Consider the following 115343-nt stretch of genomic DNA (forward strand, 5'->3'; position numbering starts at 1 on the left):
CCAAGGAGTTTTGTCAACAACAGAGAAAGAGTCAGAAATCTCTAGTTTTGGCTGGTACTGTTTCTGGGTAGGGGTCAAAATGAAATTATCTCATCCAAGCTGTGGTATTAAGTTTGGGGTAAAGGTCACCAGGCGTCCTTACGCAGGGTAAGTTCATCGACATTCTCAAATTCTGCATTAAGAAATTCAGAGAGATATTCTTCATCTATTTCTGCCATATTCAATTTAATAATTAGTTTGCTTAAAGAAACAAGTGGTTTAAACAAAATCAATCATTGTTATCTGATTGATCCATCATAATCTTTTTCATCACACCATTTTTTCATGCTTTCAATTGCATTCTCATATTGTTGCTTAGTGGAGTGACCATGCAGTTTGTGTCTTTGTTGAAAAAGTGAAATGGTTAACTCGACTGCATCAGCCAAAGACATGGTTTTGCATGTCGGGCCAGGACCAGGGGTAAGAATTGGTGGGGAAGAGACCTGCCATGACCCATTGATTTCTTCAATAAAACATACCCATTTGTATGTTTTCAAATTTCCATATCTGAGTTCATGCTTCTCTTCATCGGTCATTACATGTAAATGTAGAGGGGTGCCTTGAATCACTCTGGTACGAATACCTAAGTGCTTGAGTGTAGTTATTGCTTCTACAGTGTCCATTGGAATATTTTACCAGATCGATTGATGCTTCTCTTGAGATTATACATAATGCGCTTTTTGTAAAAAGTTTTTGTTCGGTGATACAATAAAACCAACACTTTCATGAATGGTTTTGGAGTATGCCCAACAGGCGAAATGTAAAAAGTAAGCAGGAAAACACCTCTGATGCTCATGAGAGGCCCAAAGATTTTCTAAATGAGCCAGAAATGGATTTGCTGTTAAAGGGAGCAAAGCAGGGTAGGCATGGTATTCGGGACCACCTCATTCTTCTCATGATGTACAGACATGGTTTAAGGGTTAGTGAAGCCATCAACGTCAAGTTGTCAGACCTGAATTTAAAACAGTCCAGGATATGGATCAATCGGTTGAAGAACGGGTTGTCAGTAGAACAACCGATCGATGGTGTTGAGTTAAGAGCCATCAAAAGATATCTGAGCACCAGGAACGATTCATTGCCCTGGTTGTTTACCAGTGAGAGAAGTCAGCCATTAACCCGGCAGTCAGTTAATTACATCATAAAATCTGCAGGTAAAAGAGCAGGGGTGGGATCAGTTAATCCACATATGCTCAGACATTCATGTGGCTATTACCTGGCAAACAAAGGTTATGACCTTCGATTAATTCAGGATTATTTGGGACATAGAGATCCGAAACATACAGTTCACTACACACGAATTGCAGGAAAGAGGTTTGAAGGGATTTGGGGATAGTATGTCCAAAAACATTCAAGAGTTATTTGCTAAAAAAGTAATTGAGTCACACCTGAAAACTCATGTGTGGATTAATGATGATGGATCTAAAGATAGCATGTTTGATCTAGGGGTTGGAAACAAGAACAACCCACAATATGCAATTGAATGTATTGGAGTGATGAGCCAGAAAGAAGTCGAAACGTGGAATCTTGGACCAGCAAGAGGTCCGAATAAATGGAATTTAATTGGTGATTGGGATTTACAAATATCATCCAATACAAGAGTGAAAACCATTCGTGAAAATTTAGAACCGTTTTTGGTAAAGCTTGAAAGTCAAAATCTTCCATCTGATTTTGCTCTTCATGTAGATGAGAACTTGGAGCGATTTGATTCTGTATTATTTAAAAATTTGGAAAACTTAGGTATTGTCTCGATTTTGCAATTTCGAAGTAAAGGAGAGGGTACTGTATTCATGTCAATGCCTGGAAGTGTTGGAGCTGAGAATATGAATGGTGACGGAATATCAGAATGGGCAAGCAATTATCTTTCAAGTAATAAATGTATTGACGTTCTTCATAAACTATCTTTGTCATCTGCTTCCAAAAGAGAAGTGTTCATGCATTTAATTCCAGGTGAAAAAACGCCCTTTGAACTTGTGTCATATTTTTTTAATCATAATCAAGTTCCAATGCAAAAACCAAACTTACCAAAACCAGTTACAGGTTTTTGGTTAGTTTGCTTCGAGTTTTGTTTATATTGGAATGGTAAAAGTTGGATTAATTTTGAGATTAAAAAATGACTTAAATTATCAAATCAAATTGTTATAAAAACATTCACATTATGGCCACTTATAATTCGGGAAATATCTGTGGTTATTAAATTGACAACTTTAATTGTAAATTTCGAAGTTTAGTTGCAGAAAGTTTCCAAGTTTAGTTGCACGTCCACAAACTGGGCGTCCAACTAAACTACTAAAACCCAGAATGTTATAAGTTGTTGAATTTATTGATTTTGAGGAATTATTTTTACAACTAAAGTCCTAAAATTATTCTAATCCCAGTCTGAAAGACAACATTTTTTCACATTACAACTAATGTGCTGAATTATTTGTCCATTCTTAGATGAAAATGCCATAATTTTTTGCTTTTAAAACAACTACTATTGAAATAAATTTTCATTTAATGAATTCTTGATGATCTATTCCCATACTGTTAATCAAACCAAGACGATACAGCTTTGCTAATGGTTGACTCATTTCTTCTTTATTATTGTTTTTTAAAGACTCAATAAGTTCTTGATTAAAATTATAAGTAACGATTTCGCTTGCCATTTTTTTTTGCAAGATGAGTAAATCATATACTGATTTATCAATTTCAATTTTTTCATCCATTATGTCTTGCCATCCTGGTAATTCAAACCAGCTTGTAATGTAAGAGTCTGCCTTTCCGGTATATATGATTTGAATTTCAATGTTTGAATAATACCTGCTGCCACCTTCTGGACATTTATCTGACTCTTTATCATTTTCATTTAAACATCTAATGTTAAATGAAAGAGGGATTGTATTACCGGTATAAACATCATTTGCCAGATCATTGAACCAAGCCTTAATTACTTTTGTATTCCCAGTATCAATGTAAAAAGCATACTCACGTAAAGTTCTAGACTCACGGGTAAGCATCTGATGAATTAAATAACGTAAAAAATTAGTCCTTAATTGATAGTTATTTTCCAAGAGAGTAACAATATTTTTGTGAGTTTCTTCATCGTCTCTGAAAGAATCGTGCATTAAAAAAGGCATTAGAGCTCTACCATCTGCTATAGAAAGTTGTGCTAAGGCAAGTTGAACAAGTTGATGAGCCTGGCTCAATAGTTCCCAACCTTTAATTGCTTGAGTTTCCTCAATTTCTTTTAATCCAGACATGCCAATGTACTTATCTTGTTTAAACATTCCATATAAATGATGTATTCTGTTTATTGGTTCAGCAACGGTTTTTAATACAGTAATTGATAGAGGTGTCTTTATTGAATTGCGCAACTGGTTCTGTCCAGGCATGCTTCCGTAATATAGTTCAACTACACTTTTAAGATCCTCATACTTGTACGTTTTGAATCTATCTAAGTTATTATTTTTAAGCAACTTGATAGGTGCTTCAAAGAGATACAGGTCACTTAAGTCAGCTTTATCAATTTCTATGTTTGTAATTTCATTTGTATTAATCCAATTGTTGAATGACTTCGTGTAATAATCATATTGCTTAAGGTAGACATTGTTAACAAACTCATCTGCATAATACAGGTAAGATTTATTTGATTGGTTGAGTTTTCTCTCCTCTTGCTGGCCTTCTTTAAATACTTTCAAAATGAGGTATTGATCAATTCCTCGATTGTCTCTTATTCCACTGAGTAAATTTGATAATGTTTCATCACATTTTTGAAATTCGTCGAGATATTTTTCAAACAGATAATCAAGCCTTTCAGACACACTTGAATTTACAAGTCTTTTGTATGTGTTTCCTGAATAGGTATATTTATTAAATGTATTTAGATTTCTAATGTAGAGAGAATCAGGTGCTGTGTATGCATTAGCTAAGATGCTGAATCCATTGCAAGCACCCAGTTGTCTGTCATCATTTGAATAGATAGCTCTTAAAATATCATCTGTTTTTCTTTGTATAGCATGGTAAGTTAGATCAAATCCTTCAGACATGCCAACTTCAATCCTGCGCAGAGATGACATAATCTTAAATTGGTTTTTGATTATGGTCTGTTGGTTAACTAAAATTCTGTCAAGTTTTTTATCTAATAATCCAAGCGCATTCATTATCGCCTTAAATCTCAACTGTGCAGGGTCAGGTCTCTTTTTCTTGAAAACACCTACAACTGATAATGCAGCTCCTAAGTAATCTTGATTTGCAACTCTTGTGGCTGCTGTGCTAAAACCGCCATATATTTCAACAGCTTTCATAGCATCTTTTGATAAGTTGCCTCCCAAAGCCTGGAATAATTGTGTGGCCTTGCTTACCTCTTCGGCGACTCTGGAATTTGATCTAATAAACTTTTTAGCTTTTTTAAGAAGTTTCTTAGCTGCTTTTTTAGTTTGCTGAGTATTTCCATATCTATTTTTTTCTAGGTTGTCGATGAAGGAATCAATATTAGATTCAGTAACACCTTTCCTTTGTAAATCTCTTGCTAACCTTGCCTTTCCTTTATGATCTGACAAAGAAGAATCATCAATGAAATTATTGATTTCATTCCAATAGTTGGTTGCATCATTTTTAGCTGTATGAGTTGCTTTTTCTATATCAGTGGCATAGTTATTTTCTATCTGGGTCTTAAAGTCACTAAGATCTCTCTCTCTGAAATAATTGTGAAATATATAATTTGCATTTACAGCGCTAACAATAGATGAACCCATTGACACTGCACACCCATAATTTTTTTCAAATAAACAAATTCCAGTAGTTGTCAATGTATCACTAAAATAGCTAGCTCCTGTTGATGCGCGTGCTCCTGCATCGTAAGCATTTTCAAAAATATCAAATTCATTTTGTATTACATGATCAAATTTTAATCTGGCTTCATTCGCGCTGTAATCAAGAAACCTGCTATATTTTGATAAAGCTTCAGAGGTATTTAATACAGTGTTTGGCAGGTCGGAGTTGTAGAAATCATCAAATGTTTCAAAATCTTTATACATTTCATCAGCTTCACTAAGGGCAACTAATTTTTCAGAAACCATCATTCCTTCATGATCATGGCTCTTAAGATCAATGCAATGAGAAAGAAAGATTAAGGCAAAAATAAGTTTCATTTTTTTTCTGCAGGTGTTTCCTTGTCTAACTGTTCCTTTATTTGCCTAACTGTTTGCATCAAACTCTTTAGTTCTTCATTTATCACAGATTCACTTTGTTTTTTTTCATCAACTTTTGGTAAAAGTAATTCAAATGAAGCAAGCTGTGCTGAAATTACATCAAGTTGTAAAGACAAACTAGTAGTGAGGTTTTTTCTTAATAAGTCATTTTCTTTACTAATTTCATCGGCAGCATGTTTTAAGCGTTCTTCAAATAATTTTTTAAGATTGTTTGTGAGCTCCTCGAATGATTTATCTCTTGCATAGCATTTTGCAACACCAGATTCTACTAATAATAAAAATTCTCCAGCATCAATATGTGACCTACCTCTGCCATGACTTGAAGGCCTTTGTGCTGATTGAGTTCCTGTGGCCCATAATAGATAGTCTTGTTTCCCTGAATCGTGATTTGATCTATTGTCATAAACATAGCCAAGGCAACGCGATTCTGAATTAACAAAAACAAGTAAAAGAATAATAATAAGTGGTGATTTCACTTTAATCATGTTTTGCTCCCATTAAATTTTCTTTAATTTGTAAAACAGTATTTGAGAGATTTTCAACCTTCTCTTTTATTACTGACTTTTGTTTTGGTGTTTGATTGATATTTTCTAAATTTATTAATAAAGACATTAATTCAGCATCAATTACATCAAGTTGAAGTGACAAGCTTGTAGAAAGGTTTTTTCGTAATATTTTGTTTTGAGTATGAATTTCTTCTATTGCTAAACTTAGATTGCTTTTGTTAACCTCATACAGGGTTAGGTCTTTAGCAACGCAAGCAGTAACATGATCTGAAAAATCGATATCTGCTATATCTGTTCCTTCTTTTATCGCACTTTTTATTCGTTTTACTTTCTCAGCATGCTCAGCTGATATCCTGTAAATAACTTTGCCTGCTGATATTTTGTGACCTGGAGTATTTTCATCTATTGAAAAAACAGTAGTCATGGCATATTCAGAACCGATCGACCAATAATAGTCTCGGTTTGCAGAGACAGTAATGCCGTCTCCATTATTATTTTCTACTACCCCTCGGAAAACATACATTTGACACTCAGCAAAAACATTATTAAAAAAAATAAAATTAAAATAGAGGTAATAAATTTCATATATAAATTCTCAAAAATCTTGCAAGCACTAATAAAAACAATGTATACATACATAATAATATAAAAGTTGTGTCATAGCAGTGCTTTTGATAGATTTGTTATGTCATCTGTATTTTTCCCCGATATTTATAAAATCACCATATTTTGAAGATCGATTCAAAATTGGAAGAATTGCATAAAAATATATAGAAGACTGGAAACGCCTTACCACCTTTGATTTTTTATCTCTTATGAAATGGGTAATCTTACTTGTGATAGGGTCTAGAATATCAAAGCCTTACTACTGACAAGCAAGACTTTATGTATAATTACGCACTATTATGATTCCTTTCGAATTTACAATTAAAGGACCGCCTATATCACATCAAGCGAAAAGCAAATCAAAGAATCGCTGGAAAACGGCTGTTGCAGCTGCCGCTAAAGCAAAAATTAAACAAGGTGACGTTCCTACAATTGATGAAGTTGCAATAAGGATCACATACTATTATGAGGGTGACACGCCAGATGTAGATAACATTATTAAGCCGATTCAGGACGCCCTCATTGGCTTAGTTTATGTTGATGACTCACAAGTAATACAAGCTGTTTCATCAAAAGCAAGAATTGATGGCTCATTTACAATTAGAGGGGCTTCTGCTGAATTATTATTAGCATTTTCCAATAAAGATACATTTGTGCATATTCTAATTACATCTCCCCCAGACATGAGTGTACTCCCATGACTGAAACTAATACTCAACGTGAACTTAAGAAAATCAAAGATTTAGCTCGAGACTATAAGAGTAAAGGCTTTGAGGTTTCAATATCTCCAAAAGGCAAGGCCATTCCTGGCTTCATGAAAAAATTCAATTTCGTACCTGACTTGATAGCAAAATCACAAGAAGAAACCTTCGTGATAGAAGTTTCATCTAAAGAATCTGTCAATCGTCTTAAAGAGTTATCAGATTTAGTTAAAGCTATTGAGAAAAAGAACGGCTGGCGTTTTGTTCTTGTTATGACAAACCCAAGAGAGTCCTCAGCAACATCTATACAATCGCCAATGCCAGAATTGATTGAACTACAAACGTCATATAAAAAGCTTTTAAAGCTTAAGAATGTCTCAGAAAATTATGGAAGAGATTTTGATCAAGCAATCTTACTTCACGCTTGGTCAATAATTGAAGGGGCTTTGCGAATGTATAATTATTCAGTCAAGTCTAATACGCAATTTCGTAACCCAAAATCAATTGTTAGGGACACAGTTATGTATGGTTTTATTTCTCTAAAAGAAGGAGAATTTCTAAGTGAAATGATTGAAATTAGAAATCGCATAACACATGGTGAAGTTGAGACCAAGATCAGTAAAGCATCACTTAAGAAGCTAATTATGCTTTGCGAAAGCCTGGTTACGGAGGTGAAAACTAGAATTGATTAACTTTGAACTATAAGAGAGTCAAGCATATTGGGCCTTTCACTTAAATTTTAGTATAGTTTTATGGTAAGACCTGAGAAATTTATAATGTTCATTATGGAACATATTTCAATATCGTGGCTCCAGAATTTGTGTATCGATCAATCGAAAATCCCCCAATAATAATCTTTATAAGTTAACTCCCAAAATCTGGATTCTTGAGCACCGAGAACAAAACTATTATTTAAAAAATGCATTGGTATTTTAATTTCCAGGTTTGATTTGAAAATTTCAGCATCAAATGTGAAGTGGTTACTTCTTAATCTAAAAGTCAACCTGCGTATGATTCTGAATAATTCCCCCCAATCAATGATTCCATCATTTATTTTATGTTTTTGAATATAGGATTGAGTTATCAATATGGAATTGTATGAGAGGTTCCAAACTTCGGCATGGCATATAAGATTTATTAGCTCGATATTAGGTAATACACTCCATATTTGCTTGAAAAAGGACCATCTTCCAAATCTGGAAGACCCGCCCAGAATATGGCTGTTATCAGTCAAATGCCAGCTGTGCAATCTGTTTAAAATTTGAAAACTTGAATGGCTTAATTTTGAGCTGACAATACTGGTTATAAAGTGTTTGTTTAGGAGTAGGGCAGTTATGAAATATGGAGATATCGATTGAGAAATGCCCTCATTGTAAATATGCTGTTTAATGTTTTGCTCATCATCCAAATCTAATGACAAAAAACTCGAAATCAGATTTAAATGTTTAATTCCAATAGCATCTAACTTCTGTGAATCAAAAACATCAGAACAACGACCACTTTGACTAATATCGATCTTTAACTTGTGGACATCAATGATTGGTATATTGTATTTGGTTAGCAATGAGGAATCGTTTAGTTTAAGTTTGCCTTTGGTTTTTAACAACGAGAAAATTAGTACAGACTGATTGGTAAGATTATGCTCCCAAAGTAAATGGAAAAGCAGGTTTCTTTCATGTTTTAGAGTTTGATTTCTGGCAAGATGGTGAAATGTAGCCTCTCGTTTTAAACTCCATTTTTCAAGGGTTTTCGTGAAAACACCAAATATGCTGGAATCAAAATCTTTTATATCTATTTTATTTAATTTCATATTGAGCCCGCAAACTGGGCATTTATGATTTAGTTTTAATGCTGAGTATTGATTCCAAAGAGAATCACATTCTGGGCAAAATGAAGTAAGTTCAACATTATGTACCGGGCATGTGTTTAGCCAATCCAATTTAAATGCATCTGAGTGAAATCCAAGTGCCATACACTTAGGGCAGGACTTCCCAGGTCTCTCTATTATTTCTTTGAAAAGTTTTGCTCCATTGGTCCGAAATGGAAGTTTATGCTGCCGAATATACTTATTTTCAATTCTGGCTATTTTGCTAAGCAGAGGATATATGCTGTTCTTTGACTTGGAAGATGAGCTGAAGTCTAACTTAAGGCCATAGTTAGCTATTAGGAATCGCCTCATTATTGAATATTTGCTCTCTCCCGGCTTTTTTAAAAGGAGTCCTGCATTCATGATTCTCATTTCAATGGACAAGATTTTTGACTAATCCGGAAGCCCTAATGCTTTCTCTAATCATTTCACTAATTAATCCATCATCACCCACTCCGTGATTAGGAAGAAAGTCTGTAAGTAATATTCGAATCATCGAAATAAAGTATTGCATTGGCCAAGACTTAATATTCATTTGAGATTTGAAATCTGACAGGTATATAGGCCATATATTGTCTGCCAAAGATTTTAATCTCCAATTATCAGGCACAGTATTGCCCACAAAGTATTTTGTGTATGTTGGTCCGTCCTTTGGGTACTGCCTGGTGTCAAATTCATTTAAACAAAAAACAAGTTCTTCGTAAGTCCTGATTCCATAAAACATAAACTCTTGGGTAAAAAACCTTCCCCTGATTAATTCATTTTGGTCATCCTGAATGGATTTTCTTATCCTAAGTGAATCTGAGTCATTCCCTGCGAACAAAACAAACAAGTTGGCACCACATCTAACCAGACCATCATAAAGCTCTGCGAAAGCCTCTAGTTGGTTTACATTGAGTCTCTGGAACTCATCTACGATCAGAACCACCTGCTTTGTGCTATTGATCAGAGTCAAATCACCCAGGTGATGCATAACAATGTTTGACATATCATCAGATGTAGCTCTGGCCTTTAATTCAAAACCAAATGAGTGGCAAATATTTTTAAAAATTCCAGCTATCGTGTTTTGATCCCTGGGGGCTATTGAAATAGACTTGGCGCCTATTTTTTCACCTTGTCTATTCATTAAGATATCAATTAAATAATCCAATGCTCTGGTTTTGCCAAGACGATAATCTCCATACACTGCAGCTCCAGCAGATCCATTCCACAAACACTTATTAATTTGGGTCGATAGAGTTTGTATCATCGGGGTCATAATAAAAAACTGACTGTTGTTGAAAATTGGGTGCTCGTCAAATTCGGCGTTCATTTTGGACTCCTCTCACTAAGAACTTGTGGATTCCATGTAATTGACTTGCTACTTTGTCTTAACGGTTTGTTATTTCTCGAATAGAGCTCATCATTTTTAGGAGGAATGACAGGCAAATGGTCCGTCATGTTTCTGATCATCGATGTCAGATCCAAGGCTTTTTGGGGTAACTCTTTTTGAGTCCTTAAATATTCAAAAAGGCCATGAAGCGGATCCTTTCCGGAGATGAGTTTTTGGTCAACCAGTTTCATGATGTATCTCCTTAAATCCACATTGTGTCGGCAAAGTTGCCAGCTGTTAGGTGCTCGCAAGATTCCAAGCTTTTTACCATCCGTTGTCACGGCCTCGATTTGACGAATGTCTCTGAAATCATATTTGATGATGATTTCTTGTTTTACCTGGTGATGGCCAAGAACGCCCGGGGCTGAATACCTCTGTTTTTCAAAATGAACATATGGCCAGCGTTTTTCTTTGCTTGACCAGCAGACTTTGACTCTTTTTTCTCTGAGATATGGGTTCTTGATTTCATGTGCCAGGTGATGGTTTATTCTGATCAGGCGGTTACTCATGTGACTTTGAAGTAAAGTCAAAGGAGAATGCCCACTGAGCCTATTTTGCGGTTTGCTATTGTGGTGGGTGATGATTACGCTCAAAACGTCCTCTAGGGCTTCTAAAGTAAGAATAGGGGGCTTTTTTGAGTTGAGTAATGTCTCTTTCTTATCATCATTGGGATGAGAGCCTGTGGTGCATGAAAACCGATGGATGTGCTCATTAATCCTTTTGAATGCATATTCAACCACATTACGTTTTTTGGGGTGAGCTGGAAGGCCATACTCTATGGTTGAGCCCATTTCATTGCACATGTATTCCCTCACTGTCATAGAGTGATGGCATAAGGCATTATCCAAGCTGATCATTCCAATGCCTGCATTTTCATAATACTCACCCAGAGCAGTTGGTAAGCAAGCTCCAGGTTCATACGATAAGCCAGGTGTAGTCAATTTCCTGGGTGTCCAGCGTTTATTGATATTGATCAGTAAATCCAACAAATCATGCTGAGTTGGATTTTCAGTGAGGCAAAGTTTATAAGCCAATATGCAATCTGTGGCCACATCTATGGCAATGAACAAACTCATCCTTGATAGCCTTAAGGGTGAGGTTTCGCCATGTTCACTGATGACAATGGAAACCTGTATATCCTGAGTTTGTGAATCTATCTGGACCTGATCATATGCCCGATTGCTGAAGTTGCTCTTGACTGGCCGGCATGTGTTCATCTCGGGCAGGCTGTATTTGGCAACAAGCTTGTGAAAGAGCTGGCGTATTGATTCATAACCCAATCGAACTTGATCGAAAGGGTACTGATCAGATGACCAGTTTTGATCTCTTAGATACTGCAGAAATTTTCTATGGAATATTTTTGGGGTCAAGTTTTCACCATGCTTTCTTTTCTTAACAAAAAGCTTAACGGTGTCCGATAAATAGTTATTAAGCCCTGGAACGGTGTTGAGCAAATGACCGATGGAACATCTGGCACCGACAGTTGACTTAATGCGACTCAAGGAAGACCTTCTTTTGTCCTTGTTCAAACGATTAAATGGAATCAATGCTGAAGTGAGGGCAGGGGGTGTATGGGCTTCCCCGGCAAGTGTTCTATGCATCAGGTTTGAGATCTTTGAAGTTGACACATTCAGCTGTTTTGATACATCGGTAATTTTTTCACCTTTGCAAACCATACTTACAATTTTCAAGTTCTTAATGAACCCTTGTCTTTTACTCGCAGGAAGTGAATTGGCTTCAATCGAGACCCAGTTGCTTGTATCAACCAATGCTGGGTCTTGTTCAAGTCTTTGCTTCCAACTTAGTAGAGAACTCATAATGACACCTCTGTATTTAGATCAATCTCCTTATCGTTGTTAATAGAAACCTGGCCTTTGTGTATCAACCTGAATAGGGCCAGTTCTTGTAAAGATGAATTCATTCGATTACCGATTTGAATGAGATCACCAAGATTTTGTTCTGGCTTATCAGAAAGTAATTTGATCAACTGACATTCCTGGTTATCGGTAGCTTCATGAGCGTTATTAACCAGAACTCTGATGATGAATAGCCAGTTCAGGGCTTTTTGCTCTTGAGCGAATATTTCTTCGTTTGTGATGACTTTGAATTTAGCATCAAGCTCAGAATTAAAGAATTCTGAAAGTGGTGCAAAATGAGCATCATTAAATTTACCAGCTGGCTTCAACTCAATGACTTCTCGCTTATTGCTGAAAGTCACATAGCAATCAGGAATGTATCTTCTGCCATTGATTATGGTCTTGCATGGTTGTGGGATGAATGAATTAACCAATTGGTTGGATTCAAGCAGAGCAGCGTGCAATAGTTCGGCATAAGAATGAAATATTCCAATGTCAGGAAATTTTATGAATTTTTGTAAATAACATTGCGCACTTACTAAAATTTTTTTTGCAGAATTAATTTGCTGTTTAGGAATAATCATATTGCCCGACCTTATGGATTTACAGTAGATATCTACAATAAAATCAATAACATATATAGTGCAGTTTAACTGAAAAATGTTTATAGTTAGAAGTCAATAAATGTATTGGTAACTATAAAAAAAAGTATAGTGCTTAATCAAAAATGAAAGAAGTCACCTACAATTCTGAAGGTTTTGGAATAAAAACAGTATGTGAAATGTTAAACATTGGGAGACAGACATTACATTACTGGAGAGATGTTCTTTATCCGGATGGTAGGAGCAATAAGTTTAGTTCATATGAATTGCTCTTCCTAAGAATTATTAAAGAGTTTGTACATTTCAAGGGGCAGAAAATTGGTGATTTTAGCGGAGTGGATTGGGATGAGTTTGCCATTGAACTTTCGAAATTCCCACCATTTGAACTTGCAAGATATATTTTTTTATGGGAACCAGCAGAAAAAAAAGTATTTATATATCAAAGTGGTGATTCATCAATAAAAGAAACTCGCTCAAGCAGAAAAACAGAGCTAGAGGAGATAGTAAATGAGCACATTAACAAACTGTTCAATTTTGGAGTCTAAAATTTACTGCCTACAATTTCTCATGAGAAATAAACCATGAAACTCACTTCTATCAATATTACAACAACTGAAGAAATTGTGGATTTGCTTCAAAAAGCAGCTGTTTTTTCAAATCGATCATTATCTGAATTGATCATAGAATCAGCTATCAATGAATCAATAAATGTTATCAATGATATAGAGTCGATTGAGATAAGTGATGAGATGGCCAATACCATTTTAGCTAACATGAAGGAGTCTTTCAAAGTGAACAAATTACTGAAGGGAATCGGGAGTAAATATGAAGCAGAAGTAACAAGTAAGAAAGATTGAACCTGATGCCAGGGAAATACATTCAACGGTTATTTCTGCAATAAACTATATTGCTCCTATTTGTCAGCTGTATTAGGTTTTGAGTAGTTTATCCAAGCTTTCACGAAAACATCTTCTTCATCAAATAAATTGCCTTGATGAGAAATTTTCATATCTTTAAACTCATTAGACAACTTTAACAATAACTCAAAGAGGCCTTTGATTGCATCAATATTCCATTGTAGCCCCATCCTATAATCTATTGACAAACTGTCAGTGAAAACAAATAAACCAAGCTCTGGGATTGTTTTTCCAGTTGGGCTTTTAATTCCATTAAAACAAACATGGAAGCACTCGGCTTCACCGGATATCACACCTCTGGCAGGGTTATCTAAAAATGTGAACGAGATTTCAGCTTCTTTGGTCTTGGACCAAAAGTATGGATTTGATGAAGAAATGCATTTTGAGGAATTTCTAATTATTTCATAGCCAGCTATCACTTCCTCACCTGACAGATTATTCAGTTCAATGTCAGGCAATGAACCATCGTTCTCTTTAAAAATATTTTCTATTTTTCGCCAATGCTCAATCATATATGCAGCTTAGATGGTAACTCATTTCACTGGTCATCACTGCTTGGCTCATCTCTAAACATGTACGTCCCTAAAACCATAAAACCAATTGAAATTAGTATCGAAACCCAGTTTAGAGGCTTAGCTGGTGCTGTGCTCATGAAGTTTCCAAACAAAGATACCAGCATAATAATAATGCCTATGAAAATAAATAGACCACCATACATGGTTTTCATTGATTTCTCTTTCATTGCCACCTCCTGTTTCTTCATATTTTTCAAGTTGGTTATTTAGATTAAAACAGTAAAAAAATGCACTCTGATATCATATTTAAGCATATATTCTACTGCTCATGTCCATCTTGTTTTAATTCAGAATTACCTGAACGAACATAATTGGCAAGCAGTACAATTTGGATTTTAAATGCCATTTTCTAAAACGCGCTTTTAGTACTTGTACCGTTATGAGCAGAAAATACAATGCTGAATGTTTATAATGATTGTTTTTAGATTAAAGAAAACTGACTTATGTGGTGGGTCGTTGTATTGATTGGTGTGATTGTTGTTTATTCTATGACATCCGAAAAGGGAAGTCAGTCGTCGCGTAAATTCAATAAAAAGGATTTTGATGGCCATAAAAAAAGAAAGCTGCCGTTGAAGACGAACAAAAAGGAACGCTTTAGTAACATCAAGGAATTCTGTAAATTTATCAGACATCGTTATTTTGGATACTGAAACCACCGGTATTGATAAACATGACCAGATTATTGAAATCGCCATTCTTGATGAAGAGGGAAACATTTTATTAGATTCCCTGGTAAAGCCAACGGTAAAAGTCACCCCGAATGCCAGAGCAGTTCATGGCATTTCTAATAGGGATCTGAAAAATGCACCTGGTTGGGCTGAGGTATATGAAAAATATTTATCTATTACCGAGGGTAAAACTATCTTGGCCTATAACAGCAAGTTCGATAAACGATTAATGCAACAATCGTGCAAAGCAAACAAGCTGGTTAATAAAAGAAGGAACTGGGATTGTATTATGTTGGCTTATTCTGAATTTATGGGCAATACCAAGAATGGATGGTATAAGTGGCATAAACTAGAAGACGCTGCTTTTAATTCGACTGTAAGCATTAGTAATTCAAATTCAAAACAACACAAAGCTCTATATGACAGTGGCTTAGCTCTTGGCGTTTACATGCATATGAAAGCTGAGGTTAATAAATATTTTGAAAGCGATGTTTAAAGTTATTCCCACGCCAATAATATTTGAAATTGAAAATGTTGAGTAAAGTATTGTGATTAGCAACGAATTAATTCAAGAAACCATGGCATATTTTCATCTGCATAAATCAAACCGGTTTGTTGTTTCTCCAAGTCTGCCCATCTTGTTCTTTGGTGACATTGATGCCTATTCACGCTCAAGTCTAAAAATAGTTACTGTTGGGAAAAACCCTTCTGACAATGAATTCAAAATCAACAAGGATGACCCTTATTCCTTTTGCCGTTTTCCTGATTGGAGCAATTCAATAGAAAGCCTTACCAATTGTTTAAAATCATATTTTAAGAATAAGCCATTGAAGCAATGGTTTAGCTGTTATGAGCCAATTCTGAATGGCGCTGAATCATCATATTATGATGGTGCATTTAAAAATCGTGCTATTCATACAGACCTGTGCAGTCCGTTAGCCACTGATCCAACCTGGAGCAAATTAACAGACATCGAGCGCGATACTCTTTTTTCTAGTGGCTCTAACATCTGGATCAAGCTGATCGAGGATTTACAGCCTGATTTGATTTTGGTATCTATTCCAAGGCAGTTGTTTGAAAAGTTCTTTTCAGGTGAAGCTAATTTACTGGAGTCTTTCAAGTTCAAAGAGGATGGAACAGCAAGGAAAAAACCGTATGATGTTATCTCCAAAAAATATAAATTTAACTCAGGGAAAACAGCAACAGCGGTCTGGGGAATGCCTAGCAACAAACCTTTTGATCAAATATCAAACAGAATTCGAAGAATTGTTGGGGAAAGACTTAAGGATGAGTTGCTTAACGTCAATATCTAGCCATGTTGAAGCTCCACTGTAACAAAATGCAACACCATGAACAATAAAAACGCTCCAACTTATCCAGATACTTCATCAGATGAATTCTTCATTTACACAACAATTAAGTCACCTGGATTTGATGGGTTAAACGTCAGGAATGGGCCATATGGAGCCCTTTCAAGTAAGGCCCCCTCAGACGGAACAGTTGTGTTCTGTGCAGACAAAGGGTTAGATTGCAGCATATTCCTTGCCGAATCAAAATGGGTGAGTGATCACTCCTGTGAAATTATTCAATTTGCTCTCGAAGCGATGGTAGATCAATACTGGGAAAACAGAGAAAATGTTTTAGAATGTTTGATTGATGAAAATTCAGATGAGGTTGTTCCAGAAATCACAATTCCTAGCGACCTTAAATCATTATGCGGTATTGTATCAATTCATATAAAGGAGCCTGGTGAATTGGGCAAACATCGATTCGGTATAGAGTTTGGCTGTAACTGGGAAGATGAACATGGGGCAGGAGTGAGATTTGAAAACCTCAAGGTAATCAATGATGGTCAGGCCTCTGCTTCCTTTGACTATTAATCCAAAGAGATAACAGACATTCCCAGTGTGTTAATATGAACACATCAAAACTAAACAACCATGCATATGAAAGTAACAAAAGCCATAACTACTTCAGCATTGTTATCCATGCTGTTATCTTATCCAGAAGTATCTAAATCAAAAGATACCACTTGGACTGATGTTGAAAAGCTTCCAGCTGAGGTAGAAAGCGAACTAACAAAAGATTTTAAAGACCCATTTTCCGTTAAATATAGAAATCTCAAAGTTTCAAACAGGGGGTTATATTGTGGCGAAATAAACGGGAAAAATAGTTATGGCGCATACTCAGGATTCAAAAAGTTTTATGCATCTGAAGAAGTCGCTGATGTTGCAACTGATGAAACAGCATTAGCAATAATTGATATTTTTTGTGGAGATGGTGGCAAAAATTAATTTAAGCCAATGCATTTAAGGGTTTGGACAGGGATGGCGAGTAAGAAGGCAAGCAAAGATTAGGTTGTGAAAACAAACTTTGATCAATCATATACAGTTACATTAACGGTTGACTATGACAGCACATTTTTCAAATGAAATTCACCTTAAAAATAGTTTTAAAAGCAAATTGCTCTTGGCAATGGCATTCATCTTCTCTAACTCTGGCTTTGCCAATGAAATACCAGAATTGATTTTGACTGATAAATCCACTTCTGATTTGAATAGAAGTTATCTCAAGGAGCAGCTGACAAAATTCCCAATACAACTAGACAAAAATACATGTCGATACGGTATCGATAGTAATTATGGAAAACTGTTCTACCAAGCCTTACAAGCATCAAGCAAAGAACTTCCAGATGATGTAAATAATAACTTCACCAGGAAGTACGGAATATTTTACGATTTGCCAACATATTGTCTTAGGTCGTTCAAGCGAGTACACCCGCTCAACTTGATAAGTGAGCACTACTGTAAAGCACTGAATGGCTTTGGTGTAAGCTCTCCATTAAATGAAATCAACAGTGGATTATCAAATCACTGCGTCAATCATTCTAAAAAGAAGGGATATGAAAAAGCAGAAAAAGATGCCAAGAAATGGATAGGTATTTATCTAGAAGGTCTACAGGTTTGGTCTGAATTGGTCCATGAAAAAGCCAATTTAAAACTCAATCAAATTAATTTAGTCGCTGAAAAACAACGTAAAGAGGAAGAGGTTTTAAGGAAGAAACAACAAGAAGAGCAAGATAGGTTGGCTAAAATACAGCAACAAAAGAAAAAAGAAACTGAAAGACTCAAACAAATAGAAATTGAAAAGGCCAAAGCTGCTAAAGAGGAAGAAGCGAGGCAGTTCGAAATTTATAAAAACAATGTGTTGTCAGGGAAAGAAAAACTAAAATCATGTAGCCCTAAAGTTTACAACTCAATAGAAGGAAACAGACTTTTACTGTTTCCACCCATAGAGGCTAACGAGAAATCTTACCAGTTTAGGGGCATGTCAATTGAGTCAGAATCTACTGAAAACCCATTATTATTCAGTTTTGATTTCGGGGTGGTCGGTAATAAGTACTATGGAAAGAAACTATTGATTGCATACACTGACAGCAATACACAGCTTAATTTTAAGAATGCTTATCAAGGCGGAATCTGCATCATTGGAACATTGACTAGAGTTAAAAATATCGGTGGAGAGCTGACCTTAGAAATAGATGCCAAATATATTGGCAAATAAAATAAAGTTGTAAAAAACTTAATGAGGCGGCTTTTTCTTATCCCAAATGGTCGGTGTTAATGGTGGTTATTGGATGCGCTTTAGGGTAACATAAAACACGTTATGTTACCCAAATAGGGCGCAGCCAGATCAACCAGAATGGAATTAATTTCATACAGCCAAGCCAATCTGCCGGTTATCATTGCCGAGGCCACAGCAGCCACTCAGGAGGCTTTTGTAACATTCTTTGCCTCATCCATTGAGAACCCCAACACCAGGGCAGCATATTTGAGCAACTGCCGATTTTTCTTTCAGTGGGCCAATGCGCATAGTTTGGCATTGGCTGACATCGAACCAGTTCATGTGGCAGCATACCGTGAGTTGCTAAATCCTAGGCGTGACCTGAAGCCAGCTCAGCTGGCCAAGAGGAAAAAAACCATTGATCAACAAGTGGCTTTCCTTAAAGCATCCGGAGTCGATAAGAAAACCATCGGGGTGTTCAAAAGACGGTTTGACAAAGGATTATCAGCTCCAACGATCAAGCAACATCTGTCAGCCTTGAAAATGTTGTTTGATTTCATGGTTGAGCGCCAATGCATGGCGTTCAATCCTGCTGCTGGTGTTAAACCACCACGGCATGTTTACCGGACCGGCAAAACGCCAAAGCTCACCCAAGAACAAACCAGACAGTTTTTTGACAGCATCGATGGTACCCGGTTGATCGATTACAGGGATAGGGCATTGGTGGCAGTAATGATGTTTTCCTTTGCCCGTATTTCCGCAGCCGTTGGTATGCGGATCTGCGATTTTCATGTCAATGGCCATGAAGCCGAATTCAGGCTGATTGACAAAGGTGGCATTGAAAAGTCTATACCAGCTCATCACCTGGCAGCCCGATATGTTTCAGAGTACATTCATCAGGCAGGCTTTGATCCTGAATCCACAGATCCACTGTTCCGATCATTCATCAATGGCAAATCAGAATTATCTGATCATCCATTGAATCGTAAAGATGCCTGGAAGATGATCAAAAGACGCGCACGAAAAGCAGGCTTGACCGCTTTGCTGTCAAATCACTCTTTTCGCGGCACCGGTGTCACTAATTTTTTGGAAAATGGCGGTGACATACATGTTGCCCAGGAGTTGGCCGGTCATGCTGATGTCAGGACCACCAAACTTTATGATGGCAGGAAACACGAAGCCAGTAAATCAGATATTGAGAGGATTAGATTTTGAACATGGACACATACAAACCACCAAAACATAAAGCATCAGCTTTTAATTGCCCTATTTGTAACGCATATGCACAAATGAAATGGTTCGACCTGTCAGGTATTGAAGCGAAAAACAGAGGGGGTAGAGCATTTGCAACGATCAACAACATTGTTGCATGTCGGTGTAGCCACTGCCTTAGTCATTCGCTTTGGAAAGCAAATGGTGATCAAGTACGAAAATACATAATGATTTATCCACCTGTTGGTGGAGGTGTACCTCCTCATCAGTCAATGCCTGAAAATGTCAAATTAGACTTTGAAGAAGCCAGAAAGGTTTTTAATCTTTCACCCAGAGGATCTGCGGCACTATTGCGGTTGGCTTTGCAAAAAATGATGATTCATCTGGGTGAAGACGGAACAAATATTCACGCCAACCTAAAATCTCTTGTTCAAAAAGACATTCTGCCTAGTCGAATTCTCAAAGCAATCGACATGACGAGAATAGTTGGCAATGAATCTGTTCATCCTGGAAGAATGCTCGATGAAGATCGTGATGCAGTTGCTGAGCATTTGTTCTTGTTTCTGAACCTGGTCGTTGAAAAAGGAATTGCTGAGCAAGAGCTGATTGACGAAATGTATGCAAAGACTCCTGAAGGAAAGAGAGTCAATATTGGAGAGACCGATGAATAATTTTGAATATTTCAGATCACAGCTTCCCAATGTCCGGTAATGCTTTAAACAGGACAAATGCTTGGGCGATGGTAAAACGCAGAGCCAGACGAGCCGGTCTATCCAACTTAATCTCGAATCACACATTTCGAGGTACTGGAATGACTAATTTTCTAGAAAATGGTGGAGACTTAGAAATTGCTCAAGAAATAGCTGGACATGCAGATGTGAGAACCACAAAGTTATATGACGGAAGTAAGCATGAAGCGATTAAATCAGAAATAGAGAGAATAAGATTTTGATAAAGGAAATAGATTTAGGTGATGTTGCTTACTTCAGAATGGAATTTATAGATCCATTGCTAAAGAAAAAAGTATTAACAGCTAGTAAAGACTGTAACCAGGCTTTTTTTGATAACTTATCGGACCTTACTGATGACAAAGGTAGGATTGTTGTTAAAAACATATTTTTTAAAGATAACAAAATTAAAAATATCCGAAATGTTGTATTCGAAGACTGCGTCTTTGAGAATACAAAGTTGTTATTTAATGGGAGTGTAAATGCAAACTTGAAATTTACTGGTTGTGTAGGTCATAAATCCAGTTTTATAAATTTGCCTGAGGACACGGAAATGGATTTTAAAGGCACAAATATAAACATGGATAGGTGTAAATTTGCAAAGACTATACTCAAAATTTCATTAATTGAAAGCAAAGTAACCGGTTTAACACTAGGTGATAATAAAAAATTTAGTAACTTTAGCTTTTCCAAATTTAAAAAATGCACCTTTAATAATTGTTGGTTTATTAACATTGGTATTTCAGACTCTAATTTTATTGAGTGTAACTTTGAGTTTGTAAAATTCGAAAATGTAGATTTTAGAGACACGAAGTTGAATGGTTCTTCATTTTCTGAATGCTTTTTATTTCATCCTAAGTTTCATTCAATATATCTTGGTGAAAGTGGAGAGAATGATGATCAACTTGGAAAGTACTCGATTGAACTGAGAGGATTAGACTCATTCACAAATTGGAGTAATCTCAGGGGTATTTCATCTTTCCCACTGTTCTCAATATCTTGGATTACTTTAGCTTTTACTCTTGGATTGATTGCTGCAATAATGTCTTCAACTCAAATTACACAAAATTGGCCAGAACCTTTCAAGATTAGCTTTCACCCATCATTTCGTTTGTTATTATTAGCAATTGGTAGTTTTTTATTAGCATTCAGTTCATCTATTTTTGCCTTTTTCTGCCCTCCTGAGATTCAATCTTACTCATTGACTCAATGGGTATATAGTCAAAATAAAAGACAGTTACCATATTTAGTAATTTCTACAAAATACAGGCTTGCTCAATATATTTGTTTATTAACTTTAATATTAGGTGGAACAATAGCGCTTTGGTTGATGCTTGAGCAAGTATTATTGGTCATAGATTTGCTGTTCAGTTGATAATTTCGCACTTCAAGCAAGTTCTAAGCTTAGTGTCATATCTTGTGACTCTAATTGAGTCTCATTTAGAAAAGAGACAACTGGAAATCTATAGAATTACAACATTATGCAACAAAATTTATTATGGTTAATAATCATGATTATCACTTCCGACCTTGGGTCGGGATTGTATGATATCTACCAATAATGTCTGAACTACTAAAACAAAAAAAGAGTTAAACACTTCTAATTCCGGTTAATGAAAGGATACTGTTTCTAAATTTTTTAAACTCATCAGAATTAAAATTGTTTAAATGGTTAATTCTAAAAAATTGATTAGTCGTAGGAGATTCCTTTTTTAATAAATTTAAATCAATTTGATCAACATTTATTACTGTCCAGCACTCAACATAACCATCCGATTTTGCTTTACGGTGACTTTTTTCTGCTTCTCCAATTCTATTATGGATATTTGATATGTCCTTTCCACCTTTTACTTCAATAGCTAGTAAAGCGTGCCCATCAAAACCTTCATCCATGATTTCGTGAATGACGATATCAGGATCAGCAGCGAACTTAATTTGCACTCTCCTTTCTGATGAATTTAACAGTGTAATTGAGCTAGATGTTGAATCATGTATAGCATGTTGAACTATATCTTTAATAATTTTAAAAACTACTGTGATAGCATCAATTCCTCTTTTATTATTTGCTCCACCTCTAAGTTGTGGGCCAAGGGTAAGTAAAGTGAGATCATCAATAAATTCTTTACTAATTCTATCTATACCAACACCATCAATAAGCTCAGAAACCCTTATAGCAAATTCTTTGCATAAACTATTTAAATCTTCTCTATTCTTATTTGATAAGAACTGGTTTGTTTCCATCCTTTTGAAGCGAGACAGGCCTAACTCAGATTTGTAAAACTCTTTTTGACTAAACCCAAGAAGTAGACGATAGTAACCTAATAAATTGGGATTTTCTATCAACAAACATGGAACAGGAAACATTAACTCAGCCCTTAAACTTTTCATAGCAAGACGCTTTAAGTCTTTAGCGGGCACAATTTGATCAAGTTCGAAATTTAACGTCTTAATATCTAGAGATTTGATTGTTTTGCTAAGTGCTTCTTGTAGATATACCTCTCTGATTTGCCCTAATTTATATGAGAAGCTAATTTGAAGCTCAGGGTTAGGTAAATTGATACTACTCATTTTATTTATTTTGAATTTTCTTTTCTGTAGCAGAGAGTAAACGGTTCAAAGCAATGCTGACGTATTCAGGGTTTAATTCGATTCCTACAAACTTTCGATTGAGTTGTATTCCAGCAAGACCAACTGTTCCCGATCCAAAAAATGGATCTAGGATATAATCACCAGGGTTTGAAGAAGCGAGTATACATGGTTCAATTAGTTTTGTTGGAAATGTAGCAAAATGAGCACCCGGAAATCCTTGTGTGTTAACATTCCACACAGTTCTTTTATTCCTAAGTTTTCCATTAGCACCTTTTTCCTTTACAGAATCTTGGTTATATAAGTATTTTTCTGATTTTGTGAACATAAAGAGATATTCATGAGACCTAGTAGGGCGGTCTTTAACGCTTTCTGGCATTGCATTTGGTTTGTTCCATACTATATCGCTTCTAAGATACCAGCCATCATCTTGTAATGCAAAAGCAAGCCTCCAGGGAATGCCCTGAAGATCTTTCGGCTTTAGTCCTTCAGGTGTATCTGGTCTAACACTCATGGCTCGAGCAGGATTTTTCTTATCAGATGCTCTATATCTTCGATTGCCGCTGGTATATCCATCACCAATGTTTATCCAAAGAGTACCATCATCTTTTAGTACTCGCTTCAATTCTCCAAACACGGTAACAAGTTCCTGAATAAATGAAGGAAGTGTTTTTTCAAGACCAATCTGACCCTCAATTCCATAGTCTCTGAGCCCCCAATAAGGCGGAGATGTTATGACACAACTAATAGACTTTTTAGGAAGAGCTTTAATTGATTGAATTGCATCACCTTCAAGAATAAGTGAGTCATCCAAATTAATTTTAATTTTAGGATTAGGGTTAATCTTAATAGATTTCATATTTCAGCATTATTTAGGTCAAATATTAACCTGAATCATATCAACTTTATTATCAGAACTTGAGAATAGTAACTATGAATAATAATTTGATCATTGATCAAATTTAAACGTAATCTTACTCAATTAAATCATATTGTTTTAGAATAATCTTCATACTCTAAGGTTTAATGATCATTTTTATATAATTGAACTTATAATATATCCCGTTTCAATGATTGATTCATACAATTCAAACCTTTCCTCCTTAGCTCTCACTTTTGGCAGTTAAACACTGTGACTTATAATATAATAATCCTTGGGCAACCTCATTTTCATAATCATTATTGTAGTATGCTCCAACAGGAGCATTTTAAAAAGTAAGCAAAATATCTCTGAATTTCATAATAGGCCCAAAGGTTTTTTAAATGACCCTGAAATAGATGTACTACTAAAGGGAGCAAAGCAGGGGAGACATGGCATTCGGGAGCACATCACTCTTTACACGATGTACAGACATGATTTTTATGAGTCAATGGAGTCATCAAAAAAATCACCTGGCAAGAACACAGTTCAATACACGCGAATTGCTAGAAAGAGGTTTGAAGGGATTTAGGGGATAGTATGTCCAAAAACATTCAAGAGTTTTTTGCTAAAAAAGTTATTGAGTCACAACTAAAAACTCATGTGTGGATTAATGATGATGGATCTAAAGATAGCATGTTTGTGACCTTTCCCCAAACTTAATACCACAGCTTGGATGAGATAATTTCATTTTATGCTGCTTGCTCAGCAAATGCCACTGGTGTCATATAGTCCAGTGAACTGTGCGGTCTGACAGTGTTGTAATGGCAGATTTACTATATTTAGCCCAATCATGTCATAGACTATGCTTAAATCATTGAATATTATTACTTTTCTAGATCCACTTTTCTAGATTTACCACTTTCAGCTCTGACTTTATTTTCCGTTTGTACGTAAACAGTATCAGTTGTAGCCATGCTGGCATGCCCCAAATCTTCAGACAGATCCTTTAGTGCACGACCTCGCTCGATCTCCATGCTCGCTCCTGTGTGTCTCAACCAGTGTGTTGTGGCCTCTTTTAGCTTTCTAGCCTCGCTGGGGCTCACAGCGTTGCTCATTATTTTATATGCATGGTCAAATGTGTCCTGAACAAGTCTCCTTAGGTGTCTTGATGTCATCCCACCAACACCACGAATTTTTTCAATCAGAGCTGATTTATCATTGCTATCAGGTAAGGGGGATAAGTTTCTTGACACTCTATACCTTTTTAAATATTTGGTAAAATCTGGTGGCACTGTTACATCTCTTATTTTACGACCCTTCCCATATACACGAAGCCACCAGTTTTTAGTTGAATCCTGCCAAAAATGTCCCATCTCAGGTGACCATTCTTTACGCTCTGACAACTCTGAAATTCTAAGAAACAGTACTTTCAATGATGCAATGATAAATAAGTTACGCTCATACAACGGGTTTTCATTGGCCATGTTCAGCGCTGTTTCTAAAACAAACTGCCATTGGTCTTCGGTTAAACGTTTAGGTTCCTTGATTTGAGACTCTGTAATGAAGTGTTTACAATCTTTCTTGGCAATTTGTGCTGGATTCCCTAATACTAATTCTTCACCCATTAAATAGTTAAAAAAGGAAATAATTCCCGTAAATGTCGAAGCCAATGTCTGCTGTGATGGTTTGTACTTTTTTTTAGATATTTCTTTATCTTTCTGGCTCTTGGGAGCTTGTAGCTTAAAAGGCCTCCAGGACTTGTTTGATTTGAAGAATCCATCATTCCAAGTAAACTTATCGTGGTTGTGGGCAGCTATCCATGAAGCTGGTGGTTTCCAACAAAAATCTGCATACTCAAGAACATCAGATTTTTTGAATTTATCGATTGGTTTTTCTTTAATCAATATTGTCCACAACAAAAATCTTTCTGTTTCATTTCTGAATCTCGTATATGTGTGTTCAGATTTATTACGACCAATATACTCAAGAAACATTTGGCCCCAGCTGTAATGTTTTCGTTGCCAGTCATTCATTTGTTCTAATTGGGCTTCAAGCTGAGGGTAATCAGATAAGGAAATTTCCTTTAATTCGCTGTACACAGGATACAAAGGGAATGGTTTTTTGATGGCCATATAGTAAATTTACAATCCAAAATGGCATTATATATGGGTTGTTTCACTATGTCCAATACTAAAGCGTATCGGATATAGCGGGAAAAGTATCGAACTTATGCTCATCAATACTTAACCAATTTAATTGACTGCAATTGTACATTTTCTCGAAACAATAGCATTTTTCATTAATATTCACATATTATTTATACTTTGATAGCTTGCGGACTTGTGTTTTTTACAATACACCCTACTAGATAACCTGGTGACATTACAAAAAAGCAAGGAAATAAAAAATGACCCCAAATGCAAGGTTTCTAGAATTCATTAAAGATATAACCCCCAGTGCAACAACTAATTCAAGATCTGTTTCAGCACACACATCAGTACGAGATGCAATTACCAGTGACGATGATTTTAAGAATGAAGTTAAACGAACATTTTTAGGTGGGTCCTACAAAAGAAAGACTGCAATCAGGCCAGTTAAAAAAGGTGATGACACTGAGCGACCTGATATTGACATTTATGTTGTCGTAAATGGTTCAACTTCTCCTGCAAGTTCTGACTATAAAACACCAGACGATTTAATTGAGGAGTTATATTCTGCATTGAACCGAAACCGTAAAACACTGGGGATAACGAAAATTACTCGCAATCGTTGCTCAATTGCAATCTCAACAAATAAAGCAGATATGGATGTTTCACCAATACTGGAACGTAATGATGAAGGATATTATCGAATAGGTAACAGAAACACCGGTGAATGGTACCTGACAGACCCAGAGGAACATACAAATTGGTCAGCAAAAGTTAATGCAGATGCAAACATGAGATTCAATCCAATGGTTAAAATGGTGAAATGGAACCGTAGAGAGTTTCCAACAAAGAACAAACATCCCAAAAGTATTGCTTTGGAAGCTCTTATAGCTAAGCACATTGATAGAAATGAGTCACATTATGGTCAAATTCTTCATGATACATTTAATGAAATTGTGGACCATTATTCAACTTATAGAGACCTAGACTTGTGCCCTACTCTTGATGATCCTGCCATTGAAAATGGAGATCTACTAAATGGCGTTACTGGCGAAGTGTTTTCTGCATTCTATGACAAAATTGAATATTTTCGTGATGAAGCGTCGAAAGCTTTGGCAGCAGAAGATCAAGATATAGCCACCAAGCATTGGAGGCGTATACTGGGTGATCGCTTTCCTTCGACAAAGGCTTCAAAATCAGATAGCTCAATTGGTATGCAAGAAGCTGCAACCATGTCTCCACTTACTTTTCCTTCAGCGCCTTCAACACCACCAAACAAGCCGGCTGATTTTGCGTGAGATTATGGTGGTCAGAAAACCAGGAACGTTTGAGTTTAGAAAGAACTGAAATCAATGCATTGATGAAAAAGAGCGATTGGCTACGCAATGTTGAGTGGTTATTCGATGATCAATTTCTTTTGCAGGTGGTATTCGAGATACATTTAGCACATCGAAAATTCCCTCTTCGATTAACGTACCACAATACTTTTCCAAATACATGCCCTACAGTTAAGCCAATGGATCCTGAGCGCTTATCTAGCCACCAATATGGGCAAGAAGATTTATGTCTAGAATATCGCCCAGATAATTGGTTACCTGCTTTTACTGGTGCACAAGTGATTGAAAGCGCTTTTAATTTATTGAGTATTGAGGAACCTGCAGAAGACGGGACAGTTGTTGTTGCTAATTCAGCTCATAATGTATCAAGTAATATTTCGTCACGTAATGCCAGCAGGCGACTTTATTTGTCTCAAAATCAATTGCAGACTCTAAGGGAAGCCCCTACCCTGGCAAATGCAAAAATCTGGCTTCAGTGGTGTGGTGAAGGGTTTGTCATAGCATTTTTAAAAGATGGTAAAGGTGAAGATTGGTCATTGAATGAGCAATCACTGCCTGCTACGTTAGGGATTGAATCAACTTCACTCGATTGCATAATAATAAAAACTGAAGCTGACATTGACTATTTAAAAAAAATTGCTACTAAAACGGAATTTTATTCAATAATCAATACCGAAAAGCAGGATGCAGTGTATTTGATATGTCCAAATAAAGGGCTACCTATACTTTATGACCTTACTCAAGATAATAAGGTAAATACTTTTCATACAATCCTTGCTCCTACGGAAACATCTTCTCGCAATGGTGAGATTCCAGTATTTTTGAATTCATCACGAGTTGGTATAGTTGGATTGGGTTCATTAGGTTCAAAAGTTGCCGTCTCACTGGCGCGATCTGGAGTGAAAAATTTCGAGCTCATTGACGATGACATCATTCACAGTGGAAATCTTGAGAGACATGATTGTGACTGGCGTGATGTTGGTTTACATAAAGTAAATGCAGTTTCACGTCGAATCAAACTTGTTTCAACAGAAGCCAAGGTATCTGTGCGGAGGGTCGCAATCGGTTCACAAGTATCTTCAACAGAAATGGCAGCAGTAAATGGAGCGTTAAATAGTTGTAATGTTATCATTGATGCAACAGCAAACCCCACTGTTCTCAATCATCTTGCAGCAATTAGTCTAAGCTCTGGCAGCACACTTATTTGGGGAGGAATCTTTGCAGGTGGCATTGGTGGTTTTATGGCAAGATCAAGGGAAAACTATGAGCCTACGCCGTTTCATATAAGACAAGCTCTTAACCAATACTACGAGGAAATAGACACTCCCCCTCCCCTTCATTCTGGCTCAGGATACGATGGTCATGACCAAGATGAAGTCTATATAGCTACTGATTCAGAAGTTTCAATGATGGCGGGGCACATTTGCAGTCTAACTCTTGACACTATGTTGAATATGGATCCCTCCGAGTACGATTATCCAATATACTTAATCGGTTTTAAGCGAGAATGGATTTTTAAATCAGCGTTTCATGTTAAGCCTATCGAAGTCAATGCACCAATTCGAAGCCGAGAAAACGCGGTTATAAAAGATAAACATCAAGATAGTTTTATAGAAGAAATAATTAAAAAGAAAGTTGATGAAATTACTGATCGACAAAGAAATTCTTGAAAGCTGGAGAATGGCTTTAATTGAAGCAAAGCAAAATGAAGTTGGCGGTATACTTTTTGGTGAGCATATTGATAATGAAGAATTCCGTTTAGTTGAATTTACCATACAAAAAAAGCAAGGCAATAAAGCATCTTTCCGTCGGAAAGCAAATGAGGCAAGAAAATCACTTAAAAACCTCAGTAAAGCATATGGCAATGAGCATGCTCAATTCAATTATCTTGGTGAATGGCACTCGCACCCAAACTCCCTCGCAATTCCAAGTGAAATGGATATAGAAACAATGCACTCTATCCTAAATGATAAATCGACTGTAGCAAACTTTCTGGTGCTTATGATTTTAAAAGTTAACCATGACAGTTTCATTGAAATGTCAGCCATTACTTTTTTGGCTTCTGGGCATGAAATAGAATGTCAAATTGAGATAACATAGTTAATTAGAGGAAATAATGAAATGACTGCTTGGAACTTAAAAAAAATTCTTGGTGATTTGCATGAAGAAATTCAAAGCAATCTAAGCCGGGCAAGATCAAGTATAGGTCACCCTGGAGAAAAAGGTGATGTAAGCGAGGATATTTGGTTGGAACTTTTTCAAGAATACCTTCCAGCAAGGTATCATGCTTTGAAAGCCCATGTTGTTGACAGTGAAGGTACTTTCAGCAACCAAATTGATGTTGTGATATTTGATAGGCAATATTCACCATTTATTCATAAATTTCAGAACTCAACTGTAATTCCGGCAGAAAGTGTTTATGCTGTTTTTGAAGCCAAACAAACAATGAATGCTGGATTAGTAGATTATGCTCATAAAAAGATTGCAAGTGTTCGTCGATTAAATAGAACAAGCCTACCAATTCCTCATGCTGGTGGTGAATACCCCGCTAAGCCACCATTTCACATTATAGGTGGACTGCTGTGTTTGGAATCTGATTGGAAACCTCCTTTCGGGGACTCATTTCATAATTCAATCAACAATGGTGGTGATGGTTCACTTGATTTGGGCTGCGTGGCTGCTCATGGTTTTTATCACCGTGACACTAAATCAGATCAGTATGTTGTTGACATGGAGCGCAAGTCAGCCACTGGCTTTTTGTTTAAACTCATTTCACAACTCCAACTTGCTGGGACGGTACCAATGATAGATGTTGAAGCTTATGCAAAATGGTTAACAGATTAAAACTAGAGGTATGTATTAAACAACTGATTTCATGAGATCTGAGAATTGAATAAAAAAATTCATAGAGATTACGCCAAAGATTTAACCTCTTATCCGCATAACATTCCTATTAATTAGATGACGAATTAGTCGCTCATACAGCCACTTTTTAATTCCGGAGAGGTTTGTTCCAACCTCAGAATAAAAATCATCTGGCGAGTCATATACACCATAATCATCATGTATACCTTCCTTTTGAATGTATGTATCTTTCCCTTGCCAGTCAACCTCAGGGTTTGACAAACGAGTTGTTGCCACACCGTATCCACAGAACGAGCCTTTTTCACTTGAGAATTTTGCTTGAATAGCACTTAGGTAAGATTGATCTAGAATGAACCCTTCAAGATTAATCCATTGCCCTTCATAAAAAACTTCTACCCAACTGTGAATGATGTATTTAGGGGCCAGCCAAAATATATAACCTGGTATCGCACCTTTTTGAAGTTTCTGATCTATGGTAAAGCCGTGAAACCGGCAAGGAATACCAAGACCACGAAGTAAAGCCATCAAAAGATTACCTTTGGTGTTGCACTGACCATACCCGTCAATAAGGACTTTACTTGCGGGAATATCATCACTTATGTTGTAGCCAAATTTCACTTCATCACGTACGTATGTATAAGCTGCCCCAATTTTCTCGTACTCATTCAATTTCATCCACGCTCTTGATTTGATTAAGTTTTGAATACTTAGGTTTTCATAGTCCAAAATTTCAGTGCTGGATGTGTAGATTTTGTTTATGGCTTCAGTCCCACCGTCTATTTTATTCATTTTTTTGGTTTGCATAATAACTCTTAATTACGTGTTATTTTCAATTTTAATACCTATAGTAACTATAGAGTCAATGCTTAATTAAAGTATAAGTATTTTTGTCACTAAATATAAGCAAGCCGCCAAAAGGAAGCTTGCTGTTAATGAAAACACTACCACTTCATTTTTTGCAATCTGACAGCGTTTAAGATAGCTAACAACGCCACACCAACATCAGCAAAAACCGCTTGCCACAAGGTAGCCATACCAGCTGCACCCAAGATTAAAACAAGCACCTTTACACCAAATGCCAGAATGATATTCTGCCAGATGACTCCTTGAGTAGATTTACTGATATTAAAGCCCGTAACAAATTTTGAGGGTTGGTCTGTTTGAATAATCATATCAGCCGTTTCAATAGCCACATCGCTGCCATTGGCACCCATAGCAATACCTAAGTGACTGGTTGCCAACACCGGTGCATCGTTGATCCCATCACCCATGAATGCAATGACCTTAGTTGGGTCTTCCTTGAGCTTTTCTACATGGTTCAACTTATCCTCAGGAAGTAAGCCACCCTTGGCTTGACTGATTGATAATTCACCTGCAACCTTTTGAGTGATGGAGTCTTTATCACCTGAAAGCATGACTATTTCATTGATACCTAAATTCCTGATTGCCAAAATAGTTTGATTGGCATCTTCTTTTAATTCATCCGATATGGTTACAAAGCCTGCATATTCACCATCAATTGCAACCAGAACAATGCTATCAACAATGGAATCAATTTCATCTGGTGTTTTGATGTTAAATTGATCCAGTAATTTTTTATTACCGGCTAACACAGTCTTGTTCTTCACTATTCCTCTAAGACCTTTGCCAGCTATTTCATCAACATCATTGGCATCTGAAACATCACCGGCATTTTCATAATGCATGATGGCTTTGGCAATTGGGTGGGTTGATGTTTTCTCCAGTGACAAAACATAACTCATGAATTCATCCTCAGCCATATCATTTGAGATATTGATTTCTTTGACTTTAAATGTTCCCTTGGTCACTGTTCCTGTTTTGTCCATGACTAAAGTGTTTACTTGTGTCAAAGTATCCATGAAAGTGGCTCCTTTAAATAGAATGCCATTTTTTGATGCTGCTCCAAGCCCACCAAAGTACCCAAGTGGTATAGATATCACCAATGCACATGGACAGGAAATCACTAAGAATACCAATGCCCTGTAAAGCCAGTCCTGAAACTGATAGGTTTCAACAAAGAAGTAAGGAAGAATGCAAATTGCAATGGCCAAATAGACCACAATTGGCGTATAGATTTTAGCGAGTCGTCTGATAAGTAATTCAGTCTTGGCTTTTTTAGCAGTTGCGTTTTGTACCAGATTAAGTATTTTGGCAACAGATGAATCGTTGTATAGCTTTTCAACTTCAACCTCAATTACTGACTCAAGATTAATTGAACCTGCCAGAACATTTTCAGCTTTTATTAAACTTTGTGGCTTACTCTCACCTGTTATCGCCGCTGCATTCAAGCTGGCCTTATCAGAAATTAACTTGCCATCAAGCGGTACTTTCTCACCGACCTTAATTTGAATGGTATCGCCAACCTTGACAGATTCTGGATCTACTGTTTCGTAATTACCATCAATAAGCACATGTGCAGTTTTGGGCCTCACATCGAGCAAAGCTGTGATGTTCTTCTTAGCTCGATTAACAGCAGCGTTTTGAAATAGTTCACCAATGGCATAAAACAACATAACCGCAACACCTTCAGGGTATTGTTCAATAAACATGGCCCCAATGGTTGCAACACTCATGAGGAAGAACTCTGTGAAAACCTCTCCTTTCTTGAGTGCCTCGATGGTCTCTTTAATTACCGGAAGGGCTACAGGCAAATAAGCTGCAATGTACCAAGTAACTAATACCCAGCCTTCAAAAAACGTATACTTTAGTAAATGCTCGATGGCTAAGCCAGTGAGCAATAACACCAGTGATATGATTGCCGGCAGGTAACCGCTGTTTTCATGACTGTGATCATGACCGTCGTTTTCTGTATGTTCATGTGAGCTCATGCTTTTTTCTCCTTTTCTTTTTTATCCTTAGAGACCCATTCAAACAAAATGGGCAGGATAAACAACGTTAATAATGTTGATGAAATGATGCCGCCTATAACAACTGTAGCAAGTGGACGTTGTACTTCAGCACCAGTGCCGGTATTCAAGGCCATTGGTACAAATCCCAAGCTTGCAACCAGTGCAGTCATTAAAACTGGACGCAATCGTGTCATCGCCCCTTTGATCACCGAATGGTATAGGTCACCTGTCTTTTCCCACAAGTCTTTGATGAATGAGAGCATCACTAAACCATTAAGAACAGCCACGCCTGATAAGGCAATAAACCCTACTCCTGCTGAAATTGAAAATGGCATGCCCCTTAACCACAGTGATATCACCCCACCGGTAAGCGCCAATGGAACACCAGTGAATATAATCAATGCATCTTTAAAGGAGCTGAACGCCATGATCAATAAACCGAAGATAATGATCAAAGTGATTGGCACGACAATAGAGAGCCTTTGACTGGCCGATTCCAACTGTTCGAAAGTGCCGCCATAATCAAGCCAGTAACCAGCTGGTAGCTTGACATCTGATGCAATTTTGATTTTCGCCTCATCCACAAATGAACCTAAGTCCCGATCTCTGACGTTGGCAGTAACCACCACACGGCGTTTACCATTTTCACGACTGACCTGATTGGGTGCTGGTGCCAGAATCAACTCGGCAACTTCACTCAAAGGCACGTAACTACCATCATTTAAGGGCACTGGAAGCTCAGATAAACGACTCAAATCACGCCGCAATGACTCATCTAATCGAACCATGATTTCAAATCGCCTGTCACCTTCATATATGGTTCCAGCCCCTTGACCACCAATGGCAGTTTGAACAACATGTTGAACATCAGCCACATTAATGCCATAGCGTGATAAAGACACTCGATCTGGTATCACCGAAAGCATGGGTAGGCCAGTCACTTGTTCTACCCTCGCATCAGCCACACCATTGATCTGCTCGATGACTTCAAGTATTTCATTGCTTGATTCGAGCAGCTGATCCAAATCATCACCAAACACCTTAATGCCCAAATCGGCTCTGACACCTGAAATAAGTTCATTGAAGCGCATCTGGATGGGTTGAGTGAATTCATAATTATTACCAGGTAATTCACGCACAGCGGCTTCAATTTGCTCAACCAGTTCACCTTGGGTCAAAGTTGGATCTGGCCACTGGTCTCTGGGATTGAGCATAATGAAATTATCCGCAACATTAGGTGGCATGGGATCGGTTGCCACTTCAGGTGTACCAATTTTGGCAAACACTTTTGCAACTTGTGGAAATTCTATAATCCTTTCCTCCAATACTTTTTGCATCTGGATGGCTTGCTCTAAACCTGTACCTGGTATCCTCATTGCATGCATGGCAATATCACCCTCATTGAGTTCAGGGATAAATTCAGAACCCAGTGTAGTTGCTAACCACCCAGCAAAACTGACCAAAACCAAAGCACCAACCAAAACCAACCAACGTAATTTAATGGCAGCTTTTAACAAGGGTTGATAAATAGATTTTGCACCACGAATGATGAAGCTTTCTTTCTCACTGACCTTGCCATTCATAAATATGGCAATCGCTGCTGGGATAAAGGTAAATGAAAGCACCAAGGCAGATAAGAGCGCCATCACCACAGTTGATGCCATGGGGTGAAACATTTTACCTTCCACACCAGTTAAGGTAAACAGCGGAATATAAACGACAGTAATGATGATCACACCAAACAAACTAGGCCTGATAACCTCATTGGTTGCGCTGAAAACAACTTCCAGCCTTTCTTTCAATGGCAGCAGACCTTTTTCTTTCTGTGCCTCAGAGAGCCTTCTAATGGAATTCTCAATGATGATCACCGCACCATCAACAATCAAACCAAAATCTAAAGCGCCCAAGCTCATTAAATTGGCTGAAACACCAGCCTCAACCATGCCACTTATGGTTGCCAACATGGCAAGTGGAATCACAGCAGCTGTGATCAGAGCTGCCCTGAAGTTACCAAGAAGCAAAAACAAAATAACAATGACCAACAAAGCCCCTTCAGTCAGGTTCTTTTGTACTGTCCAAATGGCCTTATCAACCAAGGTAGTTCGATCATAAACCGAATCAATCACAACCCCTTCCGGTAAAGTACTCTTAATCTCATCGATCTTCTGAGCGACAGCTTGCGCTACAGCTCTTGAGTTTTCACCGACCAACATCATGGCTGTACCTAAAACTGTCTCTTCGCCACCTTGTGTGGCAGCACCGGTGCGTAGTTCCTTACCAATACCAACCTCAGCAATGTCCTTGATTTTAATAGGTGCATGATCAATGTTCTTCACCACCACATTCTCAATGTCACCGATGGTTTTTAATTGACCAGGTGATCTGATCAGGATTTGCTGACCATTGGTTTCTACATAACCTGCACCGACATTGGCATTGTTTGACTCAAGTGCATCACTGATGTCCTCAAATGAAATCTCATAGCTCAACATTTTTTCAGGACTGGGGTTCACATGGTATTGCTTGTTGTAACCGCCAATGCTGTTGACTTCAGTGACCCCTGGCACCAATGAGAGTTGTGGCTTGATTATCCAGTCTTGAATTTCACGTAGTTCTGTTGAGTCGATTGGGGTTCCATCCTGTTGTAGAAATCCTGCTTTGGCTTCAACGGTGTACATGAATATTTCGCCAAGACCAGTGGCTACTGGGCCCATCTCAGGCTCCAACCCTACAGGAAGTACGCTTTTAATGGCCCCTAATCGTTCATTGATGAGGTTTCTGGCGAAATACAAATCAGTTCCTTCCTCGAAAACCACAGTGACTTGAGAAAGCCCATAACGTGAAAGTGATCTTGTGTAGGAAAGTTTTGGAATGCCAGCCAAAGCGGTTTCGACTGGGTAAGTAATCCGTTGTTCAGATTCAAGCGGTGAAAACCCGGGTGCTTCGGTATTGATCTGCACTTGTACATTGGTGATATCAGGAACTGCGTCAATTGGTAGTTTCTGATAATTCCAGACACCTGCTCCAATCAACAACAACACACCGACCATGACCAACCAGCGCCTGTTAATAGAGGCTTTAATAATAGATTCAATCATTTTATCCACCTTCAGTGATCGTGTGATGCGCCTGATTTTTCTAAATCAGCCTTAATCAAGTAACTATTTTCAGAGACATACTCATCACCCAAGTGAAGTCCAGATAGAATTTCAGTGAACTGTCCATCAGTTCGCCCAATCTGGACCACATGTACTAAGTAAGATTGCCCACTTTTCACAAACACCACCGAATCATTCTCAATGGTTTGTATGGCTTTGGTAGGAACAACCAAATCAGCTTCAGTAGTATTTATACTCACTTGTCCTGATACCAACAAACCAGTGGTCCAGTCACGAGATTGGTTATTAATCAAAACCCTGGCAATCGAATATGGCCTTTCATCCTGAGAAGAAATGATGTGCTCAATTTTGGATGTAACAGTCTTATCTAGTCCTGAAATAAGTACTTGCTGATCACTGCTTATTTGATTCAGCTGACCTGGGAACACTTGCAGTTCGACCCAGATTTTTTCAAAATTGGCCACAGTAAATAAAACTTGATCAAGTGCCATTTCTCCGGGATTAGCATGCCTGGCAACCACAACACCTGGCATCAGCGCTTTGATTGGGTAATTTTTCAAACTCTCATTGGATTCAACAAAAGCCAAAGTGTCACCCACTTTAACTGTATCACCAATTTGAACATTGACATTGACCACTGTACCTGGAAATCTGGCTCTGATGTGGCTAACTTGGCTTGGATCATTAACTGTTTTCCCATATACTTTGAGTTGTTCATTAATGATGCCAGATGAGGCAATGGTAGTTTCTATCATTGATTTTTCTGCTATATGATCATCGATTGTGACCATTTGTTGCTCTTCATGCTCACCTGATGCATGAGTAATTAGAGCAAGGGATAAAAATACGATAATGATGGGGAATTTAAATAGAATTGACCTCATGAGTCACCTCCTTGGGTTTGTGCGGTATCGTTGTAAATGGGTTCTGCTGTAATTCGCTCCAATTGCACACCGTAATTCAGGATACTTTGAGCAGTATCAATCAATGATTTTTTAGACTGGATTAAATCAGCCCTGGCAGCAGAATATTCGAGATAGCCATACCTACCATCAAGGTATGCCTCTTTAGTTAATTCAAGCGCATGTGTTAATGCTGGAATGATTTCATTCTCAAGGACATTGAATTTTTCGATGGCAGCTTGTCTTAATGAATAAAATTCATTGACCTGTCCATACAATTCAAGCAGAGCAATTTGTTGTTCAGCACGGGATGAATCAATTTCGGCCTCAACCTCCATCAAATCACCTTTATTTCTTTTTCTTTTGAAAAGCGGAATACTGAATCCAGCTGTCAGTGCTGCATCATTGCTTTCTTCAATCCTGCGAACACCCAAAGACCAATTGACATCTGCTTTGGATTCAGCCTGAACAACTGCCAACGTAGACTCTGCCAATCGCTGGTTCATCGTTAGTGCTTGGATTAGAATTGATTTCTCAAGGTTTTGATGGAGTTGGCCAATCTCTTTAACCACCCCAAAATCAAATAACTCACCTGATAAATGACTGAACTGAGGTTGCTTTTCTGACCAATACAAACTCAAGTTGACACTTTGTCGTTCAAGTTTACTTTGTTCGCCTTTAAGGGTTAACTGTGCTTGTTTGAGTGAAGCAAATGATCGTTTAACCTCAACATCACTGATGGCTCCAGCTTTTGCTTTGCGTTTGACCGATTCATATATGTCCTCGCTTAATCGCACTGATTCTTCAGCAAGTTTTATGCGCTCCTGTGTGGCCAATGCATCAATAAAGGAATCAGTTAACTCTGATATGAGATCCAATGAATTTATTTTCCTTTGCGCATCAAGGAGGCCATACTTTGTTGATGCAAAGTTTTTCCGGGCATCTTTTTTTCCTCCCAGTTCAATAACTGATGAAACAGAGACGGTTAATTCACTTTGGTCAAAAGCTGTGTAAGGATTGCTTCCTAAAAAGTTCTCGGCCTCTAAACCCATTTCGATTTCCGGGTTCAAGCCAGCAGTATACTGTGCTCCATCAAGTGAGCGCTTTCTCAACTCAAATATCTTGAGTGATGGGTTCTCCTTCAGCATCAAATTGATGGCTGTTGCCAAGTTGATATCTTTGGCAATAAGTTGGTTTGATGATATTAATAACAACATCAACAACCATTTATTGGCTCCACGCCATTTAAACACGCCTGATGGCATGTTCTTATTAAAGTAAGTCATGATAAGTTTCCTAAATCTAAAAATTAAAATGCATTTGAAATACACGCCCATGTAGTGGGTGCAATTCAAACTGTGTTTTTATTAAGATTTAAGCTTGGGGTGGCCGAAGAAGCCTGGATGCGAGATTACTCGTAAAAGAATAATCGGAAATGTAAATGTCTTGGTTTAATTCTAAATATGCCAAGCTAAAAGATGGTGGAAGCATGGATGAGACATGGCCACCGTGACAATGACAACAATGGTGACAATCAAATGAATTTAATTCTTTTTGAGGCTTTAAATTGGTATCACCTTCATGTTCATGTTCAAACTCTAAATGCTCAGCACCTGATTGGTGCGATTGGTGAACATCAGACACAGCAGCAATGGACTGAAAAGATACAGCCATTACAAGCAGAATTATGAATGGTTTAAAACGCATTAAATTTAAGTGTCTTTGTGTCATTTTTGTTTAAGACCTATATTCTATCAGTTTGTTCAAGTTAGTTACAGTCCATGCTTCAGGACTTGATTTGCAAGATTCGCCTGGCACCATTTAATACAAATGCAACGATGACTAAACCAATGACTATATCTGGTAAGGCAGAACCTGTTATCATCACAAGTACTCCCGCTAAAATTACACCTGTATTGGCAATAACATCATTGGCTGAAAATATCCAACTGGCTTTCATGTGGGCACCGGAATCTTTTTTCTTGGCTATTAACATTAAGCATGTCACATTGGCCACTAAAGCAATCAGTCCCATTCCAATCATTAGAGTTGAAACTGGGTCACTGCCATAAATGAATCGCCTCAAAACTTCAAATAACGCACCTAAACCTAACAACACCTGCAACCAACCAGATAGGTGTGCAGCCTTGAGTTTCAACTGATCACTTTTACCAACGGCATAAATTGCAGTGGCATAAACAGCAGCATCAGCAAACATATCTAAAGAATCTGCAATCAACCCAGTTGATTGAGCAATAACACCAACCACAAATTCGATAACAAACATCACTGCATTGATAATCAGCAACCAGAGAAGTACCTTAAATTCTTTACTGTCTTCTAAATTGGCATTACTGATGGCATCCGTTAACGCTTCAGAATCAATTTGTTGGGTCTCAAGTAGACTGGCTCCCAGATTCAAATTTGTTAACTTTTGCTGAATTTCACCGATACCATTTTCATGGTAGACCTTTAACCTTCTTCCAGGAATATCAAAGTCCATGGCTATTAAAGACTGACAATTCTCCAGCGCCATGCGGATCATACTTTCCTCAGATGGACAGTCCATTTTGGTCACTTCAAAAGTACTGACCAACCCATGATCAGGAACCTTTGTGACTTGATCTGTACTTTGCGCTGTATTGTTACAACTGTTACCGCAAGAATCTGACATTTGAATGTGCTTGTTTTTATCAAGCGTGCAGTTTAATATCTATAGCCACTATAGAGTCAAGAGTAAAATATGAAAATCGGGCAAGTATCTAAAAAAACAGACCTCCCTGTTCAAACCATTCGTTACTACGAAACTCAAAACCTCATTAAATCAGCAGGCAGAACAGAAGGTAACTTCAGGGTATATGACTCAAAAGTCATTGATCAACTGGAATTTATCAAGCATTGTCGCCACCTGGATCTATCGCTGAGTGACATCAAGCGAATTAATGAACTCCGTGACAACCCCAATGCTGTATGTGAAGAAGTGAACGAGCTCATCAATGATCAAGTCAAGATGGTTAAAATTAAAATGAAGGAACTTAGACACCTAAAAACACAGTTAGAAGCACTTACTGACTCCTGCTCGAATAATCAAAAAGTTGGTGATTGTGGCATTATTAAATCATTGCAAGAGTGCGATTGTTGATCACTTACTACTGCCACAGCATGAATCACCTAACTGGATGGGTGGACATTTAACAGTTCCAAAAGAACAATATACACAGCAATCACCTTTGTTGGGTTCAAGCACTGTGTTGCAGAATGAACATTCATAAAACCATTGGCATGCATCTGTAGGCATGGTTTCAGCTTTTGATTCATTACAATGCGGACAAGTGATGGTTGAGTTAAGCTTGGGTTCTGACTGCATGGATTCACTCTTTGATTATTTTTGCCGGGTATCCAGCCATTGTAGAGGCTTCCCCTATTTTTATTGTAGTGGTTTTTTCTGGATTGAATGTGACCTGAGCGGTTTTAGTCTCATAATCCACAGTAGCTTCTGTAACTCCATCAACTTTTTCAAACGCTTTTCTGACCGTAATATCACACATCTTACAAGTCATGTTTTCAATCGATAGTTTGACTACTTGGTTGTTGGCCAAAGCATTGGTTGAAAATATCAGTATGCTAATGGAAACCATGCTTAATAATAATTTTAGTTGTTTCATTTTTTAACCTCTTGATGATTTAATCAATAATATATTCAGCATAATATTGGAAAGTAATCATGCTGATAAGAATACAACAAATGATCCAGAAAATAATTCTTTGATTCCGCAAAACCTTCTTGTCAGCACATAGCTTGCCATCATCACATTGCTCTGGGGTGATATAGAGTCTATAAAATGCCCAACACAATAAGATAATCGTTATCCCAGCAAATATAGGACTGTATGGCTCCATTGCAGTTAATGAACTGATCCATGTTCCACTGATACCCAAACTAAGCAACAGCAGTGGACCAATACAACAAGCACTGGCTCCAATTGCGGCCAATGTCGCTGTCAGAATGGTTCTTTTGTTCGAGATCATGGATTCATTCTTTTATAAAAGTGGTGGATTTTAAACTCCGTAGCTAGCCCCAGAGTCAAGGTGATTTTGCTAAAGAGTCAATCAGAGCACAGTTTGGGGTATCCTCTGTTTTTTCACAGGCATCAATTAAACCATCCAGTTCTTTTTTCATGGCGTTTAAGTCTTTCAATTGATGAACGATTTTTTGTCTTTTAGCAATCGCCAACTCTTTGACATCATGACAATTTCCCTCACCGAGATTTAAGAGTTCTTTAATCTCTGCAAGAACAAAACCAAGTTGTTGTGCACGCTTGATGAATTTTATGGTGTTTACCAGTGATGCGTCATAATGCCTGAAACCTGACATAGGTTTTGTTGGTTCTCTAATCATTTCAATTCGTTGATAATATCGAATGGTTTCAACATTAACCCCCGCTAGCTTGGCCAGTTTTCCGATTGTTAGTTGATCATTATTATTCATTTTTGTTTTTTCCAATGACTAAAGTTTTGAAAAGCTTTAATGAAACTATTCATTTTGAACTATGTACCCAGGCACGGTTGCAAGCAGTAATAAAAAATGCGCCATAAATATCCCTAAAAACAGGTTCCAATTGTAGGCAACTCTTAATTTATTCAGGCATGAATTGATAAGCTCATGCGATTTAACTACTCCAAATCTTTAATTAAAGCTTTCATTTCTTTGATTTCTCTTTCTTGAGCTGCAATGATTTCATTGGCTAGCTTTTGCACTCTGGGATCTGAAAAATTGGCTCTTGAGCTGGTCAATATAGCAATTGAATGATGTGGAATCATGGCTTTCATCCAAGACACATCTTCAATGGTGGTTTGTGACCTTACAAGATACAGAGCGCCTGAAAAAAGGACGACACTTACCATAAATATCGAGGTGTTTATTTTCTTGCTTGGATACTTTCCAAGCATAAACGCCAGCATGACAACGGCCATTATGGCTCCCATGAGAATCGACATGTAAAACCTGGTTTCACTCCAGTACACATGGTCTATCGCATAGTTATTCAAGTACATGGCCAGGTACATGATAAATGTTGAGGTTAAAATCATTAATAAAAATTTGCTGTATTTCATAGTTTCTCCAATTAAATTAAAAATTTGTATTTAAGTTTATTTTCTTTAATCTCAGTGCATTAAAGATGACTGATACTGAACTAAAACTCATGGCTGCCGCAGCAATCATTGGTGACAACAATATACCGAAAAACGGATATAAAACACCTGCAGCAACTGGAACTCCGAGCGCATTGTAGAAAAAGGCAAAAAACAAGTTTTGTCTGATGTTCTTCATGGTTCCACGACTGAGTTTAATGGCTTTGACTATACCTGTTAGGTCACCTTTAACCAGAGTCACACCAGCACTTTCTATGGCCACATCAGTTCCTGTGCCCATGGCTATACCCACTTGAGCTTGAGCCAATGCGGGCGCATCGTTGATACCATCTCCTGCCATAGCCACTGTTTTGCCTTGTGCTTGTAGTTCTTTGACTATTTTGGCTTTTTGATCGGGCAATACATCAGCCTCTACTCGATCAATTGAAAGTTCGCTGGCCACAGCTTGAGCTGTGGTCGCATTGTCACCTGTTAGCATAACAACTTCGATACCTAGCTTATGCAACATCGAAATGGCATCAGGCGTTGTTTCTTTGATGGGATCTGCAACTACAATCAGGCCAGTCGGTTGTTGATCTACAGAAAACAACATCACCGTTTGCCCTTCTGCTCGAAGTTCATCTGCTTGTTTGAAGAATGCTGTGATTTCGGTATTGGCTTGTTGCATCATTTTACTGTTTCCAAGTGCCAGCTTCTTGCCATTAACTTCCGCTGAAACGCCTTTTCCAGTGACTGATGTGAAATTTTCAACATCAACAAATTTAATATTTTTATCTTTGGCACCTTCTACTATTGCCTCTGCCAATGGGTGTTCACTTTGAACTTCAACAGATCCAACCAACGTCAGTATTTCATCTTCTGTGAAACCTTCATTGGCCAATATTTTTATGAGTTTGGGTTTACCCATGGTTAAAGTACCGGTTTTATCAACCACCAAAGTATCTACTTTTTCCAATATCTCTAAAGACTCGGCATTTTTTATCAGTACGCCCTCCAGAGCACCTCTGCCCGTTCCAACCATGATTGATATGGGTGTCGCTAGACCCAAGGCACATGGACATGCAATGATCAGCACAGCCACAAAATTTATGGTGGCATGAGCCAGTTTAGGCTCTGGACCAATGGCATACCATGCAGCAAAAGCGGCTATTGCGATGAAGATAACAATCGGCACAAAATATCCAGCAACCGTATCAGCCATCTTTTGAATTGGGGCACGTGACCTTTGAGCCTCTGATACCATTTTGACTATTTGAGAAAGCAATGTGTCAGCCCCAATTTTTTCAGCCCTCATCACCATTGAACTTAAACTATTCACGGTGGCGCCAATCAAGTGATCGCCGGTATTTTTACTGACGGGCATGGGTTCGCCTGTTACCATTGATTCATCTACTGAACTGGTACCAGATATAACTTGTCCATCTACAGGTATCTTTTCACCAGGTCTGATGCGCAAGTGATCACCCACTTTGACCTGTTCAAGTGGAATGTCTACTTCCTCACCTTTTTCATTGATGACCCTGGCGGTATTGGGCGCTAGACCAAGTAAAAGTTTAATCGCAGTATTGGTTTGTGAACGTGCCCTGAGCTCAAGAACTTGACCCAGTAGCACCAGAGCAGTAATAACGGCTGCAGCTTCGAAATAAACCATCACCAAACCATCGTGTTGCATTGTTTGTGGGAATTGGCTTGGTATCAATAACGCCACCACACTGTAGACCCATGCAACTGAAACACCCAGTCCAATCAAAGAAAACATATTGAGACTTTTGTTTTTTACTGAAGCAATGGCCTTGGTGAAAAATGGCCAACCTCCCCACCAAACCACAGGAGTCGCTAAGACAAACTGTATCCATTGTGAAATTCTAGGGGTTAACCATTCAGGCATTAACTGCGGTAAAAAATCACCCACCATAGCCAGAAAAAAGACTGGAATTGCCAGCACTGTGCTGATTTTAAATCGGCGACTCATGTCCACCAATTCATGGTCATCTTCCTCTAGTGTTATGGCAGTCGGTTCTAGTGACATACCACAAATAGGACAATCTCCTGGCTCGTCCTGAATTATTTCCGGGTGCATGGGACAGGTATATTTAGTTTCAGTGACTGGCAAGGACACTTCTTTAGGCTCCAAAGCCATGCCACATTTGGGACAACTTCCAGGCCCAATCTGCTCAACTTCAGGATGCATAGGACACATGTATATTGCCCCTGGTTTTGACTCATCTTTAGCTTGATTTTCTGTGGGTGTTTCACAATGACCACAGCAATCTTTTTTAAGGTATTTTTCAGGTGTGTCTTTAAACTTATTGAGACAATGTTCACTGCAGAAATAATGGTCTTCACTTTCATGGTTAAAATGAAAGTCTGAATGTTCAGTTACTTGCATGCCACATACTGGGTCTTTCATAGATTTACCATCCGATATAATTGTTTTATCTTTATTCATCAAAGTTCTCAATTAAATGACAAATCATTGACCCTGTTGGCGCTTTGTCTGGTTCTTTCTTCCACTTATTCATGGCAGCCTCCATTTTTGTTTTCAAAGCCAATGCTTTTTCAAACAGGATGTTTGATTCTTTTATTCGATGTTCAATGATTTCTCTGACAATGGGACATGGTGTTTTGCCATTGTCTGATTTATTGAGAATCAACCGAATGTCTTTGACCGTGAAACCAAGCTGTCTGGCACTCAAAATAAATGACAACCTGTGTTGTTCTTTGTCACTATAATTTTTGTAACCATTGAACTTATTTACTGCTGGTTTTAAAAAACCTATCCGTGTGTAATGACGGACAGTCTCAGCAGTTGTGTTCAAATATTTTGCCAATTCACTTACTTTCATAGCTCTCTCATCACAAATTTATTAAGCATACTCCTGTGTGTAACACATAGGTCAAGACCTGATGTTGAAATAATTAGTGTGAATGCTTTTCAGGGTTGTAATCTCGTGATGATGAATGCGTATGTACCACTTTCCATTGGTCATCTATTTTTCTGAATAGAAATGTTTGATAACCCGCTTTATCAAATTTTTTCTCACTTTTTCTGACCTCACCTTTGACACGTGTGTTAGCTACAGCCCAAGCGAAATCTTTCTCATAATTAATTTCAATACCTGAGAATTCCAGTGATAAAAAAGTTAAGGCATCTTTCTCAGGCTCTACATGATGATTGATGAGGTCATCAAGCCCTTCATTCTGTCCACCAGATTCAAAGTATCTGGCCCCATCAAAATCCAAGAAGTTTTTTCTGAATGGTTCTCCACTGCCGGTTTCCCAACCTGTTTTGATGTCATTGATGATGGTTTTAATTGCCAGGTCATTATCACTGGCTAAGTCCAGCGAACTGATGAATAAAAGTTGTACTAAAATTATTTTGTTTAACATGATTTTTTCCTCTTTGTTTTATGACCAGTGAATATGAGTTATCAACCATTGACCTTTAACTTTTGAAACGACAATTGTCTCCATAGAAATACGCTCTGTGGTTTTGCCATCTTTGGTGCTGATATTTTTTGACTGGGAAGTTGAAATGGCCACATCGCCACTGATTTTAACTTGATGCTCAATAATCTCAGAATCAATAGATGCCAGGTATTTCATGTCTGACAGCATGTGCCCAGAAACGTATTGAAGAGATGACCTCTCTGCATTTCCAGATTCATATATCAGCACATCTTTACTCAATACTGAATTGACAATTTCAGCGTTTCCAGCCTTTAAAGCATCGCGAAATTGAATGACTACTTCTGCAGCGTCAGAATCAAGGCCTGAAAACATTGGATCTTTAGGTTCTTCATGTTTGTTACTGTGACTAAATACTGATACTGATTGCATGATTAACAAGGTGATAAAAAGCGATTTAAAAATTGTGGTTTTCATATATTTTCCTTGGTTTAAATTAAATTTTCTCGGTTATGTATCAGGGCAATAACCTAAATACAGTCATTGCCGCCTATTATTAAAAACGAATCAGCAAGTATCATTCATTTGCAGTTGAACCGAACTGTTGTTCATAGGATAAGACCTCAGTGAAAGGAGTCAGCGCACCATCCTTATCGAATGCCATGATGGTATAAGGGTTAAACTTATCTTGATATTCCATACCTGGACTTCCTACAGGCATTCCTGGCACCACCAAGCCTAATTGACCTTCTGGTTTTTGATTGAGAAATTGTTCAATGTATTTGGCGGGAATATGACCCTCAAAAACAAACCCATCTTCAGTAACACCGGTATGACAAGACCTGTGGTTTTTAGGTACACCATATTTATCTTTGATCAAAGAAAGTGTCTGTGAGTCATTTGACGTCGTTGAAAAACCACTGGCATTCATGTGATCCATCCATTTACTGCAACAACCACAAGTTGGGCTTTTGAATACTTTTAATTCAGCCATGTGATTGTTATCTTTGGTTTTGTCAGTGTCTGAGGCACTGCATGCTGTTATGAAAAATAAAAGTGATATTGCCATGAGTAGAAAAATATTTTTCTTTGAAATCAACTTTATATCGATGGCTTTTTGCATTGATTATCTCCTAGATAAATTAAAAAATAAAAACAACCCACAGGTCAGTCTTTGACTGCCAGTGGAATATTGATGGTAAATTGGGTCTTATGTTGATCAGATGTGACACTTAATCGGCCACCATTGGCTTCAATCATTGCTTTGGCTATGGCCAGCCCCAATCCAAGCCCAGTACCCTTGCTGTGTTTTTTTCTGGATTTATCCACTCGGTAAAATCGGTCAAACACATAAGGCAGAGATGCCTCTGGAATGGGTTGCCCAGGGTTTATAACTGAAATGTTGGCTGTTTTTTCAACCGACTCATGGCAGTCAATTGTGACTGTTGAACCCTTTGGTGCATGCCTGATGGCGTTAGAAAGTAAGTTTGATAATGATTGACGCAGGTGTAATTGATCGCAATATATCTCCAGAGTCGATCCAGTGGTTTGTAAAGTAATATCCGCTTCATCTGCAAACGCATCAAAAAAATCAAACAAGGCTTGTATCTCATTAGCGGTATTTAAAAGTTGTTTATTCGGTTTAATTAAACCATTACTGGCTTTAGCGATACCAAGCATGTCATTGACCATTTTACTTAATTGCTCAAGCTCTTCTAAATTAGAAAACAACATTTCTTGGTATTTATCACTTTCTCTGGGTCTGGATAAATTGACTTGAGTTTGGGTGATGATGTTGGTCAGAGGCGTTCTGAGTTCGTGCGCTATATCGGTTGAAAAATGAGCCAAACGAGAAAAGCCCTCTTCTAACCTGTCTAACATTTGATTGAAGGATTGAACCAAATCAATCAACTCTTTTGGTACTTTGCCTGTATCAAGTCTGACATTCATTTTATTGGTTTGAATGTCTTCAACATCATGGCTTAATCCACGCAAAGGTCTTAGCCCTTGATAAATAGCTAACCAAGCAGCAAGTAAAGTCAATAAACAAGAGCCAGTCATGATAGTCCATAAGCTGTATTTAAACTCTTCAAGAAAAGTTAAATGAAACCCTATATCTATGGCTGTAGTGACTTTATAAGCCACACCGGATACTTCGACGCCCGTCACCAACCCACGAAATGTTTTACCACCTAATTCCCACAACTGGATGTTATCAATCTCAAATTTATCAGCCATTTGAGCCGATGCTGCTGAGGTTGAGAAGTCATATTGAGAGTTGCTGTAAATATTGGCACCATCAATTGTATGAACTTGATAATAAACACCATGATGACCTGAAACTGCTTTTTCTAATTCGACCGCCAGCTCATCATTACTGATAAAGTTACCTTGAAGTTGGTGTTCAATGGCATGTGTCATCACTTCAAGTTCACCAGCGTCCTGTTGTAAGAAGTGGTGGTTGATCGAACTATTTAACAAACTTGCCATCAAGCTCAAGCAAATCGTGACAGTTAATGCCACGAACATTAATACCCTCCAAGTTATGGACATAGGGCGAAGTCTTAACTTTCTATTCGACATCATCTGCCTCTAATTTGTAGCCCATTCCTCTGACGGTATGTATCAGTTTATTTGGGAAATCATCATCAATTTTCATTCGCAAACGTCTGATGGCCACATCGATGACATTGGTGTCACTGTCAAAATTCATGTCCCACACTTCTGATGCAATCAGTGAGCGTGGTAGAACCTCTCCCACTCTTCGCATCAGTAACTCAAGCAAATTAAATTCTTGATTACTCAACGCAATGCGACGCCCTGCCCTGATGACTTTTCTTTTGCGATTATCCAGTTGTAAATCTGCCACTTCAAGTTGACCCATATCAACACTGGCATCCCCACGTCGCAACAGTGTTCTGACTCGAGCCAATACTTCAGAAAATGCAAAAGGTTTGATTAAATAATCATCAGCTCCTAATTCAAGGCCCTTAACCCGATCCTCAACACTGTCACGCGCTGACAAGAACAAGATAGGTGTTGAATTATTGGCATCACGCAATGCTTTGACAATGCGCCATCCGGAAATATCAGGCAACATAACATCTAGTAATATAAGATCAAATGTTTCAGTCATGGCCAGATGATGTCCATCCAAGCCATTTCTGACCAGTGAGACCATGAAACCAGCTTCAGACAAACCTTGCTTCAAATAGTCACCTGTTTTCACTTCGTCTTCGACAATCAATAAACGCACTTCTAATCCAATTAAACACCAGAATAAACAATTCTATCGCATAACCACCAACAACAAGATGATAAACAGATTACAAAGTTGTCATCTTTGAGTCATCTACTGGTCACCACCAAAACTGTACAATGGATTTTTTATATTATTTTGAGAAGTGATGACTCATTACAACCATTATTTTCCCGCGATGCTTAAGCGTCGCAGGTTCGTTCAAGGGCTGGTCGCAGGTGGTGTTTTAGCAGCTGCTCCTAATTTATTGAATGCTGCTATGGCAGCTGAATTAGGCACATTAACTGGAGCTGCACCTGAATTAAGCGGTGATGTGATTGAACTTGAAATTGCAGAGTCACCAGTTAATTTTACAGGTGTCACTCGCATGGCAACAACCATTAATAAGTCTATACCAGCACCAACACTGCGTTTGCGTGAAGGAGATGAGGTCACCATCAAAGTAACCAATCGTTTGTCTGTTCCAAGTTCAATTCATTGGCATGGCATAATTCTGCCTTACCAAATGGACGGTGTTCCTGGACTCAGTTTCAAAGGCATCATGCCGGGTGAAACATTCACTTATAAATTTACGCTTCATCAAAGCGGTACTTATTGGTACCATTCTCACAGTGGTTTTCAAGAAATGACTGGCATGTATGGGGCATTGATCATTGAACCTCGAGCTACTGAAAGCATAGTGGCTGATCGTGAATATGTCGTTCAGTTGTCTGATTGGACCGATGAAAAGCCTATGGATGTATTCGCTAAACTGAAAGTTCAAGGAGATTATTACAATTACAATCAACCGACCATCCAAAGTTTTGCCAATGATGTTGAGAAAAAGGGTATAGACAAAGCGCTGAGCCGTCGAGAAATGTGGAATCAAATGCGCATGAGTCCAACCGATCTGGCTGATTTATCTGATGCCACTTTGACCTTTTTACTCAATGGCAGTAATCCTGCAACCAATTGGCGTGGTTTATATAAAGCAGGTGAACGGGTTCGATTGCGATTTATCAACGGCTCAAGCAACACGTTTTTTGATGTTCGCATTCCAGAATTGCAAATGTCGGTGGTTCAAGCCGATGGCCAAAATGTGAAACTAGTGTGGGTTGATGAGTTTCGTTTTGGCCCTGGTGAAACTTACGATGTTTTGATCGAGCCCAAAGGCGATGCTTATACCTTGTTTGCTCAAAGCATGGATCGCAGCGGTTACGCAAGAGGCACTTTAGCCATAAATCATGAAGTTGTAGCGCCCGTGCCTGAAACCGACCCAGTGGAGTGGTTGGCTATGAAAGATATGATGGGTAATATGACCCATGGTGCTGGTACAGCGATGGCCATGGGTGGTAAGGACATGAACGGTCAAAAAATGGATCACAGTGGCATGAACCATGGCAGTTCAATGCATGGTGGTATGTCTATGGACCACCAACAACACAACATGGGGCAAAACCCACTCAGTCGAGCCAGCAATGAAGTACGACATGCCAGTACAGAATATGGGCCATCTGTTGACATGCGTGTTGATATGCCCAGAACCAATTTAGATGACCCTGGAGTTGGTTTACGTAACAACGGCAGAAAAGTACTGACCTTGGCAGATTTACACTCTATTGATGGCGTGGTCAATCAGCAGTCACCTGAAGCTGAAATTGAATTGCACTTAACCGGCAATATGGAACGCTACAGCTGGTCAATTGATGGACTTGAATTTGGTAAAAGCACACCGGTACATATGAAGCACCATCAAAGGGTTCGGGTTATTTTACAAAATGACACCATGATGACCCATCCCATGCATTTACATGGTATGTGGAGTGACCTTGAAAATGAACAAGGCCAAGTTCAAGTGCGTCGACACACCATACCGGTACAGCCCGCACAAAGAATCAGCTTTTTAACCACACCGCATGATGTGGGCCGATGGGCATGGCATTGCCACTTGTTGTTTCATATGGATGCAGGTATGTTCCGTGAGGTGATCGTATCATGAATAAATCAATTAAAACCTTAAAAACCAATCCCTTGTTGGTTTCCATGCTGCTGATATTGGGTACACAAACTGCATGGTCTAAGATAAAAGTTCAGCACAGCAATCATCGAACTACTGCAACTACAAAACCAGTCATTGCAGGTCCAGCTAAAAACCAAGCTATGAATCATGGTGACATGAAACACGAAGGCATGGATCATGAAAACATGAAACATGAGGACAAGAATAATGAAAGCATGACACAAAAAGATATGAGCCATGAAGGCATGAATCACAGTGACATGTCTGGCAATGATTCAGACATGTCAGGCATGCAACATGATCAGATGCAAATGCAAGGTGGTGAAGCACCGGCCGATGCACGTGATCCCCATGCATATTCAAATGGCTACACTTTAACAGAAGGTCCTTATGCATTACCCAAAGAACATCGGCTCAAACTGGCCGATGAACACCCTTTTTCAGCATTCTTAGGTGACCGTCTTGAGTTTGATGACAGCGCCAATACCATTACCTATGATTTTCAAGGATGGTATGGCACCACTTATGACCGATTGGTGGTGAAAACAGAAGGCGAAATCACTGAAGGTGAATTTGAGGAAAACCAAACGGATATTTTATGGGGACATGCGATCACAGCCTTTTGGGACACACAACTGGGTGTCCGCCTAGATACTTATGACGAAGGAAAGAACCGCCAATGGCTGGCCTTTGGCCTACAAGGTTTAGCGCCCTATTGGTTTGAGCTTGATATGACTGGCTATGTGGGTGAAGGTGGCAACACAGCATTGACAGTTGAAGCTGAATACGAGCTGTTGCTGACTCAAAAGCTGATTTTTCAACCTCGTGCTGAGCTCAGTCTGTATGGTAAAGATGACTTACAAAATGATCTAGGTAGCGGACTTTCAAGTTCAGCATTGGGTTTCAGAATGAGGTATGAATTCAGTAGACAATTTGCGCCTTATTTGGGTGTCGAATGGGTCAATCAATATGGGAAAACAGCTGATCTTGCCAAGCTACAAGGCAACGAGAGCCGTGATACCAAAGTTGTCGCCGGCATCAGGTTTTGGTTTTAATAACATTATCTTTTAAACACATTAATATTTTTGAGGTTACTAACATGAAAAAAACACGAATTCTAATATTCATTGCCAGTTTGTTTATGGCAATCACGGCCTCAGCTCACGTTGGCTTAAAATCTACGAGCCCAAGTGCAAGTGAAGTCCTTTACAACTCTCCCGAGCAGCTCAACTTAACATTCAGCAATGAAGTGAGGTTAGTTAAACTACAGCTGCAAAACGCTGCTGGTGAAGATGTTGACCATGAGTTCAAAGCATCAGCCAATGCTTCTGCTCAATTCAATCACACTTTGCCAAAGTTAAAAGCCGGTGAATATACGGTTAGTTGGACTGTTCTTGGTCTTGATGGTCACAAAATGTCAGGCACATTTAACTTTACTCTCAGTGAGTGTGAATCAGGCAAAAGCACTCACGAAGACAAAGAATCACATCCAGAGCATGACAACAATTAAAACCACGATTAATTATTAATTTCTAAGGCGGGGATTTAAAAGAATGGAATATTCATATTGGTCAATTGTATTGGTCGTTTTTAAATTCGTCAGTTACTTGTCTGTGGCTGCTTTAGCTGGTGGTTTAACCATTCAGACCCTACTGGCTCTAAAATCAAGCAATTACACAATTGAGCAAGTTAATTACCTAAAAGTCATCAGAAGTTGGCAAATAATTTGGGCTGGTGTTGGATTGGTTTTTACTCTGCTACACTTGCCGGTTGAAGCAGCTGCACTTTCTGATACTGGTTGGCAGGGCTTAATTGATGGCTTGATGATAAACATCGTTTGGCAATCAGCTATAGGCACTCAAACCTGGCTCAGGACCACAGGCTATATTCTGGCTCTTATTGTTATTTTGTTTAACCGACAATCATTTTCAAAGCTCAGTATCAGCTGGGGCTTAATCAGTGTAGTTGCAGTATTGATGATTACATTCAGCTTTGTACTCACTGGCCATTCTGTGAACTCAGGTTGGTTGATACAGTTCATACTTGGTATGCATGTCACAGCGATGGCACTTTGGATTGGATCATTATGGCCGCTTTATAAATCCAGTCACTTCTTGAACCCATCAGATGTTAAAGATCTAATGTTTGAGTTCGGACGTGTAGCAGTTGGAATAGTGCTGGTTTTATTGGTTTGTGGTGTCATCTTGTTGTTCCAATTTATTGATTCCTTTGAACACATATTTACTACCGGTTATGGCCAGCTGATTCTATTTAAATTGACTTTAGTGACTGGTATGTTATTGCTGGCAGCTTGGCATAAATTGATTATAGTGCCAAAGCTACTGGAAAAACAAAATGACTTAAAACTCAAGCGTTCTATAGGAGTTGAAGGTTTGGTTGCTATAATAGTTATGACAGTAACAGCGGTAGTTACAACTTTAGTAGGTCCGGCACAAGGCCTTTAATTATAATAAAGACTTGGTGATTCTCAAATTTCTTTGATGCAATAAATTGATTGTGCAATGTTTTTAAGCAAGTAAAATTTTTGGCTTGAGGTTATTTATACTGTGCCAATGAATGTCATACTAAATGACATTGAAATAGTCTAATTCATTTATTCCGCAATAAACAATATATTGCAATCCTCACATCTGATATTTAAATTTGATTTACCATAAACTTTTGAATCACATCCATGACATACATACTTAACTCTTGTACTGCGAACAGGCTTATGTTGTATGATAAAATTTTCCGGAAGCATTTCAGAAAATGATGTTTCGCCCTCATCCAACTGATATTGAATTAACTTAGTTTCTTCAAAATCTTCTATTTCTGGATTATTAGCTAAAAAAGCAGATACATTTGGTGCTGGTTTGACTGGTTGATTTGACTGATTGGGGTTTGCGATTATTGGGTCGAAAAGCCTTGGTAGAGACATTAAATCTATCCACTTAAGTTGGAATTTTTTCTTTTTTTCCAAAATCTTAAATGCTTTTAAGAATTCACCACCTTCAATAATATAGTCGCTCATATGTTGACCAGTGATTTTGCCCCCTGGCCGACCTGTGGATGATGGCATAAGACCTACGTCCATCATTTTATTGGCCCACTGTTTATTATGATAAAACTTTCTTCCAGGATCCCCATAACAAAATTGCCAACAATGAACCATTTCATGAACCAATGTTTGCATAACTTCGATTAGTCTTGCATTTGCAAGGTAGGAAGGGTTTATGGCAATTTCATGACACTTCTTACCAGTTAAGCTTCCCCAGCGTTCAGGGGCAAAGTAGCCCATTACACCTTTTTTTCTCTGCACAGTGAAAATGACTTTAACTAATTTAGAGTCAAATAACTTCTTATTGAAATGCTCATAAGCAATTTGCAAAGATTCATATAACTCTGAAGTTGGTTCCATCACATTGGTTTATTTAATGAGGTCATCAAATTGTATTGTACACTGATTTGGTATACAAAATGTGCACATATCATAATGTTGTGTACACTACAAAATGGTTAATTGAAAATAATTTTCATAGGTGATTTGATGGTTGAAATTGTAGTGTACACTACAAAAAGTGCCCCTCTGGAGCTAAGTATACTGTAATATGTGGTTTCAAAAACGGCTAAAAATTGAGCAGGAATCAATTTTTTGAAAACTCATTCTTATTTATAATATACCATGTCATCACCAAAAATCCTATCAAAATCACGCGAGCGAGCATTTAAGGAAGTTCCCAAGTTTTCAAAGCCAGCTCGCAATACATTAATTGCTGTCAATTACAAAAATCAACCAATCATTCATAAATTAAAGTCCGATATAAACAAGCTTGGATTCCTCATGCAGTGGGCATATTTTGGCTCAAGGGGAATGTTTTTTGACTCAAACAAACTTCAGTCAAGACCAAAAGATATTAAAAAAGCTCATAAAGAACTGAGATTGTCGAAAACACTGGATTTAAATGATTATGCCTTTGAGACTGCAGTAAAGCATAGAGAGATGATTCTCGATGCATATGGATGGAGTAAGTACACAAAAGATGATGAAACCATCTTAAAAAGTCATGCATTAATTCAAGTTGACCATGTGAAGTCTAAGACAGAAGCATTTAAAGCGCTATACGATTTTTGTTGGGAATCGCGAATAGAAATACCGGGATACAACAAACTTGCATCAATTGTTAATGATTCATTTCTGAAATATGAAACTCAAATTATGGAAAGGTTTGATCAAAACGTTTCTGTTAATCAGAAAAGAGTATTAACTGATCTATTGGAACAAAATGATGTAACAGATTCATTTACTGAACTAAAAAAAATAAATCAAGGAGAAACTAAAACCAAATTAAATAAAAACGCCGATATTCTTAATTTATTTAAAACCTCATTCATAGAAATTAAACCCCTTTTGGATGGATTGGACCTATCCACTAAAGGCATAAAAAACTTTGCTGACTGGATATACACTTCAGATTTGAACCAAATAAAGAGATTAAAAAATAAAACTAAACTTAAACTTCATTTATCTGCATTCATTCAGGATCAGTTTTTCCTACGCCAAGATGCTTCAGTGGATGCCACATTAAAAAAACTTAGATATGAAACTAATCAAGCTAAAAGCTATCAACGAAATAAGATTGAAAGCAATGAGCAAGAGTCTATTGAATCTGGACAAGCCGTGGCACTTACAGCTGTATCAACTAGAGAAGTTTTAAGAAGGTGTGGTGAAATTCTAAATGATCAAACATACATGGAAGCTGAAAGAAATGAAAAAGCCAGGCATCTCATTGAGTCATATTTTATTAGTGAAGATCCAGATTTTGAGGATAATGTATTGTTGTTTCAAAACGACTTGAGCGATATTGAAAATAGGCAGAAATACTATGAGTATTTATTTGCCGCATCAGACAGGGTTCAAAAGTCAATTACACCTTTCATAAGAACACTGATGTTTGATGAAGATCATTCATGCCCTCTTCTAATAAGTGCCATCAATAAATTCGCTTTAGATACCAATAATAAAGATTTCGAAAAAGAGTTTTTCACTAAGTATGATCATATTAATTTTGACCTGGATGATGGCATTCCTAAAATCACTAAATATAAAATAATTCTGTTCACACATATTGAGCAGGCTATCAGAAATAAGAACCTGACACTTAAATACTCATATAAGTATAGGCACATAAATTCATACCTCATATCTGATAAGGACTGGGAGACCAAAAAAGAAACCCTACTAAAATCAGCAAGGTTGGATAAGTTTATAAATGGTGAAGAAATTTTACAATCAATGGGCAAGATACTGACTGAATCTTATGAAAAAGTTAACAAACGATTCCTTGATGGAGAAAATGAAGACCTGAAAGTTAATGCCAATGGCAATTGGAAATTGAAAGATCCTGATGCTGCTTTTGATTCTTCTAAGTTCATCCCAGGGCTTTTGACAGATGCTAAATATAAACTTTTATATGAATTGATAACAGAGGTAGATTCATACACTGACTTTTCATCAGCATTTAAGCATTCCTCCAATAAGCATGCAAATAAATCTATCGACAAAAAATTGTTATATGCAACTTTGATGAGCTTAGGAAACAATTACGGCCATCACACCATGGCAAAATCATCTAAAGGCATATCCAGTAAAAACTTAAGTGACACAGATTTGAAATGGTTTTCAGCTGAAAATGTTGAGAAAGCCAATGAGATTGTAGTCAAATTCATTCAAAAACTTTCCATGCCCACTCTGTACAACAATAAAAATGGAATCATACATACCAGCAGTGATGGTAAAAAAATTGTTGTAGCAGTTGAGTCTCTTTTGGCAAATTACTCATATAAATATTTTGACAAAGAACAAGGGATCAATGTTAATTCTTCTGTGGATGAGCAGCAAAGGTTTTATCACTATAATATATTAACCTCATCTGACCGAGAGGCACCATATATGATGGATTCGATCGTGAGCTCAGAGGCCTCGTTGTTTCGTGAAGGTGAAAAAATAAAGGGCCGTGTTCATTCAACCGATACTCATGGTTATACAGAGGCAATTTTCGCTGGTTTACACTTTTTGAATGTTTCATTTGCCCCACGCATTAAAAACATCCATAAACAAGCCATATATGGATTTGAAGCTAAGTCTTTGCAGAAAAATACCACTAACCCAATAGCACCAAAAACAGCAATTAATAAAAAATTAATACTAAAAAATTGGGATAGCATCTTACGGCTTATGGCAACAATAAAATTAAGAGTTAACACAGCTTCGCAAATTTTCAGAATTTTGTCATCGAGTTCACCTGACAATGAACTATACAAGGCTTTGAAGGAGTTTGGCAGATTAATCAAGTCTAATTTCATATTGAATTACATTGACAACAAACCTTTAAGAGTATCAATTCAAAAGCAATTAAACAGAGTTGAATTGGGTCAAAAACTCTCCGGGGCAGTTTTTCATGCAAGAAAAGGTAAACTGTATGTTGGTACTCCAGATGAGATGCAAAAAGTTGTTGGGTGCACTACCCTCATCAAAAACCTGATAATTTGTTGGAATTATCTTTTTTTGTCCGATTACTACAGTAAATTGAATTCAAAAGAAGATAAAGAAATGGTAATTGAATCTATTAGAAAAGGATCTGTAATTGCATGGGATCACATAAATATGATTGGTCAGTTCGACTTTGATCAAGCTGTACCGGGTTCATTTACAACTACAGTTCGAGAAATGATGAAGTTAAAGATTTATGATTAACAGGTTACCTAATTTTCATTTCGCTTTTTTATTTTTATAAAATGGACAAAATAATAATATTTATTATCAATTAGTTAGCCCTGCTCTGCAACTGATATTGGGTAGAAGTAGTAATTCTGCCTGTAATGGTTCCTCCACTGGCTTATTTTCTCGATGGCTTGTTCGATTGATTTGAACCAGTTTTGATCCAAACATTCTGATCTGAACTTACCATTGAGACTTTCAATGAATGCATTTTGAGTTGGTTTGCCTGGTTGAATAAATCCCAGTTTCACACCAGTTTGTTGCTGCCAAAAGAACATGGCTTTTGAAGTGAACTCGGTGCCATTGTCACAGACAACCTGAGCTGGTTTACCCCTGGTTTCAATAAGCTCACTTAAAAAACTACCTACTTGCCTACCACTGATTGAAAAAGCAGTCAGCTGACCAACCATTTCCCTGGTAAAGTCATCAATCACATTAAGAACCCTGAAACGCCGACCATTGGCCAGTTGATCACTGACAAAATCCATTGACCACCGCACATCAGGACGATTGGGCACAAACATAGGCATTCTTGGCCTGATCAGTTTCTTGCGTTTCTTGGTGCGTACCTGCAGCCCCAGTTCAGTGTAAATCCGGTAGGTTCGCTTCTTATTACAAACCAGCCCTTCAGACTTCATCAGCCCATGCAGAAATAAGTAACCATAGCTGGGATGCTTCGTAGCCAGCTCCAGCAATCGCTTTCTAATGGCCTGATCACCCTTGGGCTTTGCCTGGTATCTGAATCCCGTTCTGCTGATGCCTACCAAATCACAGGAAGTCCTTTCACTGAATTGATATGTCTTCTTGAAGTGTGTGACGATTTTCTTCTTACTGGCAGGCTTTACCACTTTTTTGACAGAACGTCTTTCATGGCTTCGTTTTCTAAAAGCTTTTCTGCCAACAGCTTCTTCAGCTTGGCATTCTCACTTTCCAGTTGTTTCAAGCGTTTGGCCTCTGACACCTCAAGCCCAGCATATTTACTGCGCCAGTTGTAAAAAGTCCCTGACGATATGTTCATCTGCCGGCAAATGTCATCGACTTTGACGCCTGACTCATGCTGCTTGATGGCGCCAATGATCTGTTCTTCTGTGTAACGTTTCTTCTTCATTCTGAGATCTCCTCTTTGTTAGTTTAATTGGAAATCTCATCCTTGTCATGGTGCTGAAATTGGGGGAAAGGTCATTTGATCTAGGGGTTGGAAACAAGAACAACCCACAATATGCGATTGAATGTATTGGAGTGATGAGCCAGAAAGAAGTCGAAACATGGAATCTTGGACCAGCAAGAGGTCCGAATAAATGGAATTTAATAGGTGATTGGGATTTACAAATATCATCCAATACAAGAGTGAAAACCATTCGTGAAAATTTAGAACCGATTTTGGTAAAGCTTGAAAGTCAAAATCTTCCATCTGATTTTGCTCTTCATGTAGATGAGAACTTGGAGCGATTTGATTCTGTATTATTTAAAAATTTGGAAAACTTAGGTATTGTCTCGATTTTGCAATTTCGAAGTAAAGGAGATGGTACTGTATTCATGTCAATGCCTGGAAGTGTTGGAGCTGAGAATTTGAATGGTGACGGAATATCAGAATGGGCAAGCAATTATCTTTCAAGTAATAAATGTATTGACGTTCTTCATAAACTAACTTTGTCATCTGCTTCCAAAAGAGAAGTGTTCATGCATTTAATGCCAGGTGAAAAAACGCCCTTTGAACTTGTGTCATATTTTTTTAATCATAATCAAGTTCCAATGCAAAAACCAAACTTACCAAAACCAGTTACAGGTTTTTGGTTAGTTTGCTTCGAGTTTTGTTTATATTGGAATGGTAAAAGTTGGATTAATTTTGAGATTAAAAAATGACTTAAATTATCAAATCAAATTGCTATAAAAATATTCACATTATGGCCACTTATAATTCGGGAAATATCTCTGGTTAATAAATTGACAACTTTAATTGTAAATTTTGAAGTTTAGTTGCAGAAAGTTTCCAAGTTTAGTTGCACGTCCACAAACTGCCCATATAGCTAAAGTTCATAAAATACAATTTAACATAATATATATTATGCGCATTAATGTGGATCAGAATGTAGATAAGAAAATCAGGTCATCAGCTTCAGCAACACGCAAGTATTGATTGGTAGATACATGATTGAGTAATGTGATTCTTCCAGATGGCCAGGATATCTTTAATTGTTCAATCACATCAAGGTTGGCTAAACCAAAATGTACGTTCAGACTATTCTGTGAATGTGCACTTGAGCCACCAGTGACTTGTCGTTTTAATAACAGTGCGCCAGAACGAACTTCAACCAATGTACCAATGGCATCTGAATTGCTGTCGCGAGCATCGAGCTGTATGATTAACCAGTTACCCAGTGATGCGGTATCATTTCTGAACAGTTGCAAATCACCTGATTGGTTAACTACGGCAAGATCGAGGTCTCCATCATGATCATAATCTGAAACTGCAGAACCCCTCGCGTTATTTGCATTGATACCACCTGCATCAGGCACGTCAGTGAATTGAATTTGGTTGTCATTATCATTTCCCAGGTTAAGGTACAAATAATCATGATCAACACTGGAAATGGTGGCGACAAATAAATCTTCCCAAGTGTCGTGGTTAACATCAAAAAAATTGACTCCCCAGGAATCATTGGCCTGAACACCTGCTGCTATGGCCATGTTATCGCTGAACAGACCATTGCCCTGCCCCATATATAAAACATTGCCGGGAGGGTTTTCATCCAAATCTGTGACGAAAAAATCTGAAATATACAGGTCCCAATGTCCATCATGGTTAATATCAGCAACATCAATACCCATGCCGGCCTGGGCATCATTTCCCACGCCTGGTGATGAATCTGTGCTATTAACAAAAGGTGGTAATGGTGGCATTGACCCCTGATTGAGATAAATCACATCGTTTAAATAGGGTTGAGGGTCAGTTCCTGACACGTTGATGACATAGAGGTCAGGCCACAAGTCATCATTGATCAAAAACGCGCCTGAACCCAGTGCGGCACGGTATTCCGCATTGTCTTGGTCGGTATAAAGTCCACTGGAATCTGTTATGTTAACAAAACCTCCATTGCATAGATTTTGATACAAACGGTCGCGATTAACATCAAATCCACCAGCATTATGGACCAAATGACCCACGTACAGATCCAGACAGCCATCCAGGTTATAATCGAGCCAGGCTGCTGTTTTGGAACGGTAAGCTGGTAGGGGGCCAAAAGGTACCGGTGCCAGGTCTGCAAGTCCAACTTCACTGGCATTTTCTATGAATCCAACCACTCCTGAGGTTGTGAACTGGTTGGTCAAAAGAAGATTGGGAGGTCCATCTGGATCATTGGATCTGAAGACATGAAAATCGGGGTGGTCGGTGTAAATGAAGATGTCTTTATCGCCGTCATTATCATAGTCGGCATAACGAGAACCTGACATCTCTACGTTGGGCAACTGTGGCAGTAAATGGCTTGCATTCAGAAAATTACCCTCACCCTGATTGATGAATAATTTTGGCGGGAAACCCGGTCCGCCCCCTACCACAAATAAATCGTCCCAGCCGTCGTTGTTTAAATCAACCCAATTTATGCCCAAACCATGACCCCCGGAAGATTGATATTGGTGGCCACTGATGCCAGCGGTGTTGCTGACATCAGTGAATGCAATTTCGCCATGGGCAAGATTGCCTGTAGTTATCAGCAGACAAGTCAGTCCATGTTTTAGTAATTGCTTCATTGTTATTGTTTTGACGCTCCGGAATCAAAAAACGTCAGTATGGTGCTGGCCATTTGCTTCAGGTCAAAGGGCGGTTGGATGTTGGGGTTATTGGTGAGAAATATGCCAGGTACTGTTTCATGATCCATAGAATGATCACCGCTCCAAGCGTCTGTATGGTCGGTAAAAACATCACCAACAGCAGACACTGCACCCAAGGCTGATGACGATGAATTTCGGGTGCCGTAGGCAAAGCCAGCAATGAGGTCAGGAGCTTGTGGATTGGCTGATTGGTCGCTGAAATAGTCAGCCGTGATGTAAACTTTGGTGATCGCTTGTCGGCCACTGTCAGGGTCTTTTGTAGCCAGTAGATCAGAACGCAATGATTGAATTAACTGAGGCAGTTCTTCATCTGAAACCACCCCATGCTGTTCACGTCCTTGCTTATTGATATAAATGCCGTTAAATCCAATGGCATATGCACGGGTTTTACTCCAATCTACAGATACAAGTCCTTCTGGACTGCTGGTGTTGCCATTTTTTAAAGTCAGGTAACCATGTTGTAACAACCATCCATTGAGGTCCATTTGTCTGCGCCAAGGAGCAAATCCATGATCTGAAATAACCATCAATGTGGCTTGTTTACCCAGTTGTTGGGACAGTTGGCCAACCAATTGATCGATGTCCATATACAGTTGTTCGATTTTGGCAGCCCATACAGGATCCGTTTCAGGGTCATATGTGGGGTGTTCAGGGTCAGTTGACTTCCAGGTCATGTGACTGACCTGATCAAGGTGTCCAAGGTAATAAAACAAAAAACTTCGACGATTCTCAAGCAATTCTTTCACTCTGTCATTGAGTTGCAACAGGGAGTCTCTGGCAGTGATTTCTGCTTGTTGAAAAAATTCTTCCTGAGTCAGGATTCCAGACTCAAAGGCTTTGGTGTCTTCAGGCATTCCCTGGGTATAGAATCTGCCGCCCTCCTCTGCCAGGTCTTCTACAAAATCATGAGGGTGAGACAGTGCAGTGTCTGGATTCAGTGGGTCAAAGTTAATAGGTGATACATACAATTCAAGATTGGGTGTGGTTTGCCTGAGGTAAAACCGAACCATGCCATGTAAGTCAGCCACCAGAGGCATCATTGTGAACTCTACAGGAACCCAGTCTGACCATTCACCTGGAGACAGCTTAATGAGTTGATCATCCAAATCAATGATTATGCGACCTCCTTCGGAAGTAACAGTGATTCTGATGGGTAGTTCCAGGGTTTCATTCAATTCAGGGTCTTTAAATGGGTTCAGTGGTCCTTTCAGGGTGGCCATGATGGCACCGTTTTCAGACCATACCTCCTGAATTTCACCTCCGTCAACTTGTTTTCTGCCAGCACCGAAGCGACTGTTGATAAAAGTAAATCTGCCATAACCGCCATGCAAATCAGGTGTTCCCATACCAGTCAATTCCTGGTCCCCTGCTCCAACTGGGGGGTAATTGGCCGGCATGCGCATGATACTGGTGAAAACACCATGCTCTTTCAAGGTTCCCCAAAAAACAGGTCCTTTACGAAGGTTTATTAATTGGCCAGAATCGGTGGGTAAGTGCCATGAGCCTATGGATATATGGTCTTCTGGCGGAATGGTTTTACTCATCGAAAATTCAGGACTGAGTGTTTTGGGATCTCGGTGTAAAAAATCATAAATGCCATGACCTCCAGAGTCCATGCCGGTCATAAAATCTGACCAGGCAACAGGAGACAATGGAGGTACAGACGTACCCAGAGGGCCGAACATCCCTTGTTTGCTCAAGCGGCTGAAATTGGGCATTCTACCTTCGTCCATCAACCTTTTGGTCATGCTGTGATCCATGCCATCAACACCCAAGACCATTAATTTTTTTTCAGGTAAGTGGGCATATGGATCAGTGCAACTGATCAACAAACCTATCAGGACTAAGACCGTGCTCAATTTCAATACCAAACTGAACACTTGTGAGGGGGCGTTATTCAAAATCATCTTTAAAAATGAAAGGAGTATGGGTGTAGGTCAGGAGTTGATTCACTGCCAGGTTATGGTCAATGGTTTGCATGCCATCTGGCCAGGTAATGATCAATTGATCAATCGAAGTCAGATCAGCAAGGCCAAAGTGTACTTCTGCTGGCTCCTGCCCTAAAAAGCTGGTACCTGCAGTGACCCAACGTGTCAATGTTCTGTTCCCAATCGTGACTTGTACCTTGGTACCAATGGCAAAATGATTTAACCCGTCAATCCGGGGTTTGACAACCAAGTGATTCTTGTCCAGATTGGTGTTGTCCAGGGTAGACTCATAGATGCCAAGAGGCAAGTCAAAAGGCCTGTTTCTTGCACAGGCATCAGGTACTGATTCTATCAGGTCAAGATCGCCATCACGGTCCATGTCCAGTGCCAACAATGAACTGCCCCATTGTAGTGAAGTCAGTCCACTGGACGGGGCTTGATCTATAAAAGTTTTGAGGTTATTGAAATTCTGTATGAACAGCCGGATGGGTTGTTCCCAGCCGTTGATGTGCCAGCCATTGGTTTCAACCAGATCCATGTGGGTGTCGTTGTTGGCATCGAAAAAAGTGGTGCCCCACCCCCAACCACCTTCCATCACACCTGCCATTGCAGAGACATCAACGCAGGCAGGATTTCCGGGAGTTGATTGATTTTCGAGTAATACATTGTGATTACCATTACGAAAAATATTGGTGGCGTAGATATCCGGGTCGCCATCTTCATCGTAATCAGCCATGGTCAAACCCATGTCATTCATGTTGTTGTCACAGGATGAGATCAGACCCATGTCTGCAAATACTGGGACTCCGTCTTGATTGCCTTGGTTGATCCATAATTTATTGACGTTAAAATCGATGGTAAAATAGATATCCAGTAAGCCATCACCATCAAAATCGATGATCATAGGCTGCCAATGTCCACGGTATTCTGTGGAAGATCCAAGCCCAGCAGATTGCGAAACTTCAATAAATGTACCATTGTGTTGATTAAGGTAAAGCTTGACAGGCCCTTCCCAATACCCAGTGATCAGATCCAGGTAACCATCGCCATTTAAGTCTCCAGCGGCTACACCAGAACGGTGCCAGTCGCGTGACAAGGCCGGATCTGTTAAGCCTGCCTGGGCTGTTACATTTGTGAATGTCCCGGTCGATGTTTGTTGATACAAAGTCAGAAGGGTCGTAAACGTTTCGCATGCCGTTCTGAAGCAGTCGGTGGTAACCAGAAGATCCAATCTGCGGTCATTGTTATGATCAAACCACAATCCACCTCTTGAGCGGGTAATCACATCTATTCCAGCTTGACTGGCCATGTTCTGAAAATTTCCGGCACCATCATTGACCAGTAATCGATCCCTGTCCCCTTCCGGTGTGGCCAAAAATAAGTCAACATCACCATCACTGTCAAAATCTGCCGCACTTGAACCAATACCAAAACCTTCCTGTTCGTTTTGACAGGTTTGAATGCCTTTGTTCAGGGTGACGTCACTGAATGAAGGTTGACTGGATGCGTCTGAGGTCAGTATACACAGCGTCAGGAAGATAAAAAAACCGGAGCCTTTGTAAAAGACTCCGGTTACATCAATAAGCATGACTAATGTTTGCTTTTATTCACGACTCATCAAGATCTTCTAAATCTTTTAAAGCCCATGAAAACAAACATCAGCAACAGCAGTGACAAGCCGATGACTGATAAAGTGGGTACCGCACGGGTAATGCCCACTATCAATTGATCAATGGCAGAAGCCGGTGCACTGTCACCCAATGATGAGCCCAACACCCCCGCATCATTATCATAATTACCCACTCCACTTACCGTGATATCTACACTGATGGTGCAGACTGATCCTGCTCCTACAGTACCACCTGAATAACTGATGACACCATCTCCTGGGTTGGCAGTTAATGTGCCGCCTGTACAGGTGTTTATGGCATTGGCTGGAGTGTTGACTGTCATACCGGCCGGCATGTTGTCAGTGAAAGTCAGACCGGTGGCGTCCACTGCATTGACGCTGTTGTCTATGGTGAATGTTAGTGTACTCTCGGTGACATTGGTGATGTCGTCTGGATCAAATGCTTTACTGAATACTGGTGCAGAAAAACCGGTCAAGGTATCACTGGCTGAGCCACTGTTACCGAAAGAAGATGTGAGGTCGCCAGTGGTGTTACTGAAGACTCCTGACTGAGTTACAATGACATCGGCACTGATGGTACACGTTGCGCCTGCCGGTACCACACCTCCAGAGTAGGATATGCTGGAAGATCCAGGAGTGGCTGTCACTGTGCCACCGGTACATGTATTAACCACGTTGGCCGTGCCCGCCACTTCCATGCCAGCTGGCAAATTGTCAGTAAAAGCCAAGGCATTGTCATCCAGCGTGCTGGCCGTATTGTCGATGGTAAAGGTCAGTGTGCTTGGGGTGTTAACAGGAACGCCAGCAGGGGCAAAAGCTTTGGCAAAAGCGGGAGCCACCGCATTCACATCCAAGGTGTTTTGCACGAAACTGGTGGTGAATGTCGTGGGTCCAAATGGGCCTGAAGTAGCAATTGTGGTGGTCAGGATACTACCAGTCACCAGGGTGTAAGTCGGCGTGGTCAATGGACAGCAAGATGTATTGGCTTCTATGGTGTAATTACCAGGTGCGCCATAAGTATGAGAAAAGCTTCCCCGGTAAGCACGGGCTGGTATGCCATTGACGACTGTTGATGTTGCCACCAGCGGTATGCCCGTTGAAGGTCCATAACCGTAGCGGGCTAATGTGTTACCATCCCCCCAGTTGGCAGCAGGAACCTGGTTATAATAGGTTCCCATATTTGCTGTTGTTTCGGTACTGCCTGTGGTATAGAACACAGTCATGTCAACATTGATGGTCAGACCAGTGTTCCCTGTTTGGGTGATTCTAATGCCGGAAATATGTGATGCATTAACGGTTGATGTGACCAGCACAGCAACTAATAAGGTGAATGTCAGGTGTAATAGTTGTTTCTTCATTGATTCAGCTCCAAAACACCAGATCAGGATTCCCCCCTCATCACAGCATTTACTAGATTACAAGCATCTTCCTTCTACCAAAGATGTGATTTGACCCACAAATCATGGTCTCCATTATGTCAATTATGAAATTTAAAAACAAGTGTTATATCTACCCGAATGTCACATTTAATGTCTATAAGCCATTGATTTTCATCCTAACTTCTTCAACCCTGTGATGTTGGTCACCCCCATGTCGCAGAAATGCATTCAAATGATTCAGCGCCATACCCTTGTCTTTGAGTACATCGGCGTACAAGAAGCCCAGTTCTAAGTGTGAGTCTACATGATTTGGCACCCGGAATAGCACTTCGTTGAATGCATCCTTTGCTGCCTCATGGTCATTCATTTTTAGCATCAAAAGCCCCAGGTTATAGTACCCTGGCCAGTAATCAGCATCCAGACTCAGGACTTTTTCATAGTTCTGCCGCGCTTCAGAAAAAAGCCCGGTTTCTTCCTGAGCTATCGCCAGGTTGTTCCAGGATTCAACCAGATTGGGTGCCAGCTTAATGGTATCCTGGCTGTGTTTAATGGCTGCTTGCCAGTCTTTTTGGTCAACAGCAATGGCAGCCAGATTATTGTGGGCATCGGCCTGATTGGGGAAAGTTTTGATGACCTCAACCAGCAGTTCTTTGGCAGCCTGGGTTTTTCCTGAGCGATACAGCGCAATGGCTGCGTTGTTTCTGGCACCAGGGTGTTCCGGATTGATGGCCAATACCTTTTGATACTCTTTCTGGGCTTCTTCGGGCCTGCCTAACTGAGACAGCATGCCGCCTAAACTCAAGTGCAGTTCAGTACGTGGTTTCTTAGAAAGCCTGATGGCTTCTCTCAATTGTGATTCTGCAGCTTCAAAACGACCTGATCTGGCCAGTAAGTGACCCAATGCACCATGCAACTCCGGATCATCTGGTCGGCTTTGCAATCCTCTGCGATAACTTGCCTCTGCTTCTTTGGGTTTAAGCATCCGTTCCTGTAATTGTCCCATGAACCGCCAGGCTTGATCCAGGTACGGGTCTCTTTCCAGGGCTGACTTTAACCTTTTTTCTGCATCTTCATACATTCCTGACCTGGCTTCAACCAGGTGAGCATACACGGCATTTAAACGTGGGTGTTCTGGATTGTCTTTCAAACCATCTGACAATATTTTGCCCATGCCGGCGAGGTCATTGGTTTTATTCAGGAAAGTGGCCTTTAGAATTTTTGATTCCGGATTGATGGGATCTAGATTAATGGCCAGTTCAACCAGCTCCAATGCTTTGTCCATGTCATTGCGTTGTGATTCCAGTCTGGCAAGGGTCAGGTAAGTTTGGGTGTACTCTGGATCCAGTTCAAGGGCGTGTTCTGCATGCTCAATGGCCTGTTCAACCTCACCCAGTCCTTCATGAGCCCTTACCAAATCGATCAAAGCTGCCAGATTTTGTGGGTCCTTACGCAGTACATTCTGCAATTGGGTGACGGCTTGCTGGTAAAAGCGATCCGCTAATAACATCCGGGCCCGCTCCAAGCCTACATGTTGACCAATCATGGCCATTGGATTGGGGCGATTTTCCCGTTCAGCAACCCGTCCACTGCCTACTGACAAGTATCCCAGTGATCTGAGTTTAGCCAGTTCATCAGCGCTGAGACTCAAATTGGCATCGGTTCCTGAGTCCTCCTTTTCAAGCCATTCTGTGAGGTCTCTTTGCATGTCATATGATGTATTGCTGTGTTGCTCAATGACATTGCTCAACTCTCTGGGATCACGCATCAGGTCATACAGTTCATTTTCAGGGGCTTCGATTAATTTCCAGCGGCCTTTGCGCATGACTCTGAGTTTTTCCCAGCCATATGTATAATATGGTAAATAGGTTTCAGAGTAATATGCCCTGTTTGGCTCGGAGAACTGACCTGCCAGCAGTGGGGTCAGGTCCCTGCCAGCCATTTCATCATCGGATGCTTGAGCAGGCAAATCCACCAGGTTCAGCAATGTTGGCATCACATCCACATGCCCCACTGACTCTTTGATTCTCACCCCGCCTGTCATACCTGGAATGTGCATAATGAATGGAATGTGCAGGGTTGAATCATATGCCAGCAATGCATGGGTTTTTTCACCATGTTCACCCAGGCTTTCGCCGTGATCAGCAATGACCATGATGATTGGAGCTTCATCTCCGGCAGCGAGCATCTTTGGGTGCTCAAGTAAACGTCCGATTTGAGCATCCATATAAGCGATTTCGCCATCATATAAGCGGTTGCGATACTCATCTCTGAATGGAGGTGGTGGTGAATAATTGGCATGCGGGTCGTAAAAGTGTACCCATGAGAAAAACGGTTGGTCCTCAGCTATGCTGTCCAGCCATTCCATGGTGGCGTTTACAGTGCTTTCAGCAATCCGGTCAGCCACCATTCTTGGACTGACGTTTCGCCGGTCAGACAAGTCATCGTCGTAAACGTCAAATCCCTGCGCCAAACCGTATCTTTTATCAAGAACAGCAGCTGATACAAATGCAGAGGTTTGGTATCCAGAATCTTTCAGACGTTCTGCCAGAGTAGTGATTTCTTCATCGACATACTGAGTACCATTGTTTCTGACCCCATGCTGAAAAGGATACAATCCTGAAAGTATGCTGGCATGCGATACCAGGGTGATTGGAGCAACTGCCCAGGCCTGTTCAAATACAATACCTCTGTTGGCAAGGTTTTGCAAAGCAGGTGTGGCTACCTGATCATTACCATAGGGCTCCAACCGATCCGGTCTGGTGGTGTCTACGGTGATCAGCATGATTGAGCGCCCTGGCCTTTTCAGCTCGCTGGTATCTGCGGTATTTTGGCTGACTGTTGAGGTGGTAGGCTGTGATTCTTGAGTGAACCAATAATAAGTGACACCTGCCAACAAGCCAACAACGAAAAGGGCAATAACTTTGGTTTTAATGATCAGTCTCCTCAGGGTAAGAACGTGGTTTCTGGACGGATATATTAATTCAATCACCTTGACAAAACAACATGGCAATGTCCGTGTATAATGAGGTCTTTTGAATTGTCACGAGGATTTACAAATGAAACCATTCACTTTTCGGCAATGCAGTTTGAGTATCGTTGTTCTGGCTGTGATGGCCACTGTTCCTGTTTCATTCAGCCATGCTGGAACTGGGCATTTTCATGCTGAAACAGAGTCCACCAAAGCCTTGATGTCAAAAATGTGGTGGAATCAAAAACGTAAAATTGACGAATTGTCCATCACTGAAGACCAGCGACACAAAATGGATCATGACTTTGTAGCGTACATGCAGTACCACCAGGATGATCACAAAAACCAAAAGGACGCGTTTGATGCCTTAGGCAAAGTGCTTTCAGGTGTTGATTTATCTAAGGCCGGTACCCAAAGGGATCAGGTCAGTCAGATGGCAGTGATCAATATCAATCGACAAGTGGATATGATGATCAATGTGGTGGGTCACTTGAATGAACAACAACGGGCCATGATTGCTGAAAAATACCCCAAGCTATTGACCCGTTTGTGGGTGAGGTCTGCTAATCCGGCAGCCATGCAGTTGGGACGCAGTGAAGTCAAAAGAAGTAAGAGCAGGAAATAAGCACCGAGACGCTGCATATGTGCAATGAGGCCGGATTTCCGGCCTTTTTTATATCATTAGCAGGTGTATCAAAATTTAATTTTGAGCCTGATCATCAGAACAACAGAAAACAACACCGTGACCAGCAGATAAAACCAAAGCCACCCACCCAGATAATTTTGCATCCAGTCAGGTACCGTTTTTTGGGGGAATTCAAAGGTGATTTGTTTGATTGGACTGTCCTCACTTAAATAACCTGCCGGATTACCTATCAACAGATTCCACCAGTGTTTTTTATGAATAATACCAACTGGTTTGAAGGGTGCAGAAAACACTTCAGTGTCACCATTGGTGAGGGTCAGTGTCGTTGTTTTTTCAGGCCAATGCAGTTGTTTGTGTTTTTGCATATTATCCTGATTGAGCCAATACCAGTCGGGTTCGCCCCCCTGCTCTGTTTCAGCAGTGACCGTGTAAGGCACGAGCATACCCTGAGCTGGTGCTTGCAAATCATAACGGTTAGACAAAAACACCAGAATAAACATCACCGGAATGATTGACGTCAGTGCCGGCCATAGTGTGATGCCCATCCTTTTCAATGACAATTTGATGTTTTGCCAGGCCAGCGGTAATAAATCAGCAAAATCGCCATCATGATCAATCATGGTTTGCTGAGCACTTTTGAGTTGCGTTTTGGTATCAGTCAAACGGTCGAACTGACAGAGTTTTCTGAAAGTGAGAACACCAAGTAATGCACTGATCAAGGCCCAAATAATCAATATGAAGGTGAGCGGTATGACTGGAGAAATCAAGTCATCAAACCAATTAAGTATTGGTGTCAACCAGTCAAAAACCCCCATGATTATGTTTGATCTTGTTGGGCTTTTTGTTTACGTTTTTTGATGATTTTACGAATTGGCCAGAACAGAATTGCCACTATGACCAGGAACAAGGTGACAAAAAAGCCCACAACGCTTCCGATGATAGGAATGCCAGCAGCGGGACCAATATAAGCCATGGCTGGTAAGCAGACACATGTCAGAAAAAGTAACAGCCAGATTTTTTTAAATTTCATAAATACCTTCTAGAAATGATTGTTCAGGTTATAGCCGAAAAGTGTGGCCATTTCCTCCGTGATGTGCATGATGTCTGTTTTTTGTTCATCACTGAATTCAACCGAATAATAGGTTGGTACAGTCAACACATTTTCATATTGTGACTGAATTTCTGAGTAATTGGAATGGTTCAAAGCGCAATGAGCAAAGATTTTTTCCAATGTGGTAGCCGTATCAAAGCATAAATCTTCATAGCGGAACATCAGTACAGATGACTGCAATTGCAGGTTTGAGTTGATCAACTGGTGTACTTGTTTATAGTAATATGCCCAATATCTGGCCCACCCCATTAAGTCTTCAAAATGGTTTAAGACATTTTGTTCTGACACTTGATCTCCAAATGAGATCAATTCCCGTAAACGGCCAAATTCAAAATGCCCTGAAGCAGCCAGCTGTCGGTCTATGTCAGGATTGTGTTTACCTGCCTGTAAAAACTTGTTGTGTTGTTTTAGCATTGATGCCACATGATTGATTGGGTGACGTATTGGAATGATGAATTTGGCATCAGGAAACAGGTCCAGTATTTGTAACATACGATTGATGTTGTAGTTATTTTTGCAAATATATCTGGTTTGCCCCGTTACGAGTATCATTTTTTTGATGTGGTCGGTATAGAAATCAATGAATGGTGGGTGTTGCCAGGGATCGGGTATTTGACACCTGTTTTGCTGGTGAATGTTTTTAAAAAATGCCTGCCAGATAACTTCTTCAAATGCGTCAATGCTTTGCTGATTTACCATGATCCTGTCACCATGACTGCGTTCAGTATATTGCACAGATTTAACCGGATTTCTTTGTTTCAACCAGCGTTTCCAATAAGGGGTAAACACATTCGGAAAATCACCATACTGGTGATGGCATGTGTCATGGTGTTGACTGAGGATTTCGCTGATGATGGTGGTACCAGATCTTGGCAATGCATTCACATACACTGGCTTGGTCACAACTGTGTTTGCCAATTCATCTTTTAAAAACCAGCTTTCAACTTGACCAAGCCACAGATATAGCGGCTTGAGTACAGTCATTAATTGGGTGCGGACCTTGAGTCCGGTGGGTACCTTCAAATGGTTTGAGGCCATGGGTCATAAATCAACATTTAACGGGCTTATCATACCACCAAAAGACCATTCTGATCATGGCTTATGAGCGGTTGGATTGATGAGCTAATTAGGTTCACTGATTGGTGAGGTGCCGGGCCTGTTGTTGATGGAAAATGGTACATCATTATGCTGGTATGATCTTTCCAATGGTAAGCATAATAGACCAGTTCTACTGACCAGACAACTCGTTGAATTGATTGAATAGTATTTCGAAGTTGCATGGAAACATATGGTGTATCAGGTTTTCTCCCGGCACTTCTAATCAAATATTTGGCGCACAGTGATTGTGTTATCAGTATATGCCCCAATATCTCTGGTATAGGCAAAAACCTTTTGCCTACAACCGGTTGCAATGTATGCATATACGCAAAAGATACGCTCCCCAGGCCTCAGGTCCATCTCAAACAAAACAAACAAAAAACAGCACACTCACGATTGGAAATGAAGCAGATCATCCCTTCATCAATTTTTCACATAAAATCAATCAAAGAACGAACATTCAGGCCCGTTCAACGATCCTTTTCTTTGTCATATTTATTCTGATCACTTATTCAAACTTACCCAAATAATTGGTTGTTAGCTTGTTCTTCCAGAAACCAGCCTGTGGAGCGATTTAAAGATCATGGCTTGGTTAACTGTCGTGGCAAATACACTGCATCAAACATCCTGATTTGGCCAGATGTGACCTCAAAATCACCACTGCTAGTCACAGGCAAACCCTTTTGGGAACAACATGTTTCACATGAACCACCCAGATACTGAGATTAAAACAACAGCTATCTCCTGTTTGTTTGATTGCAACACTTTTACTGTGGCATAAGCCACAAACCGGACGCATCACAATGCCAACAAAACAATGAACAATACTCACCATCGCCCTCAGGACCCCTGGGATCCCAAAAGTCAGGTTTCATCATCTTTGAACAGACTCAAAATAATGTTGATTTCAGTCTTTGGGAAGCACCCTCCAGGTGGCAGCATGAAGAATTTTGGCTTAATCAGTCTCCTGTTCGTCATGAGCATCACTGTCTGGAGTGCTGTTTACACCATCCCCAGTGATTCAGTCGCTGTTGTGCAACGATTTGGCAAGTACCTGACTGTGGTTTCAGCTGGATTGCATGTCAAACTTCCTTTTGGAATTGATCGGGTTTCCATCGTACCGGTTAAAAGACAGTTGAAGCAGGAATTTGGGTTTAAAACACCCGGTGCTACAGATCCATATCAAAGCTCAACCGAACAGAATGGTTTACAAGAAACGCAAATGGTTACCGGTGATCTCAATGCTGCGCTGGTTGAGTGGGTGGTTCAATACCGGGTCTCAGAACCAACCAAGTATTTATTCGAAGTACGCCACCCGAGTCAAACACTGAGGTATGTATCTGAGTCTGTGATGCGTGAAGTGGTAGGTGATCGGACCGTAGATGAGGTGATCACCATTGGCAGGCAGGAAATAGAATCTGAAGCTTTGGTCAAAATGCAAACGCTGTCTACAAAATATGCAATGGGTATCAGTATTGATCAAGTGCAACTGAAGAACATAAACCCACCCAAACCTGTGCAGGAATCTTTCAATGAAGTCAATCAGGCACAGCAGGAAAAAGAAAAACTGATCAATGAAGCCAGGCGTGATTACAACAAAGTCATCCCGCTGGCATTGGGAGAAAAAGATCAGCGAATCCGGGAAGCCGATGGGTATCGTTTAAAGAGAATCAATGAATCGCTGGGCGATGTGGCCAGGTTTAATGCCTTGTTATCTGAATACAGCAAAGCTCCTGAGGTCACCCGTCGCAGGATTTACATTGAAACCATGGAAAAAGTAATGCCCAGCATCAAATCCAAAATCATCATCGATGAAACCACAAAACATGTATTGCCGTTATTGAACCTTGATACCAGCGGTAATGGTCAACCTAAAGGAGCCCAAAAATGAAACCAATTGTTTTCGTTGTGCTGTTCGCCTTCGTCATTCTTTCCCTCAAAGAATCGCTCTATACAGTAAGTGAAGTTGAGCAAGTCATCATAACTCAGTTTGGAAAGCCTGTTGGTGAGGCGGTCACTGCTGCAGGCTTGCATTTGAAAACGCCCTACATACAAGAGGTCAATGCGATTGACAAAAGGATTCTCGAATGGGATGGAGCACCCTCTGACATGCCAACCAAAGACAAACTCTACATATCAGTGGACCTGTTTGCCAGGTGGCGCATCACAGATCCACTGCAATACTTTTTGCGATTAAGAGATGAACGTAGTGCGCAATCTAGACTGGATGATATTTTAGGCAGTGAAACACGAAATGCCGTGGCAAAACATGAATTAATTGAGATCATCAGAACCACCAAAGACCGGGAACCAGCCCAAGACTCCCTTAAAGAATCGGGTGTAGATGCAGATGTGGGTAACCTTGTTCCCATCCAAAAAGGCAGGCAATTGGTAGAACAAGAGATTTTTTTGGCGGCTGCTGAAAAGGTTCAGGTGTTCGGTATTGAATTGCTTGACATCCGTTTTAAAAGGATTAACTACAATGCCAGTGTCAGGCCGAAAATATATGACAGGATGATCAGTGAACGTCGACAGATAGCAGAACGCTTCTTGTCTGAAGGTAATGGGGAAGCTGCTCGCATCAGAGGGAATAGAATCAGAGAGTTAAATAAGATTCAATCGGAAGCTTACAAAGAAGTCGAAGAAATCAGGGGATTGGCTGATGCCAAAGCAACAGAAATTTATGCCCGGGCATATAATAAAAACACACAGTCAATAGAGCTTTATGAATTCACCAGGTCGATGCAAGCCTACCCTGTGATCATGGAAAAAAATGCCACCCTGGTGTTATCAACTGACAGTGATTTATTTCAATTTCTGAATGGCATTGAAAGGCCATGAGTGCGCTTCAAAACAACAGATCAGCTCCCCCAAAGCCCATCAATGGAACGCCTGATTTTCAATTAGGTGTCATAGGTACATCAATGAAAGATGATGAAAGGCGTTATCCCATACACCCTGATCATTTAACTCGTATACCACAATCTTTGAGAGAGCAACTCATTTTTGAAACCGGTTATGGGAATGCATTTGGTATTTCGGATCAGTCCATCGCCAGCATGACAGGTGGAATGGCTTCACGCGAAGACATATTGAGTCGATCAGAAACGGTCATCATCGCCAAACCAATTCCAGAAGATTTAAAGCAGCTTCGTTTTGGTGGAACGTTATGGGGATATACCCATTGTGTTCAGCAACCACAGATCACTCAAACAGCGATTGATCGTCAACAAACCCTTATCGCTTTTGAAGACATGTTCGTTTGGTCCCCTGCAGGCAAGGTTGGCAGACACACATTTTATAAGAATAACGAAATGGCTGGTTATTGTGCTGTCTTGCATGCCCTGCAACTCAGAGGAATAGATGGTCACTATGGCAATCAACGAAAAGTCGTCATATTCAGTTTTGGAGCGGTGAGTCGGGGAGCCATATATGCCTTGAAAGCTCATGGATTTCGAGACATCACAATCTGTATTCAACGGCCCGATCATGAAGTCAGGGAAGAAGTTTTGGACTGTCATTATGTGAAAATCATGCCGGGTTCGGATCAGCAGGCTCGCATGATTGTGGTAGAACACGACGGCAGTATCCGGCCTCTTTATGACTTGCTGCTGGAAGCAGACATCATCGTCAACGGGGTTTTTCAAAACACCAGAAATCCGGTTCATTTCGTCCTAGAGTCAGAATCTGAATGCTTAAAACCCAACAGCCTGATCATTGATGTCAGTTGTGATAAAGGTATGGGATTTTTCTTTGCCAGGCCCACATCTTTCAAAGAACCCATGTTCAAATACAACACAGTTGATTATTATGCTGTGGATCATACTCCAAGTTATCTGTGGGAAAGCGCAACCCGTTCTATTTCAGCAGCACTCATAGTGCATTTGCATACGGTACAGGCTGGATATGCCGGCTGGCAGGCCAGTGAAACCATCAGGCGAGCTATCAACATAGATGGCGGGGTGGTTAAAAACCCTGCGGTGCTGTCATTTCAAAACCGCAGCCCACAATATCCACATCAGGTAAGGCAAAAGCCATCCGTTTTTAATCATTCCAAATCAACTACACATTAATCTCAGGAGCATCAGGCATGACCACAACAAACGAAAAAAATAACATCATGAAAAAGCATGGCATCACATGTGAAATGAAATTCATTTATATATATAAAAATTACAGATATGATGATTTAGAACAAGCAGTGAACTTTGCTGTTTTTGAACAACAGAGGTTAGATGCAGTACCAAAGCATTAAACCGGACACACCTGTTGCAAGGTGACTCAGATGTTCTCAAGGCTCTTTCATTGCTGAAAAACACCTGCATCATGAGGGCCTGAGAAATCAGGAAAAACAATAGACAGGTCCTTCGCTCCCATGCGCTTGATCAACAGTTCACTGAGAACGGTCCGGTAATCGGTGGTGATCGCCAGGTCACCATTGTATAAATTGGCATCATCTAAACCAGGCCATTGGCCATGAACCTGACCACCATTGACTGCGCCACCCATGGCAAACATCACGCCGCCATGGCCATGGTCAGTTCCCAATGACGCATTTTCCCGTACCCGCCGACCAAACTCGGTCATGACCACCACGTTGACCTGACCCATCTGTGAACCCAGGTCCTGGTAGAACGCAGCCAGGGTGTTGGCAAAATCAGCCGACAATGGACTCAGTGATGTTTCCAGTTGGTTGTGGTGATCCCAGCCACCGGTGTCAACACAGGCCGCCTGTAAGCCCAGGCCTGCTTTGATCAATTGTGCCACCTGTTGCATGTCGCTGCCGAAAGGAGAAGATGGATACACCGCACCATTATCGGGTGTTATGGAATCTGGATCCGCGGCTTTCAGTTCGTCGACTGATGACAAAATGCCCGCTGTGACCACATCGATGTCTTGTTGTTGGTCATATAAATCCATCATGGATTGTCGCAATGCGGCTTGGGTGTTTTCGTGGGTATTCAGGTCATAACCGGCGATTGAATTCATACCGACCACTGGCTGTAAACCCTGTAAGGACAGGGGCACGTGACCCATGCCAACGCCCTGGAAAGTGGCTGTCTGCCCTGCTCCAGCCAGGTAGCGGTTCAGCCAGCCATCTGTGGTGGTGTTAACCCCTGGTGTGCCAAATTCCATGAAATCCTGGGCTTCGAAATGAGACCTGGAAGGATCCGGGGATCCGCAGGCGTGGATCAGGGCGAGGTCTCCGGCATCAAATACCGGCTTGAGAGCTGACAAATTGGGGTTCAGGCCAAAAAAACCATCCAAATCAATGGCGCCTCCGGTTTGTCCAGGTGGTGCTATTGCAATGTTAGGCCGCTGTTGATAGTAATTATTGTCGCCGTACGGCACCACCAGATTAAGGCCATCGGCAGCGCCACGCTGAAACACACACACCAGTATGTCCTGCCCACTGCCATTCTGTCCATCGGTGGCAAACACCAGGCGTGGGCTGATTAAAGGAATGGCTGCCAGGCCACTGAGTTTGATGAAGTCTCTTCTTTTCATGGAGTATTCCTGTTCAGCGTTGTTGGAAGTGTCTGGAAGCCAGCAGTGCCGCCAGCACGGTGCGTGCAGCATCTACGGCCAGATCCAGAGGCAATGGTTGGGTGCTGGCAAATTCACCGCCAGCCAGTTCAATCAGTGCATCGCGGTCTTTGCTGGAGAGTTTGCGGTGTAACAGGCGATGAATGATGAGGTCTGTGATGGCAGCTGGTGTTCGGGCATCACCAATCACTGCCGTCATCTGAATGGCCAGAAAGTCCCCTGCAACCGCTTGTTGGGGGTTGTTGTCATCCACATTTCTGCCGGGGTTTAAATCGCCGTATGCCAGTGCAAAGCCGAGGTTCCAGCGGTCCAGCAAAGCATTGGTGTTCAGCCAGGCCGAACTGACATCACTGAATCCGGTGGGTGCCGGGTAGGAAAACGGCAATTGTCCGAGGTTGTTGACTTGTCGGTATAAAAACTCAAACGGTCGACCTGTCGTGGTTTGTGGTAATGAACGAAACAGGGAGAGCACATATTCCACAGGTCTTTTGAATTTGGCCTGAGTCGATTGGCCAAAAGCATCGGTGCTGAATAACGTGATCAACATGGCACGGATGTCGCCATCGGTCTGCTGAAATGTCTCACTGACTGCATCGATCGCTTCCTTAGGTGGGGCATCACTGATGAAGCGACGGCATAACTTAGTGGCAATGAAGTGAGCTGTTGAGGGGTGAGCCGCCAGTATATCCAACACGGTTTCGCCATCTTCAATGCCACCGCCGGCAGGTATGCCCTGCCCCAACACGGTCTTTGTACCCGTGTCATGGTTGGGTGCATAAAAATAAAACAGGTCATCGGCTTGTTCGAACAAGGTCCAGCCGGTGAAGCACCTGGCCACCTCCTTGACATCATCTTCATTGAAGCCACCATTGACCCCCAGCGTATGTAATTCCATTAATTCCCGCGCATAGTTCTCATTCGGTCCGTCAGCCGTGTTGGTGTAACCATCCAGATAGATCAGCATGGCCGGGCTTTTGGCATTGGCATGCAGAAGGTCTCTGAATTTACCCAATGCATGAGGCCGGATGTTGTCCCGGTCATCAATCACTTTCAACACCTGTATCGGCCCATCAAATAAGTTGACATTGAAATGATTGGACCAGAATTCAACCATGATTTCATACAATTGGCTGGGCTGATATGCCGCCCTTATCAGGGTTGCTGCAATCAGTTCAAATGAAGGAATAAAGTCATTGTCAGTTCGTGACCGGTCGATGATTTCCTCATAACTCATGCTCAGCGAAGGAAACACCTGATGTAACAGCGCTTCAACATTACTGGTGTTCATGGTTTCCGGGCTGAGCTGATAATTGAGGTAACCATCAAAACCGAGTTGTTCTGCCAATGCCAATTCGCTTTCGCTGAAACCGTAAGTGATCCTGTTCAGCAGGTTAATCAGTTGTTCATGGTTTGATTGAGATTGACTTTTCTGAGTCGTGGCTGCTCGGGCTGTTGGCGGTTGAGTTAACCCTGCCGCCTGTAATTGGCTGGCTGCCTGGCGGATAGTTTCATCGTTGATGGTTTTGTTGTTGAATGTAAGGTTCATCATTGGCACAGCTCCGCCAGGTAAAGTCGTTGGAATGGAAAGGAACCAGACAACTGCTGTTCGCGGCCATTGTAGTGAGCCTCACCTGAAAAGCAGTCGGTGAAAATCAATGTTAACTCGCCCCAGGGAACTTCAGAAACCACCTGATCACTGTTGAGTTGACCTCCAGTTGTGGCTGACATGTTCATGGTGACCTGGTTTCCCTGTGGTGTGCCTGTGCCTAGCATCCACTGTTGCTCATTGTTGGCACCAAAAGTGAACCAATAAGCCACCACGATTTGGGTGTTGGGGACGTATTCAAGCAACAGACCCTGACCGTCGGTTTGCGGATTATAAAAATGGGCATTGATGCCTTCATCAATGAGGTAATCAACAGCAGGTCCCTCGATCACCAAAGCGGCAGAAAGCAAGGGATTCAATGTCGTGCCATAAGCCACTTCTCCTGACTGTCCGGTTTCTACGTCCAGGGTGAATTGCGCACCCGGAGGCAACACTGGTGATGAAAACCCAAATCCTGCCTGGTTTTCTGAGCTGATCAGCTGGTGACGCCCATTGACGATGTGCCAGGTGATCTGATCACCGTTTTCAATGATCAAAACTTCCGGATCAATTCGATTCTCGTATACATTGATATGGTGTTCAGTGGCCTGGCTGTGAAGCGTATAAAAAAGCATCAGAATAATCGCCATCAACGGTTTCATGGCTGATCCTCAATGCAATTGATTGGCGGAGTTATGCGGGTTAACTCAATCTGACCTTCACTGCTTCCACTGAATTGGAAAGTCGCACTGATGCAGTCATGAAAAGTCAGTTGCCCACTGCCCCACACGCTTTGTTGTGGGGTTGGATCGGAAACATTCAGGCCGCCGCCTGTACTGCTGGTTAGGGTCAGGTTGACTGGTTGGCTTGATAAATCACCATAGGCAGTGAGCCATTGTTGCTGACCACCTGCTTCGCTGTAGGTAAACCAGGCAGCAAACAACAGGTTGTTGGCTGGTGCAATGTGAATCACCAGTCCCTGTCCGTTTTGTTCAGGGTTATGCCATGAGCCATTTAAGCCGGGGTGTAAACCAACGCCATGAACCGTCTGACTGAATATCAGCAGATGAAGCCCCATGATTGTGATGACAGATTGTTTATGCATAGCAGAATTCTCCTCCAGTTACATACATTCAACGGTTGAGTAGGTTTTTGGGTTGACAGCACCGCCACTTTTTTTTCGTTGATACAGAATCAGAGCCCGAATACTTGGGATTTGGATGCATGCGCTGAAGGATGATTTGAATGATTCTGTTCCGATAATGGCTATGAAATAGCCCATGCTGATTTACAATGAACCCATGACAGCCATCACCGATCAACAACAAACCCGCCTGTTTCAGCAAGCCAGATTGGCCCGTGATGCCCGTTTTGACGGGCGGTTTTTTACTGCAGTGAAAACCACTGGTATTTATTGTCGCAGCATTTGTCCGGCGACTCCTCCAAAAGAACATAATGTGAGTTATTTCCGAACCGCGACCCAAGCCGCTGCTGCTGGCTATCGCCCCTGCCTGCGTTGCAGGCCAGACAGTGCTCCTGGTTCAGCTGCCTGGCTTGGCAGTCAGTCAGTGGTGCAACGGGCCATGCGATTGATTCAGCAGGGTTGGCTCAATGACCATGGGCTCGGTGAATTGGCGTCTTACCTGGGGATCACTGACCGTTACCTCAGACAGCTTTTTCAAAAAAACCTGGGAACAGCCCCCAAGCACTTTGCGCAGTATCACCAATGCCTGTTTGCCAAACAGTTGATTCACCAGACTTCCCTGGCGATGTCTGAAGTGGCATTGGCCAGTGGCTTCAACAGTGTCAGAAGGTTTAATGATTGCTTCAAAAAAATGTTGCTGGTCACCCCCTCAGACATCAGGAGACGGTCGGCGGAGGCTCAGAACAGTGATTTGCGTCTGAAGCTCTTTTACCGCCCACCCTACAACTGGACTGCCATGCACCGTTTCCTTTCGGTCCGGGTGTTGAAAGGATTGGAACAGCTCAGTGAAAGTGCCTATGGACGGAGCATATCGCTGAATGGGCAGCAAGGTTTTTTCACTGCCACTCATTTACCCACTCAACATGCTTTTGATGTCCGTCTTGATTGGAGTGATCTGTCACAACTTCGTACCGTTGTGAATCAAATCCGTCGGGTGCTTGACCTGGAGTCTGATGCGGAACACATCAGGCAACATCTGCAACCCTTGTTGCCCATAGCTTTTCAGTGGCATGAAGGCTTGCGGCTGCCTGGCACCTGGTCGCTGTTTGAAGCTGGTGTGCGAGCCATTCTGGGACAGCAGGTCAGTGTTTCAGCAGCTTGCCAATTAACGCAGCAATTAATCGATGAACTGGGTCAGAAAGCCCATGGCAGAACCTATTTCCCCGAGCCAGCGGTGCTGGAAAACCGCAGTCTGGACTTTTTGCGGATGCCTGGCAGCCGTAAACAAACCCTGAGAAACCTGGCAGCTCATCTACTCAGGTACCCTGACAGTGAACCTGCTGACTGGGCATCCATCAAAGGCATTGGCCCCTGGACGATTCAATATACGCAGTTGAGGGGTATGGGTGCCCCTGATATATATCTGGACGGGGACGCCGGGGTAAAGAAAGCTTTGCGCTTGTTCCCAGCTGATTTTGATGCACAACAAGCAGCGCCCTGGCGCAGTTATCTGACTTTTCAAATGTGGCAACAATGACAAACCATCAACAAACGTATGAATCGCCCCTTGGGCCCATCACCATCACCGCCACCAGGCGTGGGATCAGCAGCTTGTATTTTAAACCGCCGGAGCAAGCTGACTGTCCAAATGAACACACCTCAATGTGCGCACAGCAACTGGATGCATATTTTCAGGGTCAACAAACATCATTTGATGTACCATTGGATGTCAATGGAACGGCATTTCAAAAACAAGTGTGGCAGGCTTTGCAGGACATCCCGTATGGTCAGGTGGCCAGTTATCGGGACATCGCCATTGCCATCGGCAACCCCAAAGCCATGCGGGCTGTGGGTGCGGCCAACGGTAAAAATCCAGTGTCCATCGTTGTGCCTTGCCACCGGGTGATTGGTGCCGACGGCAGTTTGACCGGCTATGCGGGTGGATTATCCCGTAAACAACATTTATTGCAACTGGAAGCCAAGGCAATGTTCAATCATCATCATTGAATCATTCGTCGTAGGTTTCCTGCATTTGTTCAATACTGGCCTCTACCCGACCGGGTTTCTGAAAATATGCAATGTGATAAACCGCTTCACCTTCCTGAACCAGGGGAATGTTTTGTTTACCGATGATGATGCCATCAGCCGTACTGAGTATCTGTGCTGAGACATCACCCAGTGGTTTTTTGATTTCCGCCAGTACTTCGTTTTCCTTGACGTGATCTCCCAGTTCTTTTTTGTGAATCACAAAGCCACTGTCAGAGGCCCTGACCCATTTACTTTCGGTCGCAACAAATGGTTGAAATGGTTTTTTTCTGGGCTTGAGTTTGGGCAGCATTTTGAGATGGCGCATGACATTGGTGACACCCTTAACCCCGGCTTTGATGGATAGTTCATCAAATCGCAATGCTTGCCCTGCTTCGTAAAGCAACATGTGAATTCCATGCTCATCAGCACATTGCCGCAATGACCCATCCCTGAGATTGGAATTGATCAGCACCGGAACACCAAAGGCCTCGGCCATACCCAGGGTCAGCGGATCGTCGAGGTTGGCTCTGATTTGTGGCAGGTTGCTGCGATGAATTGCTCCGGTGTGCAGGTCGATGCCATAATCACATTTTACCACCACCTCTTGCATGAATAGATGAGCAATGCGCCCAGCCAGAGAACCTTTGGCCGAACCAGGAAAACTGCGGTTAAGGTCCCTGCGGTCAGGCAAGTAACGACTTTGATTCAATACCCCGAAGGCATTGACGATGGGCACTGCTATGAGCGTTCCTTTCAGGGGATTGATGGTTTTACTGTTGATCAGACGACTGATGATTTCAATGCCATTGAGTTCATCTCCATGTATGGCTCCGGATACGAACAAGGTCGGTCCTGGTTTTTTCCCCCGTTTGACAAAAATGGGAATGGCCATGTTGGTGTCTGTGTACAACCTGACAGTGGGTAATTCAATTTTTTTGGTATCACCTTTTTCAATCCGGTGGCCACCTATGATCAGTTCGTCTGATGCTTGGTTTCTCGTTGTCATGATCCGATTTTGGTCTTCCTGCAGTGAACACTGCATCATTGTACTGGACTTGATTATAAGCCACTGTGCAGCGATAAAAACAGCTAATTGAAGATCACACAGAAACTAATAAGCTCACAGTTAGTCACCTGGTCAGGATACATTGAATTTTCACAGTGATGGACATACAATAGAGGCTGCAAACAGAGAGTCTTGAACTGGATAATAAATGAGCTTGATTTACCGACTGACCGTTTTTTGTTTGTTGTTTGGCCAGCTGGCCGGACAACAGGTTCAGTCGTGTGAAATGAAACACAGTCAAGCCCCAGACCAGAACAAACCACTTGATCACCATGCGGCCATGGGCCATGGTCCAATTCATGAGCAACAGTCATTACAGTCAAATGCAAAACAGCAACCAACCATGGATTGTTGTGAGGATTGTCAATGCAGCTTACTGCTGTGTCAGAGCAATTGGTTGTTAACTCAACAGTCGACGGCCTTTCCTGCAAAGGGACAGGATCTACATAGATTTAACCACTCTTCCATGCTGTTCAGCACCATCGCGGACGCTCTTTTTCGTCCACCCATCAGTTAACCATCACAGGATCAATCCGTCCTGAAGACAGCCATCGGCAGGCTTGTGCCTGTTCATTCTTCTTTTATTGATGGGAGGCATTATGCCTTATTGCAACATATACATTACTATAAAAAACAAGGATATACCATTGAATAATAATGGTATTTATTTCATTTTCATGGTGTTTTTGATCAGCTTGACTCCTTTGAAGGTTCGGTCACAAAGTGACACCGATAGCACGCTGAGTTCGATCGTCTCTGAGGTTTGGGCCAGGGACGCTGAACTGAAAAGCCTGTTAGCCAGAAGGGATGAATCATCAGCGCTGGCACAACAGGCAGCGGCATTGCCAAACCTGATGTTCTCAGCAGATCTGAATAACCTCACACTGGATGGATTGGATTTTAATCAGGAGCCCATGTCTCAGTTGCGATTGGGACTGGCACAACAATTACCCCGCGGGAACAGCCGTCAATTGACCACTGCATTGTATCAACAACAGGGCCACGCCCTGCGCTGGCAGGCTGAGCACAGGCGTTTTACCTTGTTGGAGCAAACCGCAACTTTGATACTGGGTATTCAGCAAACTCATTCAGACCTGTCATTGAACGACCAGCGACAGCATGCCATTGAAGATTTGTTGGCACTCAGTGAAGCCGCCTACAGAAATGCCTACGGTGCAGTGAAACAGCAAGACCTGATTGAGGCAGAACTGGAGCTTTTACAGAATGAAGACCGGCAACAACAACTGGAGCAAAGACTGAATGAACTTCAGGCCGAACTGGCCGCAATGATGTTCTCTTCACAGGCAGTCACCCAACACCGTCGTGTCAGGGTATCCACAACAGCGGTTAACATTCCCTCGGTTGACACCAAACAAATGTCATGGCAGGCGTTGTTGCGTCACCCCGGTATACAAGCAGCCAATGAACGGCTTATCAAGGCCCAAACAGCTGTAGAGCTTGCCGAACAGCAAAAGAAGCCAGCGGTGACCCTGAAAACCAGTTATGGATACCGGGATGATGCACCCAATGGACTCAATCGGGATGATTTGTTCAGTATAGGTTTCAGCATGGATCTGCCAGGATTTAACAAACAGCGATCCGGAGACTTGATCAAAGCAAAGGTATCTGCTTTGCAAGCGGCAGAAGCCGACCGTGAGGCTTTACTCAGAGAACTGCACAAAACCTGGTTGGCCAGTCAACAATCACTGCAAAGCCAGCTTCAACGCACGACACTTTATCAGCAGCAATTGCTTCCACAACTCAAACAGCTCGCCGATGTTCAAATGACTGCTTATGCCAATGAAGGGGCTGATTTTGCTGATGTATTACGAGCCCAACTGAGCTGGTATCATGCCCGGTCTACCCTCAACCAACTACACACCCAAACCCGTTTACTGCAATTAAAACTGCTGCTGCTGACAGCTTCAGACAGCCGCCAGTTGCTTGATCAATTGTCTGCCCAAGGAGATAACCATGAAGACTAAGACCCCGCATGTATTATATTTGATCAGCCTGCTGATCACCGTTTGGTTAACCTGGTGGTTTACCACACATTATTCGACCAGCCGCACCGCTTCACCGGGTGAACGTAAACCCTTGTATTGGGTGGCCCCCATGGATCCCAATTTTCGCCAGGATGGGCCTGGGTTGTCACCAATGGGCATGGAATTGGTGCCGGTTTACGAAGCAGCTGAAGCCGCTCCAGGGGTGGTCAGCATTCAACCTCAAGTCATCAATCAACTGGGCGTGCGCACCACTCAGGCCTCGTCAACTCAACTGCGGAAAAGCATCCGTACCGTGGGTAATATTGGATTTGACGAAAACCAGTTATACCATGTGCACCCCAGGGTGACTGGTTGGATCAATCAATTGTTCATTAAATCCGAAGGTTTGGCTGTGACAGAGGGACAACCATTGTTTTCACTGTATTCACCTGAGCTGATCAACGCCCAGGAAGAATACTTGCTTGCAGTGAACCGTCAACAAACCAGGCTCATCACTGCTGCCAAAGCCAGGCTGCAGTCATTGCAAATCAGTGAGCAAACCATTCAATCCATTACCCGTAGTAATCAGGTACTGCAAAATATGACATTTTATGCTCCCCATGACGGCGTGGTCAGTCACCTGGCAGTTCGTGAGGGATTTTATGTGCAACCCGGAGATCAGGTCATGAGCCTGGCAGATTTGTCATCTGTGTGGCTGGAGACCGAACTCACTGAACACAACCTCGCCTGGGTTTCCGAAGGTACGCAGGTGAGCATGCAACTGGCCGCCCTGCCTGGCCAGCAATTCAGCGGCGAAGTCGATTTTGTTTATCCGTTTTTGGATCAACGCAGCAAAGCCGCCCGGGTCCGTCTGACTTTTGATAATGAAAATGGCCAACTCAAACCCAACATGATTGCCGATGTGACTGTGATGCCGGCGATGAGTGAAACGGTGTTGGCAGTGCCTCAATCGGCGGTGATCCGAACGGCTGAAGCAGATCGGGTGGTATGGGCTCAAGGTGGAGGTCAGTTTAAATCAGTGGCTGTCAAATTGGGGCGCATGGGTGATGAATATGTGGAAGTGCTTGATGGGTTGACAGCGGGTGATGAGGTGGTGATTTCAGCTCAGTTTTTGCTGGATTCTGAGTCCAGTAAGCAATCTGACTTAAGGCGTTATGCGGCACCGGAACAGTTGCGCCAAGACCCTCAGCAGGTTCAGTCAGCCCGCACCACTGGTGTGATTAACCGGATAGATGGTCAGCTCATCAACATTTCCCGTGATGGTATCGAAAAATGGAACCGTCCCCCTGCTACCATGGACTTTCAGTCAGCCGGGCATTTATCAATGCCGGCACCTGGCAGTCAACTTGATTTCACCTTCGAAATAAGGGGCAATGATTTCATCATCACCGCCATTCACGCGGTGAATGGGGAGCCTGCTCATGATCACTGAAATCATTCATTGGTCCATCAGAAATCGGGTATTGGTGTTACTGGTAACTGCCATGTTGTTGGTTTACGGAGCTTACAGCATCAGAAACACTCCGGTGGATGCCATTCCTGATTTGTCTGATGTTCAGGTCATCATTAAAACCAGTTATCCGGGACAGGCACCGCAGGTTGTCCAGGATCAGGTGACTTATCCACTGAGTACAGCCATGCTGGCTGTGCCTGGTGCTCAAACCGTCAGGGGATATTCATTTTTTGGAGATTCCTTTGTCTATGTGATTTTTGATGATGACACAGACATTTACTGGGCCAGAAGCCGGGTTTTGGAGTACCTCAACCAGGTGGCCGCTCAATTGCCTGCAACAGCATCTCCTCAGCTGGGTCCTGATGCGACCGGTGTTGGCTGGGTTTATTTGTATGCCTTGACCGATCCCTCAGGTCAGCATGACCTGCACGAATTGCGCAGTTATCAGGATTGGTTTCTCAAGTATGAGTTACAGTCTGTTCCGGGGGTGTCAGAAGTGGCCACCTTGGGTGGTATGGTCAAACAATATCAGGTTGTGGTCAACCCTGAAAAACTCAAAGCTTATGACATGCCACTGGCTCATATCAAAAATGCCATAGCCCAATCTAATCAGGAAGTTGGCGCATCGGTCATAGAGATGGCCGAGGCAGAATATATGGTACGCACCAATGGATATTTGCAGAACATCAATGATTTGAAGAACATCCCCCTGGGTTTGTCATTACAGCAAACCCCTTTGTTGCTCAGTGATGTGGCTGAAATACGCCTGGGCCCGGCTGCCAGGAGGGGGCTGGCTGACATCAATGGACAGGGTGAAGCCACTGTAGGCATTGTGGTGATGCGCTACGGAGAACATGCTCAAAAAACCATCAATGCCGTGAAAGACAAATTAGAAGATTTGAAAAAAGGTCTGCCTGAGGGTATTGAACTGACCACTGTGTATGACCGGTCTGACCTGATTGAACGCTCTGTCACTAATCTGTGGGATAAGCTGTGGCAGGAGTTTCTGGTGGTTTCATTGGTGTGCGTGGCCTTTTTGTTCCACCTGCGTTCTTCACTGGTGGCCATCATCAGTTTACCAGTGGCCATTGTCATGGCCCTGATTGTCATGCACTGGCAGGGTCTGAATGCCAATATCATGTCATTGGGGGGGATAGCCATTGCCATAGGTGCGATGATAGACGGGGCCATTGTGATGGTGGAAAACATGCATAAAAACAAGGAAAATCCCGCATTGAAAGACCTCACTCAATGGCAACTCACAGCGCGTTCAGCAACAGAAGTGGGTCCCGCTTTGTTTTTCAGTTTGCTGATCATCACTGTGAGTTTCTTGCCTATTTTTGCCCTGGAAGCACAGGAAGGCCGGTTATTCACCCCATTGGCATATACCAAGACCTTTGCCATGGCCGCTGCTGCCATCCTGGCCATCACCCTGGTGCCGGTACTGATGGGATTATTCATCAAAGGTCGCATCAGGGCTGAACAACACAATCCACTGGGACGTTGGCTGATTAATGTATATCGACCGGTGTTGCAGTGGGTGCTGCAATTTCCCAAATCAGTGGTGATGCTTTTCCTGGTTCTGACCCTCAGCGCCTGGTGGCCACTGCAACAATTGGGCAGTGAATTCATGCCAGACCTTGACGAAGGTGATTTGATGTATATGCCCACCACTGATCCGGGTATTTCCATCGGCAAAGCCAGGGAGTTATTACAGCAAACTGACAAATTGATTGCCAGCCGCCCGGAAGTGGAATTGGTGATGGGGAAAATGGGTCGGGCAGAAACCGCCACCGACCCTGCCCCGCTGACCATGATGGAATCATACATTAAACTTAAACCACGTGATCAATGGCGAGAGGGCATGACCACGCAGGACCTGATTGATGAATTGAATCAATTGATCCGTATTCCAGGTTTAACCAATGCCTGGGTGATGCCCATCAAGACCCGGATTGACATGTTGGCCACTGGCATCAAAACACCCGTAGGGGTGAAAATATCCGGACCTGACCTGGACACCTTACAACAACTGGGCAGCCAGGTTGAACAGCTGCTTGGTGAACTGCCAGGAACAGCTTCGGTGTATGCTGAAAAAGTGGCTGGAGGCAGGTATATTAAGATTGATATCAATCGCCTGCAAGCCTCTTCCCTGGGTCTGAACATTCAACAGTTACAGGAATTGGTTGCCCATGCCGTGGGCGGCAGAGTGATTACTTATACCGTTGAAGACAACGAAAGACATCCCATCAACCTGCGGTTTCCACAAAGTTACCGAAACAGCCCGGAACAGCTCAGAGAATTGCCTGTCATTACCCCGGCAGGAGCGCACATCACCCTGGGACAAGTAGCAGATATTCATATTGAAAGTGGTCCTCCGGCAATCAAAAGTGAAAACGGCCGGGTCAATGCCTGGGTATATATTGACATACGGGACACCGATGTAGGTAGCTATGTCAGGCAGGCGCAAAAACAAATCAGCGAACACCTGGCTTTACCACCTGGCTATGCAATCAAATGGGCCGGTCAGTATGAATACCTGCAACGAGCCCAACAAAAAATGAACCTGGTGGTGCCTTTAACGTTGGGCTTGATCGTGGTCTTGTTATACCTGAATTTTAAACGTTGGCATGAAGTCTGGTTGATCATGCTGACCCTGCCATTTGCGTTGGTGGGCAGTACCTGGTTACTGTATTGGCTTGATCATCAATGGTCTGTGGCAGTGGGCGTGGGGATGATCGCTTTGGCCGGTGTGGCTGTGGAAACCTGCGTCATCATGTTGTTGTACCTGAATCAGGCAATAGCAGATGGATCCATCAGGGACAAAACACAGTTAACTCAACGCATCATCGCTGGCGCCTGTGGCAGGATACGTCCGGTGATGATGACGGCAATTGCCACCATTTTGGGGCTGATACCCATCATGTCAGGCAGTGGAACAGGTTCAGAAGTAATGAGTCGACTGGCCGCTCCGATGGTTGGGGGCATGGTCAGTACGCTGATCCTGACCATGTTCTTGGTACCCGTTTTATTCAGCTTATGGCATGGCCGGGCATTGAACACTGAACATCAGGGCGCCACTGAGTTAAAATAAGCAGTAAATACCAACAGAACCCATATGCTCAGTATTTCAACACCCACCATGAGAAAATTGGTCAAACTGACTTCCCGGCTGTTCCTCAACAGTAAATGTCCTTTGTGGCTGCAACGCAAAGGACTTAATCTGCTGGGAGGTTACGGCAGGAAACCCAAAGGCATGACCATCATAAAAAAAGACCAAGGCGGGGTTCCGGTATGGTGGTTTAAGCCCAGGCAATTTCCAGCTCGTAAGGCCATCATTTATTTCCACGGTGGTGGTTATGGTATTGGCTCACCGAAGTCACACCGCGACCTTTGTTCACACTTGTCGGCCTATGCCAGCATACCACTGGTTTCAGTGGCTTACCGATTGGCTCCGGAACACCCCTATCCCGCAGCTCTGGATGATGCCCAAGCAGTTTATCAGTCATTGCTTGAACAGGGTTTTCAGCCTGAACACCTGGCATTTGCCGGGGACTCGGCGGGTGGTGGTCTGGCGCTGGCATTGGCTTTGAGGTGTCAACAGCAGCGTGTCCCACAACCGGGTTGTTTATTTCTGATTTCACCCTGGGTCAACAAGAGCCGGGAAACCGCCAGTCATCGTTCACAATATGCGGTGGATCCGGTGATCAATGAGGGCTGGAGCTTACAAATGGCCCGTAATTACCTGTCAGATTCTGAAGCCATTAAAGCGGAAGCCTGTATGACCGATAAAGACCTGACCGGGCTGCCACCTATGTTGATTCATGTGGGTACCGATGAAGTACTGCTGGATGACAGCCTGTCACTAAAGCAAGAGGCCATGAGGTCAGGTATTCCGGTGACTTTGATGACTTACCCAGAAATGTGGCACGTGTTTCACTTTTCTGCCAGTTTATTTGCACAGGCCAGAGAAGCCCTCCAACAGGCAGCGGGCTTTATCCAAAAACGTTTGTCATGAAAATACACCACCTGAATGGATACATCCAGTCCATTTACCTGGTTGAGTATCCTCATGGCTTGCTCTTACTGGACGGCTGTTGCCGGGCCGATGTGCCGATGCTTAAACGGTTCTTCAAAGACAACCTGAAACGTCCATTGACTGACCTGAAAGCATTGGTGGTGACTCACATGCACCCTGATCATGCTGGAGCCGCTCATAAACTCAGAAAACTCACTGCTTGCCAGATTATTTCAGCACATAAAGAGTCGCAGTGGTACCGGGGGATGAATGGTTTGTTGATGCACTGGCTTGATGTGGTGCTGACCGTCTATGTAGCCAGGCGGCTGAACAAAAGCGTAAAAAATGTCTGGTACAGCAGAAAACTCAAACCTGATGTTCGCTTAACAGATGGCGCGGTCATCCCCGGCTTTCCCGAATGGCAGGTACTGGAAACGCCGGGACACACCGACCGTGATTTATCGGTATATCACGCGGAATCACAACAGGTTTATGTGGCTGATTTGCTGATCAAATTGCGTCATGGATTCATCTGTCCATTTCCGGTATTTCACCCCAATAAATACCGACGGTCACTGCAGAAAATTGCCGATCTGGACAGTCGGCAGGTGTTACTTGCACATGGTGGTATGCTGACCATGCACGCTGGGGACTTTGCAGACCTGATCAAACGAGCGCCCAGCAAGCCACGTACACCATTGCGGGCCACTGTCAGCAAATTCAAGCGGCTGATGGGGCAATCTTCCTGATCATTTTCTGCTAAATTCCAACAATCATTGACAGATGAGTTTTATTGAGTCGGTCAACGACGCAATCAGCTCACTCGATTCGAATCAACGGCTGAGAAATGTAAACAAGTGCAAAGATCAGTTCAATAAGGATGTACTTTCACAAAAAAAAATAAAACATATGCCAAGATAGAAGCATCATTTAAATCTGAGGTTATGAAATGTTGCAACGCATATTGGTTTGGGTTTTGTTGTTATGTACAGGTTGGGCCATGGCTCAAACACCGGTTGTGGATCCGGTTGCAGATGATTCAGGGTTTCCTGGAAGCAGTGCCTGTTTTGATGTGACTTTGAGCAACACCGGTTCGCCAGGATTTGGCCCATATCTACAAGTCATTATGCCTGCAGAACTCAGTCTTGATTCAGCCACTTTGTTTGGCGGTGCTGTTTCGATTACCCCGGTTGGCACTTTTCCAGCTGCACCAGGAAATCAACTGACCGATCCAATCACCGGCAGCCAGGTGAGTGGTAATGAAGGTGATGTGCTGTATATACTTCAGCCGCCGGTCGGTTCAGTGGTTGATGGTGGTTTGCCGCTGGATATTTCAATCTGTTACACCATAGACCCCAATGCCACAGTCAATGATCCCCTTAACGTCCAGGTTATACCCGTGTATGAATTTGGGGATACAGCGACTGGAGACAACGGCCCCATCACAGGTTCCTCTGTTGACTTCAACATCACTCCAACGCTGATCGAATTCGAAAAGAGCAACAACGCACCCGAAGGCGAACGACCTCCGGGGGATGACTGGCCAGTCAGTTATGATCTCATTGCCAGAGTGGCTCCCAATAACACCATTGATAATTTAGTGATCAATGATGTCCTGCCAACTGGTTTCATTATTGATCTCCCCTCGGTTACGGTATCAGCCGGCTGCGTGTTGAACAGCACAAGCCCAATCAATGTCAGTTGCGTCAGTATCAACGGAACCGGCGGCAACGATGTGAGTATTTCATACAGTGGATATTTTGATGACATCCTGAATTTATCAACCTGTGATGCGTCAACTCAAACCAACAATGCCACTGTGGATGGTGAGTTTATGGGCATGGCCATACCCCAGTTAGTGGCCACCAGTGATGTCAATATAGAACACCTGAGTATCCAGAAATCAGCCAACACATCAGTGGCATCTCCTGGAAACACCATCACCTTCACTTTGCGTGCACAATTGTCAGAATTCACCACTGTTGATGCGTTGATCATCACCGATACAATGGATGATGGCTTTACCTTTGTAAATGGATCTGAAAGTTCTTCGATCGGCCCAATCACGGCTGGTGTCAGCGAGGTGGCAGGTATCACAACGCTTACTTTTGATTTAACCGCCGCCAACGGTGGTGCCATCACTGGTGGTGCACCTGAGATCACCATCACCTATCAGGCCACCATCGATCAGGCATATGACAACTCAGCCCCCATTTTGGCCAGTGATGTGCTTGACAACCTCATTACATCATCCTATGACCTCACTGCTGGAGCCGTTGCCTGTGCAGAAACATCCAGTCATTCAACCACCATCAGGCCTGTCGAAATCACCAAAAACGTGGTCAACCTTCAACCTTTTTATGAACCGGGCGATTCGGTCACCTATCGTCTTTCAATGGCCATTCCATCTGGGGACACCAATGGCATCATTTTCACGGATTACTTACCACTACCTGTGTTGGATGCAACCACAGTCAGCACCACGTTTGGTGTGGATGTGATACACAGTCCAGATGACACACTTGGCCTGACACCGACCAGCATCAGTACAAATGGCGCCACCAACAGTGTGGCGATTAATTGGCCTAACATCACCACTTCAAGTGCACAAACATTGTCTGTTGACCTCACCGTTACCATCACCACGGATCCATTTGCTGACAACCTCAACTTATCGAACATCCTGGCTGTGCAATCGGAAAACACCGACACCACCATTGTTACCAACGTCACTCCAGTAAACATTCAAGTCAGGGCACCCCAACTGGTGATTACCAAAGGAGTACTCAGCGCTGACCAGGGCAATATATCACCTCCGGCATCGGTTTTGCCGGTAGATGGTGATCTCACTGGTGGAGATGCCAATGATTCGGTTCTTTTTATGATCACCGTGGAAAACACGGGTGGAGCCAGGGCCTTTGATGTGGTCATCACTGATCCAGTGGTCACCAATCTTGACAGTTGTACCGTTTCATCAGTGACAGATGGTACGGGAGCCCCTCTGGCCACCAGTGGTTCCATCGCCACTGGTTTGATGTTGACCAATCCTTTGGCAGCTAATGATGGCTCAATAGGTGCTCCGTTTGCTGATGACACTGCCCTGGTGACTTTGGATTGTTCATTAAATTCAGGTCTGGAATTCAATACAACCATTGTTAATTCTGCTGCTGTGAGTTTTACAGGAGCTTCAGGAGGTGGCGGATTCCCGTCACAAACTGATGACGCCACCATCACCTCAGCTATGCCGGGTATCAGTAAAACTGTGGTTTCAGTTACACCGGACGTTGATGGGGTTAACAATACCATCACAGTGGGTGAGTTGATTCGCTACCAGGTGGTTGTCACCTTGCCAGAAGGGGTGGCCAATGGTGCACAAATCATTGACCGGTTGGATAATGGTCTGTTGCTTGATTCAGTGATTTCGCTGAATGCCTCTGCTGGCGCTGCGACTGATGTGGCTGGTGGCTTTCCGGGTGTACTTGCTGCAGCCACCGGAACCGGCACCCGGGATTTGCTGCTTGATCTGGGTACCTTAACCAGTTCTGCCACTGGTGAAACCCTCACCCTGATATACGATGTGCTGGTTGATGACTCAGCGGCCATATCAAATGGTGTAAACCGCAACAACCGGGTGGATTTTGTATCCACCAACTTGGCCCAGGGTGATGTCAGAGCCAATGCCCCGAACAGACGGGTGCGAGAGCCCAATCTGATCATCAGTAAAAGCGTAAGTCCAATGGTCGGAGATGCCGGCGATGTGGTTTCATATACCATTACAGTGACCAATATCGGACAAAGTCCGGCCTTTGATGTGGCGGTGGAAGACTTATTGACTGATGTTCACTTGTCCCTGGTGTCTGGATCTGTGGTTACCAGTGCAGGCACTGTCACAAGTGGAAATACCGTCGGCGACGACACCATCCTGATTGACGTTGGTAGCATCAATCGCACCGGTCAACCGGGGGATGTGCTCACCATCACTTTTGATGCCAGTATTGGAGGAGGCGTAACTGCGGGTACCCAAATCAACAACACCGCATCAGTAACCACTTATCATTCATTGCCTGGTGGTGGCCGTGTTTATCCACAAATCAATGGCTCTACACAGGTCAATGTAGCGACTGCTACAGCCAGTAAAACAGTGCTGGGCGCCACCAGTACCGAACAATCGGCAGGTGTTTCGGGTCAGGGTGATGGTTCTTTGGTTGATTTAACCATTGGTGAGTCCGTGACCTTTGAAATCATAGCTACTCTGGCAGAAGGCGTGTCGCCTCAAGTCATCATCACAGATACATTACCAGATTCTGCTGCAGGTCAGATGCAATTGATCAGTGCAGCTGTGATCTCAGAAGGTGCCAACCTGACCGTCACCAATTCATTTCCAGTTCCCACCACAGGTCCTGATAATGTGATCAATTTTGATTTCGGCCAGGTGACCAATGCCGCTGATGGTGTCGTCAATGACGCAGACAGGATCGTGGTTCATGTGATCGCCCAGGTCACTGATATTCCTGCCAATATGGGGGTCGAAGTATTACGTAACACGGCACTGGTTCAATTCAATGGAGGTGTGGATGCGACTGTCTTTGCTGATGTGGAAGTCGTAGAACCTTTGATGGCCATCGATAAAACCAGTCTGTTAAATACCGGGGATGCTGGAGATACGTTTACAGTCATCCTGACTGCCAGTAACTTCGCCGCCAATGGCAGCAGCGCCACGGCATTTGATGCTCGGTTGGTTGACGTGTTGCCAACTGAGTGGTTGTTCGCCGGAAACCTGCAAACGGTGTCGGGTTTGGCGCCTGATTCATTGACTGAAGTCAGTGGAACCATCAACGCTGAATGGAGTGTATATCCGTTGGGGCAAGACACAGTGATTTCATTTGATGTGACATTGGCCAATACCGTAACACCAGGGCAAGTCATACAAAACACGGCTCAGCTTCAGTGGGATTCAATGCCTGGTTTGATCAACGAGCAAAGAACCGGCAGTGACAACGATGGACACAGCATCACCATTGGTGCCCCAGGCTTGGTCAAACTGGTTACAATGACTTCAGAATCCAGTACTGGTAGTTCAATCAATGGAGCAGAACCGGATCTGACCATTGGTGAATTGGTTACCTATCAGTTCACGGTGACATTGCCAGAGGGCACCACGCCACAGGCAATTGCTTCAGATCAGCTTCCCACAACAGGCACCCTACTCCATGTCATCAGTTCACAGATTGTCTCTGTGGGCAGCCAGATTTCACTGGGCATGGGCACAACAGGCACCCCAGGCACCGCTACGGACTCCAATGCCGATGGCTATGATGATCAGGTTAACTGGGTTCTTGGAGATGTGTTAAACACCCCAGATGGCATGAACAATGGCGGAGATCAGGTGACTTTTGAAGTGGTGGCCGTGTTGGTCGATGAACCAGTGAACCAATCTGGAGCCGATGATGTGATTAACAACGCCCGGATTGATTTTGATGGTGGTATGTTGCGAGCCACGGCATTGGTAGATGTGGTTGAACCCGTGTTATCAATTACCAAAACCACCTTGCCTGCGGTGGTCATTGGCGATGCGGGAGATGTTTTGAATTATCAACTGTCCATCAGCCATGATGTCGCATCCACAGCAGATGCATTCAATGTGGTGATCAATGACATACTGCCGGTTCCTGGGACTCAGTGGATCAATGACGCCACAGTTACCAGTTCATGTCCATCTTTGGTGACTGACTCCAGTGGTGAACCCAATATCACATTCACCTTCCCAGTCCTCGATTTGACCACGGCTTCCTGTACCATTGATTATCAGGTTCAGGTCACCAATACCGTCAACCCTAACAGCACTTATCAGAACCTGGCGGCATTACAATATGATTCAACTCCGGTGTTTGTCGCCGGTCAGTCTCGCCGGGGAATTGATGCTGCTGATGCCAGTTTTGATACCAGTGTGCCGGCGTTAATCAAGACCACCACTGCCACTTCTGTGGCACAAACCGGTGATGACCAGGCAAATCCTTTGTTGCCTGACCTGGCCATCGGTGAATGGGTGGATTATGACATCACCATTACCCTGCCAGAAGGAAATACAGTTGATGCGATCATTCAGGATAACTTGCCATTGGCAGGCAGCGGAACGCTGATGGAAGTGGTCTCAGCAGCAGTCACCCGATTGGGTGGCAATGTGACCACCAGTCTGCCAGGAACACCGGTCATTACAGACACTGATGTGGATACCGTAGATGATCAAGTGGTTTTTGATTTTGGCACCATCACAAATCTGCCAGATGGTCTGGTTGACATCAATGACCAAATCAGTGTGCGGGTCACTGCGCGGTTATTGGATGATCCGCTGAATACCGGTGGTGATACAGTGATCAACAATGCATCTTTTGATTTTGCCGGATCGGCTGGTCCGTTGATGTCTTTGGCTGAAGTTGACGTGGTTGAACCCAACCTGAATTTTGAAAAGCAAATGGGTCCCCTCGTCAATGGACGGGTGCCCATTACCCTGACCTTATCGAATACAGGTGGCACAGCCCCGGCTTTTGATGTGGTCATTACCGATGTGCTCGATGGCAACATTTGGGATTTGTCCAGCATCACTGCAGACGTGATCCCCGCAGGTTTCGTGTTCAGCGAGATAGCAGGTGCCGGTTTTGCCACAGTAGAGATCAGCAGTGATCCTCTGGGCAGCTCCCCTGATTATTCGCTTGAGCCTGACGAACAATTGGTATTTGTATTCTCAGCTTTGTTGAGGGACGATGTGGTGTTACCTAACCCCATTAACAACACCGCCACGGTCACGGAAATCAATTCGTTGCCAGGTACAGACAGCAACGAACGTGATTATTCTGATTTAACTGATGTTGCGGTCTTGGGTTTTTCAGATTTAGACAGCACCAAAACCGATGCTTTGTTGCTTGATGGTAACAACAATGGTCAGGCGAATCCGGGAGACACCATCAGGTACACCGTTGTGATTAACAATGTCGGTTCGGGAGATGCCACTGGTGTGACATTCAGTGACGCACCGGATATGAATACCACACTGGTGGTGGGCAGTGTCACCACCAGCCAGGGAGTTGTTCTTTCGGGTAATACGGCAGGTGACACCAGCGTTTTCATAGACGTCGGAACATTGCTGTCCATGGATTCTTTAAGTATCACATTTGATGTTTTGATCAACAATCCGTTCCCAGTTGGGGTAACTCAAATCAGCAATCAGGGATCAGTGGATTCAAATGAATTTTCGCCAATAGATACCGATGACCCAGATACTGGAAATGTGGATGATCCTACGTTAACACCAGTGGTTGCAGAACATGATCTAAGTATCAGCAAAGATGATGGTGGTATCACAGCATCGGCTGGTGACACCATTATATACGCCATTAATTATGCCAACCTTGGCGATCAAAACAGTTCAGGGGTTGTGATCACTGAAACCATACCAGACAACACCATTTTTAATCCCGGAGCCAACACCGATCCATGGGTATGTGTCCCAGGCAACATGGCTGGAAGTACGTGTACCCTGGTGGTTGGCAACCTGGATGGTGGGCAATCCGGGTCTGTTGTATTTGCCGTTGATGTGTTTAACCCCAAACCATCAGGAGTTACCCAAATTGACAACACGGTTTCAATCGCAGATGACGGATTAAATGGTGCTGAAACAAACACCTCAAACAATGTTGATGATGAAATCACACCGGTGGATGCTGCTCCGGATCTGACCATCAACAAATCCGATGCTGTTTCGGTGGTGGCTCCAGGTGATGTGATTGTTTATGCTTTGGACTATGCCAACGTCGGCACTCAAGATGCCACAGGTGTGGTGATTGCTGAAACCGTACCTGATCACAGTACTTTTGATGCCGCGGCGTCCACCATCGGCTGGAGTTGTGCTGACGGAGCACCAGCTGCCAGTCCTTGTCAGTTTCTGATTGGAAATCTGGCTGCCGGAGACCCTGCACAGCAAATATTGTTTGCTGTGCGGGTGGTTAATCCTTTGCCAAGCGGAGTTGACCTGGTCAACAATGCAGTCAGTATCACTGACGATGGCAACAATGGTGCCGATACCAACCCCGGGAACAATGCAGACAGTGAAAATACACCAGTTGGCGCTTTGCCAGACCTGTTTATCAACAAAACCGATAATGACATCACATCAGCTCCCGGAGGACTGGTGGTCTATGTATTGGATTATGGAAACATTGGTACCCAGAATGCAACCGGTGTGATCATCGCCGAGACAGTACCAGACCACAGTACTTTCAGTCCGGGCAGCAGCACAGCAGGATGGGCTTGTGTCCCTGATAACACTGCCGGAAGCCAATGCCTGTTGAGTGTTGGTGCGTTGAATGTTGGTGACATCGGAATGGCTGATTTTGCTGTGGTGGTTGATGACCCCTTAAGTGCAGGCGTCAATGAATTGGTTAATACCACCAGCATCGCCGACGATGGCAGCAATGGCGTGGATCCGGATATGAGTAACAATGTATCCACCGACAGCACAGGCTTGTTTTTGGAACCTCCTGTTGGCATCAAGACTGGAGTATTTGACGCCAATGACAACAAACTGATTCATTGGACTTTTTACTGGTTTAATCCCAACAATGACCGTGATCTGCCAGTGTTTGTTTTTGACCCCATTCCAGACAGAACAGTGTATGTGCCAGGATCAGCCAGTTGTGTGGCTGATGGAAGCAGTAATTGCACCAACCCGGTATTCAATGCCGCCCTGAATCAATTGGAGCTCACCGCTTTGATTGCGCCTGATTTTGGCGCACCAATCAATGCCGCGCAAGCTGACTTGATGAATGAAATTGTGATTCAGTTTTCCACCAGAATCACTGCAGGTGGTGAAGTTCAAATCGAAAACCAGGCATTCGCCAATTGGGATGAAGACAATGATGGTGATGCCACCAATGATGCCAATGACGGACAAACACCAATTCCAACAGATGCCCCACTAACTCCTGAACTGGGAGATCCAACGGTTTTGGGTGCGATCTTTGCGGTGTCGGCAACCGACCGATGGGCTTTGGTGTTGTTGTTGATTGTGCTGATGGGCATGGCGTACCGCCATCAAAAGCTCACCACACCATGAATGCATTGGTGGACTGACTGGGTAGTTGACACAACCCAGTCAGCGTTTAAACCACATAACTGGAGACACAAATTTTGATTCGTTTACCAAGTATCCGGCCAAAATAAATGAGCATAACATGATGAACCTGATTTACGGAAAATGCATCAGAATTGAAGACACAGTGACTACGACGGTCATGAACAGGCTGCTTTCGCATTTGGATCAAAGAGCCATTGAAGCCATGGTTCTTGGGCATCAAGGTACCAATACTGGCTTATGCTCACCTCTGAAAGGACAAATGATCAGGGATCAGCAAAGTAAGAGAATCAGCCTGGAAAATGACTGGTTGATGTTTGAGACTTCATTTGCACCAGGTGAGCATTCAACGCTCATGATCATCAACATGAATCTCTATACAAATCAGATTCGTCGTGATGAAGTGATTAATAACTTCCTGGCATTCAAAGAGCAATTACTGCTTGAAGATGACCCTGCATCATCAGAATGATAAACGGGCTTCATCCCTGAAGCCCGCTGGATGGTCAAGACATCATTCAGTGTTATCTGGTCTCAAATGTATACACTTCATTGGCAATGGCAACAATGACATCCAGATCTGTGATCAGCGGCAGGTAGCCGTTAACCAGCCAAAAGAACAGCTGATTAACGTAATTGGCACCTGAGGTAACCACCCCACTCTGCCCACCTGGAATGATCTGTTCAGCTGCGATACCCAATGGTGTAACTTCAGCCACAAACCGCCGGGCCGGCCCCGAGCTGAACATGAATTCATCACTGCTGTCAGCGCGGGTACTGTGTGATGAGGCATCCAATACCTGATAGCCACCGGCACGGGCCACTCCACGCAAACCGTCAACAGTTTGTAGTCCAAATAATCCATTTGGCACGGACAGTGAGTCCCCTAACGGATGAGAGAACACGATGCGGTGCAGTTTGCCCCATCGATAATCATCCAGGTCAGTGGAGTTGCTAAAGGCACTGGCAAAATCGTCACCTGCCATGTGATTCAATGCCTGTTGTAAAGAGGCCAGGATTAAAAAGTCACGGGCGTCTTCCCGGCTTGGTGCAGATGGGTTAGTAAAGAAATTGATGCCTGATGCACCATAACCCTGATTGGTTTCAAAAGCATCCAAAAAGTGTTGAAATGCATTGATGGAAAACCGGCTGCCGGGACGATTGGCAGACATTACGTTCTGACCAATGGCCGAATCAATGCCAGCCAGGGTGGCATCAATGGTATTTTGTATTGCCAAAGAACGCCAAACTGAATAAATACTGGCCGCAATCGAGTGATTGACCTCATCTTGGGAAGGGGTACTGAGCGCAAAAGGATCCTCGAACGGATCATAGCCCTCTGCCAAGCCAGTCGGTGTACTGAAATTCCATTGGGTAAAGTATCCAGCGGCTTCAACCACCCTTGGATCTCCCAGGAATTGGGCGATTCCGGGCCATGCATCACTGGCTGATGCGCGGTTCACGGCATTCATGATGTGGGGCATGATCAGTTCTGCATCCAGCAATTGATTGTTGGCCTGATAACGTTTCATGTCAGTCGCATTCACTGTGCCCCGATCCAGGTCTTCCTGAATCAACCGGTCAAGGCGTCCCTGACGATAGGCTGAATAACCACCTTGGGCAATGTAATACAATCCGCCACCTGGCCGAACCTGATTGAGTACGTTGTTATCCAGTGATACACCGATGGGGTCGTTGTTGGCGTTGGCGACATATCCACTGTCCGGATTGACACTGAATGGCATTTGATCAAAGGGAATGACTTCACTGTTGGTTGCCTGATTGATATCAGGATTGGTCAGTGTCATCCATTCATTCATACGGGTTCCGGTGCCATCACGGATGAACATGGGTGGCACCCCGTCCGGTTGCATCATCAGTTGTAAATCTTCACGGATGGGCACTTCAGCTCCGGTGAAGTAAGCGATGTTACCTGCGGTATCAACCACGCCAAAGTTTTGAGACCCCACATCGAACTTGGTCAATGCGGTTTTGAACTCATTGATGTCAGCAGCCCTGGCCATTTCAAAGAATGATTCAATTTCCTTGGTGGGGCCAAAACCGGTGTATTGCATCGAAACCGCCTGAGCATTGGCCGTATCTACATCGAGAATCGGTCCAAAGCTTCTTCGTGGCACCACGAAAGTCAGACCGCCGGAGGTATAGCCCACATCCTGTTTTTCGGTGTTGTTCATTACTCCGTCACCAATGACGTTGGCGAAATATGCCTGGAAAATCCACACCAGTGGTTCTTCCTGACCCTGAAATACGGTGTGCGTAGGAACACCAAAGGTATTGACTCTGATGCTTTCGAAATAAAAGTCTGTTTCATCCACCGGATGAACCGTACTGCCCCAGCAGAGGTTTTCATTACAGCCCTGAGCCGTTACCGGTGCACCTGGAAACCCCACGCCGGCCACATTGAGACCGGTTTCGGCGGCCATGTGTGCCGGATAAAATGTGGATGGATAATCAAGACTCAGGTGCGGGTCATTGGCAATCAGTGGAAATCCATTGTCGGTTTTGTCACCGGCGATCACCCAAACATTAGAACCTTTGTCGAAGTTACCGTCGTTTTTCAGGGCGCTGATCAAAGGGGTACTCTCCCACTCGCTCTTGATGTTGTTCAGCAATCCAAGCTGGGTGTCAGTGAGTTCCATTTTAAAATCAATCATTGTTTGTTTCAGGTTGTCTGTGGTTTTCCCTATACCACCTATGGACTCCAGAAAGCCAGGCACACTGACCCGGTCATCTGGAGGAGCTGCCCGATACAAGTCTTCAAAAAACAATGCCGTACCATCAAAGCCGGCAGCCGCGCCCACTTGTTGGAATGTATTGATCGCCAGGGTGGCATCAATTTCCTGCAAATCATTAGACAGGTCAAAGGCAATCAGCTTGGCAATGGCCACCGAATGTATGGGCAACCAGCGGTCTACCTCAGTGATTTCCAAACCGCTGTATTCGACCGGCAGGTCATTGTTATCCAACCAGAAATTGACCCCGTCAGCGTATGCTTTCAGCATGGCCTGAGTTTTGCTGCTCATGGCAGGCAACGAAACCCTGGCTGCCCGTTCAAATCCTATGGTGCGGAACTGGATGTCATTGGATAAAGCTGGTGTGCCGACCAATTCGGCCAATTTACCCTGGGCGATTTTTCGCGTGTAATCCATTTGGAACAAGCGGTCTTTGGCGTGCAGATAACCCAGCACAAAAGACGCATCTTCTTCTGTGGCCGCGGTGATGCTGGGTATCTGGGTGTCGTTGTAAAAAACCTGGGCCGGTGCACTGAGTAAGTCGTTGGTGATGATGGTTTCATCTGCCACAGCAGCACCACCAAATGCCATCAGCAGCCCGGCTGCCAGGCAATTACCTGATATTTTTTTCATTGATCATCTCCGATGTTTGTCACATTGTCCCCGAAGGTAAATGATGTTTATAAGTGGTCGAATGACAACTACCCGTGAGACGGGTTGTTGGTCAGATTGAAGTGCTGCTGTCTGAACCTGTCCTGTTCAGTCACACACCCGCAAAATGAGTATAAATATATACACCATTTCGCCTGAAATGAACAGAGAAAAATTGGCTAAATTAATCGCAAGCTATTGTTTTTCTTTGTAATGTTCGAATGTCTCGAGGGCCAGTTTTCCGACTGTGACAGCATTCCACAGCCAGATCACACACAACCCGGCTCCGATGAGCGCCAATATCCTCAGGTCTTTGGAGAAGGTCACCACGGTTTTAACGAAGATCAGCTGTGCAAACACATCGCCACCCCGGTAGATCACCGTGTCCATGAAATTTTTAAACTTGTATTTGATGTTGTCAGGTAACCCGGTGAACAGCCAGTCGGTAGGCGGTTTCATGATGCCATAGGCACCGCTGCGCTGCAGACATATGGCGCCAAGTACCACGTACAATACTGGCATCAGGCCAAACATCAGCAACGCCATGATCATCAGCGAAGGATAAATGCCAAGAATCCGGTGTACAGGTAACTTCTGCAGTAAGAATGGAATCAGGATCAATTGAAAAAACAAAGTCAGTACATTGGTGACGGTATTGATGTTGGCAAAAACGTAAGTCCGTTGGTCACGTTCAGGAAAAAACTGGCTGACGTACTGCCCCTGCAAATAATAAAAAACCGAGCCAATGGTCACGGCAATGACGGTCATCAGTGCTATTTGCTGGAGGAATCTTGAGCCCAGCATGAGCTTCATACCTTCAATGGGGCTCCCACCAAGCGGGGCTTCTTTATTGATTTCTGAGTCAATTGCGAACCGCCTCACTTTGTACACCGCCATGATGCACAGTAACAGAAAAAACAACGACACCAATAGCAGATTGATCGTCCCAACCAAATAAACCAGTTGACTGGTGATTAATCCCCCGAGAATCCCTCCGGTACTGCCTCCGGCTGCAATCACACCAAATAAACGTTTACCCTGCTCTTTGTTGTAAACATCTGCCATGAAGCTCCAGAAAATCGAAACAATGAACAGGTTGTATACGCTGACAAATACGAAGAATACACGGGCCAGAATCACACTTTCAGTTCCCACCAAATGAAAAAGACTCCAGATGAGTAATATCATCAGCCCAAAAAAACCGTAAACAATGGGGATGAACTGCTTCCTTGAATATGTCGAGACAATTTTGCCGTAGAACGGCTGCAGCAACAGCATCACCACAAATGTGGTCAGAAATAAATAGCCATAATTTTCAGGACCGGCTGTTACGCCCATTTCCTCCCGGATTGGCCGCAGGATAAAATAGCCGGTTAACAGAAACACAAAATACAAAAATGACCAGATCAGAACTGGCCATTCATTGGTTTTAACCTGTTTCTTAAAATAATTCCCTATCTTATTGAATAACATGAAAATTAACTCGTTTTGTTATGCCACAAGGTAAGGTGTACGGTATCAATCTCATGTCCGCCGCAACCTGCTCAATGGGCAAGCCATTGCCCCACAACAGCACCCGGTCTCCGGTTCTGGCTGTTGGTACTTCCTGCAGATTGATCGCCAACATGTCCATCGACACCCGGCCAATCACCGGAACCAGTGTACCATGAATTAATACCTGACTCTGATGCTGTGTCCAGGGGTAACCATCGGCATAACCAATACCGACAATGCCAATTTTCATGTCACTGGCTGCCTCATATGTGCCACCATAGCCCACCCTGGCTCCAGCCGCTATGGTTTTGGTGGCAATCAGTTTTGCACTCAGTTCCATCACTGGTTGAAGACCGAAATCACTACCGGATTGATTTGGCAGAGGTGAAATGCCATACAGGCCAATACCTACCCGTGCCCATTCCTGACGGTCTGAGAGGTTATTGAGGATCGCTCCGGTGTTACTCAAAGAGTATTCGTATCCCAATGACTTAAGCCATTCATTGGATGTCTGTTGAGTTTGAGTCTGCGGACACGATGGATCATCTGAGCTGGCAAAATGACTCATTAACCTGATCTGCCTGACCGGTTTGGCGGCGTTCAATTGAGTGATCAGTTGTTCTGTATCAACTGGATCGAAACCCAAACGATTCATGCCCGTGTCCAGTTTGAGCCAGACATCCAGTTGTTCGGTTGCAGATGATTGGTTCAACAAGGCGATTTGATAATGTTGGTGTACAACCACATCCAATTGGTGCTGGATGCTCAGTGACAGCTCATGCTGATTGAACACGCCTTCCAGCAAAATGATGCGCTTATCCGGGCTCAATGCACGGACAGCCAGAGCTTCATCCATGGTGGCCACGGCAAAAGCGTCTGTTTCATGCAGGTGATTGACCGCCACTGCCAAACCATGACCATAGGCATCGGCTTTGACCACGGTGATCACAGGTCCCTGATGCAGCTGTTTGAACTGTTTGAGGTTATGACTGAGTCTGGCAGTGTGTATGACAGCTTCCGTGCCACGTTCACGTTGTGCCATCAGTGAATCTCTTGCCCCCGCTCATCAAACAGGATGTCGTTTTCGTAGTTATCAAAGCGGGTATATTGACCACGGAAGGTCAGGTTAACTGAGCCAATCGATCCATTACGGTGTTTACCCAGGATGATCTCTGCTTTGCCTTTATCCTGTGAATCCGGGTTATAAACTTCATCACGGTAAATAAAGATGATCAGATCTGCATCCTGCTCAATCGCTCCTGATTCGCGCAGATCAGACATCACCGGACGTTTATTGGGCCGTTGCTCCAGGGAGCGATTCAGCTGCGATAGAGCGATCACCGGCACATCGAGTTCTTTGGCCATGGCTTTGAGGTTTCTGGAGATTTCAGAAATCTCATTCGCCCGGTTTTCGGTTTTTCCTTTGACTTGCATCAATTGCAGGTAATCAATGACGATCAAGTCCAGACCTTCTCGGTTTTTCAAGCGACGACAACGCGAAAGTATTTCATTGGGTGATAAAGCTGGCTGATCATCGATGAATAATTTGGATTGACTGAGCAAGGCACTGCTTTGACCAAGCTTAGGCCAATCGGTGTCGGTCAACTTGCCTGTTTTCAAGTGGCCTTGTTCAATCTGTGATAATGAAGAAAACATCCGCATGACCAGTTGATGTGCCGCCATTTCCATGCTGAAAATGGCCACTGAAGACCCCTTAACTGCTGCCCGCTCAGCAATGTTCATGGCAAATGAAGTTTTTCCCATGGCTGGTCGGCCAGCGACGATTACCAGGTCAGACCGGTGCAAGCCGGAGGTTTTTTTGTCAAGGTCCATCCAGCCATAAGGCAGACCGGTGATGTCGTTGTCGTTTTCAGACAGTTCTTCAATGTTTTCAATGGCTTCTTTGAGAACGTCCTTGATGTCGTGAAATCCTGATTGGGATTTTAAAGTTTGTTCGCGGATTTGAAAAACCAGTTTTTCAGCTTCTTCAATTAATTCATCGGCGGTTTGTGCTTCTGGATTGAAGGCCTTTTCGGCGAGTTCATTGCCAATTTGAATCAACTGTCTGAGAACAGATTTTTCCCTGACAATCCCTGCATACGCTTCGACATTGGATGCACCAGGCGTATTGGCTGCCAGATCAGCCAGGTAATCAAGACCTCCTGATTGTTCAGACAAGCCATGCGCTTCGAGCCAGTCACTGACGGTAACGACATCGCAGGCTTGTTGATTTTCATGCAAATGAGCAATGCCCTTGAAAATCTGTCGATGATTCTTTAGGTAAAAATCTTCCTCAGCCAGTTTTCCAGCCACTTTATCCCAGGCACTGGCCACCAACAACAATCCACCAATCACGGCTTTTTCAGCATCGATTGCATGCGGTGGGACTTTCAGGTTGCTGATTTCATCACGTTGGTTATTCAGTTGTGGCATTTCATTCATAAGGTGGTCAGGCTGTTGTGTGCTCATTTGGTATTGGAATACTGGCTTTCCTGTTCCATCAACAGGGTTGATTATTATAGCTTCTGATCGGCAGATCAGGCAAAAAAAAAGCCGGTCAATGATCAACCGGCTTCTTGATGTGAATTGAAAATAACTGATTAAGCAGTTTCTTCCTCTTCAGCAACCACAGTCATGGTCACTTCAGCATCAACATCAGCGTGGAAGTTCAATTTAACAGCGAACTCACCAACTGCTTTGATCACGCCTTCAGACTGAACCACTTCACTGGTATCAACCGGGTATCCGCTTTCAGTCAGTTTGTCAGCAATCTCGCGCGGACCCACAGAGCCATACAGGTGACCTTCAGGGCTGGCGTTGGCAGAGATGGTGAATGACAAGCCGTTGATTGACTCAGCACGCGCTTGTGCAGCAGCCACGGACTCTTTGGCTTTGGCAACCAATTCTGCTTTTTGAGCTTCGAAAGCCTTGATGTTATCTTCGGTAGCACGTGAAGCCTTTTTCTGAGGAATCAGGTAGTTACGGGCATAGCCGTTTTTCACGTTTACGATTTCACCCAGATCACCCAGGTTTTGTACTTTATCTAATAAAATAACTTGCATGATGATCTCCTGTTATTTGCCGTGCTGATCACAGTAAGGAACCAACGCCAGGTAGCGGGCTCTTTTTACAGCGGTTGACAATTGTCTTTGGTATCTGGCTTTGGTACCGGTGATGCGACTTGGGATGATCTTGCCGGTTTCAGTCAGAAACTGTTTCAGCATGTCCAGGTCTTTGTAATCAACTTCTACGATACCAGCTGCAGTGAATTTACAGTTACGGCTGATGATTCTTTGCGCAGGGCGTCTTCTTCTTTGTGGTTTTGCCATGGTGATTTACTCCTCTGCTTCGGCGGTTGGTTTTTCTTCTTTGGCTTCTTCCTTAGCCGCTTCTTTGGCTGCAGTTTCTTTGGCTGCAGTTTCTTTTTCTTCTACTGCTTTGACATCTTCTTCAGTCACTTTTTTGGCTTTGTCGTCTTCTTCTTTCTTCAAAGGAGAATCACCGGTCTCGGCTTCTTTTCTGGCCAATACCATGTGTCTGAGGATGGCGTCATTGAAACGGAATGCATCAACGATTTCGTCGATGGCTTCCTGACCACACTCAATGTTTAACAGGTAATAATGGGCTTTGTGCAAACGCTCAATGGAATAAGCCAGTTGGCGGCGACCCCAATCTTCTGAACGGTGAACGATGCCACCACTTTTGGTTACCATGCCACTGTATCTTTCGATCATCGCAGGTAACTGCTCAGACTGGTCCGGATGAACCAGCATGACAATTTCATAATGTCTCATTTGTAACTCCTTTCGGGTTAATTAAAAAGCCACCCGATGGACAAAAACATCGGTGCAGCAAGGAAAAGTGCGCGAATTTTAACGGTTTAAGTGTTGATATGCAACGATGAATTGCTAAATCCAACTGATTCTGTTGCAGAAATACCGGTCAACCAGCCATTAGTTAACATGATTCTCATCTGTTTGTTGAATGTATTGGGTGTCACGCTCTGAAAACCTGAATTGAATACACGTGTGAGTGTAATTGTGCATTCATTCACACATAAGTCCGGAACATACTTGCAATATATATTACATTTTGCTATAAAGATTGTGCTCAAGGGGGAGTACGTATGGGTTAGTCATGACCTTAATGCCAGACATTAAAATTATAATCGGCACATTTTGACGCAAAAAATACCATTAATTGGTCCCTCCTGGCAATTTTATTATTCCAAACAGAAGAGAGGAGCAATTATGAGAAAAACCTTATTGGTTTCAGCCATCGGTGTGGCCATCAGTGGTCACGTTTCAGCCCAGGAATTGCAGCCATATGGCATCAGCAGTGACCTGGTCAATGTTCACAACCGTTGTATCGTCCGCTTCGATGATCAAACCCGTTCAACGGACGTGCGGGGTAAAGCCAATGCCATGGCTGCCCGCAGCAACGCCACCTTAAAACATGTGTATTCAAGATCCATCAAAGGCATGACCATTAACATGCCATGTGATGCGGCCAAAAAAGCCTTTTCCAGCGAGTCAGGCATCCAATCATTCACCCCTGACAGCGTGGTCAGCATCTCACGTGGTCGCCCAGGTGGTGGTGGCGGTGGTGGTGACAGCCAACAGGTATCCTATGGTACCCCACGTGTGGGTGGTCCATTGGATGGCACCGGTTACACTGCCTGGGTCATTGATTCTGGTGTGGACCTGGATCATCCTGACCTGAATGTTGATGCCAGTCGTGGCTTCACTTCCATCAGTAATGGTGGTATGGATGATCAAAACGGTCACGGCACCCATGTGGCCGGCACCATTGGCGCCATTGATAACACCATCGGCGCACTCGGGGTCGCTCCCAACACCACCATTGTGCCGGTTCGAGTACTGGACCGCAGGGGGTCAGGTTCAACATCTGGCGTAATTGCCGGGGTTGATCATGTGGCAGCCAATGCCGATCCGGGTGACTGCGCTAACATGTCATTGGGTGGTGGCGTCAGCACCGTTCTGGATGATGCCGTAAAAGCAGCCGCCAGTCAGTCAGGTGCCTACTTTGTGCTGGCAGCAGGAAATGATGGCGATGATGCCAATAACCATTCGCCTGCACGGGCCAATGGCAACCGTGTCTACACCATCTCAGCGGTTGACTCTAACGACAACATGCCTTCCTGGTCCAATTATGGTAACCCGCCGGTTGATTATGCTGCCCCGGGCGTGGGTATATTCTCGCTGTGGAAAAGCGGTGGTACCAACACCATCTCAGGAACCTCAATGGCAGCGCCTCATGCCTGTGCTGTGATCATGCTGAACAACGGCAACCCAGGTACCGACGGTACCGCGGGCAATGATCCTGACGGCAATCCTGATCGCATCATCAGTCTGTAGCACAGTCAATGATCCGCGATCAAAAGCACCCTTCAGCGGGGTGCTTTTTTTTGTCCGGTGAATTGTTGGATGATGGCGGTGGAATTATACTCAGGATCATTGGCATACAAAGCCTCCAGAGCCATGTTGGCCAGTTGTGGCCGATCCAGGTTGTGTCTGGCACCCTGCGCTGCCATGATGAGCAGTTGTTGATGATCGGCCAGTTGTGAGTGCAACAAGGATCTGACGTTATACACATTCATCTCACGCAGGGTTTTTCTCAGCATCGGTAGGTTGCTGCGTTGCTGAATCCAGTATTGTTGCAATGGATCGGCAATGCCCTTCTGATACACATAAACCAGGTCATTGGGCGTCAAACGCCACAAACTGCTGTGTTCAAACTGTTCGGTGAAGGCCCGTGCCAAGGTAGTCAAACCCTGTTCAGAAAAGCGGTATTCCGGTACCCATTGGACAAAGGCACCGCCCGGATTCAGGTGTTCCCGAATCAGTGCATAAAATTCAGGAGTCATCAGGTTTTCCACCCCGGCCACCCAAAAGTTAGACGGAATGGAAATGATCATGTCATAGCCCTGATCGGTCTGGTGCAGGAGTTTGACCACATCCTGATGAATCAGCCTGATCTTTGGATTCTGGCTGGCCTGATAGGTAAAATCATCAAATAATGACAATTGATTCAGAACCGCTGAATTGATTTCAGAGACATCCACCTGCTCAACATCCGGCTGATGTGCAAGCATTCCGGCAGTCACTCCGGTACCTAAACCAATGATCAGGACCCTTTTGGGTGACTCTGTGAGCACATAGGGAAACAAACCCAGCAAGCCATTGCCCTGTAAGTCTGCCAATGCCGTGTCACTGTTGGAACGGCCATTGATGGCGATCATGCGTTGAGCCGTGGTAGAACTTTCAAACACATCAACCCTGCCTTCAGGCTGCACCGCTGTGGCAAGCCAACTGTCATGACCAAACCATGCCCACAGTTTTTGCCGGGCCGTTTCAGCACCGTCTACTGCCTGCCAATCGCTGTCATTGGTTTGAAAGTAAAACCCTAATGCCAATCGTTTCTCCAGATCATGGGGCGGTTTGAAGCCAACCCACGCACCCAACAGCAGAGCACACACACAGCACAAGGTAACACGCCTGATGCTTTGTGGCTGAACGGCCAAACTGGCAACCAGACCCATCAATGCCATGACCGCCAGAAAAAACAGAAAAATCTGCTGGAAATCAAACCATTTGAACAGCCAAAACCCACCCACCAGTCCCCCCACCACAGTGGCCATTGTGGCCACGGCGTAGAGATCTCCGGTGGTTTTACCCAATGCTGTGGACTGGTGTTTGCTGAAATGAAAAGCCCAGGGTAACAGCATGCTGGAGGCCAACACCGGCAGAGCGATCACCAACAGAGTCAAGAAAAATCGGGCAATCAGCAACCATTGATGTTGATCAGTGTGACTGAACAGCCATTGTTTTAACTGCAGATCAGTGTACGGCCACCAGGCTAAGCTGTAATAAATCAACAACCACAACCCCAGCATCCACCAAGGAACCCAGGCAAACAGCCGATGGGCCAGGTGTAACCAACGCCCTGCAAGCCAGGCGCCTAAACCAACTGCGGCCACAAAAGCACCCACCACTGTGGGATAGGCATGGTGCGAGCCCTCGGTAACGATGGCAAACAAACGGATGAAGTAGGTTTCCAGGGCAATCAGTAGAAAGCCCGAACAGGCCGCCACCACCAGCACACAGGCTTTATTAACGGAGTGGATGTCGGATTCCACTGCAGCCTCTTTGACCACATCCTCTGAAACCGGCGTGTTTAAACTTACTTGGTTGTTTCTGCACCAGATGATCACCAACAAGCCAATCAATAGATTCAGGGCACCCAACGCATATGACGTGACGGCCAGGCCATGATGCTCAAGCAAATAAAAGCCCGCCAGCACCACCCCGGCAAAAGCGCCCAAGGTATTGATGGCATAAATGCGTGCGTGGGTGCGGCTGGCAGTGCGGAAACCGGAACTCAGGCCTTGTGTCAGGTATGGCAGGGTCACTCCCATCAATACCGCTGGTGGGCCAATGAGGACAGTTGTTAATGACCAGTCAATCACCGTCACAGGAATGCCCGCTGCCCCCAGCAGTGGTAAACTCAAGGTGAACATCCAGGGAAACAACATGGCCCACGCACCTATGATGCATTCAACCTGACCGTAACGTTTCAATTCCAAACCAACAACATGCGACGATCGCAGACCTGAAAACCAGTATCCAACACTCAGTGCGGTGAGAAAAACGGTGAGGATCAGGACGGACGCACTGGCGTCAGAACCAATGGCGAATGACAGATAGCGCTGCCAGATGGTTTGATAGACCAAGGAACACAAGCCAGTCAGGGCCACTGCCAGGTAGATGAAGTATGGTGGTTTTGCAGACACAATGCAGATCGTTTGATTTGGTTTATGTAATTATAATGGAATCCATTGTCAGTTGACAGCAGCCATGTGAACCATCGGTTGACATCGACTTATCTGTCAATGGCGTTTTAATGTGCTGCTAAAAACGGTAAAATGCCTGCCCGATCAGTCAAACCCATGAATATGCTATTTCCCACATCATTTGATCATACTGCACAACAGGACTGGCAACACCTCAAAGGGCTGGCCTTGCCAATGGCGATCGCCGAATTTCATGAACGACATCCGGGGCTGTTGGTGGTGTTAACAGACTCGGTACATCACAGCCGTATACTCGAAGCAGAAATTAAACTGTGTTCCACACAAAAGCACCTGGATGTGTTGCACTTTCCGGTATGGGACACCCTGCCATATGATGTGTTTTCACCTAATCCGGAGATTGTTTCTGAACGCATGAAATTCCTGGCTCAGATCAGCATGGTAAAACAGGATGCTGTGGTGGTGATGCCTGCACAGAATCTGATGCAGCAATTGCCGGACAAGGATTTCATCATCGGTCGCAGCCTCAATGTTCAGGTGGGTGATGATTTTGACCTGCATCGCTGGCGCAAATTGTTTGAGAAAAACGGCTACGTACATGTCAGCGAAGTACGTGAGGCTGGTGAATTTGTGGTTCGTGGTGGTGTGCTTGATCTCTTTCCCATGGGTGGGCAGGACGCTTTTCGCATCGAATTGTTTGACGACGAAATTGAAAGCATTCGGATATTCGATACCGACACCCAGCTGACCATCCGTGAAACGCAGGGCATCCAGGTGATGCCGGCCAATGAATTTCCCTTTGATGACAAAGCCAGGGAATTATTCCTCAGTCGTTTTCGTGAGTGGTTTGATGTTGATACCCGTAAGAACACATTGTACCAGGACGTCAGGAAAGGATTGAAGTTTTCCGGTATTGAACAATACCTACCAATGTTTCACCAACAACTGGCTGATATTTTCAGTTACCTGCCAGAGGATGTGGTGTTCATTCACTGTCAACAGACCGCTCCCATCCTGCAGACCTGGGAAAAGCAAATCAAAGCCCGTTACGAGGAGCGAAAGCATGATGTGCAACGACCGATACCTGCTCCGGAACATAATTACCTGAGTGCCGATACCACGCACCAAAACATCCTGTCATTTCAAAACATCTGGGTTAACCAGCCACAACCCGGACAAGCCAGTGGGGTTTCAGTTGATTTCAACAGCCAGCTACCCATCCGATACAATGCCGAGACCCATGATTCACTGGTTCAGTTCGCTGATCAGTTCAAACAGCGATTACTGGTCACAGCAGACTCACTGGGACGTCAGGATCTGATTCTGAATAAACTCAAGTCCAGTCAGCAGCCATTCACCATTTTTCCTGACATCCACGCTTTTATCAACAGCGAAGCAAAACGCGGGGTGTGCATCGCTCCCATTGAAAATGGTGTTCATCTCCGGTCTTTGCAATTGCAGATCCTTGATGAAGGCAGCCTGCTTGGACAGCGGGTGACCCGTCAGCAAAAAGTCAAAAAATACAAAGCCAACCCAGAAGACATCATCAGCAACCTGACGGACTTGCATCTGGATTCACCGATTGTCCACATTGATCACGGGGTGGGCCGTTACCGTGGGCTGAAAATGATGGACTATGAAGGTGAGGCAGAGTATCTGGAAGTTGAGTACCTCGGAGGCGACAAATTGTTTGTCCCGGTGTCCTCATTGCACCTGGTCTCGCGCTATTCGGGGGCCAGTGAAGAAAATGCCCCCTGGCATAAGCTGGGCTCTGATGTGTGGAGCAAAGCCAAACAGAAAGCCGCCAAAAAAGTCAAAGACGTGGCCGCCGAGTTACTGTCTTTGTATGCCAAGAGAGAAGCTGCAGGTGGCGAATCAATGCGGGTCAATGAAGACGACTATGCTCAATTTAGTGATGGTTTTCCTTTTGATGAAACCGAAGACCAGCACAACGCCATTGAAGCAGTGATCAAAGACATGCAGGCTTCGACCCACATGGATCGTGTGATCTGTGGTGATGTGGGCTTTGGCAAAACAGAAATCGCTTTGCGGGCGGCCTTCATCGCTGCCAATGAAGGAAAACAAGTGGTGCTGTTGGTACCCACCACCCTGCTTGCCCAACAGCATTATGATAATTTTGTAGACCGTTTTGCGCCATTTCCTATCAAAGTCGAGCTGTTGTCACGGTTTGTCTCCGGCAAAGCCACCAGGGAAATCCTTGCGGCCTGTGAAAACGGACAGGCCGATGTCATCATTGGTACCCACAAACTCATCCAGAAAGGAATTAAATTCAACAACCTGGGACTGGTGATCATTGATGAAGAGCATCGATTTGGCGTCAGGCAGAAAGACCGGCTG

Annotated in this window: 98 protein-coding genes (1 of these 98 running past the window's edge); 43 read left to right on the forward strand and 55 right to left on the reverse strand. The window is 42.7% G+C overall.

Annotated features, from left to right (window positions below; translation table 11 throughout):
* Positions 1-278: 278 nt before the first annotated feature.
* On the reverse strand, positions 279-662 hold the full coding sequence (locus B0475_RS02555) for a hypothetical protein (RefSeq protein WP_157892651.1): 384 nt from the start codon (positions 660-662) through the stop codon (positions 279-281).
* Between the two features lie 119 nt (positions 663-781).
* Here B0475_RS02555 and B0475_RS02560 point away from each other — a divergent pair, with 119 nt between their 5' ends.
* Both B0475_RS02560 and B0475_RS02565 read left to right on the forward strand, forming a co-directional pair.
* Entirely contained in the window at positions 782-1372 is a 591-nt protein-coding gene (locus B0475_RS02560) for a tyrosine-type recombinase/integrase (protein WP_077409874.1), read from the forward strand.
* 1 nt (position 1373) lies between these two features.
* Positions 1374-2153, forward strand: a complete 780-nt coding sequence (locus B0475_RS02565) for a hypothetical protein (RefSeq protein WP_077409875.1) — start codon at positions 1374-1376, stop codon at positions 2151-2153.
* 375 nt (positions 2154-2528) lie between these two features.
* On the opposite strand, the gene B0475_RS02570 is transcribed toward B0475_RS02565, so the two are convergent.
* The 3 genes from B0475_RS02570 to B0475_RS02580 are packed head-to-tail and all read right to left on the reverse strand — an operon-like array spanning position 2529 to position 6257.
* Positions 2529-5168: a hypothetical protein gene (locus B0475_RS02570; RefSeq protein ID WP_157892652.1), complete on the reverse strand. Its 2640-nt coding sequence runs from the start codon at positions 5166-5168 to the stop codon at positions 2529-2531.
* Positions 5165-5713 (reverse strand): hypothetical protein, encoded by a 549-nt coding sequence (locus B0475_RS02575; RefSeq protein ID WP_077409877.1) that lies wholly within the window; start codon positions 5711-5713, stop codon positions 5165-5167. The genes B0475_RS02570 and B0475_RS02575 overlap by 4 nt, the downstream gene beginning before the upstream one ends.
* Complete coding sequence (locus B0475_RS02580) at positions 5706-6257, reverse strand: hypothetical protein (RefSeq protein WP_077409878.1); 552 nt, start codon at positions 6255-6257, stop codon at positions 5706-5708. Before B0475_RS02580 ends, B0475_RS02575 begins: the two co-directional genes overlap by 8 nt.
* Before the next feature lie 382 nt (positions 6258-6639).
* Here B0475_RS02580 and B0475_RS02585 point away from each other — a divergent pair, with 382 nt between their 5' ends.
* Both B0475_RS02585 and B0475_RS02590 read left to right on the forward strand, forming a co-directional pair.
* Positions 6640-7041, forward strand: a complete 402-nt coding sequence (locus B0475_RS02585) for a RusA family crossover junction endodeoxyribonuclease (protein WP_077409879.1) — start codon at positions 6640-6642, stop codon at positions 7039-7041.
* Positions 7038-7733 (forward strand): hypothetical protein, encoded by a 696-nt coding sequence (locus tag B0475_RS02590; RefSeq protein WP_077409880.1) that lies wholly within the window; start codon positions 7038-7040, stop codon positions 7731-7733. Before B0475_RS02585 ends, B0475_RS02590 begins: the two co-directional genes overlap by 4 nt.
* A gap of 137 nt (positions 7734-7870) precedes the next feature.
* Here the strand turns inward: B0475_RS02590 and B0475_RS02595 are convergent, their stop codons facing one another.
* Genes B0475_RS02595 through B0475_RS02610 form a run of 4 tightly spaced genes read right to left on the reverse strand, consistent with a single transcriptional unit; the run spans position 7871 to position 12720 of the window.
* Entirely contained in the window at positions 7871-9271 is a 1401-nt protein-coding gene (locus tag B0475_RS02595) for a hypothetical protein (protein WP_157892653.1), read from the reverse strand.
* A gap of 10 nt (positions 9272-9281) precedes the next feature.
* Positions 9282-10220 carry an ATP-binding protein gene (locus tag B0475_RS02600; RefSeq protein ID WP_077409882.1) on the reverse strand — a complete coding sequence of 313 codons (939 nt, stop codon included), beginning with the start codon at positions 10218-10220 and terminating at the stop codon, positions 9282-9284.
* Entirely contained in the window at positions 10217-12097 is a 1881-nt protein-coding gene (locus B0475_RS02605) for a hypothetical protein (protein WP_077409883.1), read from the reverse strand. Before B0475_RS02605 ends, B0475_RS02600 begins: the two co-directional genes overlap by 4 nt.
* Complete coding sequence (locus B0475_RS02610) at positions 12094-12720, reverse strand: hypothetical protein (RefSeq protein ID WP_077409884.1); 627 nt, start codon at positions 12718-12720, stop codon at positions 12094-12096. The genes B0475_RS02605 and B0475_RS02610 overlap by 4 nt, the downstream gene beginning before the upstream one ends.
* 143 nt (positions 12721-12863) lie before the next feature.
* Between B0475_RS02610 and B0475_RS02615 the strand changes: the two genes are divergently transcribed.
* Both B0475_RS02615 and B0475_RS02620 read left to right on the forward strand, forming a co-directional pair.
* Positions 12864-13283 carry a hypothetical protein gene (locus B0475_RS02615; protein ID WP_077409885.1) on the forward strand — a complete coding sequence of 140 codons (420 nt, stop codon included), beginning with the start codon at positions 12864-12866 and terminating at the stop codon, positions 13281-13283.
* A 36-nt stretch (positions 13284-13319) separates the two neighbouring features.
* A complete protein-coding gene (locus B0475_RS02620; RefSeq protein ID WP_077409886.1) occupies positions 13320-13595 on the forward strand; it encodes a type II toxin -antitoxin system TacA 1-like antitoxin in 276 nt (91 codons plus the stop codon).
* Between the two features lie 56 nt (positions 13596-13651).
* On the opposite strand, the gene B0475_RS02625 is transcribed toward B0475_RS02620, so the two are convergent.
* Together B0475_RS02625 and B0475_RS02630 are read right to left on the reverse strand one after the other, a co-directional pair.
* Complete coding sequence (locus tag B0475_RS02625) at positions 13652-14167, reverse strand: hypothetical protein (RefSeq protein ID WP_077409887.1); 516 nt, start codon at positions 14165-14167, stop codon at positions 13652-13654.
* Positions 14168-14193: 26 nt separating this feature from the next.
* Positions 14194-14397, reverse strand: coding sequence for a hypothetical protein (locus tag B0475_RS02630; protein WP_157892654.1), 204 nt, complete (start codon positions 14395-14397; stop codon positions 14194-14196).
* 472 nt (positions 14398-14869) lie between these two features.
* Here B0475_RS02630 and B0475_RS02640 point away from each other — a divergent pair, with 472 nt between their 5' ends.
* From B0475_RS02640 to B0475_RS02680, 9 genes are all read left to right on the forward strand, one after another.
* Complete coding sequence (locus tag B0475_RS02640; RefSeq protein ID WP_157892655.1) at positions 14870-15394, forward strand: 3'-5' exonuclease; 525 nt, start codon at positions 14870-14872, stop codon at positions 15392-15394.
* Positions 15395-15446: 52 nt separating this feature from the next.
* Positions 15447-16211 carry a hypothetical protein gene (locus tag B0475_RS02645; RefSeq protein WP_157892656.1) on the forward strand — a complete coding sequence of 255 codons (765 nt, stop codon included), beginning with the start codon at positions 15447-15449 and terminating at the stop codon, positions 16209-16211.
* Between the two features lie 36 nt (positions 16212-16247).
* Positions 16248-16778, forward strand: coding sequence for a DUF6985 domain-containing protein (locus tag B0475_RS02650; RefSeq protein WP_077409892.1), 531 nt, complete (start codon positions 16248-16250; stop codon positions 16776-16778).
* A gap of 66 nt (positions 16779-16844) precedes the next feature.
* Positions 16845-17192 (forward strand): hypothetical protein, encoded by a 348-nt coding sequence (locus B0475_RS02655; protein ID WP_157892657.1) that lies wholly within the window; start codon positions 16845-16847, stop codon positions 17190-17192.
* A gap of 115 nt (positions 17193-17307) precedes the next feature.
* Complete coding sequence (locus B0475_RS02660; protein WP_077409894.1) at positions 17308-18462, forward strand: hypothetical protein; 1155 nt, start codon at positions 17308-17310, stop codon at positions 18460-18462.
* 138 nt (positions 18463-18600) lie between these two features.
* Entirely contained in the window at positions 18601-19677 is a 1077-nt protein-coding gene (locus B0475_RS02665; protein ID WP_077409895.1) for a tyrosine-type recombinase/integrase, read from the forward strand.
* Between the two features lie 2 nt (positions 19678-19679).
* Positions 19680-20345 (forward strand): DUF4145 domain-containing protein, encoded by a 666-nt coding sequence (locus B0475_RS02670; RefSeq protein ID WP_077409896.1) that lies wholly within the window; start codon positions 19680-19682, stop codon positions 20343-20345.
* Positions 20346-20374: 29 nt separating this feature from the next.
* Entirely contained in the window at positions 20375-20626 is a 252-nt protein-coding gene (locus B0475_RS02675; RefSeq protein ID WP_077409897.1) for a tyrosine-type recombinase/integrase, read from the forward strand.
* Complete coding sequence (locus tag B0475_RS02680) at positions 20623-21777, forward strand: pentapeptide repeat-containing protein (RefSeq protein WP_077409898.1); 1155 nt, start codon at positions 20623-20625, stop codon at positions 21775-21777. The genes B0475_RS02675 and B0475_RS02680 overlap by 4 nt, the downstream gene beginning before the upstream one ends.
* Positions 21778-21992: 215 nt before the next feature.
* Here the strand turns inward: B0475_RS02680 and B0475_RS02685 are convergent, their stop codons facing one another.
* The 4 genes from B0475_RS02685 to B0475_RS02705 all read right to left on the reverse strand — a co-directional run bounded on the left by B0475_RS02685 (position 21993) and on the right by B0475_RS02705 (position 25982).
* The gene (locus B0475_RS02685; RefSeq protein WP_077409899.1) at positions 21993-22970 is read right to left on the reverse strand and encodes an XcyI family restriction endonuclease; all 978 of its coding nucleotides are present in this window, start codon (positions 22968-22970) and stop codon (positions 21993-21995) included.
* A 1-nt stretch (position 22971) separates the two neighbouring features.
* Positions 22972-23847: a DNA-methyltransferase gene (locus tag B0475_RS02690; RefSeq protein WP_077409900.1), complete on the reverse strand. Its 876-nt coding sequence runs from the start codon at positions 23845-23847 to the stop codon at positions 22972-22974.
* A gap of 752 nt (positions 23848-24599) precedes the next feature.
* Positions 24600-24680 (reverse strand): integrase core domain-containing protein, encoded by an 81-nt coding sequence (locus tag B0475_RS18020; RefSeq protein ID WP_077410603.1) that lies wholly within the window; start codon positions 24678-24680, stop codon positions 24600-24602.
* Positions 24681-24734: 54 nt separating this feature from the next.
* The gene (locus B0475_RS02705) at positions 24735-25982 is read right to left on the reverse strand and encodes a tyrosine-type recombinase/integrase (RefSeq protein WP_077409902.1); all 1248 of its coding nucleotides are present in this window, start codon (positions 25980-25982) and stop codon (positions 24735-24737) included.
* A 275-nt stretch (positions 25983-26257) separates the two neighbouring features.
* Between B0475_RS02705 and B0475_RS02710 the strand changes: the two genes are divergently transcribed.
* Genes B0475_RS02710 through B0475_RS02725 form a run of 4 tightly spaced genes read left to right on the forward strand, consistent with a single transcriptional unit; the run spans position 26258 to position 30178 of the window.
* Complete coding sequence (locus B0475_RS02710) at positions 26258-27295, forward strand: SMODS domain-containing nucleotidyltransferase (protein WP_077409903.1); 1038 nt, start codon at positions 26258-26260, stop codon at positions 27293-27295.
* Complete coding sequence (locus B0475_RS02715; RefSeq protein WP_077409904.1) at positions 27292-29004, forward strand: ThiF family adenylyltransferase; 1713 nt, start codon at positions 27292-27294, stop codon at positions 29002-29004. Before B0475_RS02710 ends, B0475_RS02715 begins: the two co-directional genes overlap by 4 nt.
* Positions 28973-29434 carry a Mov34/MPN/PAD-1 family protein gene (locus tag B0475_RS02720; RefSeq protein WP_077409905.1) on the forward strand — a complete coding sequence of 154 codons (462 nt, stop codon included), beginning with the start codon at positions 28973-28975 and terminating at the stop codon, positions 29432-29434. The genes B0475_RS02715 and B0475_RS02720 overlap by 32 nt, the downstream gene beginning before the upstream one ends.
* 21 nt (positions 29435-29455) lie before the next feature.
* Positions 29456-30178, forward strand: a complete 723-nt coding sequence (locus B0475_RS02725; protein ID WP_077409906.1) for a DUF6602 domain-containing protein — start codon at positions 29456-29458, stop codon at positions 30176-30178.
* An 81-nt stretch (positions 30179-30259) separates the two neighbouring features.
* Here B0475_RS02725 and B0475_RS02730 read toward each other — a convergent pair whose 3' ends face one another.
* The 5 genes from B0475_RS02730 to B0475_RS02750 all read right to left on the reverse strand — a co-directional run bounded on the left by B0475_RS02730 (position 30260) and on the right by B0475_RS02750 (position 38376).
* Complete coding sequence (locus tag B0475_RS02730) at positions 30260-31003, reverse strand: transglutaminase-like domain-containing protein (RefSeq protein ID WP_232781829.1); 744 nt, start codon at positions 31001-31003, stop codon at positions 30260-30262.
* A gap of 137 nt (positions 31004-31140) precedes the next feature.
* Positions 31141-33048, reverse strand: a complete 1908-nt coding sequence (locus B0475_RS02735; protein ID WP_077409907.1) for a heavy metal translocating P-type ATPase — start codon at positions 33046-33048, stop codon at positions 31141-31143.
* On the reverse strand, positions 33045-36167 hold the full coding sequence (locus B0475_RS02740; protein ID WP_077410607.1) for an efflux RND transporter permease subunit: 3123 nt from the start codon (positions 36165-36167) through the stop codon (positions 33045-33047). Before B0475_RS02740 ends, B0475_RS02735 begins: the two co-directional genes overlap by 4 nt.
* A gap of 11 nt (positions 36168-36178) precedes the next feature.
* Positions 36179-37072, reverse strand: coding sequence for an efflux RND transporter periplasmic adaptor subunit (locus B0475_RS02745; protein ID WP_077409908.1), 894 nt, complete (start codon positions 37070-37072; stop codon positions 36179-36181).
* Entirely contained in the window at positions 37069-38376 is a 1308-nt protein-coding gene (locus B0475_RS02750; RefSeq protein ID WP_198538081.1) for a TolC family protein, read from the reverse strand. Before B0475_RS02750 ends, B0475_RS02745 begins: the two co-directional genes overlap by 4 nt.
* Before the next feature lie 192 nt (positions 38377-38568).
* On the opposite strand from B0475_RS02750, the gene B0475_RS17445 reads away from it, so the two are divergent.
* On the forward strand, positions 38569-38781 hold the full coding sequence (locus B0475_RS17445; RefSeq protein ID WP_109862336.1) for a hypothetical protein: 213 nt from the start codon (positions 38569-38571) through the stop codon (positions 38779-38781).
* Positions 38782-38876: 95 nt separating this feature from the next.
* Here B0475_RS17445 and B0475_RS02760 read toward each other — a convergent pair whose 3' ends face one another.
* Entirely contained in the window at positions 38877-39764 is an 888-nt protein-coding gene (locus B0475_RS02760; protein WP_077409911.1) for a cation transporter, read from the reverse strand.
* Between the two features lie 69 nt (positions 39765-39833).
* Here B0475_RS02760 and B0475_RS02765 point away from each other — a divergent pair, with 69 nt between their 5' ends.
* The gene (locus tag B0475_RS02765; protein WP_077409912.1) at positions 39834-40232 is read left to right on the forward strand and encodes a Cd(II)/Pb(II)-responsive transcriptional regulator; all 399 of its coding nucleotides are present in this window, start codon (positions 39834-39836) and stop codon (positions 40230-40232) included.
* Here B0475_RS02765 and B0475_RS17955 read toward each other — a convergent pair whose 3' ends face one another.
* The 12 genes from B0475_RS17955 to B0475_RS02825 form a co-directional block, all read right to left on the reverse strand.
* Positions 40233-40457 carry a GDCCVxC domain-containing (seleno)protein gene (locus B0475_RS17955; RefSeq protein WP_077409913.1) on the reverse strand — a complete coding sequence of 75 codons (225 nt, stop codon included), beginning with the start codon at positions 40455-40457 and terminating at the stop codon, positions 40233-40235.
* A 4-nt stretch (positions 40458-40461) separates the two neighbouring features.
* A complete protein-coding gene (locus B0475_RS02775) occupies positions 40462-40755 on the reverse strand; it encodes a cation transporter (protein ID WP_077409914.1) in 294 nt (97 codons plus the stop codon).
* Between the two features lie 19 nt (positions 40756-40774).
* Positions 40775-41119 (reverse strand): mercuric transporter MerT family protein, encoded by a 345-nt coding sequence (locus tag B0475_RS18025; RefSeq protein ID WP_077409915.1) that lies wholly within the window; start codon positions 41117-41119, stop codon positions 40775-40777.
* 55 nt (positions 41120-41174) lie between these two features.
* Complete coding sequence (locus B0475_RS02785; protein ID WP_077409916.1) at positions 41175-41579, reverse strand: MerR family DNA-binding protein; 405 nt, start codon at positions 41577-41579, stop codon at positions 41175-41177.
* Between the two features lie 185 nt (positions 41580-41764).
* On the reverse strand, positions 41765-42205 hold the full coding sequence (locus B0475_RS02790; RefSeq protein WP_077409917.1) for a DUF305 domain-containing protein: 441 nt from the start codon (positions 42203-42205) through the stop codon (positions 41765-41767).
* Between the two features lie 16 nt (positions 42206-42221).
* Entirely contained in the window at positions 42222-44693 is a 2472-nt protein-coding gene (locus B0475_RS02795) for a heavy metal translocating P-type ATPase (protein ID WP_077409918.1), read from the reverse strand.
* Complete coding sequence (locus B0475_RS02800) at positions 44686-45090, reverse strand: MerR family transcriptional regulator (RefSeq protein ID WP_077409919.1); 405 nt, start codon at positions 45088-45090, stop codon at positions 44686-44688. The genes B0475_RS02795 and B0475_RS02800 overlap by 8 nt, the downstream gene beginning before the upstream one ends.
* A gap of 73 nt (positions 45091-45163) precedes the next feature.
* Positions 45164-45634, reverse strand: a complete 471-nt coding sequence (locus B0475_RS02805) for a YybH family protein (protein ID WP_077409920.1) — start codon at positions 45632-45634, stop codon at positions 45164-45166.
* Positions 45635-45652: 18 nt separating this feature from the next.
* Complete coding sequence (locus tag B0475_RS02810) at positions 45653-46129, reverse strand: YybH family protein (RefSeq protein ID WP_077409921.1); 477 nt, start codon at positions 46127-46129, stop codon at positions 45653-45655.
* A 100-nt stretch (positions 46130-46229) separates the two neighbouring features.
* Positions 46230-46775, reverse strand: a complete 546-nt coding sequence (locus tag B0475_RS02815) for a DUF411 domain-containing protein (RefSeq protein ID WP_077409922.1) — start codon at positions 46773-46775, stop codon at positions 46230-46232.
* Positions 46776-46819: 44 nt separating this feature from the next.
* The gene (locus tag B0475_RS02820) at positions 46820-48238 is read right to left on the reverse strand and encodes a heavy metal sensor histidine kinase (protein ID WP_332835495.1); all 1419 of its coding nucleotides are present in this window, start codon (positions 48236-48238) and stop codon (positions 46820-46822) included.
* Positions 48225-48908 (reverse strand): heavy metal response regulator transcription factor, encoded by a 684-nt coding sequence (locus tag B0475_RS02825; protein WP_077409924.1) that lies wholly within the window; start codon positions 48906-48908, stop codon positions 48225-48227. The genes B0475_RS02820 and B0475_RS02825 overlap by 14 nt, the downstream gene beginning before the upstream one ends.
* 151 nt (positions 48909-49059) lie before the next feature.
* Here B0475_RS02825 and B0475_RS02830 point away from each other — a divergent pair, with 151 nt between their 5' ends.
* Genes B0475_RS02830 through B0475_RS02845 form a run of 4 tightly spaced genes read left to right on the forward strand, consistent with a single transcriptional unit; the run spans position 49060 to position 53375 of the window.
* The gene (locus B0475_RS02830) at positions 49060-50889 is read left to right on the forward strand and encodes a copper resistance system multicopper oxidase (protein WP_077409925.1); all 1830 of its coding nucleotides are present in this window, start codon (positions 49060-49062) and stop codon (positions 50887-50889) included.
* A gap of 44 nt (positions 50890-50933) precedes the next feature.
* A complete protein-coding gene (locus B0475_RS02835) occupies positions 50934-51965 on the forward strand; it encodes a copper resistance protein B (protein ID WP_232781830.1) in 1032 nt (343 codons plus the stop codon).
* Positions 51966-52009: 44 nt separating this feature from the next.
* Positions 52010-52420 (forward strand): copper resistance CopC family protein, encoded by a 411-nt coding sequence (locus B0475_RS02840; RefSeq protein WP_077409926.1) that lies wholly within the window; start codon positions 52010-52012, stop codon positions 52418-52420.
* Positions 52421-52463: 43 nt separating this feature from the next.
* Complete coding sequence (locus B0475_RS02845; RefSeq protein WP_077409927.1) at positions 52464-53375, forward strand: copper resistance D family protein; 912 nt, start codon at positions 52464-52466, stop codon at positions 53373-53375.
* A 149-nt stretch (positions 53376-53524) separates the two neighbouring features.
* On the opposite strand, the gene B0475_RS02850 is transcribed toward B0475_RS02845, so the two are convergent.
* A complete protein-coding gene (locus B0475_RS02850) occupies positions 53525-54331 on the reverse strand; it encodes a SprT-like domain-containing protein (RefSeq protein ID WP_077409928.1) in 807 nt (268 codons plus the stop codon).
* A 264-nt stretch (positions 54332-54595) separates the two neighbouring features.
* Here B0475_RS02850 and B0475_RS02855 point away from each other — a divergent pair, with 264 nt between their 5' ends.
* On the forward strand, positions 54596-57667 hold the full coding sequence (locus B0475_RS02855) for a Tn3 family transposase (RefSeq protein ID WP_077409929.1): 3072 nt from the start codon (positions 54596-54598) through the stop codon (positions 57665-57667).
* A 74-nt stretch (positions 57668-57741) separates the two neighbouring features.
* Here the strand turns inward: B0475_RS02855 and B0475_RS02860 are convergent.
* Positions 57742-58799, reverse strand: a protein-coding gene (locus B0475_RS02860) for an IS3 family transposase (protein ID WP_109862338.1) whose coding sequence is annotated in 2 segments (ribosomal slippage) — positions 57742-58547 and positions 58547-58799 — 1059 coding nt in all. Because the reading frame shifts where the segments join, the coding sequence is not laid out codon by codon here.
* A gap of 47 nt (positions 58800-58846) precedes the next feature.
* Between B0475_RS02860 and B0475_RS02865 the strand changes: the two genes are divergently transcribed.
* A complete protein-coding gene (locus tag B0475_RS02865) occupies positions 58847-59554 on the forward strand; it encodes a hypothetical protein (protein ID WP_077409930.1) in 708 nt (235 codons plus the stop codon).
* Between the two features lie 219 nt (positions 59555-59773).
* Here the strand turns inward: B0475_RS02865 and B0475_RS02870 are convergent, their stop codons facing one another.
* From B0475_RS02870 to B0475_RS02890, 5 genes are all read right to left on the reverse strand, one after another.
* Positions 59774-61441: a CRTAC1 family protein gene (locus B0475_RS02870; RefSeq protein ID WP_077409931.1), complete on the reverse strand. Its 1668-nt coding sequence runs from the start codon at positions 61439-61441 to the stop codon at positions 59774-59776.
* 2 nt (positions 61442-61443) lie between these two features.
* Complete coding sequence (locus B0475_RS02875; protein ID WP_077409932.1) at positions 61444-63429, reverse strand: alkaline phosphatase family protein; 1986 nt, start codon at positions 63427-63429, stop codon at positions 61444-61446.
* On the reverse strand, positions 63416-65038 hold the full coding sequence (locus B0475_RS02880; RefSeq protein WP_077409933.1) for a CRTAC1 family protein: 1623 nt from the start codon (positions 65036-65038) through the stop codon (positions 63416-63418). The genes B0475_RS02875 and B0475_RS02880 overlap by 14 nt, the downstream gene beginning before the upstream one ends.
* 29 nt (positions 65039-65067) lie before the next feature.
* On the reverse strand, positions 65068-66438 hold the full coding sequence (locus tag B0475_RS02885) for a DUF7933 domain-containing protein (protein WP_077409934.1): 1371 nt from the start codon (positions 66436-66438) through the stop codon (positions 65068-65070).
* A gap of 175 nt (positions 66439-66613) precedes the next feature.
* Positions 66614-69241, reverse strand: a complete 2628-nt coding sequence (locus B0475_RS02890) for a tetratricopeptide repeat protein (protein WP_157892660.1) — start codon at positions 69239-69241, stop codon at positions 66614-66616.
* 274 nt (positions 69242-69515) lie between these two features.
* Between B0475_RS02890 and B0475_RS02895 the strand changes: the two genes are divergently transcribed.
* Positions 69516-70052, forward strand: coding sequence for a hypothetical protein (locus tag B0475_RS02895; protein WP_077409936.1), 537 nt, complete (start codon positions 69516-69518; stop codon positions 70050-70052).
* Positions 70053-70120: 68 nt separating this feature from the next.
* Here the strand turns inward: B0475_RS02895 and B0475_RS02900 are convergent, their stop codons facing one another.
* From B0475_RS02900 to B0475_RS02910, 3 genes are all read right to left on the reverse strand, one after another.
* On the reverse strand, positions 70121-70693 hold the full coding sequence (locus B0475_RS02900; protein WP_157892661.1) for a hypothetical protein: 573 nt from the start codon (positions 70691-70693) through the stop codon (positions 70121-70123).
* Positions 70694-70890: 197 nt separating this feature from the next.
* Entirely contained in the window at positions 70891-71103 is a 213-nt protein-coding gene (locus tag B0475_RS02905; protein WP_077409938.1) for a hypothetical protein, read from the reverse strand.
* A 9-nt stretch (positions 71104-71112) separates the two neighbouring features.
* The gene (locus tag B0475_RS02910) at positions 71113-72168 is read right to left on the reverse strand and encodes a sulfotransferase (protein ID WP_198538084.1); all 1056 of its coding nucleotides are present in this window, start codon (positions 72166-72168) and stop codon (positions 71113-71115) included.
* 1054 nt (positions 72169-73222) lie between these two features.
* Here B0475_RS02910 and hflK point away from each other — a divergent pair.
* The 4 genes from hflK (at position 73223) to B0475_RS17595 (ending at position 76537) form a co-directional block, all read left to right on the forward strand.
* Positions 73223-74173: an FtsH protease activity modulator HflK gene (gene hflK, locus B0475_RS02925; RefSeq protein ID WP_198538085.1), complete on the forward strand. Its 951-nt coding sequence runs from the start codon at positions 73223-73225 to the stop codon at positions 74171-74173.
* Entirely contained in the window at positions 74170-75123 is a 954-nt protein-coding gene (gene hflC / locus B0475_RS02930; protein ID WP_077409943.1) for a protease modulator HflC, read from the forward strand. Before hflK ends, hflC begins: the two co-directional genes overlap by 4 nt.
* A gap of 83 nt (positions 75124-75206) precedes the next feature.
* The gene (locus tag B0475_RS02935; protein WP_232781831.1) at positions 75207-76355 is read left to right on the forward strand and encodes a N(5)-(carboxyethyl)ornithine synthase; all 1149 of its coding nucleotides are present in this window, start codon (positions 75207-75209) and stop codon (positions 76353-76355) included.
* A 17-nt stretch (positions 76356-76372) separates the two neighbouring features.
* Positions 76373-76537: a hypothetical protein gene (locus B0475_RS17595; protein ID WP_157892662.1), complete on the forward strand. Its 165-nt coding sequence runs from the start codon at positions 76373-76375 to the stop codon at positions 76535-76537.
* Positions 76538-76584: 47 nt separating this feature from the next.
* Here B0475_RS17595 and B0475_RS02940 read toward each other — a convergent pair whose 3' ends face one another.
* Genes B0475_RS02940 through B0475_RS02955 form a run of 4 tightly spaced genes read right to left on the reverse strand, consistent with a single transcriptional unit; the run spans position 76585 to position 80519 of the window.
* Complete coding sequence (locus B0475_RS02940; protein ID WP_157892663.1) at positions 76585-77790, reverse strand: DUF1501 domain-containing protein; 1206 nt, start codon at positions 77788-77790, stop codon at positions 76585-76587.
* Positions 77791-77803: 13 nt separating this feature from the next.
* Complete coding sequence (locus B0475_RS02945) at positions 77804-79378, reverse strand: DUF1800 domain-containing protein (RefSeq protein ID WP_077409946.1); 1575 nt, start codon at positions 79376-79378, stop codon at positions 77804-77806.
* Positions 79375-80076, reverse strand: a complete 702-nt coding sequence (locus tag B0475_RS02950) for a hypothetical protein (protein WP_077409947.1) — start codon at positions 80074-80076, stop codon at positions 79375-79377. Before B0475_RS02950 ends, B0475_RS02945 begins: the two co-directional genes overlap by 4 nt.
* Positions 80073-80519: a hypothetical protein gene (locus B0475_RS02955; RefSeq protein WP_077409948.1), complete on the reverse strand. Its 447-nt coding sequence runs from the start codon at positions 80517-80519 to the stop codon at positions 80073-80075. Before B0475_RS02955 ends, B0475_RS02950 begins: the two co-directional genes overlap by 4 nt.
* 175 nt (positions 80520-80694) lie before the next feature.
* On the opposite strand from B0475_RS02955, the gene B0475_RS02960 reads away from it, so the two are divergent.
* The gene (locus tag B0475_RS02960) at positions 80695-82095 is read left to right on the forward strand and encodes a DNA-3-methyladenine glycosylase 2 family protein (protein ID WP_232781832.1); all 1401 of its coding nucleotides are present in this window, start codon (positions 80695-80697) and stop codon (positions 82093-82095) included.
* Positions 82092-82565 (forward strand): methylated-DNA--[protein]-cysteine S-methyltransferase, encoded by a 474-nt coding sequence (locus B0475_RS02965; RefSeq protein ID WP_077409949.1) that lies wholly within the window; start codon positions 82092-82094, stop codon positions 82563-82565. The genes B0475_RS02960 and B0475_RS02965 overlap by 4 nt, the downstream gene beginning before the upstream one ends.
* A 1-nt stretch (position 82566) precedes the next feature.
* Here the strand turns inward: B0475_RS02965 and B0475_RS02970 are convergent, their stop codons facing one another.
* The gene (locus B0475_RS02970) at positions 82567-83592 is read right to left on the reverse strand and encodes a succinylglutamate desuccinylase/aspartoacylase family protein (RefSeq protein WP_077410613.1); all 1026 of its coding nucleotides are present in this window, start codon (positions 83590-83592) and stop codon (positions 82567-82569) included.
* A 707-nt stretch (positions 83593-84299) separates the two neighbouring features.
* Here B0475_RS02970 and B0475_RS02980 point away from each other — a divergent pair.
* The 7 genes from B0475_RS02980 to B0475_RS03010 all read left to right on the forward strand — a co-directional run bounded on the left by B0475_RS02980 (position 84300) and on the right by B0475_RS03010 (position 100728).
* On the forward strand, positions 84300-85637 hold the full coding sequence (locus B0475_RS02980; RefSeq protein ID WP_198538086.1) for a TolC family protein: 1338 nt from the start codon (positions 84300-84302) through the stop codon (positions 85635-85637).
* A complete protein-coding gene (locus B0475_RS02985) occupies positions 85627-87090 on the forward strand; it encodes an efflux RND transporter periplasmic adaptor subunit (protein WP_077409952.1) in 1464 nt (487 codons plus the stop codon). Before B0475_RS02980 ends, B0475_RS02985 begins: the two co-directional genes overlap by 11 nt.
* Entirely contained in the window at positions 87080-90205 is a 3126-nt protein-coding gene (locus tag B0475_RS02990) for an efflux RND transporter permease subunit (protein WP_077410615.1), read from the forward strand. The genes B0475_RS02985 and B0475_RS02990 overlap by 11 nt, the downstream gene beginning before the upstream one ends.
* Before the next feature lie 48 nt (positions 90206-90253).
* A complete protein-coding gene (locus B0475_RS02995) occupies positions 90254-91129 on the forward strand; it encodes an alpha/beta hydrolase (protein WP_198538087.1) in 876 nt (291 codons plus the stop codon).
* Positions 91126-91878 (forward strand): MBL fold metallo-hydrolase, encoded by a 753-nt coding sequence (locus B0475_RS03000; protein WP_077409954.1) that lies wholly within the window; start codon positions 91126-91128, stop codon positions 91876-91878. Before B0475_RS02995 ends, B0475_RS03000 begins: the two co-directional genes overlap by 4 nt.
* Positions 91879-92078: 200 nt before the next feature.
* On the forward strand, positions 92079-100238 hold the full coding sequence (locus B0475_RS03005) for an isopeptide-forming domain-containing fimbrial protein (protein ID WP_077409955.1): 8160 nt from the start codon (positions 92079-92081) through the stop codon (positions 100236-100238).
* A 118-nt stretch (positions 100239-100356) separates the two neighbouring features.
* On the forward strand, positions 100357-100728 hold the full coding sequence (locus B0475_RS03010; RefSeq protein WP_157892664.1) for a hypothetical protein: 372 nt from the start codon (positions 100357-100359) through the stop codon (positions 100726-100728).
* A 52-nt stretch (positions 100729-100780) separates the two neighbouring features.
* Here the strand turns inward: B0475_RS03010 and B0475_RS03015 are convergent, their stop codons facing one another.
* The 7 genes from B0475_RS03015 to rpsF form a co-directional block, all read right to left on the reverse strand.
* Positions 100781-103642 (reverse strand): penicillin acylase family protein, encoded by a 2862-nt coding sequence (locus tag B0475_RS03015; RefSeq protein WP_077409957.1) that lies wholly within the window; start codon positions 103640-103642, stop codon positions 100781-100783.
* A 213-nt stretch (positions 103643-103855) separates the two neighbouring features.
* Positions 103856-104998 carry an NTP/NDP exchange transporter gene (locus tag B0475_RS03020; protein WP_198538088.1) on the reverse strand — a complete coding sequence of 381 codons (1143 nt, stop codon included), beginning with the start codon at positions 104996-104998 and terminating at the stop codon, positions 103856-103858.
* A gap of 121 nt (positions 104999-105119) precedes the next feature.
* Entirely contained in the window at positions 105120-106196 is a 1077-nt protein-coding gene (gene alr, locus B0475_RS03025) for an alanine racemase (RefSeq protein ID WP_077409959.1), read from the reverse strand.
* A complete protein-coding gene (gene dnaB, locus B0475_RS03030; protein WP_198538089.1) occupies positions 106196-107596 on the reverse strand; it encodes a replicative DNA helicase in 1401 nt (466 codons plus the stop codon). Before dnaB ends, alr begins: the two co-directional genes overlap by 1 nt.
* Before the next feature lie 158 nt (positions 107597-107754).
* On the reverse strand, positions 107755-108216 hold the full coding sequence (rplI, locus tag B0475_RS03035) for a 50S ribosomal protein L9 (protein ID WP_077409960.1): 462 nt from the start codon (positions 108214-108216) through the stop codon (positions 107755-107757).
* 12 nt (positions 108217-108228) lie between these two features.
* Positions 108229-108483, reverse strand: a complete 255-nt coding sequence (gene rpsR / locus B0475_RS03040) for a 30S ribosomal protein S18 (protein WP_077409961.1) — start codon at positions 108481-108483, stop codon at positions 108229-108231.
* A gap of 6 nt (positions 108484-108489) precedes the next feature.
* Positions 108490-108948: a 30S ribosomal protein S6 gene (gene rpsF, locus B0475_RS03045; protein ID WP_077409962.1), complete on the reverse strand. Its 459-nt coding sequence runs from the start codon at positions 108946-108948 to the stop codon at positions 108490-108492.
* A gap of 456 nt (positions 108949-109404) precedes the next feature.
* On the opposite strand from rpsF, the gene B0475_RS03050 reads away from it, so the two are divergent.
* The gene (locus B0475_RS03050) at positions 109405-110532 is read left to right on the forward strand and encodes a S8 family peptidase (protein ID WP_077409963.1); all 1128 of its coding nucleotides are present in this window, start codon (positions 109405-109407) and stop codon (positions 110530-110532) included.
* A 32-nt stretch (positions 110533-110564) separates the two neighbouring features.
* On the opposite strand, the gene B0475_RS03055 is transcribed toward B0475_RS03050, so the two are convergent.
* Entirely contained in the window at positions 110565-112967 is a 2403-nt protein-coding gene (locus tag B0475_RS03055; protein WP_077409964.1) for a spermine/spermidine synthase domain-containing protein, read from the reverse strand.
* A gap of 156 nt (positions 112968-113123) precedes the next feature.
* Between B0475_RS03055 and mfd the strand changes: the two genes are divergently transcribed.
* Positions 113124-115343 carry the 5' portion of a transcription-repair coupling factor gene (gene mfd, locus B0475_RS03060; protein ID WP_157892665.1) on the forward strand. The gene runs 1209 nt beyond the window's last position, so 2220 of the gene's 3429 nt are visible here — the first part of the coding sequence; it begins with the start codon at positions 113124-113126; its stop codon lies beyond the right edge, outside the window.

The organism is Marinicella sediminis (assembly GCF_002000055.1).
GTDB classification, from domain to species: Bacteria; Pseudomonadota; Gammaproteobacteria; order Xanthomonadales; family Marinicellaceae; genus Marinicella; species Marinicella sediminis.

What these genes read in the sequence shown, in the direction of transcription:
- B0475_RS02555 (WP_157892651.1), bottom strand. Translation starts at nt 662, where the DNA reads ATGGACACTGTAGAAGCAATAACTACACTCAAGCACTTAGGTATTCGT.
- B0475_RS02560 (WP_077409874.1), top strand. Translation starts at nt 782, where the DNA reads ATGCCCAACAGGCGAAATGTAAAAAGTAAGCAGGAAAACACCTCTGAT.
- B0475_RS02565 (WP_077409875.1), top strand. Translation starts at nt 1,374, where the DNA reads ATGTCCAAAAACATTCAAGAGTTATTTGCTAAAAAAGTAATTGAGTCA.
- B0475_RS02570 (WP_157892652.1), bottom strand. Translation starts at nt 5,168, where the DNA reads ATGAAACTTATTTTTGCCTTAATCTTTCTTTCTCATTGCATTGATCTT.
- B0475_RS02575 (WP_077409877.1), bottom strand. Translation starts at nt 5,713, where the DNA reads ATGATTAAAGTGAAATCACCACTTATTATTATTCTTTTACTTGTTTTT.
- B0475_RS02580 (WP_077409878.1), bottom strand. Translation starts at nt 6,257, where the DNA reads ATGTATGTTTTCCGAGGGGTAGTAGAAAATAATAATGGAGACGGCATT.
- B0475_RS02585 (WP_077409879.1), top strand. Translation starts at nt 6,640, where the DNA reads ATGATTCCTTTCGAATTTACAATTAAAGGACCGCCTATATCACATCAA.
- B0475_RS02590 (WP_077409880.1), top strand. Translation starts at nt 7,038, where the DNA reads ATGACTGAAACTAATACTCAACGTGAACTTAAGAAAATCAAAGATTTA.
- B0475_RS02595 (WP_157892653.1), bottom strand. Translation starts at nt 9,271, where the DNA reads ATGAATGCAGGACTCCTTTTAAAAAAGCCGGGAGAGAGCAAATATTCA.
- B0475_RS02600 (WP_077409882.1), bottom strand. Translation starts at nt 10,220, where the DNA reads ATGAACGCCGAATTTGACGAGCACCCAATTTTCAACAACAGTCAGTTT.
- B0475_RS02605 (WP_077409883.1), bottom strand. Translation starts at nt 12,097, where the DNA reads ATGAGTTCTCTACTAAGTTGGAAGCAAAGACTTGAACAAGACCCAGCA.
- B0475_RS02610 (WP_077409884.1), bottom strand. Translation starts at nt 12,720, where the DNA reads ATGATTATTCCTAAACAGCAAATTAATTCTGCAAAAAAAATTTTAGTA.
- B0475_RS02615 (WP_077409885.1), top strand. Translation starts at nt 12,864, where the DNA reads ATGAAAGAAGTCACCTACAATTCTGAAGGTTTTGGAATAAAAACAGTA.
- B0475_RS02620 (WP_077409886.1), top strand. Translation starts at nt 13,320, where the DNA reads ATGAAACTCACTTCTATCAATATTACAACAACTGAAGAAATTGTGGAT.
- B0475_RS02625 (WP_077409887.1), bottom strand. Translation starts at nt 14,167, where the DNA reads ATGATTGAGCATTGGCGAAAAATAGAAAATATTTTTAAAGAGAACGAT.
- B0475_RS02630 (WP_157892654.1), bottom strand. Translation starts at nt 14,397, where the DNA reads ATGAAAGAGAAATCAATGAAAACCATGTATGGTGGTCTATTTATTTTC.
- B0475_RS02650 (WP_077409892.1), top strand. Translation starts at nt 16,248, where the DNA reads ATGAACAATAAAAACGCTCCAACTTATCCAGATACTTCATCAGATGAA.
- B0475_RS02655 (WP_157892657.1), top strand. Translation starts at nt 16,845, where the DNA reads ATGAAAGTAACAAAAGCCATAACTACTTCAGCATTGTTATCCATGCTG.
- B0475_RS02660 (WP_077409894.1), top strand. Translation starts at nt 17,308, where the DNA reads ATGACAGCACATTTTTCAAATGAAATTCACCTTAAAAATAGTTTTAAA.
- B0475_RS02665 (WP_077409895.1), top strand. Translation starts at nt 18,601, where the DNA reads ATGGAATTAATTTCATACAGCCAAGCCAATCTGCCGGTTATCATTGCC.
- B0475_RS02670 (WP_077409896.1), top strand. Translation starts at nt 19,680, where the DNA reads ATGGACACATACAAACCACCAAAACATAAAGCATCAGCTTTTAATTGC.
- B0475_RS02675 (WP_077409897.1), top strand. Translation starts at nt 20,375, where the DNA reads ATGTCCGGTAATGCTTTAAACAGGACAAATGCTTGGGCGATGGTAAAA.
- B0475_RS02685 (WP_077409899.1), bottom strand. Translation starts at nt 22,970, where the DNA reads ATGAGTAGTATCAATTTACCTAACCCTGAGCTTCAAATTAGCTTCTCA.
- B0475_RS02690 (WP_077409900.1), bottom strand. Translation starts at nt 23,847, where the DNA reads ATGAAATCTATTAAGATTAACCCTAATCCTAAAATTAAAATTAATTTG.
- B0475_RS02705 (WP_077409902.1), bottom strand. Translation starts at nt 25,982, where the DNA reads ATGGCCATCAAAAAACCATTCCCTTTGTATCCTGTGTACAGCGAATTA.
- B0475_RS02710 (WP_077409903.1), top strand. Translation starts at nt 26,258, where the DNA reads ATGACCCCAAATGCAAGGTTTCTAGAATTCATTAAAGATATAACCCCC.
- B0475_RS02720 (WP_077409905.1), top strand. Translation starts at nt 28,973, where the DNA reads ATGAAATTACTGATCGACAAAGAAATTCTTGAAAGCTGGAGAATGGCT.
- B0475_RS02725 (WP_077409906.1), top strand. Translation starts at nt 29,456, where the DNA reads ATGACTGCTTGGAACTTAAAAAAAATTCTTGGTGATTTGCATGAAGAA.
- B0475_RS02730 (WP_232781829.1), bottom strand. Translation starts at nt 31,003, where the DNA reads ATGCAAACCAAAAAAATGAATAAAATAGACGGTGGGACTGAAGCCATA.
- B0475_RS02735 (WP_077409907.1), bottom strand. Translation starts at nt 33,048, where the DNA reads ATGAGCTCACATGAACATACAGAAAACGACGGTCATGATCACAGTCAT.
- B0475_RS02740 (WP_077410607.1), bottom strand. Translation starts at nt 36,167, where the DNA reads ATGATTGAATCTATTATTAAAGCCTCTATTAACAGGCGCTGGTTGGTC.
- B0475_RS02745 (WP_077409908.1), bottom strand. Translation starts at nt 37,072, where the DNA reads ATGAGGTCAATTCTATTTAAATTCCCCATCATTATCGTATTTTTATCC.
- B0475_RS02750 (WP_198538081.1), bottom strand. Translation starts at nt 38,376, where the DNA reads ATGACTTACTTTAATAAGAACATGCCATCAGGCGTGTTTAAATGGCGT.
- B0475_RS17445 (WP_109862336.1), top strand. Translation starts at nt 38,569, where the DNA reads ATGGTGGAAGCATGGATGAGACATGGCCACCGTGACAATGACAACAAT.
- B0475_RS02760 (WP_077409911.1), bottom strand. Translation starts at nt 39,764, where the DNA reads ATGTCAGATTCTTGCGGTAACAGTTGTAACAATACAGCGCAAAGTACA.
- B0475_RS02765 (WP_077409912.1), top strand. Translation starts at nt 39,834, where the DNA reads ATGAAAATCGGGCAAGTATCTAAAAAAACAGACCTCCCTGTTCAAACC.
- B0475_RS17955 (WP_077409913.1), bottom strand. Translation starts at nt 40,457, where the DNA reads ATGCAGTCAGAACCCAAGCTTAACTCAACCATCACTTGTCCGCATTGT.
- B0475_RS02775 (WP_077409914.1), bottom strand. Translation starts at nt 40,755, where the DNA reads ATGAAACAACTAAAATTATTATTAAGCATGGTTTCCATTAGCATACTG.
- B0475_RS18025 (WP_077409915.1), bottom strand. Translation starts at nt 41,119, where the DNA reads ATGATCTCGAACAAAAGAACCATTCTGACAGCGACATTGGCCGCAATT.
- B0475_RS02785 (WP_077409916.1), bottom strand. Translation starts at nt 41,579, where the DNA reads ATGAATAATAATGATCAACTAACAATCGGAAAACTGGCCAAGCTAGCG.
- B0475_RS02790 (WP_077409917.1), bottom strand. Translation starts at nt 42,205, where the DNA reads ATGAAATACAGCAAATTTTTATTAATGATTTTAACCTCAACATTTATC.
- B0475_RS02795 (WP_077409918.1), bottom strand. Translation starts at nt 44,693, where the DNA reads ATGAATAAAGATAAAACAATTATATCGGATGGTAAATCTATGAAAGAC.
- B0475_RS02800 (WP_077409919.1), bottom strand. Translation starts at nt 45,090, where the DNA reads ATGAAAGTAAGTGAATTGGCAAAATATTTGAACACAACTGCTGAGACT.
- B0475_RS02805 (WP_077409920.1), bottom strand. Translation starts at nt 45,634, where the DNA reads ATGTTAAACAAAATAATTTTAGTACAACTTTTATTCATCAGTTCGCTG.
- B0475_RS02810 (WP_077409921.1), bottom strand. Translation starts at nt 46,129, where the DNA reads ATGAAAACCACAATTTTTAAATCGCTTTTTATCACCTTGTTAATCATG.
- B0475_RS02815 (WP_077409922.1), bottom strand. Translation starts at nt 46,775, where the DNA reads ATGCAAAAAGCCATCGATATAAAGTTGATTTCAAAGAAAAATATTTTT.
- B0475_RS02820 (WP_332835495.1), bottom strand. Translation starts at nt 48,238, where the DNA reads ATGATGTCGAATAGAAAGTTAAGACTTCGCCCTATGTCCATAACTTGG.
- B0475_RS02830 (WP_077409925.1), top strand. Translation starts at nt 49,060, where the DNA reads ATGACTCATTACAACCATTATTTTCCCGCGATGCTTAAGCGTCGCAGG.
- B0475_RS02835 (WP_232781830.1), top strand. Translation starts at nt 50,934, where the DNA reads ATGCTGCTGATATTGGGTACACAAACTGCATGGTCTAAGATAAAAGTT.
- B0475_RS02840 (WP_077409926.1), top strand. Translation starts at nt 52,010, where the DNA reads ATGAAAAAAACACGAATTCTAATATTCATTGCCAGTTTGTTTATGGCA.
- B0475_RS02845 (WP_077409927.1), top strand. Translation starts at nt 52,464, where the DNA reads ATGGAATATTCATATTGGTCAATTGTATTGGTCGTTTTTAAATTCGTC.
- B0475_RS02850 (WP_077409928.1), bottom strand. Translation starts at nt 54,331, where the DNA reads ATGGAACCAACTTCAGAGTTATATGAATCTTTGCAAATTGCTTATGAG.
- B0475_RS02855 (WP_077409929.1), top strand. Translation starts at nt 54,596, where the DNA reads ATGTCATCACCAAAAATCCTATCAAAATCACGCGAGCGAGCATTTAAG.
- B0475_RS02865 (WP_077409930.1), top strand. Translation starts at nt 58,847, where the DNA reads ATGGTGCTGAAATTGGGGGAAAGGTCATTTGATCTAGGGGTTGGAAAC.
- B0475_RS02870 (WP_077409931.1), bottom strand. Translation starts at nt 61,441, where the DNA reads ATGAAGCAATTACTAAAACATGGACTGACTTGTCTGCTGATAACTACA.
- B0475_RS02875 (WP_077409932.1), bottom strand. Translation starts at nt 63,429, where the DNA reads ATGATTTTGAATAACGCCCCCTCACAAGTGTTCAGTTTGGTATTGAAA.
- B0475_RS02880 (WP_077409933.1), bottom strand. Translation starts at nt 65,038, where the DNA reads ATGCTTATTGATGTAACCGGAGTCTTTTACAAAGGCTCCGGTTTTTTT.
- B0475_RS02885 (WP_077409934.1), bottom strand. Translation starts at nt 66,438, where the DNA reads ATGAAGAAACAACTATTACACCTGACATTCACCTTATTAGTTGCTGTG.
- B0475_RS02890 (WP_157892660.1), bottom strand. Translation starts at nt 69,241, where the DNA reads ATGCTGATCACCGTAGACACCACCAGACCGGATCGGTTGGAGCCCTAT.
- B0475_RS02895 (WP_077409936.1), top strand. Translation starts at nt 69,516, where the DNA reads ATGAAACCATTCACTTTTCGGCAATGCAGTTTGAGTATCGTTGTTCTG.
- B0475_RS02900 (WP_157892661.1), bottom strand. Translation starts at nt 70,693, where the DNA reads ATGATTGATCATGATGGCGATTTTGCTGATTTATTACCGCTGGCCTGG.
- B0475_RS02905 (WP_077409938.1), bottom strand. Translation starts at nt 71,103, where the DNA reads ATGAAATTTAAAAAAATCTGGCTGTTACTTTTTCTGACATGTGTCTGC.
- B0475_RS02910 (WP_198538084.1), bottom strand. Translation starts at nt 72,168, where the DNA reads ATGACTGTACTCAAGCCGCTATATCTGTGGCTTGGTCAAGTTGAAAGC.
- hflK (WP_198538085.1), top strand. Translation starts at nt 73,223, where the DNA reads ATGAAGAATTTTGGCTTAATCAGTCTCCTGTTCGTCATGAGCATCACT.
- hflC (WP_077409943.1), top strand. Translation starts at nt 74,170, where the DNA reads ATGAAACCAATTGTTTTCGTTGTGCTGTTCGCCTTCGTCATTCTTTCC.
- B0475_RS02935 (WP_232781831.1), top strand. Translation starts at nt 75,207, where the DNA reads ATGAAAGATGATGAAAGGCGTTATCCCATACACCCTGATCATTTAACT.
- B0475_RS17595 (WP_157892662.1), top strand. Translation starts at nt 76,373, where the DNA reads ATGACCACAACAAACGAAAAAAATAACATCATGAAAAAGCATGGCATC.
- B0475_RS02940 (WP_157892663.1), bottom strand. Translation starts at nt 77,790, where the DNA reads ATGAAAAGAAGAGACTTCATCAAACTCAGTGGCCTGGCAGCCATTCCT.
- B0475_RS02945 (WP_077409946.1), bottom strand. Translation starts at nt 79,378, where the DNA reads ATGATGAACCTTACATTCAACAACAAAACCATCAACGATGAAACTATC.
- B0475_RS02950 (WP_077409947.1), bottom strand. Translation starts at nt 80,076, where the DNA reads ATGAAACCGTTGATGGCGATTATTCTGATGCTTTTTTATACGCTTCAC.
- B0475_RS02955 (WP_077409948.1), bottom strand. Translation starts at nt 80,519, where the DNA reads ATGCATAAACAATCTGTCATCACAATCATGGGGCTTCATCTGCTGATA.
- B0475_RS02960 (WP_232781832.1), top strand. Translation starts at nt 80,695, where the DNA reads ATGCTGATTTACAATGAACCCATGACAGCCATCACCGATCAACAACAA.
- B0475_RS02965 (WP_077409949.1), top strand. Translation starts at nt 82,092, where the DNA reads ATGACAAACCATCAACAAACGTATGAATCGCCCCTTGGGCCCATCACC.
- B0475_RS02970 (WP_077410613.1), bottom strand. Translation starts at nt 83,592, where the DNA reads ATGACAACGAGAAACCAAGCATCAGACGAACTGATCATAGGTGGCCAC.
- B0475_RS02985 (WP_077409952.1), top strand. Translation starts at nt 85,627, where the DNA reads ATGAAGACTAAGACCCCGCATGTATTATATTTGATCAGCCTGCTGATC.
- B0475_RS02990 (WP_077410615.1), top strand. Translation starts at nt 87,080, where the DNA reads ATGATCACTGAAATCATTCATTGGTCCATCAGAAATCGGGTATTGGTG.
- B0475_RS02995 (WP_198538087.1), top strand. Translation starts at nt 90,254, where the DNA reads ATGAGAAAATTGGTCAAACTGACTTCCCGGCTGTTCCTCAACAGTAAA.
- B0475_RS03000 (WP_077409954.1), top strand. Translation starts at nt 91,126, where the DNA reads ATGAAAATACACCACCTGAATGGATACATCCAGTCCATTTACCTGGTT.
- B0475_RS03005 (WP_077409955.1), top strand. Translation starts at nt 92,079, where the DNA reads ATGTTGCAACGCATATTGGTTTGGGTTTTGTTGTTATGTACAGGTTGG.
- B0475_RS03010 (WP_157892664.1), top strand. Translation starts at nt 100,357, where the DNA reads ATGATGAACCTGATTTACGGAAAATGCATCAGAATTGAAGACACAGTG.
- B0475_RS03015 (WP_077409957.1), bottom strand. Translation starts at nt 103,642, where the DNA reads ATGAAAAAAATATCAGGTAATTGCCTGGCAGCCGGGCTGCTGATGGCA.
- B0475_RS03020 (WP_198538088.1), bottom strand. Translation starts at nt 104,998, where the DNA reads ATGGGCGTAACAGCCGGTCCTGAAAATTATGGCTATTTATTTCTGACC.
- alr (WP_077409959.1), bottom strand. Translation starts at nt 106,196, where the DNA reads ATGGCACAACGTGAACGTGGCACGGAAGCTGTCATACACACTGCCAGA.
- dnaB (WP_198538089.1), bottom strand. Translation starts at nt 107,596, where the DNA reads ATGAATGAAATGCCACAACTGAATAACCAACGTGATGAAATCAGCAAC.
- rplI (WP_077409960.1), bottom strand. Translation starts at nt 108,216, where the DNA reads ATGCAAGTTATTTTATTAGATAAAGTACAAAACCTGGGTGATCTGGGT.
- rpsR (WP_077409961.1), bottom strand. Translation starts at nt 108,483, where the DNA reads ATGGCAAAACCACAAAGAAGAAGACGCCCTGCGCAAAGAATCATCAGC.
- rpsF (WP_077409962.1), bottom strand. Translation starts at nt 108,948, where the DNA reads ATGAGACATTATGAAATTGTCATGCTGGTTCATCCGGACCAGTCTGAG.
- B0475_RS03050 (WP_077409963.1), top strand. Translation starts at nt 109,405, where the DNA reads ATGAGAAAAACCTTATTGGTTTCAGCCATCGGTGTGGCCATCAGTGGT.